This is a genomic window from Bradyrhizobium sp. WSM471 (genome assembly GCF_000244915.1).
Classification (GTDB): Bacteria; Pseudomonadota; Alphaproteobacteria; order Rhizobiales; family Xanthobacteraceae; genus Bradyrhizobium.
In genome coordinates this window covers 2,893,938-3,007,024 of record NZ_CM001442.1, presented here as the reverse complement: position 1 = coordinate 3,007,024, position 113,087 = coordinate 2,893,938, and the positions used below count along the sequence as shown (strand labels likewise).

The window sequence follows — 113,087 nt, the reverse complement described above, 5'->3', positions numbered from 1 at the left end:
TATCGCGGCGGCTTCGTCGATGCACTGATCAGCCGGATGACCGACGCGATGCTGGCCTGCCCATTCCTGATCCTGGCGATCGCGCTCGCCGCATTCCTTGGTCCGAGCCTCGGCAATGCCATGATCGCGATCGGCATCTCGGCAACCCCGATCTTCATCCGCCTGACCCGCGGCCAGGTGTTGAACGTCAAGGCCGAGGACTATGTCGAGGCGGCGCGCGCGCTCGGCAATCCGCCGTGGCGGATCGCGTTCTCGCACATCCTGCCGAACATCCTGCCGGCGCTGCTGGTGCAGGCGACGCTGTCGATTGCGGCCGCCATTATCGCCGAAGCCGCGCTGTCCTTCCTTGGCCTCGGCCAGCAGCCGCCGGCGCCATCCTGGGGCAGCATGCTCAACGCAGCGCAGCGCTTCCTGACCCAAGCGCCCTGGATGGCGATCTGGCCGGGGCTCGCGATCTTCCTCGTGGTGCTGTCGCTGAACCTGCTCGGCGACGGCCTGCGAGACGCGCTCGATCCAAGGCAGCGTTAGAGCGGAATGAGAATAGGTTGAATTAAGCGGCTCCGGGCTCGGTGCACCTCTCCCGCTTGCGGGAGAGGTCGGCGCAAGGCGCCGGGTGAGGGCTCTCTCCTCTTGGGGTTCTCGATTGCGGAAATACCCTCTCCCCAACCCTCCCCCGCAAGCGGGGGAGGGAGCACACTTCCCCCGTTGCAGCAAACGAGCCTGATCTCACCGGTCCTTGGTCTAGCTAGATCACGGTCTCCCGCATCACCCGGCGGCAATCCATCTCGTATTCGAGATCGACCACCGGCGGCCGGGCATAGTGCCAGGTCAGGCCGGATCGCAACGCCCCGCGGCGGACGAGTTCGTCGACCAGGGCGTGGTGGAAGTCGTGCACGGAATAGGCCTGCACGCCGGTCGTGTCCTTCCAGCCGAAGCCGAAGGCCGTCATCCTGTTCTCCATCTGGGAGGTCGTCGTGAAGCGCACCTTCTCGCGAAGGCCGTCCGGGCTGAGGTCGCGGTAGCGCACGGTGCGCTCGACATAGGTCCCATTGCCCTCGCGCGCCTCGGCGCCGCCTGATATCACGAAGCTCGGCGTCTTCGAGCTTGTCGGCCGCGTGAAGGAGAACGCGTAGAACGACGGCTCGGCCGGTGGATCGATCTCCGGACAGACATTGCTGCGCGCCACCGGATTGGTGGTGCCGTCGAAGATTTTCCATTCGGACAACGTCTTCACATAGTGCAGGTTGAACGCGCGAAAGCCTTCCTCGCTGAAGGCCGCGGGCGAGCGCAGTTCGCAGGCGCAGAACGCCGTGAGCGGCCGCCCCGCCTCCTGAATATACTTCGCGGCAAGCGCAAACCCTTCCGCAAGCGGCACCAGGCGGTCGAAACGGACGCGCTCGATCTCATAGCCGTCATTCGCGGCCGCACCGGCCGAATACTGGAATACGGACGGAATGAAACGGTAATTGCCGGTGGAGAATTCACCAATCATGTCGGACTCCTATTCCAGTTGCATGCGAATGCCCTTGGCGCCGTTGAGCAGGCGCCTCAGGTGAAAGCCGGCCAGGGAATCGTCGGCATGCGTGCCGACAAGCGCGGCGAAGGCCGGCATGGCGGCGGCATCACCGGCCTCCATCTTGGCAAATGCCTCGGAATACAGCGCCGTTTCCGGCGCAGCGAATTGGGCCGGCGTCAGCGGCTCGAACGCGCGCAACGGCTCGCTGCGTCCACGCAGCATCAGCTCCCCGACGGAACGACCTCGAAAATTCTCAGCCGCCTCGGCGATGCCGGCACTGACGCAAATGCGCGTGCCCAGATGCTTGTTCGCGGCTTCCAGTCGCGCCGCGATGTTGATGGAGTCGCCATACGCGGTGTAGTCGAAAAACCGGTTGCCGCCGAAATTTCCGACCAGCGCCGGCCCGGCGTGAATGCCGATGCGGGTGGCGCCGAAATTCACGCCTCTCGTTTTCCAACGCGCGGAAAAATCCTCCGCCCAGACGTCGAGATCGTGCGCGCAGGCGACCGCACGCGTCGCATAGTCGGGCTGATCTCCGGGCGCGTTGAAGAGCACCTGGATCGCATCGCCGATGATCTTGGCAACCGTCCCCTCATGCGCGAAGACGATTTCGGTCATGCCGCCGACATATTCGTTGAGAAGCGCACCCAGCGTCTCCGGCGGCGCAGTTTCGACCAGCGAGGTGAAGCCGGTAATATCAGTGAAAATGGTCGCGATATCGCGCCACTGCACTTCGATGCCCTCGCTCTCACCGCCGGCCGCCAAACGCTTGGCGAGCTCGGGCGAAAAATGACGCGAGAGCGCGGCATGGGCGCGCTCCGCCTCCGCCTGGCGGCCCCGCACCTCCCGTAGCATTTCGATATGGCGGATGGTCTTCTGGATCGTCATCTCCAGGTCGGCGAAGTCGATCGGCTTGGTCAGGAAGTCGAACGCGCCGCGGTTCATGGCAGTGCGAATATTGCTCATGTCGCCATAGGCCGAGACGATGATGGTGGACTTCTTGTCTTCGGCTTCCTGGAGCTTCGCCAGCAGCGACAGCCCGTCCATCCTGGGCATGTTGATGTCGGAGACCACCATGTCGACATGCGGGTTCTGCTCGAGCGACTGCAGCGCTTCGAGGCCGTCGCGGGCGAACATGATGGTCACCAAACCATCGCGAATCTGCTTGCGGAATTTTTGCAGGACCAACGCCTCGAGATCCGGCTCGTCGTCGACGAAGAGGATGGTCGCGGTCATGCGGCTTGCCCGAGCCTCGTGTCGATTTCCTGCCGCAGCAGCGCGAAATCGATCGGCTTGGTGAGAAGTCCGACTGCGCCGCGCTCGATCGCCTTCCGACGCGTCTCGGCATCGCCATAGGCGGTGATCATGATGACGGGAACGTCCGGATGCGCATCACGCACCTTCGGCAGCATGTCGAGCCCGCTCATGCCGGGCATGTTGATGTCGGACAAAACCAGGATCAACGAGGGATCGCGAACCTCCGCGGCGAGCTTCAGCGCATCGGGTGCGGACGGCGCGAATTCCATCTGGAAGCGGCCGGCGCGCAAATCGCGCCGAAACTGCTGCCGGAACAGCGCCTCGACGTCGGGCTCGTCATCGACGACCAGGATGTAAACGTTCAAGTCTTGCCTCCGGAAGTGTCGCCCGCCGCCATCATGCGCGGCAGGGTGATGATGAACTCGGTGAACACACCGGGCTCGGTGTTCACGTCGATCGTGCCGCCGTGCTGTTTCACGACGATGTCATGGCTCATGGAAAGGCCGAGCCCAGTGCCCTCGCCGGCGGGCTTGGTGGTGAAGAAGGGATTGAACATCTTCTCCCTCACCTCCGACGGGATCCCGGTGCCGTTGTCGCGAATGCGGATCTCGAGCTTGTCGCCGAGAGTTTTGGTTGCCGCGCGCAAGGTGGGCTCGAAGGCGTCTGCGGCGCTCTCCTTGCGCTTGGCGGTGGCGTAGAAGCCGTTCGAGATCAGATTGAGGAAGACGCGCGTGATTTCCTGCGGATAAACGTCGACCATGCCCGCCGCGGGGTCGAAGCCGCGCTCGATCGTGACGTTGAAGCCGGGCCTTTCGACACGGGCGCCGTGATAGGCGAGATTAAGGCTCTCCTCCAGGATCGCGTTGATATCGCTGGGGCGATGCTCGCCGGAGCCCTCGCGCGAATGCAGCAGCATGTTCCTGACGATGGAATCGGCGCGCTTGCCGTGCTGCACCACCTTTTCGAGGTTGCTCTTGAGCATGCCGGTCAGCTCGTCGACCTCCTCCTTTGTCTTGCCGTCGAGCGAGGCCCCTTGCAGGGCCTCGTTGAGCTCGTCGATCAGTTCCGTCGACACCGCCGAGAAATTGTTGACGAAATTGAGCGGGTTCTTGATCTCGTGCGCGATGCCCGCCGTGAGCTGGCCGAGGGACGCGAGCTTCTCGGTCTGAATCAGGCGGTCCTGCGCGGTGCGAAGATCGTTGAGGGATTGCCGGAGTTCTGCGGTCCGCTGCTCCACCTTGTTCTCGAGGTCTGCATACGATTCCTGTAGGCGCTCGCCCATGTGGTTGAACTGGTCTGCGAGGCCCTCGAGCTCGTCACCGGTTCTGATCGAGATGCGCTGGGAGAAATCGCCACTGCCGATGCGCTCGGCGCCGCTCCGCAGTGCCTGGATCGGCCCGACCATGCGGCGCGCGAGGAATATCCCGGCAAGCACCGCGAAGATCGACGCCGCGAGCAGCACGAATGCAAGCCGTTCCAACGCGGCATAGAGCGCCGCATAGGCCTCCTCGACGGGAAGCTCGACGAACATGGTCCAGTGCAGCGGCGCGATCGGGGCCGACGCGGTCAGCACCTTCTGTCCCTGGAGATTGCGCGCTTCGGAAAGCGCGTCGAGCGTGGCGCTGCCTCCGGCAAGCGCGGCGCGCACCTGGGTGAGACCAGACATATCGGTGTTGCGCAGGACCAGGCTAATATCGGGATGCGCGATCAGGCGTCCCTCCGGACCGACTACATAGGCATGTCCGTGCTCGCCGACCTTGATCTGGGACACGACGTCCCAGATCAGCTTGAGATTGACCTCCGCGATACTGACGCCAGCATCCTTGCGCGACCCGGCCTGCGCCAGGGTCATGTACGGCTCGGACTCCCTGCGGAAATAGACCGGACCGTAAAAAACCTTGTGGGCGACCGCCTCGGTGAACTTCGGATCGTCTGACAGGTCGATCCCGCTGTCGATCGCGTCCATGGCGAGCCGCGACACCCGCAGCCGCTCCCTGCCGGTTGCATCGACCTGGGCGAGCTCGGTGACCGCGGGGACTTGGCGCAGCAGCCGCAGCGCGTCGAACCGGCGCTGCTCGATCGAGCCCGCCGACCACGGCAGCTGCGTGGTCCAGCCGAGCTGGCTCTCGATCTCCTTGACGAACTGACCGATCTTGGCCGCGGCCGCCTCCGCCTGTTCATGCTGAACCCGGATCAGCGCGGCCTTGTGCTCGCGATAATAGAAGAAGACCTCGAACAGGCCGTTGGCCAGCAGCGCGATCGCGACGACGGCCACGAACAGCGCGACATATTTGGTGAAGAGCCGGCTCCTGATCCCCTGCCCCGGCGTCGTACCGGACGCGACGGCAACCGGCGCCGCGCTTGGCAGCGTGCTGGATTGTGGGGTGTCGGGGTGGAGGGAAAGGCTCATCCTGCCGAACCTAGCAAGAAGACCGGACCTTGTCTCTCGCGAGCGCGGGAAAGCCTGATGGGCAGTCGGGGGACCCGGGGCAAATAGAAAAGGGCGGCAGCGGATTGGCCGCTGCCGCCCTCTCGTTCGCTTATCTGCGGCCTCAGGTCGGGCGCAGCGCCTTGGAGCCGAGGTCGAGATCGTTGACCTGCTTGTTCCGCTCGGAATCGGCCGCCGCGCGATGGTCGGTCGCCAGCACCACGTAGACCGCCGGCAGCACGAACAACGTGAACAGCGTGCCGATCGACATTCCGGCGACGACCACCAGACCGATCGAGAAGCGGCTGGCGGCGCCCGCGCCGGTCGCGGTCAGGAGCGGGATCAGGCCCGTCACCATCGCGGCCGTGGTCATCAGGATCGGCCGCAGACGAATGCGGGCCGACATTTCGATGGCGGAGCGGCGATCGAGCCGCTCGTTGATCTGGAGCTCGTTGGCGAATTCCACCATCAGGATGCCGTGCTTGGTGATCAGGCCCACCAAGGTCAGCAGGCCGACCTGGGTGTAGATGTTCATGGTCGCCACGCCAAAGAACAGCGGGATCAGCGCGCCCACGATCGCCATCGGCACCGAGATCATGATGACCAGCGGATCGCGCAAGCTCTCGAACTGCGCCGCCAGCACCAGGAAGATGATGATCAGCGCGAAGCCGAAGGTGATCGCGAGCTGGTTGCCTTCCTGCACATATTGCCTGCTGTCAGCCAGATAAGCATGGCTGAAGCCTTGCGGCAGGTTTTTGGCCTCGCTCTCAAGGAAGTCGACCGCCGCACCGACGGTCACGCCGGGCATCGGCACCGCCGAGAAGGTGGCCGAATTGAGCTGATTGTAATGTGTCAGCGAATTCGGCTCGGTCTTGGTCTCGATCGACACCACCGTCGAGAGCGGAAGCTGCTGTCCGGTGTTGGTGGTCACATAGTAGCCGGCAAGAGATTCCGGCGAGAGCCGCAGGCCGCGCGGCACCTGCGGGATGACCTGATAGGAACGGCCCTCCAGGTTGAAGCGGTTGATGTAGTTGCCGCCGAGTAGCACCGCGAGCGAGCTGCCGAGGTTCTGCATGCTGACGCCGAGATCCTGCGCCTTCGTGCGGTTGATCGTCACCTTCACGTTCGGCTGGTTGTAGGCAAGATCGCTGTCGGAGACGATGAACATTCCGCTCTTGCGGGCGGCAGCCTTCAGCTTCTCCATCTGTTCGTAGACGGTCTGGAAACTGGCGGTGGAGTTGATCACCATCTGCACCGGGAGGCCGCCCGGGCCGCCCGGCAGCGGCGGCAGGTTGAACGCGAACGCCTGCACGCCCTCGATCTTGGAAAGCTCGGCCTGCACTAGCGACTTCAGCTGGATCGACGAGCGCTTGCGCTCCTCCCAGGGCTTGAGCAGCATGCCGGCGATACCGCCCTGCGGGCCGTTGATGCCGTTCAGCACGAAGCGCAGATCGGTCTCGGGGAATTTCTGGAATTCCTTGTCGAGCTTTTCGCCGTAGAAATCGACGTAGTCGATGTTGGCATATTTCGGCGCCTTGGTCACCGCGAACACGATGCCCTGGTCTTCCTCAGGCGCCAGCTCCTTCGACGTGTGCATGTAGAGGAAGCCGACGAGCCCGAGGATGGTCACCGCAAACAGGCCGGTGATGGCCTTGTAGTCGAGCGAGCGGTCGAGCCTGCGCCCGTACCACCGCGTCAGCGCGCCAAACACCTTGTTGACCGCCTTGGCGAAACGACCCTCTTCGGTGTTCTTCAGCAGCACCGAGCACATCATCGGCGATAGCGTCAGCGCGATCACGCCGGACACGATCACCGAGCCCGCAAGCGTGAAGGCGAATTCGCGGAACAGCGAGCCGGTCAGGCCGCCGAGGAAACCGATCGGCGCGTACACGGCTGCGAGCGTGATGGTCATCGAGACGACGGGACCCACGATTTCGCGCGCGCCTTCCAGCGACGCCTGGACCGGCGTTTTCCCTTCCTCCAGATGACGATGGATGTTTTCCACCACGACGATGGCGTCGTCGACCACGAGGCCGATCGCGAGCACCATCGCGAGCAGGGTCAACAGGTTGAAGCTGAAGCCCAACGCCAGCATCAGCGTGCAGACGCCGATCATCGACAGCGGGATGGTGACGACGGGAATGATCACCGAACGGAACGACGCCAGGAACAGGAAGATCACCACGATCACGATGATCACGGCTTCACCCAGTGTCTTCTCGACCTCGTCGATCGAGGACTGAATGAATTTGGTCGAATCGTAGGCGACCTTCATCTTCATCGACGGTGGCAGATTGCGCTCCAGCTCGGGGAACAGCGCCCGCACGCCCTTGACCAGCGTCAGCGGGTTGCCCTGCGGCGTTGCCTGCACACCGATGAAGATGGCGTGCTCGCCGTTGAAGGCGACGCTCGCGTCCGTGCTCTGGGCCGCAAGCTCGACGGTGGCGATGTCCTCCATCCGCACGAAGCCGCCATCCTTGGCCTTGACGATCATCTTCTTGAACTGGTTGACGTCGGTCAGGCCCGTATTCGTCGATACGTTCGAGACAATGAGATAGCCCTTGGTCTGCCCCGCCGCGGACTGGAAGTTGTTGGCGGTGATCGCAGTCGCGACATCCGCAGGCGACACGTTGCGGCCGGCCATCTTCAGGGGATCAAGCCACAGCCGCATCGCAAAGGTCTGGCCACCGAGAATGTCGGCGGAGGCCACGCCGTCGACGGTCGACAGCACCGGTTGCACAACGCGCGTCAGATAGTCTGAGATCGCCGAGCCCGACAGCTCTTCCGACGAGAATCCGAGATACATCACGGCCGTGGTCTGGCCCGTGGTCTTGGTGACGATCGGGTCGTTGGATTCCTTCGGGATCAAATATTTGACCGAGTTCGTCTTGGCCAGAACCTCGGTCAGCGCCTGGTTCGGATCGAAATTCAGCTTGATGTAGACCTGGATCGTCGAAGTGCCGAGCACCGAGGAGGAGGTGATGTAATCGACACCTTCGGCGGAAGCGACCGCCTGCTCGATCGGCGTGGTGATGAAGCCCTGGATCAGGTCCGCGGACGCGCCCGGATAGACGGTCGTGATGTTGATGACCGTGTTCGACAGCTTCGGATATTGCCGGATCGGCAGCGTCGTCGCCGCGCGCAGGCCGATCAGCAGGATCAGCAGGCTGACGACCACCGACAGGACCGGGCGTTTGATGAAAATGTCAGTAAAGCGCATCGCGGCGATCTCGATTTCTTTGACTTGCAAAGCGCATGACCCGGCCGTGCCGGATCATGCTGCAACGTGTACGATGTCAGTAGCGCGGCGGCTGCGCCGGGATCTGCGGAGCCGGGTCGGTCGAAATCGACACTGCCGCACCCGATTGCAGCTTGAGCTGGCCGACGGCGACGACCTTGTCGCCCGGCTTCACGCCCTTGACGATTTCGACGCGGCCTTCGACCCGGCTGCCGGTCTGCACGAAAGTGCGCACCGCGCTCAGGCTGGTCTTGCCGTCCGCTTCCTTCTTCTCGGTGATCACGAACACGGAGTCGCCGTACAGCGTGTAGTCGACCGCCGTCTCGGGGACGGTGACCACGGCCGGCTTGTCCGGCAGCACCACCGTGGTGGTCACGAACATGCCGGGCTTCAGGATCTTCTCCGGATTGGAGACGGTCGCCTGCACGCGGATGTTGCGGGTGTCGGCCGAGATCTGCGGCTCGATCGTGGTGATCTTGGCGTCGAAGGTGCGGCCCGGATAGGCGTCGACCTTCAACCGGACCGGTTGACCAACCTTGAGGCTGCCCGAGTCCTTTTCCGTCACCGTGAAGTTGGCCCACAGCTCCGACAGATCCGTCAGCGAAACGATGGCCGTGCCGGCGGTCAGATACTGGCCGACCTCGACCTTGCGGACGCCGAGATCGCCGGCGAACGGCGCGCGGACCAGCTTCTGGGAGATCAACGCTTCGGTCTTGGCGATACCCGCCTGCGCCTGGTCGTACGCGGCCTGCGCGGTGTCGACGGTTGCCTGCGGGCCGAACTGTCGCGATGCCAATTGCTTGGCGCGGTCGAGCGACAGCTGCGCGACGGTGGACTGCGCCTTGTAATTGGCGAGGTCGCCCTGTTCCGGCGCGTCGAACATCTGCACCAGCGGCGTGCCGGCCTCGACATGCGTGCCTGGCTCGAACTTGATCTCGGTGACGCGGCCGTTGACGTCGGCGCTGACGTCGACCTGGTGCACGGCGGCGAGACCACCGACCGCGGTCAGCAGGTTCGGCACCACCTCGGACTTCGCCTCGGCGGCGCTGACCGCGACCGGGGGCGGCTTGTTGTTGGCGAAGAACTGCTTGATCATCTGGCCGCGGAAATAATTGAACCAGACGAGGCCACCGACGAGCACGGCCAGAAGCGTGCCGACGATGATGAACCAGAGCACCGGCCGGACCGGACGCTTGGGAGCCTTGTTGTCGATCGGTTCGCCCGAAATCTTGTGTTCGGTGACGATGTTCATGTCATGCACTCTCTGCAATCGCCGACTTGTCCGCACACGCGGCCTGATTGCGGCCCAAATGCGAAACAATTGCGGCGTCGTTAAGTCCGATACCCCTCAGGAGAAACTCACAGAGCTGCCGCTCGAGGTCGTTCGCCTTGCCGTAAGCGAGACACGGCGTGGCCGGCAGCCTGGTCAGTGCAGCCGTCATCACGGTGTGATGCGCAAACCAGAACAGGTTGAGCGGTTCGCCGTTGTATGGCCGCGCGTCCCCCGCGGCAACCGCACGCTTGAGCGAGGCAACGAAGGCCGCCCCGATCAGCGCCTCGATCTTGGCATATAGCAAACGCGCGAATTCGCCATCATCCAAATGACTCGTGGTCATCAGTCGCAGGCGCTGGGCCTCTTCCTGGTCGGGCCCGTCGGCGATGTGCATGAAATGCCCGACCATGCCGCGGATCACTTCAACCAACGTAGCGGTCGACGGCTCACGTTCGAGCAGCTCCATGAGCGCCGGGTCCGCCTCGCATTCGTCGCTGAGAATTTCGGCGTACAGCGCGGCTTTGGATGGGAAATGTTTGAACAGCAACGCTTCGGAAATGGCAGCGGCGGCCGCCACGCTCTTTGTCGTGGTGCCGGTATAGCCGTGTCGGGCAAAGCAACGCTTTGCGGCGCCGAGGATCAATTGACGCCTCAGGTCACTCGTCATACGCAATGAGCTCATGCTAGTGAGTAAGCACTCACCAACGCAAAAGTCAAGCACTATGCTGCATCGCAACCTGAATGCGTTGTAATTCCAGTGGAAATTGACCTCGCCCACACGGTCCCCGTGCAGGACGGGAGCGCCAGAAGGCCCGCCTAGATTGGCTGGAAACCGAGGTCGCCGCGAATTCGGTTGAGGATGTAGGTCCCATCCCGGCTCGGCAAGATCCGCTCCAGACTGGCGCTGTCGATCTTCATATTGGCAAAGCGTGGCCCGGCCGTGACGTCGTGGACGGCTTTGGCGAAGGCTTCGACTTCGGCCATGGTCGTCACAGACCGACTGTCCCCGATGCCGCAGGCCTTGGCGACGCCGACGAGATCGGCGGCCGCGGCGGTATGGCTGGTCTGACCGCCGGTCTCGCCATAGGCCTCGTTGTCGAGCACTGCGATCGAGAGATTGGGCGGCTTTTGCAGGCCGATGGTGGCAAGGCTACCCATGCCCATCAGCATCTCGCCGTCGCCGGTGATGACCAGCACCGGCAACTTTGGCTGCGCCAGAGCGAGTCCCAGGCCGATCATCGCCGCCCCGCCCATGCCGCCCCAGAGGTAGAAATTCCGGGCGTGGTCGCCGGCCGCGCACATGTCGTTGGTGGAGGCCCCGAGGCCGCCGATCGCAACCACATTCTTGCGGTCCGCGAGAAGCGTAGACACCACCTGACGGCGGTCGAGGAGATTGGCCTTGCTCATTTGGTGAAAACCTTGGCGCCGATCAGCCGCTGCGACAGCAGGACGGCGGTGGGCGTGAGGGCGCTGTAGGCCTGCGCGGCCGCCGCCTCGAGCACGGCCGGCACCTCGGCTGCGGTCGAAGCCCGCAGCACCTTGACGCCCGAGAGCTCGAATATGCCCTGCGTGGTCGACCCCATCGGCACCTGCCACGGATTGAACTCGCCCCACTCGCCTCGCATGGTCACCAACGTGAGGAAGGGAAAGCGCAGGATCGGGATCAGCGACAGCATGTTGATGCAATTGCCGACCCCGCTCGACTGCATCAACAGCACACCGCGCTGGCCGCCGGTCCAGGCGCCGGCGAGAAGCGCCACGCCCTCCTCCTCTGTCGTCAGTGGAATGCCGCGCATCGTGGACGAGGCCAGCACGCGCTGGATCAACCTCGAATGACCGGCGTCGGGCACGTAGGGGACCTGCCGAACGTCGAAGCGTTGCAAGGTCGCGAAAATATCGTCGGGCCAATGAGTGCCGGACTCAGTGGCCGTGTCGGCAGCGTCAGAGCGGGCGTGCATTTTCCTGTCCGGTCGGCTTGCAAATCGCAGCTCGACTGTAGACGGTGAACCGAGCCGCTCAAAAGAGCGAATACAGCATATCGGACTCAACCGGCGAGTATGGCGGCATGAACGCAAGTGCGAATGAACTGGCGGCCAGTTTCGATCTGGAGCAGCTGACGCCGGAATTCTACGACAATCCCTACCCGACCTATCGTGCACTGCGGGAGAACGAGCCGGTCAAGCGCCTGCGCAACGGCACCGTGTTCCTGACCCGCTATGACGATCTCGTCACGACCTACAAGAACACAAAATCGTTCAGCTCGGACAAGAAGCGCGAGTTCGCGCCGAAATACGGCGAAACCCCGCTCTACGAGCACCACACCACGAGCCTCGTCTTCAACGATCCGCCGGCACATACGCGCGTGCGGCGGCTGATCATGGGCGCGCTGTCGCCGCGCGCAATCGCGGGGATGGAGCCTGATATCGTCAAGCTGGTCGACGGCCTGCTCGACGCCATCGCCGTCAAGGGCACTTGCGAGCTGATCGAGGATTTCGCCGCCTCCATTCCCATCGAGGTGATCGGCAATCTGCTCGACGTGCCCCATGACGAGCGCGCGCCGCTGCGCGACTGGTCGCTGGCGATCCTGGGCGCCCTCGAACCGGTGGTGTCGCCTGAAGTCGCTGCCCGCGGCAACAAGGCGGTGACGGATTTCCTCGGCTACCTGCGAACGCTGGTCGCGCGCCGGCGCGAAAGGCCCGGCAATCCCGAACGCGACGTGCTGACGCGCCTGATCCAGGGCGAGGACAACGGCGAGCGGCTGACCGAGAAGGAGCTGCTGCACAACTGCATCTTCCTGCTCAATGCCGGCCACGAGACCACCACCAATTTGATCGGCAATGGCCTCGTGGCGCTCGAGCGGAACCCGGATCAGAAGCAGCGGCTGATCGACCACCCCGAGTTGATCAAGACTGCGGTCGAAGAGATGCTGCGCTACGAGAGCTCGAACCAGCTCGGCAACCGCATGACCACGGAGCGGGTCGAGCTCGGCGGAATCACGCTCGATGCCGGCACGTCGATCACGCTGTGCATCGGCGCGGCCAACCGCGATCCGGCGCAGTTTCCGGATCCCGAGAGATTCGACATCGCGCGCACGCCGAACCGGCATCTCGCCTTCGCCACCGGCGCGCATCAATGCGCCGGCATGGCGCTGGCGCGGCTGGAAGGCGCCATCGCGGTCTCACGCTTTTTGGCGCGCTTCCCGAACTATGCCGTGAGCGGACAGCCGGTCAGGGGCGGACGGGTGCGTTTCCGCGGGTTTTTGAGCGTGCCTTGCGCGATCGGCTGAGGCCTCAAACAAAAAAACGCGAAAACAACCCCATGCACAGTAGAAGGTTACCGCCGCGCGATGCGCCGGTGATCCCGCGCAACCATTTGACATCTCAGGCCATCGGCGCCGCCGCGCGCAACAAATTCCGGAAGGCCTAAACCGCCGTCTTGTGCCGCGCGATGCAGGTTTGCAGCACCTCGTCCATCGGTTTGCTCCACCAGTCGTTGGAGAAGATTTCGATCTCCGAATAGCCGGAAAAGCCCTGCGCTTCGACCGCTTCGCGCACCGATTTGATGTCGATCACGCCGTCGCCCATCATGCCGCGGTCGTTGAGAATGTCCCTGGTCGGCACCAGCCAATCGCAGACATGGAAGGCGAGCAGGCGATCTCGGCCGGCGCGCGCGATCTGCCCCATCAGCTCCGGATCCCACCAGATGTGATAGACGTCGAGCGCGACGCCCAGCAGGCCGCTGCGACCGGGATCAAGCCGGTCGCAGATGTCGAGCGCCTGCTTCGTCGTATTGACGCAGGCGCGGTCCGCCGCATAGGCCGGATGCAGCGGCTCGATCGCCAGCGGCAGCTTTGCCTGTCTGGCGTAATCGAGCATATCCGCGAGCGCTTCCTCGACCTGCGTCCGCGCGCCGGCGATGTCCTTCGACGCCTCGCTACCGGGCCGCGAATATTGCGGCAGGCCGCCGACCACGAGAACGATGCAGGGGGCCCCCAGCGCCTTGGCTTCGTCGACGCAGCGCCGGTTGTCATCACGCACCTCGCCCCGCCGCGATGCATCAGAGGTGAACATACCGCCACGGCAATAGCCTGACAGGTCAAGACCGGCCTCGCGCACCGCACGCGCGGCACGATCGAGCCCGACGGCTGCGACCTGGTCGCGCCAGGGATCGATGGCGCGGATGCCGTGCCTGGCGCAGGCATCGATGATCTCGACGAGGTCACCCTGCCTGCGGACCGTCGCCGTGTTCAGCGACAGCCAGCGATGATCGGACGAGAAATCACGCATCACGGTTCGATCCCGCGCGAGACCAGCACGGTCTTCATCCGCCGCGTCGCCAACTCCGGATTGGCGAGCAGCCCGGCCTTGTCGGCTAGCCGGAACAGCTCAGCCAGATGTAACGTGGAGCGCGTGCTCTCCTGTCCCCCGACCATGGTGAAATGATCCTGGTGGCCGTTGAGATAGGCCATGAACACCACGCCGGTCTTGTAGAACCGCGTCGGCGCCTTGAAGATGTGGCGCGACAGCGGCACCGTCGGCCCCAGCACGTCGTGGAAGCCCGCCTCATCACCAGCAGCCAGCCGCGACAAGGCGTAGGACGCCGCCGGCGCGATCGCATCGAAGATCCCGAGCAGCGCGTGCGAAAAGCCCTGTTCGTCCCCGGCAATCAGCTCCCCATAATTAAAATCGTCGCCGGTGTACATCTTGATGCGCTTGTCGAGACGACGGCGCATGTCGATCTCGCGTTGCTTGTCGAGCAGCGAAACCTTGACACCGTCGACCTTGGCGGCGTTGCCGTTGATGATGGCGACCGCAACATCCATTGCCTTATCGAGATCGTTAGTGCCCCAATATCCCGTCAGCGCCAGATCGAACATGTCGCCGAGCCAGTGGATGATCACGGGTTCGCTAACCTGCGACAGCACACGGTCATAGACCTTTGCGTAGTCGTCGGCGTTACGGCCAAGTTTCGCCAGCGCGCGCGATGCCATCAGGATGATGCGGCCGCCGACCTTCTCGACCGCCGAGATCTGCTCCTCATAGGCGCGGATCACGTCGTCGAGACTCTTGGCGTCCTCGACCGCGAGATGGTCCGTGCCCGCTCCGGAAAACACCAGCGCGTTGCGCCGCTTCGCGGCAGACACCGAGCGCGTGATCAGCTCCAGCGAGGTCGGCCAATCCAGCCCCATGCCGCGCTGCGCGGTATCCATGGCTTCGGCCACGCCAAGACCGAGATCCCAGACGTGCTCGCGGAAGGCGATGGTCTTGTCCCAGTCGACGGCAGCGGAGAGCCACGGGTCGTTGTCGGCGAAGGGATCGGTCACGGTATGGACGGCGGAGAACGCAATGCGGTTCAGCGGTCCCTCGAGCTTTGCGGGAAACGTTCGCGAGGCCGCGAGCCGGTAGGTTTCGATCGAGCGATCGGCTTTCGGCAGCTTGAGCGACAGCGACGAGATCGGCTGGACGGGCTTGTTCATTGTTCCCTCCTCAGACCTTGATCGGGGCGACGTCGATCCAGCGCCGCTCCTTCCAGCTCTTCAGGGCGCATTCGGCGAGTTGCACGCCCTTGACGCCTTCGAGCAGCGTGAACTTGTAGGGCGCATCCTCGTAGACGTGGCGGATGAACATCTCCCACTGCTCCTTGAAGCCGTTGTCGTAGGTGACGTTGTCAGGCAGCTTCTGCCAGTCGCCGTAGAAATCGTGCAGCCGCTTCTCGTCCGGATTCCACACCGGCCGGGGCGTCGCCTGCCGCGCCTGGATCATGCAGTCAGAGAGGCCGGCGACCGCGGAGCCGAGCGTGCCGTCGACCTGGAAGGTGACGAGATCGTCGCGATAGACGCGCGTCACCCAGGACATGTTGATGTGGGCGATGGCGCCGCCCTTGAGCTGGAACGTGGCATAGGCGGAGTCGTCGGCGGTCGCCTTGTACTTCTTGCCCTGCTCGTCGAAACGCTCGGGAATGTCGGTGTTGCCGACACAGCTCACGCTCTCGACCTCGCCGAAGAGATTGTCGAGCACGTAGCGCCAGTGGCAGACCATGTCGAGGATGATGCCGCCGCCGTCCTCGTCGCGGTAGTTCCAGGACGGCCGCTGCGCCTCCTGCCAACCGCCCTCGAACACCCAATAGCCGAACTCGCCGCGCACCGAGAGGATACGGCCGAAGAAGCCGGAGTCGCGCAGGAAGGCGATCTTCTTCAGGCCGGGCAGGAACAGCTTGTCCTGCACCGTGCCGTGCTTGATGCCCTTGGAATTGGCGAGCTTGACGACCTCGAGCGCCGCCTCGAAATTGGTCGCGATCGGCTTCTCGCAATAGACGTGCTTGCCGGCATTGATCGCCTGGGTCAGCAGCCCGGGGCGCGCCTGCGTCGTCGCGGCATCGAAGAACATGGTGTCGTTCTTGTCGGCGAGGGCCGCATCGAGATCGGTGGTCCAGCGCGTGATGTTGTAGCGCTTGGCAAGGGCCTCGACCTTCTCGGCGCTGCGGCCGACCAGGATCGGATCGGGCATCACGCGGTCGCCGTTCTTCAAGCGGACGCCGCCCTGCTCGCGCATCGCGACGATCGAACGGATCAGATGCTGGTTGAGGCCCATGCGGCCGGTGACGCCGTTCATGATGAGGCCGAGGCGTTGGGTGGTCATGCCGATTGCTCCTGCAGTGATTTGGGCCATTCGAGCGGGCGTAGCGCCGACCAGTCCGGATGGACCGACGTCGCAAAGCCCGTTGCATTGAGCGATCCGGTCAGGAGATCGCCTTGGTGAATCGAGAGACGGATGCCCTGCCCGGCATCGGCGTAGAGATCCGGGTGGGCGGCGGCGAAGGCCTGGGCTTCAGCGGCGGGCGTGTCACCGAAGCCGTCCACGTAGTGATGGCCGTTGCGCTCCGCGTGGGTGATGCCGATGAACGCGCCGAGCGCAAGGTCCTGCTGCACGGCAAGACCCGCTTGGCAGGTGAGGTCCTCGCCGGTCACGAAAAATCTTTCGCCGGCCGCGCTCCATTTCGCTGCGCGCGTCGCGTTGACGATGGACTTGTAAGGCCCTTTGCAGGATTTCGACGAGATGCCGCGATAGCCAAGCGCCCGTGCCGCAGGAAACGCGTCGTAGGAATCGTCGGCTTCGTCGATGATGAAGCCGCGCGCAGCGAGCGGGCCGAGCGGCGACTGCCTCGTGACATCGCGCGGCATCGGCTGCTCGACATAGAGCAGCCTGGATGAAATCGATCGCAGGGCGGGATCATGGTCGAGCCGGTCGATCAGTGCCTGCAACGCCGCGAGATCGGCATATTGCTCGTTGGCATCGAGCGTCACCTTGTAGTCACGGTCCAGCGCATCGAGCTCCTTGCCAATGCGCGCCAGCCGCGCTGCATCGGCGACGGGGTCCCCCGACAGCTTCAGCTTGAAGTATCTTGCACCGGAGTTCTCGCGGGCATCCGCAACCCCGCCCTCACCTTCAATGGAATTGTCGAGGCCGACGGTATGCCTGATGGCAACACGCGACAGCGGCTTCCGGCCGGATAGAAACCTCGTGAGATCCCCTTCACTCAGGTCGGGCGAAAGCCGCGCATCGATGCCGGCGATGTTGCCGGCCATGCCATCGAAAAAATTGGTCTCGGCAGCGCGGAGCAGCGCATCGAGGATCGCTTTGTCGATTTCGGCGGGGCCGTAAGCCGCCGCAAGCGCCGGAATGTTCTTTTTGGCACAAGTTGCGACCTGGGCGCCGATGCAGGAGGCATGCAGATCGAATGCCGTCAGGAACCCCGTTCGCGCAAGATAAAGCCCCCGCGCGATTTCCAGGGAACGGCGCAAGCCATCCACCGTCTGCGCCGGCGACAGCTCCGGCCGCTTGTCGAACCATTTCGGCACCAGCAGTTCGGCACTGGCGCCGACCGCCGATCCCCTGCCCTCGACCTCGATCTCGACCCGCACGAACAACTGCGGCGTCGCGTTGATGGTGATCGCGCCGAAGCGGAACGGCCGCGCGAAATGCACGGGACGTTCGAAGAAGGTAATGTCTCGCAGCTTCAGGCGCGGGGACATGGTGCTACTTGGCTCCCGAGACGCGGCTCAGGCGGCAGTGCACCTCTCCCGTTTGCGGAAGAGGTCGGCACGAAGTGCCGGGTGAGGGCTTTCTCCTCTGGGGGGTTCTCGCGCGTGGAGACACCCTCTCCCCAGCCCTCCCCCGCAGGCGGGGGAGGGAGCGCACCGTGCTTGCGGTCACGATCAAGGGACATCCCATCCGTCCTAATCCAATGCCCCTTGCGAGAAAAAATGCTTGCGGATGCGTTGCACCAGTTCGGTGAACACAGGATCGGCCATCACGTCGAGCGAGCGCGGGCGCGGCAGCGGGACGTCGTAGATGGCGGCGACCGCGCCGGGCCGCTCGGTCATGACCAGCACGCGATCGGCGAGGAACACGGCCTCAGGGATCGAATGCGTGATCAGCAGGACCGTCTTCCGGGTTTCGCGCTGGATCCGCATCAACTCGACATTCATGCGCTCGCGCGTCAGCGCATCAAGCGCGCCGAACGGCTCGTCCATCAGCATGATCCTGGGATCATGCACCAGGGCACGGCAGATCGAGGCGCGCTGCTGCATGCCGCCGGAGAGCTGCCACGGCAGCTTCTTCTCGAAGCCTTCGAGTCCGACCAGCTTCAACAGCGCCTTGGCGCGGTCGAGATATGTCTGGCGCGGCAGCCGCTTCATGTCGATCGGCAGCATCACGTTGGACAGGATGTTGCGCCATGGCAGCAGCAGCGCGTTCTGGAAGACGATGCCGACATTGCCGTGCGGCGCCGTCACCTTCTCGCCCTCGACCAGGATCTCGCCCGTCGTCGGCGGCAGCAGTCCCGAGATCAGCTTGAGTAGCGTGGACTTGCCGCAGCCGGATGGGCCGACCACGACGAAGAACTCGCCGTCGTTGATATGGAAGTCGAGCGGCCGCAACGACGGCACATCGCCGTCGCGCGTCCGGTAGGTCTTCGACACGCCGGATAGCTTGATGCCCGATGCATCGCCGGCAGCCCGGTCGCTCACCAGCCTCAGATGCGCGGTCGGTTGCGTTTCGATTGGTTGGGTCGCAGCGTTCATCGCAGCTCTCTCCGACCGTCGTCCCGGCGAAAGCCGGGACCCATACGCCGTGCCGGCGCGTTTGAGCTCACGGGTGGGGACCTTTCGCAACAAGTGTGGCCGGTGGTTATGGGTCCCGGCTTTCGCCGGGACGACAGCCGCACTCTATGACTCACGAGCCGCTCTTCGGCAGATAGTCGTTGGTGTAGAACGCCTTCGGGTTCTCCTTGGCCTTGGCATCGAGCCCACCATATTCGACCATCAGATTGACCGTATCAGTCATGTTCTGGTCGGTGACCTGGAATGGCCGCTTGCTCTTGGTCTCCGCGGTCCGGTACAGCGGAATGGTCAGCTCAAAACCCTGCGTCAGCGTATCGATCTTGCCGCCCTTGGGGTTGGCATCGAGGATCGACTGCGCAGCGGCCTTCGGCTCCTTCTCGGCGGCTTCGACCGCCTTGGTCGTCGCCGACATGAAGCGGCGGACAAGGTCGGCATTGGCTTTCACATAATCAGTGTTGGCGATGATGCCCGAGGAGACCATGTTGATGCCGTAGTCAGCGAACTTGATGGGATAGACGTCCTTGCCCGTGGCGTCCTTGATCTTCATCGACTGGTCCATGACGTAGCCGAGCAGGAGATCAGCCTGGCCATTGATGACGGCGTTGAGCTTGGTCTGGCCATCGCCCGCCACCGTCTGGAAGTCGCTTTCCTTGAGGCCGGTCTTCTTCAGGAACAGCGGCCAGATCTGGGTCATGGAATCGGCCGGCGTGATCGCCACCGTCTTGCCCTTGATATCCTCGGGCTTCCTGATGTTCTTGTCGACGAAACCCATGGCGGACATCGGGCTGGTCTGGAGCAGCACGCCGGTCGCAACCACCGGCGCGCCCTTGATCGCTGCGCGCATCATGGTGGGCACGTCAACATAGCCGAAATCGGCGGTCTTGGCGGCGACGGCCTGCGTGGTCGCGGCCGAGCCGCGGCCTTCCTGGATCTCGAGGTCGATGCCTTCGGCGGCGTAGATGCCCTTGGCCTTGCCGTAATAGAACGGCGCGTGCTCACCATAGACGTACCAGTTGAGCATCAGCACGACCTTGTCGGCTGCTTGCGCCGGCATGGCCGCGAACACCATCAGCGCCGCCGAGACAGCTCCTATCCACCGCTTCATCGTCACTCTCCCTTGTCGTTGTTTGCGTCGGCCTTTGGCGGCCGTTCGTTGCTTTGGTTGTTGTTAAGAGGCGAAAATCACGTCCTCGCGCTGGCTGACATGCCAGGGAATGACCAGCTTCTCGATCCGGTCCACGATCCAGAACAGGATGACGCCGAGCAGCGCGAGGATCACAAGCGCCGCGAACATCGTCGGCAGGTCGAAGGTTCCGATCGAGCGTTGCATCACATAGCCGATGCCGGAGTTTGAGCCGACGAACTCGCCGACGACGGCGCCGACCACGGCAAGCGTCACTGACACTTTGAGGCCGGAGAAGATCGCCGGCAGCGCATGCGGCAGGTTCACCGCGCAAAACACCTGGAAGCGGCTGCCCTGCATGGCGCGGGCGAGATCGACCATATCTGGATCGACCGATTTGAAGCCCTGCACGGCGGAGACCACCACCGGAAAGAAGCCGAGCAGGAACGCCGAGATCACTTTCGGAATGATGCCGAAGCCGAACCAGACGACGAACAGCGGCGCGATCGCGATCTTCGGCACGGATTGCGAGAACACCAGCAGCGGATAGACGTAGCTCTCCACCGTCTTGGAGCCCGCGATCAGCATCGCGATGGGAATACCGAACAGCGCCGAAAGCGCGAAGCCGCAGACGGTCGCATAAGTCGTCGGCCAGGACTGGCGCAGCAGTTCCGGCCAATCGGTGCGCAGCACCCCAATGACATCGCCCGGCGACGGGATCTGGTAGGCGGGAATCTTGAACAGCCGGATCGCGAGATCCCAGGCCACGACGATGAACACCAGAAACAAAAACGGCCGGATCCAGGCCGCGTTCAGCATCTTGGACACCGCACTCTGCGGCTTCAGTTCAGCCACGTCTCACTCCCGGTCGTCTTGTTCGTTGCGGAGAAATTAACCCGTTGGGTAAATACTGTCCAGAGGTTTTCCTGCGACGTTTTGGGCGGGGGTTCCGGCGGGTTTGGGCGGGGGGATCGCGGGCGAAACGTGCCGTCCCTCCAAACATTCGGTGTCGTCCTGGCGAAGGCCAGGACCCATAACCACAGGGTGAAGTTTGGCGAAGGCTGGTCGTTCGGGATTGGCACCACGCGCGATCGATGGATCACGCGGTATGGGTCCTGGCCTTCGCCAGGACGACGATGGAGAGGCAGATCGCGTCAAACAAGGAGAGGAGCGGCAGCAGTGCTAAACCGTCTGCGCCACCGCGGCGCGCGACTTCGGCGCCTTCGTCATGGCTAACAGCGCGCCCGACTGTCCCGTCAGCGCTGCCAGCACGAGGCCGACCATGTGGTCCAGCCGCTCGTCCTTGGCGTCCTTGGCCAGCAAATCGCGACCGAAGATCACGCTGAGCGTCGCCGAGTTCGACAGATAGAAGAAGCACAGCCCCGCGATCGAGATGTAGAGCTGGACAGGATCGACCGCGACCTTGAAGTCGCCGCCGGACACACCGCGCCGCACCACGGTGCCGATCATCTCGACGAAGGGCGAGTGCATGGATTTGACCTTGGTCGAGCGCTTCAGATGCTTTGCGCGCGCGAGATTCTCGGTCTGGAGCAGCGACAGGAATTCGGGATTGCGCAGGAAATAATTCCAGGTGAACTCGATCAGGCGGCGGATGGCCTCGGGCGGGTCAAGATGTTCGAGATCGAGCCCGCGCTCCTCGCTGCGGATCTTGTCGTAGGCGCCTTCGAGGACCGCGAGATAAAGCTCGTCCTTGTTGCCGACGTGATAATAGAGCATCCGCTTGTTGGCGCCGGCGTTGGCCGCGATGCGGTCGACACGCGCACCGGCAAGCCCGTGCGCCGAGAATTCCTGCTTGGCGGCTTCGAGAATGCGCAGCCGCATCCCCTCGGGATCGCGCTGCCATTTCAGAGTTCGCTTTGCCGCTGCTTTCGCCAAACCGGGTGCTCGCTGGTGGTCTCAGGATGCCGTGTAACACAGGAGCGCGCGTTTTAGAAACGTGGTCATTCCACCGGCTTCGGCGAACGCTCCAGCAGGACCGTCTGGATGCCGCAGGTGCTGGTCCGCACCGTCATGATCCGCGTGCCCGGCTTGCGGCCGTTGCGCACTTCGCTGATTTCGAGGCCGGCGGCGATCAGGCGGGCGCGCGTAGCATCGATGTCGGTCACCCGCCAGCTCAGGCCCCAGAGGCGGTCATGCTGGGGATCGCCGCCCGCGACGGGACGGCGGACCACCTCGACGACGAGATCGCCGCAGCGGAAGAACATCAGCTGGCCCCAATCCTGATGCGAGCGGTCGAGCGCCAGATCGAGCCCGAGCCGCGCGCCATAGAGCGCGGCGGCGCGATCGGAATCCTCGGTGGTGATCACGACGTGGTCGAGCGCATCGATCGGCGCAATATCGGTTGCCGGCGAAAGCGGACGCTCAGCAGCCAGTTCGAGGAAGAAAATGCGCACGCCGCGCGTGAGCTCCGTGGCGGCGCGCGTCCGCTTCCAGTGCAGGGCCGCGCCGCTCTCTGCATCGCTGCTTTCGACCTCGGCAACCGGATCCGGCTTGAGCGCGACCCGCTCCAGCCGCCGATGCATCTTGCTCATGTCCGCGACACGAAAGCACAGGCTGGCGAGCACGCCTTCCTGGTCGCCGAGCAACGCGCGCATGCGGTCGGCGGTCACGCTGAAGCCGTTCGGCGCCATCAATTCGATGGTCATGTTCGCGAGAGTGAACAGCACCCGGTCGGCGCCCTCGCCCGAATTCTGCCAGGCCGGCGCGCGCCCGAGCAGCGTCTGATAGGCTGCCTTGGCCGCACCGATATCCCTGACCAGTGCGACGACGTGATCGAGGCCGGTGATCATGTTTCCCCCTGTTGATCGGCCCGGAACCGTGGACCGAGAGACGGCGTTTGTCCGGGCTTGGCATTGCCCGGTGATGGTCGTATTCCGGCCGCATGCCGACCTCAAGCACTCCCAGCGGCGGTTTTGCGAATAATTTCAGCGGTCCCGCGGCGGAACCGGTGTTACAGTAAGCGCGCCGGCCGGGACCACAAAGCGCATCACGGACAAGCAATGCAGGCTCTCTTCATCGGACAGACCTATATCGACGTCGTCTTCATTACCGACCACATGCCGACCGGCGACGAGAAGCACGTGGCTTCCGACTACGCGGTTTCCTTCGGCGGCAATGCGGTGACGGCGGCATTCTGCTGCGCCAAGCTCGGCATCGTGCCCGATCTGATCGCCACGGCGGCCAATGACTGGCTCGGCCGCATGTTCATGGACATGTGCGCGAAATATGCGATCTCGCTGCATGGGCGGAAGGTCAACCAGTCCTCGCTATCCTTCATCATGCCCAAGGACGGCAAGCGCGCCATCGTCCGCTGCCGCGACGACGACCACATCCATCCGTTCCCGATGCTCAATCTCGGCGGCTGCCGCGCACTGCATGTCGACGGCCATCAGCCCGATGCCGCGATCCACTACGCGAAAGTCTGCCGCGAGGCCGGCATCTTGACCTCGCTCGACGGTGGCGGCCTGCGCACCAACACGCATGAGCTATTGGAATTCATCGACGTCGCGATCGTCGCCGAGCGCCTGTGCGAGCAGATGGACCTGACGCCGGAGAAGATGCTGGACTATCTCAAGAGCCGCGGCTGCAAGATCGGCGGCATCACCATGGGCGAGAAGGGCCTGCTCTGGTACGACGAGACCGGAACGGTGCAGGTGATGCCGGCGATGCCGATTCCGCGCGAGCGCGTGATCGACACCAACGGCGCCGGCGACGTCTTCCACGGCGCCTATGTCTATTCTTATCTCGCCCATCCCGGCAAAAGCTGGCGCGAGCATTTCGATTTTGCCCGGGCAGCCTCGACCTTCAAGATCCAACGTCTTGGCAACGAAGCCGGCCTGCCGACCCTTGTCGACATCGCCAAGGTGAGGCACGAGTTCGAGGTCAGGGTCTAGCGTTCGCCGAGGTCTCTCATCCGAGGTTTTTTATGGGGCGCGTCTTCGTCGCCGGCAGCATCAACATGGATGTGGTGGCGACGGCCGATCGCCATCCGAAAGTCGGCGAGACCGTCGCCGGCAAGCGGGTGCTGTATTTTCCCGGCGGCAAGGGCGCCAACCAGGCGGTCGCGGCGTCGCGGCTTGGCGCGCGGACCACGTTGATAGGCCGGCTGGGCAGGGATTCGTTCGGCGGTGAGCTGAGGACGTTCCTCGGCACACAAGGTATCGATCTCGGCGCGATCCGCGAGACGGCCGAGGCGCACACCGGCACCGCCATCATCACGGTGGCGGAGGCCGACAACACCATCGTCGTCATTCCCGGCAGCAATGCGCTCGTCGGCGTCGACGACGTCGCGGCCGCGCCGCTGGCGAAGGGCGATGTCGCGGTCAGCCAATTCGAGATCCCGCTGCCGACGATCGCCGCGTTCTTCCAACGGGCTCGCGACGCCGGCGCCACGACGCTGCTCAATCCGGCCCCGGCACAAACCATGTCGAGCGAATTGCTCGCGCTGGTCGACATCCTCGTACTGAACGAGACCGAGCTCGGCCTCCTCGCCGGCGTGGAGTTGTCCGACAGTGACGAGGCCGCGCGGATCATCGACGTCGCGCGAAAACTTCGGGCGCGCCAGGACCAGATCATCTGCGTGACCCTCGGCAAGCGTGGCGTGCTGGCGCTCGCGGGACACGAGGAGATTTCGGTGCCAGGCCGCGTGGTGAAGGCGATCGACACCACGGGCGCAGGCGATTGTTTTGTGGGAGCGCTCGCGGCGCAACTCGCCGACGGCGTCGACTTGCGCCCGGCACTCGCCTTCGCCAATGCCGCCGCCTCGATCTCCGTGCAGCGCATGGGCGCGGGACCGTCGATGCCGACGGCTGGGGAAGTCGTCGCGGTGCTTAACGCGAACTGATGCCTTTCTAACCTCGCCCCGCTTGCGGGGAGAGGTCGGATTGCGAAGCAATCCGGGTGAGGGGGTACAGGTTTCACGCTCATCTCATTTGCGGAGAGAGCCCCTCACCCCGACCCTCTCCGCGTAAGAACGGGGGGAGGGAGAAGAGACTCACGCCAGCGCGCTCTTCAGGTCAAAACTTTCATCGGCGGCCTGCTCCGGGGTGATCGAGCGATCCAGGCCGAACAGGCGGCGGCCGAACATGTGGTCGCCGGCACGGTTGATCGATTCGATGCCGAGCAGATTGTCCCCCTTGTAGCAGAACGCCGAGAACGCCTTCCTGGCGGGATCGCCGCGTAGCACGACGCGGTCGTAGCCGGTGGTGAGGCCTGCGATCTGGAGCTTGTCCTCGCCCTGGTCGCTCCAGAACCAGGGATGGCTGTCATAGGCCTTGCGGTCGCCGGTCAGCCGTGCCGCGAGGCAGCGCGCGTGATCGGTGGCATTCTGCACCGATTCCAGCCGCTGCGATCCGCCGAAGCGCGGGCTCTTGAACAGCGCGCAATCGCCGATCGCCGAGATATCGGGATCAGCCGTCGAGAGATATTCGTCGACGATGATACCGGCCGCGACCGGCAGCCCCGCCTCCGCCGCAAGCTCGATGTTCGGCAGCACGCCGACGCCGACCACGACGAGATCGGCCGGCAGATGCCTTCCGTCGCTCAAGGAGACGCCGGTGACCTTGCCGTCCTCCGCCTCGATGGACGTTGCCTGTACGCCGAGGTGAATGCGGATGCCGGCCTCGCGATGCCGCGCCTGAAAATAGTCCGAGACCTCCGCCGTCACCGCGCGCGCCATCACGCGCGGGGCGAGTTCGAGCACGTCGACCTCGAGGCCCTTGATGCGCGCGGTGGCTGCGAATTCGAGGCCGATGAAGCCGGCGCCGATCACCACCACCCGCGTCTTCGACGGCATGATCTGCCGCAGCGCCTCGCTCTCGTCGAGGATGCGCAAATATTTCACGTCGGGGAGATTGGCGTTCGGCAGATCGAGCAGCCGGTTGCGCGCGCCGGTCGCCAGCACGAGGTGGCCGTAGGGCAGCGTCTTGCCCGTGGCGAGCAGCACCTTGCGCCCCGCGCGGTCGATCGACACGGCGCGGTCCGCGACCAGCTCGATGGTCTGGTCCTGGTAGAATTTCTCCGGCCGGAACATCAGGCTCTCCGGTCCGGCGGAACCCTTGATGTAGGCCTTGGACAAAGGCGGCCGCTGATAGGGCAGATGCGCCTCGTCGTTGATCAGGCAGATAGCAGCAGAAAAGCCCGCCTGACGCAGGGAAGCCGCGACCTGGTAGCCGCCATGGCCGGCACCGATAATGATCACCGGACCATGCGTCATCGGACAGCCCATTTCCGCAAGACACGAGCGTCACCCATGTCGTCTCCTCTCGCGCTGATTTTGGCTTGCTTGCCCAGGAGGAGCCGGCGCTCGTGTCCGTCCCTGACGAAGGCAGGTCCATTTGAGCCTATCGTTCCGCATTGCGCAAGGGCGCCTGCCGGGGATTGTCACCCCTCGCCTTCTGCGTTTTAGTTCGAGCTCCAACCTCATGCCGGGGATTTCAAGATGCCAGCTCCCGTCTCCCAGCCCGACGATCCCGCCTTGCTGCGGATCGACGGGCCGATCGCGACCATCACGCTGAACCGGCCCGCCGCGTTCAATTCGATCAACCTGGCGATTGCGCAAAAGCTCGAACAGCTTGCGGCTTACATCGAAGGCGCCGACGATATCAGGGTCGTGGTCCTCGAAGGCGAAGGCCGCGCCTTCTCGGCCGGCGGCGATCTGCAGACGATCGGTGCGGCGGCTGAGGCCAACACGGTGACGCCTGTCGTCGGCGAGCTCTTGAAGCACTATCATGCCTTCATCGAGATCATCCGGCGCATGCCGAAGATCTCGCTGTCCAGCGTGCACGGCTCGGCGGCCGGCGCCGGCATGGGCCTCGCCTTTGTCACCGATCTCTGCATCGCTGCGGAGGATGCCAAATTCACGCCGGCCTACGCCAAGATCGGGGTGTCGCCGGATGGCGGATCTACGGTCGGCATCGTCAACACGGTCGGCTCCCGCCGCGCGCTGCAGATTTTCCTGGCGGAGGACAATTTTACCGCACAGCAAGCCTATGAATGGGGCCTGGTTGCCAAGACCGTCCCTGCGACTGAGCTGAAAGCGGCCACGCGGCTGCTTGCCGAACGTCTCGCGCAGAACCCGCCGGCCGCAATCGGGGGCACCAAGTCGCTGGTCTATTCCGCGGCCACCACGGCGGTGAAGCAGCAACTCGACGCCGAGGAGCACAAGATCATCATGGCGATGAACACGGAGGAGTTTCGAACCGCCGTGAAGAAATTCACGAGTAAAGGCAAGTAGCTCTTACTGCGGACAGATATACCCCGTCCCCGCCGGCGACTTGAAGCAGCCGACCGACTCGGGGAGCACTTGGCGCGGCAGCCACAGCACCACACTCGGGAAATAGATCGCAAACGCGATCGTCCCGAGGAACACCAGATAGATCGGCAATGCGGCGCGTAGCGCCTTTGCGAAACTGACGCCGACGAATTTCGAGGCCATCAGCAGCACCAGGCCGTAAGGCGGCGTGATCAGGCCGAAGGCCAGTGTTGCGATCAGCACCACGCCCATATGCACGGCGTTGATGTCGCCGGCTTCCGTCAGCGTGTTGACCAACGGCATGAAGATGATGATGGTCGGCACCGGCTCGATGAAATCGCCGACAATCGTGAACAGCAGCACCATCAAGAGCATGATCAGATGCGGATCGTTGCCCGCGAGCGACGTGATGACTTCGGCGATGTAGCTTGCACCGCGCAAGTACGCGAGCATCCAGCCGAATGCGTTGGCGGCGCCGATCGTGATCAGCGGCAGCGAGAAGATCAGGCCCGCAAGGCAGAAATCGTACGGAATCTTCCTGATATGCCCGCGGTTGAGCGCGGGGATCACGACCGCGACAATCCAGACCACGGCAACGACGCCGGCTTCCGTCGGCGTGAACCAGCCGGTCAGAATGCCGCCGAGCAGGATCACGGGAATCATCAGCGGTAGCGCCGCATCGCCGGCCGCGAACACCACCTGCCGCAGCGGCGCGCGCGGCTTGCGCAGGCCGGACGGGCCGAAGAAATAGCAGTAGATCATCAACCCGAAGCCGATCATCAGGCCCGGCACGACGCCTGCCATGAACAGGCCGGCGATCGAGACGTTGCCGACGGCGCCATAGACCACCGCGGTGATGCTCGGCGGCACCAGCGCCGCAATCGTCGAGGCGGATGCGATGATGGCGGCGATGAAGGCCGGCTCGTAGCCCTCGCGCTTCATCGGGCCGCCCAGAGCGCGGCTCATCACGGCGACGTCGGCGGTGGTCGAGCCCGACATTTCCGAGAAGAACATGCTGAAGACGACCACGACCTGCGACAGGCCACCTCTGATGTGGCCAACGAGGGACACCGAGAGGTTGGCTATTCGCACCACCACATTGGCCGAGCTCATGAGCTCGCCGACCAGCAAGAAGAAGGGGATCGCCAGCAGCGCCTCGGAATCGACGCCGTCGAAGATTTTCTGGATGATCGCGGCGAGCGAGACGTCCGACAGCAGCGCGCCGATGAAGACCCCGGCCATCAGCGAGAACGGCACGGGCACGCCGAGATAGCCGAAGGACAGGAAGCAGACCGTCATCAACGCCAGAACAATGGGTGCGCTCACGGCTGCGCCCTCATCTGTACGTCGGTGATGACAGGCGCCCCGTCGTCCTCCTCGGGCGGCTCGGGGTGGTCAAAGCCGTTGCGCAGACCGTTGACGAGCTGCTCGATGGTGAACAGGCCGATCAGCACGCCCGACAGCGGGATGATCGCGTAGAGCGAGGCGATCGGGGTGCCGGACGGCAGGCGAAAACTGCCGAAGCCCCGAAGATAGTTCTGATAGCCGTACACGATCAGGCAGAAGGCGACGCCGAGCACCACGATCCGGATGATGATCTCGACGATCAGACGCGGCGTGCCGTGCATCGCCTCGGAAATCGCGGTGAGATAGAGATGGTCGTTGCGCCGGGTCGCAGCCGCGGTGCCGACGAAAATCGCATAGATGAACAGCGTCGAGGTCACTTCCTGGAGCCAGAGCCAGGGATGGCCGATGGTGCGGGTGACGATGTCGGCGGTCACCGACAGCGAGAAGCCGAAGCAGAGCACGCCGCAGAGGATCATCAAGGTGAGCTCAAGCCAGTCGAGCCCGCGCCATTTGAGGTGGCGCTGTCGTTGCACCAGCAGTTTGTCGGCGATGGCCATCAATGTCGTCCCTGCCTAGTGCGCTACTGCGCACGGGGGCCGGGACCCATAGCCCCAGCTGCGTGTGGTCAAAGCAAGCTGGCGGCTATCCTGCCCCAAGCTCCGCCGCGGCGTATGGATCCCGGCCTTCGCCGGGGCGACTCGTGGAGGCACGGACATTTCCGCGGGCGGCCTAGTTGATCGAGCGGATCAAATCCTTGATCTTCTCGGCGTGCGGGCCGAGCTCCTTGGCGAGCTTGTCGAGATAGGGATCGGCGACCGCCGTGAAGGTCTTCTTGTCGACGTTGTCGACGATCTTCACGCCCATCTTCTTCAGCTTCTCTGCCGCAGTGCGTTCGAGGTCGAAGGCCTTCTGCGGCTCCTTGGAGCTGACCTCGTTCCCCGCTGCCTGCACCCACCCCTTCTGCTCGGCCGACAGGCTCTGCCAGAGCTTATCGGAGATGAACACCAGCGCGTTGTTGGCCTCATGCTCGGTGATGTTCAGGACCGGCGCGACCTCGTAGTGCTTGTTGACGAGGTAGACATTGATGCTGTTCTCGGCGACGTCGACGACGCCGGTCTGCAGGCTCGTGTAGACGCTGCCGAACGGCATGTGCACGGTCTGGGCGCCGTAGGCCGGGAACATGGTGTCCTCGGTCGCGGTCGCCTGCACCCGGATCTTCAGGCCCTTGATGTCGCCGACATTGTGGATCTCCTTCTTGGAGTACATGTGGCGCACGCCCTGCGAGCCGGTCGCGATCACATGCAGACCCTGCGTGGTCTCGTCGATCATGGTCTTTAGCGCTGCGAACACTTTTGGATCGGCCAGACCCTTGACCACGTGGTTCTCGTCGCGGAAGAGGAAGTGCAACGACATCACGCCCGCTTGCGGCGAGATCGTCGCGGTGTTCGCCGAGGAGATGATCGCAAATTCGACGTCGCCCGCTTTCACGAGCTGAAGCACCTGCGGCTCCTGCCCGAGCTGCGCGCCCGGATATTGGTCGATGATCATGGTGCCTTTGCTCAATTCCTTGAGCTTGTCGGCAAAGAGGTCGCCCGCGATGGAATAGCCGGTGTTGCGCGGCTGGTCGTAGGCAAAGCGATAATGCTTCACCTCCTGTGCCGATGCGCCCGTGACGAACAGGATCGCGGCCGTTGCCGCCAGCCGATGTAAGAATCTTGGCATGGATCGTGCGATCATCGTTTCCCCCTGTTTTAACGCCCGCCGCTTGTGCGGTCTGGGCTACGCTTCCGGGTGGTTGGTCACCCTCTCTTAGTTTTCTGCTCAGTCTTCTTCCCAGTCCTCTGCATGAAATCGAAATCGCAGCCCTCGTCGGCCTGCATGATGGTCTCGTTGAACAGCCAGGCATAGCCGCGCCGCGCCTCGTCCGGCGCAGCCGCGGGTTTCAATGCCGTATGCCGCCGTTCCAGCTCAGAAGCATCGACGAGAAGCTCGATGCTGCGCTTGGCGACGTCGAGCCGGATCATGTCCCCGTTCTGCACCAGCGCCAGCGGCCCGCCGACGGCGGATTCCGGTGTGATGTGCAGCACGATGGTGCCGAACGCGGTGCCGCTCATGCGTGCGTCGGAAATGCGCACCATGTCCTTGGTGCCGGCGCGCGCGAGCTTCTTCGGGATCGGCAGATAGCCCGCCTCGGGCATGCCGGGCGCGCCCTTGGGGCCGGCGTTGCGCAGCACCAGCACGTCATCGGAGGTGACGTCGAGATCAGGATCGTCAACCCGCAGCGTCATATCCTCGACGGATTCGAACACCACGGCACGTCCGGTGTGCTGCAACAGTTTCGGGCTTGCAGCTGACTGCTTGATCACCGCGCCGCGCGGGGCGAGGTTACCGTGCAGCACGGCGAGGCCACCTTCCTTCTTGATCGGATTGTCGCGCGGGCGGATCACGTCCTGGCCGGGCACGTCTTCCGCGTTGGCGACGACATCGCGCAGGCTCTCGCCCGTGATGGTCTTCGCGTCGAGATCGACGAGGTCACCAAGCTGCGCCAGCAGTTTCGGCACGCCGCCGGCGTGATGGAAATGCTCCATGTAATGCTCGCCCGACGGCTTGAGATCGATCAGCACCGGCACCTCGCGGCCGATCTGGTCGAACAGCCCAAGGTCGAGCCGGTGCGGCGAGCGATGGGCCATCGCGGTCAGATGGATCAGGCCGTTGGTCGAGCCGCCGATCGCCTGGAGCACGACCTGCGCGTTCTTGAAAGATGCCGGCGTCAGCACCTCGCTCGGCTTCGGCCCCTTGGTCTTGGCCATCTCGGCGGCCACCCTGCCGCTCGCCTCGGCAAGCCGAAAGCGCTCCGCATGCGGCGCAGGAATCGTCGCGCTCATCGGCAGCGACAGGCCCATGGCCTCGATCATGCAGGCCATCGTAGAGGCGGTACCCATGACCATGCAGGTGCCCACCGACGGCGCCAGACGGCCGTTCACCGCCTCGATTTCGACATCGTCCATTTCGCCGGCGCGATACTTGCCCCAGAGACGGCGGCAATCGGTGCAGGCGCCCAGCACCTCGCCCTTGTGATGACCAACCACCATGGGGCCAACGGGAATGACCACCGTCGGCAGATCGGCGCTGATTGCGGCCATCACCTGCGCCGGCAGTGTCTTGTCGCAGCCGCCGATGACGATCACCGAATCCATCGGCTGCGCGCGGATCATCTCCTCGGTGTCCATCGCCATCAGATTGCGCAGATACATCGAAGTCGGATGCGCAAAGCTCTCCGCGATCGAGATGGTCGGGAACACGAACGGCATCGCGCCCGACAGCATCACGCCGCGCTTGGCGGCCTCGATGATCTGCGGGACGTTGCCGTGGCAGGGATTGTAGTCGCTATAGGTGTTGGTGATGCCGACGATCGGGCGCTCCAGCGCGTCATCGGAATAGCCCATGGCCTTGATGAACGCCTTGCGCAGGAACAGCGAGAAGCCGGCATCGCCATAGCTCGTCAGCCCTTTGCGCAACCCACTCGTCATCATACCACTCCCATTCCCGGGTCATTGTCGTACAGCCTGCCCCTTGATTGTCAATAAGACAGACGTCAAACCTGTTGTTTTCTGGATCTGTGTCCTGGTAGACGACCGGATTATTGACAATCCGAGCCTTCCCTGCTCCACAGGACGGACCGGCCAAGCGCCCGGAGGCCGAGGGTATGTCCGACACTCACACCGCAGACACCATGATGGTCCGGCGCGACGATCCGGACGACATCGTCGCGCGGCTGGAGGAGGACATCATCTTCGGCCGTCTCGCGCCCGGCGCGCGCCTCACGGAAGACGCGCTGATGTCGGCTTACGGCACCTCGCGCCACTTCGTGCGCCAGGCGCTGGTGGATGCGGAGCGCCGCGGCATCGTCCGCCGCGAAAAGAATGTCGGCGCCACCGTACGGTTCTATTCGGCCGAAGAGGTCCGGCAGATCTACGAGGTCCGGGAGATGCTGACCCGGCAGGCGGCGCTGATGATCCCCCTGCCCGCACAGCAAGGCCTGATCGACGAGCTCTCTGCATTGCAGCGGCAATATTGCGCGAGAGCGGATTTGCAGGACCTACGCGGCATCCACGAAGCCAACGACGCCTTCCATCTCGCGCTGTTCTCGGCCTGCGGCAATCCCTATCTGGTGCGCTCGCTGCAGGACTACATGAACCTGACCCTGCCGATGCGCGCCAAGAATCTCGCTGACAGCGACGGGCTGGCACAATCGCGGCGCCAGCACGAGTTCATGATCGAGCTGTTGAAGGGCCGTGACAGCTGGGCGCTGGCCCAGCTCTGCGTCGATCATATGCAGTTCAGCAAGAAGGATTACCTGGCGCGGATTGCGGGCGGCGAGGTCGAACGTCGGGACGCGCCGAATAAGTGAAAGACGTCCACTTACACCGCTGAGATTCGTTCGGACAAAGCCGCGATTTCGGCTTCCGCCTCGCGTTCCGAACCCGATCTTGCACCTTTGGCCGAGACGGGTTTCAACTGTATGTTGGTAACAAACAGCTGGCGCACTGGTTGAGCCTCATGCCCATGATCGACCGTACGGCGGCGCAGAGCTGCGAGAATATTGATGGTTGACCTGCCTAGCGCACAGCCGCCGGAGAGAGGCCCGCCGGTCCAGGCGCTCTTGCACAGCTGCGATTGGTCCAAGTCACCGCTCGGCCCACCGCAGGGGTGGTCACCGACGCTTCGGTCGGTCGTCAGTCTTGCGATGGACTCGAAATTTCCGATGTTCGTGGCTTGGGGCCCGGAACTCGGTTTCATTTACAACGACGCCTACGCTGAGATCCTCGCCGACAAGCATCCGGCCGCTTTCGGCGCTCGCTTCCATGACATTTGGGCCGAGATCTGGGACGACATCTCGCCCCTGATCCAAAAAGCCATGGCTGGCGAGGCAACTTGGCAGGAGAACCTGCCGCTCATCATGAACCGGCGCGGCTACGACGAGCAGACCTGGTTCACCTTCTCCTACTCGTCGGTCCGCGAGCCTGCGGGCGAAGTGATGGGCATGTTCTGCGCCGTCGCGGAGACCACCGGCCAGGTGCTTGCAGAAGCCGCGCTGCGGGAAAGCGAAGCCAGGGCCGCGGCGATCACGAACTCCATCGACCAGATGATCTGGTCGACGCGACCTGATGGGTTCCACGACTTCTACAATCAGCGTTGGTACGAGTTCACCGGCGTACCACAAGGTTCCACCGACGGCGAAGCTTGGAACGGAATGTTCCACCCCGAAGATCGAGAGGCCGCATGGTCCGCTTGGCGTCACTCCCTGGAAACCGGCGAACCGTATCAGATCGAGTATCGTCTCCGTCATCGATCCGGGCAGTACCGATGGGTGCTTGGACGTGCGCAGCCAGTGCGCGACGCAGATGGTGTGATCTTGCGTTGGTACGGGACCTGTACAGACATCGAGGACATGGTCGCCGCTCGGGAGATCCTGGCCCGATCGCGCGAACAGCTCGAACACCTGGTTCAGGAGCGCACGGAGGAGCGCAATCAGCTCTGGAGTGGGACCAACCTGTTGGTCGCGGTGGTCGCTTTCGACTCGACCATCCGAGAGGTCAATCCGGCCTGGCCAGCGCTGCTCGGCTGGTCGCAGGCTGAGATCGTGGGACGACCCTATACGCAGTTCATCCACCCCGATGACATCGAAGGATCGCGCCTCTGGGCCAACGAACTCGCGGCTAACGATGAATCCGGCGAATTCGAGAACCGTTACCTATGCAAAGACGGAGCCTATCGTTGGATCGCCTGGTCGGTCACCGCCAGCAAGGGAGCTTTTCACTGTATCGGTCGTGACATCCATCGTCAGAAAGAGCAGGCCGAAGCTCTGAGAGCCGCCGAAGAGGCCCTCCGCCAAGCGCAAAAAATGGAAGCCGTCGGGCATCTCACGGGCGGCATCGCGCACGACTTCAACAACATGTTGTCGATCGTGATGGGCTCACTCGATCTTCTGAAGCGCCGAACGGTCGAGATCGACCCCCGCGCCAAGCGCTATCTCGAAGCTGCCATGGACGGGGCGCGCCGCGCTGCCTTGCTTACGCAGCGCCTCCTTGCGTTCTCCCGGCAACAGCCGTTGAAGCCCCAACCCATCGATATCAACAAGCTCGTCTCGGGGATGTCCGGGTTCATACGCGGCTCACTCGGCAGCGATGTCAGGCTAGAGACTGTGCTGGATTCAGACGTCTGGCGCATCTCAGCCGATGCAAACCAACTTGAAAATGTCCTTCTCAACCTTGCAGTGAATGCCCGCGACGCAATGCCGGAGGGCGGCCGGCTCACCATCGAAACTCACAACGCTGATTTGGACGACCGCTATCTGGCAAGCGAACCAGGCGTCCTGGCAGGGCAATATGTATTAATCGCGGTGACGGACACCGGCTCCGGCATGCCTGCGGACGTAATGGCCAAAGCCTTCGACCCCTTCTTCACCACCAAGGCTGTGGGCAAAGGCACTGGCCTAGGTCTCAGCCAGGTATACGGCTTCGTCAAACAGTCGGGCGGCCACGTCAAGATCTACTCGGAGCCCGGCGAAGGGACAACATTCAAGGTCTACCTACCGAGGCTCGTGGATGCGACCGAGCCCGTTTTCACGGAAAAAGCAGCCGCGTTCCTGCCTACCGACGACAATCACGAGCTTATACTGGTGGTCGAGGACGAGCCGGCAGTGCGCCAGTATAGTGTCGATGCATTGATTGAACTGGGCTACCGCGTGATGGAGGCAGAAAGCGCAGAAGCGGCGCTGCAGCTTTTGGACGAAAACCCGGACGTCAACCTGCTATTCACAGACATCGTCATGCCGGACATCAACGGGGCGAAGCTCTCTGAAGAAGCGCTTCGGCGCCGAGCGGATCTGAAAGTTCTTTTCACGACCGGCTATACGCCCAACGCGATGCTCCACAATCGTGTGGCAAGACCCGGCGTGGCCGTGCTCAGCAAGCCTTTCACTGTCGAGGAACTCGCAGCGAAGGTGCGAGAGGTGCTGGACGGTTAGCCAGCGAGAGCGCACCGGTTCTGCGCAACGGGGTACGTTGCGCCCCGCCGTCATACGCAGATGTCGCTCCCACGGGCCCACTCTGGCGCCGATTCCCGTCAGGCCGCGGCAGGCCAGAACGCGCGTTCAATACCGTCTCAGCAGGCCGCGATCCACGCTGGTATCGCCATAGTCGGCGCAGGCTCTCTTCGGGTTTCTGATCAGATCGGTCCGGACGCGCCTGAACGTTTTGCCGGCCGCGTCGGACACTTCGGGGCGGAATTTACCGGGATCGGAGCTCTCGCCATCGCGGGTCTTAATGGCCGCCGCATAAGCGTCGATCATCGCCATCGCGGCATCCGTGCTGCCGAGAAGCCGGGCGCCGAGTTGGACACTGCCGGCACCATTGACCTCGTAGCCGACGCATCGTTGTTCGAGCACCGCGGACGCGGTGACGAGCTGGTCGAGAAACGTCGCCTCGGCGTCGCTGAGCATCGCGGCTCGCGCCGGTCCCGAGATGATCAACGGGAGCAGTACGACGGCTGGCAATTTGATTCTCATTGTCCTGACTCGCGCTGCCGCCGTTGAGCCGTGATCAAGGCACCGATTGCCGAATTGCGGTCGCAAAATCGAGAGCCAGACGGCCAGAGCAACGTTGATCTGGATCAATGGGCGGAACGGCCAAAGCGAGGCTCAGGCCTTTGCGTCGCTCGCCCTGTGTGAATCGAGGCACCGCGGCAGGACGGACACTAAAACTGTTTGTCAAGCCATCGAAATTTCGCAGCGCCGGAAATAAATACCGCCCGGGCTCCGGCGCCACGTCGCGCGTCCTCCTCCACCTCCCTCCCGAATGAAATGGCATGACCGAACAAACCCTGACCGAGCCGATCGTCGAGCCGCAACAGCTGTCCCGCAGCTTCTCGCGCTACCAGGCGATCCTCGTTGCGCTGCTGGCGTTGGTCCAGTTCACGATCATCATCGATTTCATGATCATGTCGCCGCTCGGCGCCATCATGATGCCGGCGCTTGATATTTCGGCCGCCCAGTTCGGGGTGGCCGTCTCGGCCTACGCATTCAGCGCGGGAATTTCCGGCATCCTGGCGGCCGGCTTTGCCGATCGGTTCGACCGCAAACGGCTGCTGTTGTTCTTCTACGCCGGCTTCACCCTTGGCACGATGCTGTGCGCGATCGCGCCCAACTATCATCTGTTGCTGCTGGGGCGGATCGTGACCGGCCTGTTCGGCGGCGTGATCGGCTCGGTCGTGCTCGCCATCGTCACCGATCTGTTTACGCTGCAATTACGCGGCCGCGTCATGGGTTTCGTGCAAACCGCCTTTGCCGCGAGCCAGGTGCTGGGTATCCCCGCCGGTCTTTTCCTCGCCAACCAGTGGAACTGGCACGTCGCGTTCGGCGCACTGGTCGGCCTGTCTGTCATCGGCATGGCCGCCGTGATGTTCCTGATGAAGCCGGTGAACGGTCATCTCGGGCTGAAGCAGGATCGAAACCCGTTCCGGCATCTGATCGCAACGGTCTCGCAGCCGCGTTATTGGATGGCGTTCTCGGTGACGACGCTGCTGGCGACCGGCGGCTACATGCTGATGCCGTTCGGCAGCGCCTACACCGTGCACAATCTCGGCATCGACATCGTGCATTTGCCGACGATCTATCTCGTCTCCGGCCTGTTCAGCATTGTCATCGGCCCGCTAGTGGGACGGGCGAGCGATGCCTTCGGCAAATATCCCACCTTTGTCTTCGGCAGCGCCATGTCCATCGTCATGGTGCTGATCTACACGCACCTCGGCGAGGTGAGCCTGACGGTCGCGATCCTGGTCAACGTCCTGATGTTCGTCGGCATCTTCTCCCGCATGATCCCGTCGCAGGCGCTGATTTCCGCAATCCCCGAGCCGGCGCAACGCGGCTCCTTCAGCGCGGTCGGCGCGTCGCTGCAACAGCTCTCCGGCGGGCTCGGCTCCGTGCTCGCCGCCGCGCTGATCGCGCAGGATCCCGACGGTACGCTGCGGCATTTCGACCGGCTGGGATACGTCGTCGTGACGACGGCGGTGATTTCCCTGATCCTGATGTACTTTGTGCAGCGGCCCATCGCGGCCCAGGCCGGCAAGCGCGTGGTCTAGGGCGTCGATTCCGACGCCCTGGATTCGCGAATGCGCTCCTACCGCTTATTCCAATCGATGATGCGACTTGTGTCGCCGTCGAACTCGTTGCTGCAGAACGCGCCGCCCTGATAGTGATCGCCGATCGGATCGGGCTTCAACTTGGCCTGCTCGGCCATCGCATGCGCCACGTGGTCCTCGGAGCGGCCCGTGGGACGGTAGCCGAACTCGTAGGCGCGGTGGTTGTCCCACCAGGCGCGCTCGTTGAGGGACACGCCGTAGAAGATCTCGAAATGAATGTCGGGATGCTCGAGCCCGATCTGGCAGAGCTGCACCAGGTCTTCCGGCTTCAGCCAGATCGAGATCCGGCGATGATCCAGCGGCACGTCGCCGAAATTACCAATGCGAAGGCAAGTCACCTTCAGGCCATGCTTGTCCGCATAGAGCGCCCCAACCGCTTCGCCGAACACCTTGCTGACGCCATAGCGGCCGTCGGGGCGCGGGGTCACGTCGGTGCCGATCTTGTGGTGGCGCGGATAGAATCCGACGGCATGGTTCGAGGAGGCGAACACCACGCGCTTGACGCCCTTGCGATACGCGGCCTCGAACAGATTGTAGCCGCCGATGATGTTGGCCTGGAGGATGTCGTTCCAGGGACCCTCGACCGAATAGCCGCCGAAATGGATGATGCCGTCGACGCCCTCGCAGATCGCCTCGCACTGCGCAAGGTCTGACAGGTCCGCCGCCTTGAATTGCTCGTTCGCGCCGAGATCGGCCGGCGGGCGGATATCAGAGAGCAGCAGGTCGGGATAGATCGGCGGCAACAGCTTCCGCAGACGCGTTCCAATTCCGCCCGAAGCTCCCGTCATCAAGATACGCGGCATGTCTTTTCTCGCCTTTGGCAACCAATTTGCGGTCACATGTCTCTAATGATAGCAGGATTGTCCAGAGGGAACGAAACGAGAGAACCGACATGAATGAGGCATCGTCCCATCCCCAGGAGCGGCCAGGCTGGCGGCCGGCGAGCTACTATCCCGATCCGGCGATAAAGGCACTCGATCCCCGCTTCGAAAAATACTGGCTAAAACTCTCGGCGGTGGAGCGGCTGACGACCGGCCTGCGCTGGGCCGAGGGTCCGGTGTGGTTCGGCGACGGGCGATATCTCCTGTGCAGCGACATTCCGAACCAGCGCATCATCAAATGGGAGGAGGAGACCGGCGCCGTCAGCGTGTTCCGCAAGCCTTCTAATTTCGCCAACGGCAACACCCGGGATCGCCAGGGCCGGCTCGTCACCTGCGAGCATGGCGGGCGCCGCGTGACCCGTACCGAATATGACGGCAGCATCTCCGTGCTGATGGACTCGTTCGGCGGCAAGAAGCTCAACTCGCCAAACGACGTCGTGGTGAAATCCGATGGCGCGGTCTGGTTCACCGATCCCACTTTCGGCCTGCTCGGCAATTACGAGGGCTACAAGGCCGAGCCCGAGATCGAGCCGAACGTCTACAGGTTCGATCCCGCGACCGGCAAGGCGACCATCGTTGCCGAAGGCGTGCTCGGCCCCAACGGGCTGTGCTTCTCGCCGGACGAGAAAATCCTCTACGTCGTGGAATCGCGCGGCGTGCCGAACCGCAAGATCCTCGCCTATGACGTCTCGCCCGATGGCACCACGATCTCGAACAAGCGCGTCCACATCGACGCAGGTCCGGGCACGCCGGACGGCATGCGCTCCGACATCGACGGCAATCTCTGGTGCGGCTGGGGCATGGGCGATCCCGAGCTCGACGGCGTCGTGGTGTTCGCGCCCGACGGCGTCATGATCGGCCGCATCGCACTGCCCGAGCGCTGCGCCAATCTCTGCTTCGGTGGCGTCAAGCGCAACCGCCTGTTCATGGCCGCGAGCCAGTCGATCTACGCGTTGTATGTGAATACGCAAGGCGCGCTCGGGGGATAGTTTCTCCGCCGTCTTTCTGAGCCCGTAGCCCGGATGGAGCGAAGCGCAATCCGGGACAGTCCCCGCATTCCGCTTCGCTCCATGCGGGCTACGAAAAAACAAAGACGCCGGAGCGGTTGCCCGCTCCGGCGCTTTGTTGGTTCAGGCGCTAACGCTTACGCCGCGTTGAAGCCGGCAACCGCCTTCACTTCGAGGAAGTCCTCGAGGCCGTACTTGCCCCACTCGCGGCCGTTGCCGGACTGCTTGTAGCCGCCGAACGGCGCGGAGCGGTCGTTGGGCACGCCCTGCAGGTTGACGTTGCCGGCGCGGATCTGGCGGCCGACACGCTTGGCGTCCTCGACGGACGCACCCGTGACGTAGCCGGCAAGCCCATAGGGCGTGTCGTTGGCGATGTGCACCGCTTCGGCTTCGTCCTTGGCGCCGATGATGGTCAGCACCGGTCCGAAGATCTCTTCACGCGCAATCGTCATGTCGGGGGTGACGTCGGCGAAGATGGTCGGACGGACATAGAAGCCCTTGTTGACCCCTTCAGGCAGGCCGGGGCCACCGGCAACCAGCGTTGCGCCCTCGTCGATGCCCTTCTTGATCAGACCCTGGATCTTGTCCCACTGGCCGCGGTTGACCACGGGACCGATGGTGGTGCCTTCGGCGCGCGGATCGCCCGCCTTGGTCTTGTCGGCGACGGCTTTCGCGATTGCGGCAACTTCCTTCATCTTCGCGGCAGGCACGATCATGCGCGAGGGCGCGTTGCAGGACTGGCCGGAGTTGTTGAACATGTGCATCACGCCGCCGGTCACCGCCTTCGTGAGATCGGCGCCTTCCAGAATGACGTTCGGCGATTTGCCGCCGAGCTCCTGGCTGACGCGCTTCACGGTCGGTGCCGCGCGCTTGGCCACGTCGATGCCGGCGCGGGTCGAACCGGTGAAGGAGATCATGTCGATATCGGGGTGCTCGCTCATGGCGGCGCCGACCTCGGGGCCGAGACCGTTGACGAGGTTGAACACGCCCTTCGGCACGCCGGCTTCATGGAGGATTTCCGCAAAGATCAAGGCCGAGGTCGGGGTGAATTCCGACGGCTTCAGGATCATGGTGCAGCCGGCGGCGAGCGCAGGCGCGACCTTGCAGGCGATCTGGTTGAGCGGCCAGTTCCAGGGCGTGATCATGCCGACCACGCCGACCGGCTCGCGCAGCACCATGGCGGTGCCGACCGGTTCCTCGAAATGATAGTTCTTGAGCACGTCGAGCGTGGTCATGAGGTGGCCGAGGCCGGCGCCGGCCTGCAGCTTTTCGGCCATCGGCAGCGGCGCGCCCATCTCGTCGGAGACGGCGGCGCCGATCTCCTTGAGGCGACCCTTGTAGATCTCGATGACTTTGGTGAGCAGCGCGACGCGCTCGTCACGGCTGGTCTGGGAGAATGTCACGAACGCGCGCTTGGCGGCGGCGACAGCTTTATCAACGTCGGCCTTGGAGCCCAGCGCAACCTCGTACATCGCCTCTTCCGTCGCCGGATTGACCACGGCGGTGGACTTCTTGACGGCGGGATCGACCCAGGCGCCGTCGATGTAGAACTGCATGCGATTGACCATAGTGAACCTCTTCTTGGGCTTGGAGGGGGCGTTTCGGCAGGCATCCTTGCACGAAAGCGCCGGCAATTGAACCCGCCATATGCGGGGCCAGCATTGCGGCGGACTGAGGTTATATGAGCCGATGGCGGAGGGGTGGCAAGGCCGTCATGGACGTCGTCTTGGCGAAGGCCAGGACCCATTATCACAGGGGCCGGATGGTTTGCTCTAGCGTCTACTGCCTGCGGCCAACAACAACTGCCGCGGCGTATGGGTCCTGGCCTTCGCCAGGACGACGACGGAGACTTACACCGCCATCTTCCGATGCAACACCGGCGCGCCGGTGGTGAGGCTTTCGGCCGCATCGATGATGGCGTTGGCGTCGATGCCGTGGTGGCGGTACAGGTCGGCGATGGTGCCGGTCTGACCGAACTGCTCGACGCCGAGCGCCTCGACGCGATGGCCGCGGACGCTGCCGAGCCAGCCGAGAGCCGCCGGATGACCGTCGATCACGGTCACGATGCCGCAGTCGCGCGGCAGCGGCGCGAGCAGTCTTTCGATGTGGCTGAGATGCTGCACGCCCCTCCGATCACGGCGCAATTTCCGTGCGGCGGTCCACCCCGCATGCAGACGATCCGCGGACGTGATCGCGAGCAGACCGATGTCGCGCCGGCTCTCGCCGATGAAGCCGGTCGCTTCGATCGCTTCCGGCGCAACTGCGCCGGTATAGGCGATAATGAGTTCGGCATTGGGGCCCGGCTTGCGCAGCCAATAGGCGCCGTCGGTGATGCCCTGTGCAAGCTCGGGCGTCATGATCCGCTGCGCCTGCTCGATGCTCCGCGTCGAGAGCCGCAAATAGACCGAGCCGCCCTCGCCCGGATCGTGCTGCATGTGATTGAAGCCCCACCCCATGATCACGGCGAGTTCGTCGACGAAGGCCGGCTCGAACGAGGCGAGGCCGTCCTGCGCCATGCCGATCAAAGGCGTTGCGATCGACTGATGCGCGCCGCCTTCGGGTGCGAGCGTGATGCCCGACGGCGTCGCCGCCACCATGAAGCGGGCATCCTGGTAGCAGGCATAATTCAGCGCATCGAGACCGCGCTCGATGAAGGGATCGTAGAGCGTGCCGACCGGCAGCAGCCGCTCGCCGTTGATCTGGTGCGACAGGCCGAGGGCCGAGAGCATGATGAACAGGTTCATCTCGGCGATGCCGAGTTCGAGATGCTGACCCTTGGGCGAGAAATCCCAGTTGAAGGTGGATGGAATTTTCTCGCTGCGGAATAAGTCCGCCTTCTCGCCGCGCGCAAACAGGCCGCGCCGGTTCACCCACGGACCGAGATTGGTCGAGACGGTGACGTCAGGCGATGTCGTGACGATGCGCTGTGCGAGCTCGCTGTCGCCGCGCGCGATCTCGTTCAGCACCAGCCCAAAACCTTGCTGGGTCGACATCTGCGGCGCCGGCTTGAAGGCGAGCTGCGACGGCACCTCGATCACAGGCGCGGTGAGCCGGCGGCCGTCCTGGTTGAACGGCACACCCGCGAGGAAGGCATCGAGCTCGGCGGCACTTTGGGCGAGACCCTCGTATCTGTCCCATTCGTGTCCGGGCCGAATGTTCTGGCTGTCGCGATATTTCTCCATCTGCGCGATCGTCATCAGACCGGCGTGATTGTCCTTGTGGCCCTGGAACGGCAGACCGACGCCCTTGATGGTGTAGGCGATGAAGCAGACCGGGCGATCGTGATCGATGGATTCGAAGGCGTCCAGCATGCTCGCCATGTCGTGGCCGCCGAGGTTCGACATCAGCGCCAGCAATTCGTCGTCGCTGCGCCTGTCGATCAGTTTGGTGATGGGGCCCTGATCGCCGATCTCGTCGTGGAGGTGTTTGCGGAATGCCGCGCCGCCCTGGAAACACAAGGCGGCGTAGAGCGCGTTCGGGCAATTGTCGATCCAGCGCTTCAGCGCCTCGCCGCCAGCTTCCGCAAAGGCCTCGCGCATCAGGCGGCCGTATTTCACGATCACCACGTCCCAGCCGAAATTGCGGAATACGGTCTCGAACTTTTCCCAGAGACCTTCGCGGACGACGGCATCGAGCGACTGCCTGTTGTAGTCGACCACCCACCAGGTGTTGCGCAGGCCGTGCTTCCAGCCTTCCGCCAGCGCCTCGAAGATGTTGCCCTCGTCCATCTCGGCGTCGCCGACCAGGGCAATCATCCGCCCCTCGCGGCGATCCTTCATCCAGCCATGCGCCTTGACGTAGTCCTGCACCAGCGAGGCGAACAGCGTCTGCGCAACGCCGAGGCCGACCGAGCCGGTGGAGAAATCGACGTCGTCGACGTCCTTGGTGCGCGAGGGATAGGACTGCGCGCCCTTGAAGCCACGAAAATTCTCCAGCTTCTCGCGGCTCTGCCGGCCGAACAGATACTGGATGGCGTGGAACACCGGGCTCGCATGCGGCTTCACCGCGACGCGATCTTCGGGCTTCAGCACGTGAAAATACAGCGCCGACATGATGGTGGCGAGCGAGGCCGACGAGGCCTGATGTCCGCCGACCTTCAGGCCGTCCGTGTTCGCGCGAACGTGGTTGGCGTGATGGATGGTCCATGACGACAGCCACAGCGCCTTGCGGGCGAGCGCGGTCAATCTGTCGAGGCGGGCGGTATCAACGGGCATGGCAATGCTCCCGGAAAACAGGTGCCCGATGATACCCCTGCGGGGAGCGCCAAACTTCTCAATTTTTGGCGCAATACCAACTAATGTTGGGATAGATTACCAAGTAATCGCCGAAAACGACAGGTTCATCCCAATGCCCGACCTCGACGCCATCGACCGCAAAATCCTCGGCTACCTCCAGAACGACAGCCGGCTGACCATGCAGGAGCTGGCCGACAAGGTCGGGCTGTCGGTCTCGCCCTGCCATCGCCGGGTCAAGCTGCTGGAGGAGCGTGGCGTCATCTCGCGCTACATCGCGACCGTCGACCAGAAGGCGCTGGGGCTGCATGTCAGCGTCTTCATCTCGATCAAGCTGGCGCGGCAGAAGGAGGAGGATCTCAACCGCTTCGCGCGGGCGATCTCGAAATGGGACGAGGTGCTGGAGTGCTATCTGATGACCGGCAACCGCGACTATCTCTTGCGCGTGGTCGCGGCCGACCTCGCCTCCTACGAGACCTTCCTGAAGACCAAGCTGACCCGGCTCGACGGCATCGCCTCGATCGAGTCCAGCTTTGCGCTCAGCCAGGTGAAATATTCGATCGCGCTGCCGGTGTGACGGCCCCGCCGGGCTATTTCGGAACCGGTGTCACATGGACGCAATAAGCCCCGCCGATGGTCACGGCCGACAGGTACCCTGCCGAAAGAAGGACCCATGACCGCATCCGACCGCACCCCTGAAATGGCCAAACGCGAGCGCATCATCCGGGAAATGACCGACGATCTCGACGAAGAGCTGGAACTCGAGCTCGACGACTCCAGATTCGACGAACTGCTGGACGAGACCGACGCGCTCCGACCGACGGTGGATCGCAGGCTCTATTTCCGTGAGCTGCTCCGCCTTCAGGGCGAGCTGGTCAAGCTCCAGGACTGGGTGCAGAGCGAGAAGAAGAAGGTCGTGGTGCTGTTCGAGGGCCGCGACTCCGCCGGCAAGGGCGGCGTGATCAAGCGCATCACCCAGCGCCTCAATCCCCGCATCTGCCGTGTCGCCGCGCTTCCGGCACCGAGCGAGCGCGAGCGCACGCAATGGTATTTCCAACGCTATGTCTCGCACCTGCCGGCCGGCGGCGAAATGGTGCTGTTCGATCGCAGCTGGTACAACCGCGCCGGCGTCGAGCGCGTGATGGGATTCTGCACGGACGAGCAATACCAGGAGTTCTTCCAGTCGGTGCCGGAATTCGAGCGGATGCTGATCCGCTCCGGCACCATCCTGATCAAATACTGGTTCTCTATCACCGACGACGAACAGCAGTTCCGCTTCACCATGCGCATCAAGGATCCGCTCAAGCAGTGGAAGCTGAGCCCGATGGACGTCGAGGCGCGCAGCCGCTGGGAGGCGTACACCAAGGCCAAGGAGACGATGCTGGAGTACACGCATCTGCCGGATTCGCCGTGGTGGATCGTCGATGCCGTGGACAAGAAGCGCGCCCGGCTCAACTGCATCTCGCATTTGCTCAGCCAGATCCCCTACCAGGAGGTCTCGCGCGCGCCTGTGGTGCTGCCGCCGCGCGTCCGCAACCCCGACTATCACCGCGGACCGATTCCGGCGGAGATGCACGTGCCTTCGAAGTATTGACGAAGGTGAACGAGCGCGGCCTGCGTGGTTCGAGACGCCCGCTTCGCGGGCTCCTCACCACGAGGGTCTAGCATTTCGCCGCATGTCAGGACCTCATCCTGAGGGCCCGCCGCAGGCGGGCGTCTCGAAGGATGGCCGCAGAGAGATGTTCAACCAGCCTTCACCGCCATGGCTGCACGATGATCTTGGTGTGCGCTTCGGGATTGGCGAGATCGACGAAAGCCTTTGCGACGCCGTCGATGCCGACTTCCGCCGTCACCATCGCCGCCGCATCCACCTGCCCTTCCGCGATCAGGCGCAGTGAGGCTGCGAATTCGTCCGGCGTATAGCCGAGCACATACTGGACGTTGAGCTCCTTCATGATGCCGAGCATGGGCTCACTTGTGTCGGTCTCCATGCAGACGCCGACCACGACGATCCTGGCATCGCGTGGTGCGCCCTCGAACACCTGCTGCAACAGCCCGGGCACGCCGACGCATTCGAAGATGATCGCGGGCTTCAGGGCGGGCAGCATCGCCTGGAATGGTGGCCGCGCCGCCTTCTCCGCATCCGACATCTGCGCATGCTCGGCCCAGGTCGCATAGGGCTGCGACACCCTGGGATCCACGACGATATCGGCGCCGAGTTTTGCCGCAAGCGCGCGCCGCGCCGTCGAATAGTCGGCCGCGACGATCGGATGCAGGCCCTTGAGCTTCAGCGCCGCAATCACCGCCAGCCCGACCGGGCCGCAGCCGATCACGAGCGGCACTTCGCCGCCTCGGATGTTGGCCTTGGCGACCGCGTGAACGCCGACCGCGAGCGGTTCGGTGAGCGCGGCGTGCTCCGGCGCGAGACCGTTGGGCACCTCGAGCAGCAGCGCTTCGCTCAGCAGCATCGCCTCGGCATAGCCGCCGACATTGTCATTGGAATAGCCGATGCCCTCGATGCCCTGCGACGTCACGAGGGCCGGCAGCGAACAGACGCGCGTGCCCGGTTTGAGCTTGCGCACAGTCCCCGGGCCGTAATCGACGATCTCGCAGCAGAACTCGTGGCCGAACACGACGTCGCGGGCGAGGTCCATCGGCTTGCGTCCGGTCTTCCGCGCCATCTCCACCATGCGGTGGGCGTGCTGGCACGCGTGCAGATCGGAGCCGCAGATGCCGCAGGCGAGCGTCTTGACCAGCACCTGGCCGGAGCCCGGCTTTGGCTCCGCCATCCGGTCGACAACAATCTCGCCGTTCCTGAAAATCGCAGCGCGCATCCGGCTCCTCCCGTTTTATTGGAGCCGTTGATAGCACGAAGCGGACGCGCGAACTTGCGTCAGGGGTTCGGGGACCGCTCTTCCATGATCAGGAGCTGGGCGCGGCGGATGCGCTCGCGATGGGCGATGTAGAGGCCGCTGGCCACGATGAAGGCCGCGCCGGTGACGGTCCAGACATCCGGCACTTCGCCGAACAGGAAGAAGCCGAGAATGCTGACCCACAGCAGCTGGGTGTAGGAAAACGGCGCCAGCACCGAGGCATCGCCGTAGCGATAGGCCAGCACGATGATCCACTGGCCGACGGTGGAGGCGACGCCGATCACGATGCCAAGCCCGATCGCGGTCCAGGTCGGCGTGACCCAGACGAACGGTACCATCAGAGAGAGGATCGCAACGCCCGTCAGCGCCGAATAGGCCATCGTGGTGAGGACGGCTTCACGCCCGCTCATCATGCGCGTCAGGATCAGCGCCGCAGCCCAGCAGAACGCCGAGACGATCGGAAAGAACGCGGCGGCGTGAAACGCGCTGGAGCCCGGGCGCAGGATGATCAGCACGCCGGTCAGGCCGATCGCGGTCGCGATCCAGCGGCGCATGCCGACCTTCTCGCTCAGGAACACGATCGAGAGCGCGGTGACGAACAGTGGCGAGACGAAGCCGGTCGCGGACGCTTCCGCGATCGGCAGGAAGCTCAGGCCGGTGATGAAGAACAGCGAAGAGCCGAGCAATGCCGCGCCGCGCATCAGCTGCAGGCCGAGGCGCTCGGTGCGCATGGCATGAAGCGGCGAGCCCGGCAGCATCACCGGCGTGAACATCAGCGCAAACGTCACGAAGCGGATCCAGGTGATCTCGATCGACGGCAGGCTCGACGACAGATATTTCGCGGTGACATCGGAGCAGCCGAGAAAGATCGTCGACAGCAGCACCAGCGCGATGCCCTTGAAGGGATGATCGACGCGCGCCGGCGCGCGGCGCACCTGCGGCTTCTTTTCCGGCATGGACATGGGAATACTGTCGAGCCTTGCGGCTGCGGCGGGCGGCGGGGTCACGGCTGGAACCTAGGAATGCGAATCGGGAATGATCGTAAAAAACGATAATTGCGCCGCTTTCACAACTTCCGAAAACAGGATGCCGATATGCGCTCACGTCCGCGCGCGTCAAGACTCCATTAATAACAGGCGTTTGTGCACTACAGCATGGGCAGGCCGCGCGGCTTCGGACCGCGCGGAAACGCCGCATCGAGCGCCGCAATCTCATCTTTCGTCAGCACGAGATCGCCGGCCGCGGCGTTTTCGCCGGCATGTTCCGCGGACGACGCCTTCGGGACGGCGAACACCGTAGTCGCACGGGTGAGGAAGCTCAGTGCGACCTGGCGCGGCGTCGCGCGCCGCGCCTCCGCGATGCGCGCCAGTACTGCGCCGCCCCTGCTGTTGCCCGCAGGGAAATCGTCGTGGCCGAACGGCGAATAGGCGACCACGGCAACACCATGCTGTTCGCACCACGGGATCACCGCGTGCTCGATCGCGCGTTCCTTCAGATGATAGAGCACCTGATTGCAGGCGATGCGGTCTTCGCCGGCGGCGTCGAGCATCTCGTCGAGATCGTCGGCATCGAAATTGGAGACGCCCCAGGACTTGATCTTGCCGGCCTTCACCAGTTCCTCGAACGCGGCGACGGTGTCCTCCAGCGGATAGGAGCCGCGCCAATGCAGCAGATAGCAATCGAGCCGATCAGTTTTCAGCCGCTTCAGCGAGCGCTCACAGGCGGTGATGGTTCCGCGGCGCGAGGCGTTGCTCGGAAGCACCTTGGACACCAGGAACACCTCATCGCGTCGTCCCGCGATCGCATCGGCAATGACGAGCTCGGCATCGCCATACATCTCGGCGGTGTCGATGTGGGTCATGCCGAGGTCGAGGCCGCGCTGCAGCGCCGCGACCGCGCGCTTGCGATCGCCGTGGTCGAGATACCAGGTGCCCTGCCCAATGATGGAGACGCTGGCGCCGGTTTTGCCGAAGGGTTTTGTGTTCATAGTTGCTCCGATACCGCTCGTTCGCTCAGGCAACCGCCATCGAGCTCAAGAGTTCAATACGCCGATGTCAGCGACCAATACGCTACCGGTTGCGGACTCCGTGATGTAGAGCCGATCTTTGTTCGCACCACCGATGGCAACATTGGTGCAAATTCGGCCCTGCACACGACTTGACCCGCGCTATCAATTCGCCATTGGGCGCGAACACGAAGACATGGCCGAGCGAGGCGTGGCCGACGAACAGGCGGCCCTTGGCATCCATGGTCATGCCATCGGGGCCGCTGGTACCGAACAGCGAGCAGAAGCGGCCGACCTTCGACACGCTGCCGTCCTTCATGAACGGCAACCGCCACACCGCGTTGTCGCGCGTCATCGCGACGAACAGCACGGTCTCGGTTGGATCGAGCACCAGACCATTCGGACTGATGCCGGTGTTAACAAGGCAATCCAGCCGGCCGCCTGGCGTCAGGCGATAGACACGGCCGCTGGGGTCATGCAGGCCGGTCTGACCCTGGTCGGTGAAATAGATGTCGCCGTTGGAAGCGAGATGCAAATCGTTGCAGCCGCGGAATGATTCCGAATTGCGCGCGGTCAGAACAGGCCTGATGCGTCCTACCTCGGCGTCGAGCTCCATGATGCCGTGCCTGTAGTCGGCGACCAGGATGCGGCCGTCGGCCGCGATCTTCAGCCCGTTCGGCCAACCCTCATATTCGATCGCCAGCGACCACTCGCCGTCGGGCGCGATGCGGAAGATCCGGCCGAACGGAATGTCGACGATGTAGAGATTGCCATCCTTGTCGAACGACGGCCCTTCGATGAAGGAATCCGTCGGCACACCCGGCCGGTTGGCATCGGCCCAATCCGTTCGCTCGCCTTTGCGGCGGAATTCGTCGGGCATGGCGGAGAAGAGCCTGGTCTCGATCAGGCGCGGCGGCGTTTCCAGGTACATCATTGTTGTTTTTGCGTGTTGAGGGCGAGAGCGCGGCACCATAGGGCACAACGGGGCGTGCGTCGATTGGGGTGGAGGCATGGCTGCGCGGAGGGATGACCTGCGCCTGGACGGTCATTAGGCTCCGTCATCCTGAGGTGCGAGGCATACGATGCGGACGCATCGTATGCAGAGCCTCGAAGGATGAACGGCCCCGATGCGGCCGGGCCGCCGTCCTTCGAGGCTTCCGCTTCGCTCCGGCGCCTCAGGATGACGGTGATAGATTGTCGCAAGCGGGCACGAGAGAAGGCAGAGCCGGACCTACCCCGCCGCGCCAGCGAGCTTGGCCTGCTTTGCCGGAGCCACCTCCGTCGTCGCGATCAGGCGCTTCAGCTCGGGGATGCAGGACCCGCAATTGGTGCCGGCCTTGAGCTTTACGCCGATCTCGACGGCCGTGCGCGCGCCTGCGGCGATGGTGTCGCAGATGGTGCCGCGGCCGACGCCGAAGCAGGCACAGACGACAGGGCCGGTCGAGGCCGCGCCCTCGCTCGACTTGCCGGACAGCAGCATGCGGCGCTGCTCGTCGGTGACATGGTCGGCCACGAACAGGCTCTTCACCACGTCCCAGTCCCCGGCATCATGCGCGGGGCCGACGAACAGGCAGGTTTCGATGCGGTCGCCGGTAAACGACGCCGCGCGATAAACGCCACCGCCGAAGTCGCGATAGTCGGCGACGTCCTCGCCGGCGACGCTCTCGAGCCAGGCCGGCCAGCGCGACAGATCCGCATTGTCGGCGAAGAGGTAACCGAAGCCGCCGGTAACAGTGACGCGGGTCCACATCAGGTTCGGCGGCAGCTCCAGCTGCTTGCGCGACAACGCAAAGCCGCGGAAGACGTATTCATAAGGCGCGATCGCAGCCGGTGTCGCCTTGGACTCCGGCTGTCCCGAGAACGGATCGGTGAACGGTGCGATCAGCGCCCCGACGCGACCGTGCGAGGCGTTCATCGCACTCCAGTGGATCGGCGCGAATAGCGTGCCGCGCTGCTGACGGTCGCTGACGACGACCTTGAGGGTGCACTGGCCGTAATCGGTGGTGACGCGGGCATAGCCGTCATGGACGATGTTGTATTTGTTGGCGTCAGCGGGATGAATCTCGACGAACGGCTCGGGAAGATGCGCGCCGAGCCGCTGGCTGAGACCCGTACGGGTCATGGTGTGCCACTGGTCCCGAATGCGTCCGGTGTTGAGCCGCAGCGGCCGCGACGGCCCGGTCTCGCCGCGCAGCGCAGGCACTTCCAGCGCGACGAAGCGGCCCTTGCCGTCATTGGTGAAGAAGCCGCCGGCCGCGAAGAAGCGCTCACCGGGCGCCACGCCTTCGCGCGCGGGCCACTGCACGGGCTTCAACGCATCGAAGGCTTCGTCGGACAGCGATGTCAGCGCGCCGATATCGAAGTCGCGGCTGCCATCGTTCTCGAACGCCGAGAGCGCGGCGTGCTCGCGAAAGATGTCGGCTGCGGATTTGTAATTAAAACTGTCGCCGAAGCCGAGGCGCTTTGCGGTTTCGCTCAGGATCCACCAGTCCGGCCGCGCCTCGCCGGGCGCCGGCAGGAACGAGCGCTGGCGCGAGATGCGTCGCTCGGAATTGGTCACGGTGCCCGACTTCTCCCCCCAGGCGAGCGCGGGCAGCAGCACGTGCGGGCCGGCATCGACCGTGTCGTTGGAGAGCACGTTCTCGGAGACCACGAACAGCTCGAGCTTCTTCAGCGCCTCGCGCACGAAGTCCGCGTCGGGCAGCGACACCGCGGGGTTGGTGCCCATCACCCACAAGGCCTTGACCTCGCCGCGGTTGATGGCTTCGAACAGCTGCACTGCCTTCAACCCTTCATGGGTCGCGATACGCGGCGCCTTCCAGAACCGCCGCACGCGATCGATGTCCGGCGGCGTGAAGTTCATGTGTGCGGCGAGCTGGTTGGCGAGGCCGCCGACCTCGCGGCCGCCCATCGCGTTGGGCTGGCCGGTGAGCGAGAACGGCGAGGCGCCGGGCTTGCCGATGCGGCCCGTGGCGAGATGGCAGTTCAGGATCGCATTGACCTTGTCGGTGCCCTGCGCCGACTGGTTGACACCTTGCGAGTACAGCGTGACGACGCGGGGCGTGTCACGGAACATCTTGAAGAAGGTGGCAACGTCCAGCTCGGAAAGACCGGTCGCCAGTGCGGTGGCGGTGACGCTGCCGGCGATGCTGCGTGCGCGCGCCAGCGCGCCGTCAAAGCCCGACGTGTTTTGCCCGATGTAGTCCTGATCCAGGGCACCATTGTCGGCGAGGTGAACGAACAGGCCGGAGAACAGCGCCGTGTCGGTGCCGGGCTTGAGGCCCAGGAACAGATCGACGTCGGTCGCGGTGTCGGTGCGGCGCGGATCGATCACGATCATGCGCGCGCCGCGTTCCTGCCGGTTCTTCAGCATGCGCTGAAACAGCACGGGATGGCACCATGCGGCGTTCGAGCCGACAAAGACGAGCAAATCGGCCTGGTCGAGATCCTCGTAGCAGCCGGGTACGGTGTCGGCGCCGAAGGCGCGACGGTGACCGGCGACCGAGGACGACATGCATAGCCGCGAATTGGTGTCGACGTTCGCCGTGCCGACAAAGCCCTTCATCAGCTTGTTGGCGACGTAATAATCCTCGGTCAGCAACTGGCCCGAGAGATAGAATGCGACCGCGTCGGCGCCGTCGCGCGCGACGATGTGCTGCATGCGGTGGGCGACGTGATCGAGCGCATCGCTCCAGGCGACGCGTTCGAGCACGCCCTTGCAGCGGATCATCGGATAGAGCAGCCGGCTTTCCAGCCCGACGGTCTCGCCGAGCGCCGAACCCTTGGAGCAGAGCCGGCCGAAATTGGCAGGATGATCGGGGTCGCCGGCAATCGCCACGCCGCCCTTGCCGTCTGGCGTCGCCAGCACGCCGCAGCCGACGCCGCAATACGGACAGGTCGTCTTGGTGGCGCGGAGCTCAGGATCGATCGCCGTCATATCAAGCCGCCTCTATCAAGCCGCTTTGGAGGGACCCGCGAGCGCGCGGCCGAACATCATGTCGGCGCGGATCGCCGCCACCTTTTCGCGGTTGCGGATCAGTTCGAGATACCAGAGCGCATCGACGGTATCGCCAATCAGCAGGGCGCCGGTGAGCCGGCCCTCGGCGATGACGAGCTTCTTGTAGGTGCCGCGCCTGCGGTCTGACAGCACGAGGCTCTCGCTGCCCTCCCCGCCCATGAAGTCGCCGGCGGAGAATACGCTGACGCCCGACACTTTCAGATTGGTCGAGACCACGCTGCCCTGATAGGCCGCGGGACGGCCGGAGAGATGCCGCGCCAGCACGCGCGCCTGCTCGTAGGCAGGTTCGACCAGGCCGTAGCAAGTTCCGCGATGCTCGGCGCACTCGCCGAGCGCGTAGATATCGGGTGACGCCGTCTGCATCTCGTCGTTGACGACGATGCCGCGGTTGACTGCGATGCCGGCGTCTTTTGCGAGCGCAATGTTGGGCCTGATGCCGGCAGCGAAGATCACCGCGTCGGCCTCGATGCGGCTGCCGTCGGCAAGCTCGACCGCTTCGACATGGCCCTCGCCATGGATGCGGGCTGTGGATGCATTGAGCAGGATGCGAATGCCCTTGCGCTCGACCAGCGTCTTGAGCAGGTCGGCGGCGGGGGCATCGAGCTGGCGCTCCATCAGCCGGTCCATCAGGTGCAGCAGCGTCACGGGCGCTCCGGCCTTGGCGAGGCCATAAGCCGCTTCAAGACCGAGCAGACCGCCGCCGACCACGACCACGCGTTTCTTAGCTGCGGCAAGGGTCAGCAGCAGATCGACGTCGCGGGTGTCGCGAAAGGTGTGCACGCCGGCGAGATCGGCGCCCGGCACGTTGAGCCGCAGCGGCGTCGAGCCGACGGCGAGCACGAGCTTGGAATATTCCATGCTCTCTTCGCCTTCGATCTTGAGCTCGCGTCGGCCGGTGTCGATCTCGGTGACGCGATAGCCGTAGCGCACCGTGACGCCGCGATGGCGCCACCAGTCGGCGGGCCGGAGCTCGATCTCGTGCGAGCCGGTCTCGCCGGCCAGCACCGAGGAGAGCAGAACGCGGTTGTAAGCGAGCCGCGGCTCTTCGCCGATCACGGCGACCGCGTAGCGGCCGAGCGCGGTCTTCGCGAGCTCGTCGACCAGACGCGCGGCCGCCATACCGTTACCGACGATGACCAGCGGTTCACTCACAACGCATCTCCTATTCAGCGGCCTGCGGCTGTGCGCCGTAGGCCTCGGAAATCATGTAGCCGGACAACACGCCGTAGGCGTCGGTCCAGGCGGTGGCGAGTTCGGGCGTCCAGGCCTCGCCGAGCCCCTTCTCCAGGGTCCACAGCAAGGTCGCGCCGACCACCGGGTAGTGCTCGGCCTTGGCGCCGTAGCCGACGTGACGCTTCGCAAGCGCCGAGGCCGCCGGAAGAATCGAGTCCAGGTTCGACAGACCGCCGACGACGGCAGCGAGCATGCCCATCAGCTTCTTGCGCTGCTCGGTCATGTCCTCGGGGAACATCGCGCGCACGGACGGCGCGACCTCGAACAGGCGATCGTAGAACAGCACCGCGGCCTGCGCGGAAATCGGCGCGACCTTGGCAAAGCTCTGCTGGACGAGGGTGATCTGTTCTGACGTCATGATGTTCTCCTGCCTGTTGGGTTTGCCTTGGTGCGCGCCATTGCGAACCAGGTTCATTGTCAAACTGTCGGGCAATGCTTCTCCGCGCGTACGGGGAGAAGCGAGATTCGTACCAAGTGTTAAACTCGCGCGCCGGCGAGGCTTGACGCGCCTTCACCCTGCGGGCTGCGACGCAGATAGAACCACCAGGTCAGCGCGAGACAGGAGGCGTAGAAGCCGAGATAGATCGCAAGCGCGAGCTGCGGCCCGCCGGTCAGCGCGATCGACTTGCCGAATCCGGTCGGGATCAGATAGCCGCCGACGGCGCCGACCGCTCCGATGAAGCCGACCGCAGCACCGCTCTCGATGCTCGCCGTCTTCAAGGCGACCGCGCGCTCCGCAGCGCCCTTGCCGCGCACCTTGAACAAATTCTGCTCGCGGAAGATCGAGGGGATCATGCGGTAGGTCGAGCCGTTGCCGATTCCCGTCGTCACGAACAGGACCAGGAACATCGAGAGGAAGCCGATGAAATCCTTGTGCCCGACGAAATAGAGCACGCCGATCGTGGCGCCTGCCATCACGATGAAATTCCAGAACGTGATCACCGAGCCGCCGATCCTGTCCGCAAGCCAGCCGCCGAGCGGCCGCGACAGCGAGCCGACCAGCGGTCCCAGGAACGCGATCGCAATCGTGACTTGCGGGAACTGGGTCTTGATCAGCAGCGGAAATGCCGCCGAGTAGCCGATGAAGGAGCCGAACGTGCCAATATAGAGATACGCCATGATCCAGGTGTGCTTGCGCTTGACCACGGCGAGCTGGTTCTTGATCGACGACTTGGCCGTGGTCAGGTTGTTCATGAAGAACACTGCGCCGAACACCGCGATCGCGATCGGCAGCACCCACATCAGGCCGGCGTTTTGCAGGAAAACACCATCGACAGGCGTTGCCTGGAACAGGTTGATGACGGCGAGCGTCATCAGGATCGGGGTCAGGAGCTGCACGCTGGACACGCCGATATTGCCGCCGGCCGCATTCAGTCCGAGCGCCCACCCCTTCATCCGGTCCGGGAAGAAGAACGAGATGTTGGTCATGCTGGAGGCAAAATTGCCGCCGCCTAGGCCGGCGGTCGAGGCAATCAGCAGCATCAGCCAGAACGGCGTGTCGGGCTGGCCGACGAAATAGGCGAGCGAGAGCGTCGGAATGAACAGGATCGCCGCACTGAAGATGGTCCAATTGCGACCGCCGAAGGTCGTCACCGCGAAGGTGTAGGGAAAGCGCATCAACGCGCCGATCAGCCCGGGCACCGCGACGAGCTGGAACAGCTGGTCGGTGGTGTAGTGGAAGCCCGCCTGCGGCAGCTTGGTGGTGACGATGCTCCAGATCAGCCAGACCGAGAAGCCGATATGTTCGGCCACGATCGACCAGATCAGGTTGCGTCCCGCGATAGTTTTGCCAGTCGCATTCCAGAACGCCTCATCTTCGGGACGCCAGTCCGAAATCCAAGTCCGACTCTTGGTCATTGCAGAATCCCTTCCAGGCTCACCGCTGCGTCGTTGCAGGCTCAGCCTCCGGCCACGGAGGCGCGCTCCGAGGCTTCACCCCCGGTGGCGAGTTACGATGCTGATTGATGATGTTGAGGGACGTCGTCGTTGGCGTCGCGATTGGTGCTTCAATTTCCGTGCCAACTGCCCGCATTCCGGAAACGCAAGAGATTCAGGAGCTTGTTCGTAGTGCTCCGGACTTTCGCAGGACTATTTCGCACGCAAATTTTGCGATTCGCTCAATCCCTGTGCGGCGCACAAGGATTGAGCTTGATGCAACCGATTTGAACGTGCATGCGCGCCTGCTCACGCCGCTTCCGGATTGACCGCTGGTTTCGTCGGCGCCTTTGACACGGCTCCATGCTCGTAAGCTTCGAGAAAATCGAGCAACTCGCGGCGATATCGGTAGTAATTGGGGTGCTCGAGCAGAGCCTTTCGCGTGCGCGGCCGAGGGATGTCGACCTCCATGATGTGACCGATCCGGGCGTATGGTCCGTTGGTCATCATCACCACGCGGTCGGCAAGCAGGATCGCCTCGTCGACATCATGGGTCACGCACATCGCCGTCACTTGCGTGCGCTTCCAGACCTCCATCAGTACCTCCTGGAGGTCCCAGCGGGTGAGGCTGTCCAGCATGCCGAACGGCTCGTCCAGCAACAGCAATTTTGGCGACAGCGCGAAGGCACGCGCGATGCCGACTCGTTGGCGCATGCCGTTCGACATTGCCGCAGCCGACTTGTCGAAAGAATCCGCAAGCCCGACCCGCTCGAGGTAATAGTCGACGATCTCGTCGCGCTGCCGCCGCGTGGCGTGCGGATAGACACGGTCGACTCCGAGCGCAACGTTCTCGCGCGCCGTCAGCCAGGGAAACAATGAAGGCGCCTGGAACACGACCGCTCGGTCTGGACCGGCCGTCGTTACCTCGCGGCCGTCGAGAATGATGCCCCCGAGAGAGACCTCGTTGAGACCTGCGGTCATCGACAGCACCGTCGACTTGCCGCAGCCGGAATGACCGATCACCGAGATGAACTCGCCCTTGCGAACCTTGAGATCGAAGTTCTCCACGATGGTCAGCGGCCCCGTCGGCGTCGGATAGACCTTCGAGAGCCGGGAGAATTCGAGATAGCGGTCGGTGTTGATGGTCACCGTAGCAGCCGCCTTCTGATAGGCCGTCGGCGGCTTGTCCATCTGTGTGATGGATACGACGTTGGGCAGCGTACGAACCGTCGCATCGGCATCGGCCGAGCGCTCTTTCGCGACGTCAAGGAGATAGCCGGTGACGGCCTGCCGCAGCCGCTTGAAATGCGGATCCTCGTTGATCGAGGACCGGTCGCGCGGGCGCGGGATGTCGACTTTGAACTGCTGCCCGAGCGTCGCGTTCGGGCCCGGCAACAACGGAATGATGCGATCGGCGAGCAGGATCGCTTCGTCGACGTCATTGGTAACCAGCACCACGGTGCGCTTGTCGCGCGACCAGATGTCGACGATCTCGTCCTGGAGCTTGGCGCGGGTCAACGCGTCGAGTGCCGATAGCGGCTCGTCGAGCAGCAATATCTCAGGGCTGGTTGCAAGCGCACGGGCAACGGCGACGCGCTGACGCATGCCGCCGGACAGTTCGGCCGGCAGGCGGGTCGCCGCGTGCGTAAGCCCGACCATGTCTATGTAGCGGTCGACGCGGCCGGCGCGCTGAGCCTTGCTTTCGCGGGCAAACACCTGATCGACAGCGAGAGCGATGTTGCCGCGTACCGTCAACCACGGCATCAGCGAGTACGACTGAAAGACGATGCCGCGGTCCGGGCCGGGCCCCGCGACCGGTTTGCCCTTGAGCGTGATCTCGCCGGCATCCGGCTGCACCAGCCCGGCGATCGCCGAGATCAGTGTCGTCTTGCCGCTGCCCGAGAAGCCCACGATGGCGATGAACTCGCCCTCGGCGACCTCAAGATTGACATTCGACAGCACGTCGGTGCGCTTGGCGCCGGTACCGTAGCCCTTGCGGAGCCCTTTCAGCGACAGGAACGACATCAGGGCCTCAGCGCTGGCTGGAAAAGGTGAAAGCGGACTGGAGCGCGTACATCACGCGATCGAGCAGGAAGCCGATGATCCCGATCGTCAGCACAGCCAGGATGATCCGGGCCAGCGACTGCGACGAGCCGTTCTGAAACTCGTCCCAGACGAATTTCCCAAGGCCCGGATTCTGCGCGAGCATTTCCGCCGCGATCAGCACCATCCAGCCCACGCCGAGAGAGAGTCTCAATCCGGTGAAGATCAGCGGCAGCGAACTTGGCAGGACCAGCTTGGTGACGGTGCGCCATGTCGGCAGCTGCAGGACGCGGCCGACGTTGAGCAGGTCCTTGTCGATCGAAGCCACTCCAAGCGCCGTGTTTATCAACGTCGGCCACAATGAACACAGCGTCACCGTGATGGCGGAGATGACCAACGACTTCGGTAGCAATTCCGACGGGTTCACATAAAGCGCCGAGACCACCATGGTCACGATCGGGAGCCACGCAAGCGGCGATACCGGCTTGAATATCTGGATCAGCGGATTGAGAGCACTGTTCATGGTCCGGGAGAGGCCGCACAGGATACCGAGCGGCACGGCAACAAGCGTCGCCACGGCAAAGCCGAGCGCCACCGTCATGAGACTGGTTAGTATTTGGTCGAAGTAAGTTGGCTTGCCGGCATAGCCACGATGCCGGACATCCTCGGGATGACCGTCAGCGACCACTTTGGCGTTACGTTGATCCTGGCGTTCGTAGAAGGCCGCCCGCTTGGCGCGCTCCGCCAGATGGTCGGCGTACAGGTTTCCGGCCTGCGTCCAGACCTCGGCGGGCCCCGGGATGGCGCCGAGCGACGTCTTGACCCGCGGCGCGGCCCAGGCCCATGCCAGAAGGAAGACACCGATGCCAATCAGCGGCACCAGCAATCCCTGGCGTAGCTCCTTCAACTGCGGCTTGACGCTGTCGCCGGCCGCAATGCGGGCCAGCGGCACGAGCCATCCCAATCCGAGGATGTTGAGATAAATCGCTGCTGCATTGATGCGCGCAAACACCCGCTCCCGGCGGGCACGCTTGCGCTCCTCTGCGCTGAGGTCGATGTAGTCGGTAACCGCTGCCATAGTCTTGTCCCTCGGCGTTCATCGCCCGACTTCGAGTGAGGAGACCGGGCCGTCCTGACGGCGGCCCGGCTCATGCGCGTCAGCCGTCGATGACCTTGGCACCGTCGATCTTCTGCTTGCCCTTCAGACCGATCTTCAGGCTATCGATGTAGGCGTTGGGCTTGCGACCGTCGTAAGTGACGCCATCGATGAATTCCGAGGTCGGCGCACGATAACCCTCGCTCTCCCAGGGGAAGTCGTCCTTGTTCGCTTTGCCGTCGGCGATCAGAAGCTTGGCCGCGGAAAGATAGATATCCGGACGATACACGCTCTTGGCCGTCGCCTCGTACCAGGCGTCGTCCCTGGCCTCCGCGATCTGCCCCCACCGGCGCATCTGCGTCAGATACCAGACCGCGTCGGAATAGTAGGGATAGGTCGCGAAATAGCGGAAGAACACATTGAAGTCCGGAATGGAGCGCTTGTCGCCTTTCTCGTATTCGAAAGTGCCGGTCATCGAATTGGCGATGACCGCCTTGTCGGCGCCGACATATTCGGGCTTCGACAACAGCTCGACGGCCTTGGCGCGATTGGCGTTGGCATTCTCGTCCAGCCACATCGCGGCGCGGATCAGCGCCTTGGTCAGCGCCAGCACGGTGTTTGGATTCTTGTCGGCAAAGGCCGCGGTGATGCCGAACACTTTCTCCGGATTGTTCTTCCAGATCTCGTAATCGGTGATCACGGGCACGCCGATGCCCTTGAACACCGCGGCCTGGTTCCAGGGCTCGCCGACGCAGTAGCCGTTGATGGTGCCGGCTTCCAGCGTCGCTGGCATCTGTGGCGGCGGCGTCACCGACAGCAGCGCTTCGGCCCCGACCGTTCCGGTCACGTCGCCGGACGAATAATAGCCGGGGTTGATGCCGCCCGAAGCGAGCCAGTAGCGCAGCTCGTAATTATGGGTCGACACCGGGAAGACCATGCCCATTTTGAAAGACTTGCCGTCGGCCTTCAGCTTCTCGATCGCCGGACGCAACGTATCGGCCTTGATCGGATGCACGAGCTTGCCGCTCGCATCCTTCGGGATGTTCGGCTTCATCATCGCGAAGATCTCGTTCGAGACCGTGATGGCGTTTCCATTGAGGTCCATCGAGAACGGCGTGATGATGTGCGCCTTCGTGCCAAAGCCGATCGTGGCCGCCAATGGCTGGCCCGCCAGCATGTGCGCGCCGTCCAGCTCGCCACTGATGACGCGGTCCAGCAGAACTTTCCAGTTGGCCTGCGCCTCCAGCGTGACGAACAGACCTTCGTCCTCGAAGTACCCGTTCTCCTTGGCCACCGCGAGCGGCGCCATGTCGGTGAGCTTGATGAATCCGAGCTTCAGTTCTTCCTTCTCGGGTTTGAGCGCGGCGGCGCGGACGCGGCCGGGAGCGACCGCAAACGCCGCGGCGACGGTGCCTGCGGCGAGGAACGTGCGGCGGTCGAGGAGCATGAGCGCGTTCGCGCTGGCTCCGCCAAGATGGTGGCCGTGACGACCGCTGCGCGAGGACTGATCAATTGGCTTCGTCATTGAATGTGATGATCCTTTGTGACCGGAGCGACTATCCGCACATGCCGACCGCACGACGCGCACGGCGGCGCGTCTCCGGGGAAGCCCCGGATGGCAGAAGTCACAATTCGGATGGAGATCTTCGAGGGACGGCATCGATGGCGTCGCGCATTCTCAAACAAGAAGCGTGCCAAAGCGAAGAAATCGACAATGCCAAGCAAAAACAGAGCGTTGCGCCGAAGCGACTCTCTGTTGGCAAATCTCCGCACGCCGTCAAATTTGGCGAACAGCCCAGTTCTTGTGCGTCGCACAAAAATTGGGCAGGCCTGACTTCGTGCCTCTCGGAACCTTGGTCCATCGATGGTCCGCTCGACATGGAAAGGCGCAAAACACACCGTAACCGCGCCAGCACTGGTCGCGATGCGTGGCCCGTCATCTGGCACGTGGATTGCTTGCACAGTAACCACTCAGTCAACGACGACTGCGGTCCGCCGACATGTTGAGGCCTCCAAAGGCTGAAACTCGGGGAGAGCAATATTGCTTCGCTGGGCCCATCGGGCACAGTCGTCGTCACGCGATCCCAAGCGAGATTCCGAATTCCTTTGGTCCGCAGATTGCCGGTTCACCGGCTCGTGCGGAGGCAGCGTCTCGACAACGGTACCGTCCGAAACCGCCACGCTATTCTCACACGAGCAAAAGGAACCATTGATGTCGTATCTCGCGCCTTCGGAATTCGTCACCAAGATGGTGGATGCGGGCGAATCCAAGATCTTCATGTCCACCCGCGACACCATCATCCGCGCCTATATGGCCGGCGCCATCCTGGCGCTCGCGGCGTGGTTCGCCGTCACCATCAACGTGAACACGGGGCAGCCGCTGATCGGCGCGCTGCTGTTCCCCGTCGGATTCTCGATGCTCTATTTGTTGGGCTTCGACCTTTTGACCGGCGTGTTCGTGCTGGCGCCGCTGGCGCTGATCGACAAGCGCCCCGGCGTAACCTTCGGCGGCGTGCTGCGGAACTGGAGCCTCGTCTTCGTCGGCAATTTCGCAGGCGCCCTTACGGTGGCCTTCATGATGGCCTTCGTCACGACTTTCGGCTTCACGCAGGATCCGGACAAGGTCGGCACGGCGATCGGCAATATCGGCGAAGGCCGCACGCTCGGCTATGCCGCGCACGGCGCGGCCGGCATGGCGACGCTGTTCATCCGCGGAATGCTCTGCAACTGGATGGTCTCGACCGGCGTCGTCGGCGCCATGATCTCCACCTCGGTCCCCGGCAAGGTCATCGCGATGTGGATGCCGATCCTGGTGTTCTTCTACATGGTGTTCGAGCATTCCGTCGTGAACATGTTCCTGTTCCCGTCCGGCCTGATGCTGCACGCGAAATTCTCGATCATGGACTATTTGATCTGGAACGAGATCCCGACCGTGCTCGGCAATCTCGTCGGCGGCCTCGCCTTCACCGGCATGACCCTCTACGCCACGCACGTCCTGACCCAGCCGAAGCGCCAGGCGAGCAAGGCCTCGTCGCCCCGCATTGCGGCCTGATACGTCTCGACAGGAGAGCCTCGCCCGATCAGGGTGAGGCTCCCCTTTGCCGGTGATGACGATGACCCGCGGACTTCAGATCTCGGTCGGCCAGCATTCCGACAAGGGTCGCAAGCCCATCAACCAGGATTTTCACGGCGTCCTCGTTCCGGACGAGCCGATGCTCAGTCTGAAGGGCATTGCGGCGGTCCTCGCCGACGGCATCTCCAGCAGCACGGTGAGCCAGATCGCCAGCGAGTCGGCGGTCAAGAGCTTCCTGATGGACTATTACTGCACGTCGGAATCCTGGACGGTGAAGACCTCCGCCCGCCGCGTGCTCGACGCGACCAATTCCTGGCTCCACGCGCAGACGCGCAAGAGCCAATATGCCTATGACCGCGACAAGGGTTATGTCTGCACGCTGAGCGCCATGGTCATCAAGGCGACCACCGCGCACATCTTCCACGTCGGCGACTGTCGCGTCTACCGCGTGGCGGGCAAGGCGCTCGAGCAGCTGACCGACGATCACCGGATCATCGTGTCCTCGGAGCAGACTTATCTTGGCCGTGCGCTCGGCATCAATCCACAGCTCGAGATCGACTACCAGAATTTCGAGATCGAGACTGGCGACACGTTCCTGCTGGCGACCGACGGCGCCTATGAATTCGTCGACGCGCGTTTCGTCACCAGCGCGCTCAGCGAGCATGCAGCCGAGCTCGACGGGGCGGCGAAGGCGATCGTCGAGGAAGCCTACCGGCGCGGCAGCGACGACAACATCACGGTCCAGATCCTCCGCATCGACGCGGTGCCGCAGCGCGAGCCGGCCGGCATCTTCAACCAGACCTCGCAGCTGCCGCTTCCCCCGCTGCCGGAGCCGCGGGCCATCTTCGACGGCTACAGGATCGTCCGCGAAATCCACGCCAGCAGCCGCAGCCATATCTACCTTGCCGTCGACGCTATGACCGAGGAGCCGGTCGCGCTCAAGCTGCCGTCGATCGATTTGCGCGACAATGCCGCCTACCTGAAGCGCTTCCTGATGGAGGAGTGGATCGCGCGCCGGATCGACAGCCCGCATGTGCTCAAACCGCTCTCACAGTCGCGCCGGCGCGGTTACCTCTACGTCGCGACCGAATTCGTCGAAGGTCAGACCTTGCGGCAATGGATGACGGACAACCCGCGCCCCGATCTCGAAACCGTCCGCAGACTGGTCGAGCAAATCGCCGCGGGCCTGCGCGCCTTCCACCGCATGGAAATGCTGCATCAGGATCTCAGGCCCGACAACATCCTGATCGACAAGACCGGCACCGCGAAGATCATCGACTTCGGATCGGTGAAGGTGGCTGGCGTCGCGGAGGCCGCGCCACAGGACGAGGCCGACGAAATTCTGGGAACGGTCCAGTACACGGCGCCGGAATATTTTCTTGGGCAGGGCGGCTCGCCGCGCTCCGACATGTTTTCACTCGCCGTGATCTGCTACCAGATGCTGACGGGAAAGCTTCCCTACGGCACCCAAATCGCCAGGATCCGGCGCAAGGCGGACGTGCGGAGGCTCAAATACCGCCCGGCCGATGACGACAGCAACGTGCCTGCCTGGGTCGACGGCGCGCTCAGACGTGCGCTCCATCCGGATCCCTACAAGCGGCACGAGGATCTGTCCGAATTCGTCTTCGAGCTTCGCACGCCCAATCCGGCCTATCTCGACACACGGATCACGCCGCTATTGGAGCGCAGCCCGTTGATGTTCTGGAAATTGACCACGGCAGCGCTCGCCTGCGTCGTCTTGGTCCTGCTTGCGATGTTGCACGCGCGCTGATCAGGGGTGTCGCCACGCAAGGGTCACCACGTGATGAGCGGAGAACGATGCAGCCAGGTATCGTTGCGCACCTGATCGAGCACGAATTTCGCAACGTCTTCGCGCGCGATGCTGCCGCCATGGAAGCCTGAAAGATCCGTCAGGGCCCGAACCGAGCCTCGGCGGGACTTGTTATTGAGGATCGAGGGGCGAACCAGGACCCAGTCCAGCCCGCTGTCTCTGACGATCGCTTCCTGTCGGTTCTTGTCGGCGTACACCTTCTTGAGGAGAAGCGGAAAGATCACATTGTCGGCGACAAAGCCGCCGTGCCCTGCACTGTCGCCGGCGCCCATCCCCGTGATGCAAACCAGCCGCGAGACCTGCTCGGCCTTCATCGCGCTCACGAGCGTGCGCGTCGCGGTCGAGAGAAGCGTCACCTCGCGGAACGGGCTTACCGGTGTACCCAGCGCACTGACCACGGCGTCACGGCCTATGAGGGCTTCGCGCAGGGCTGTTTCGTCGCGGGCGTCTCCGGCGATGAGCTTCGCCCCCGTGATGTCACTTGCCTTCCCTGCGGAACGCACCAGCACAGTGACGTCGTAGCCCCGCGCCACCGCCTGGTTGACGATCAGGCGACCGGTGCCACCGGTCGCTCCAAGCACCAATATCTTCGTTGCGCCTCCCGGATTCACCGGAACAGTGGCGATTGAAGAGGTCATGATAGGAGTCCTCGTTGTCGTGATGGGGACGTGCCCATGCCGTCAGGCAGTGGCCGTGATCTCGGAGACGAAGTCGCGATAGGAGCGGAGGGGACGGCCCAGCAGCGCGGTCAGGCGCTCGACGTCGCCTGTCTCGGGGACCATTCCCTCGGTGAGGAAACGCTCGCTCATCAGCCGCATGTCGAAAGCCATCCAGCTCGGCATGAACTGCCGGAGATTCTTCTCGAAGCCGGCGGTATCGTCACCGGGATAGGCGATCGCGCGGCCCAGCACCTCCGACCAGACGGCGGCGGCTTTCGCGCCGGTCAGCGTATCGGGACCGACGAGATTGATGCGCGTGAGCGGAAGCGGTGTTGCGGCGCGCTCACGACGGATGAGCTCGAGGGCCGCGATCTCGCCGATGTCGCGCGCGTCGATCATGGCGAGTCCCCTGCTCCCGATCGGCATCGGATAGATGCCATATCCGGTCACCACGTCCTTGATCGTGAGATCGTTGTTCATAAAATAGGCGGGGCGCAGGATGGTGGCGTTGAAGCCCATCTGCTCGATCATCCGCTCGACGCCGAACTTGCCGGCAAAGTGCGGGACGTTCACGTAGCGATCGCTGTGGATCACCGAGAGGTAGACCACCCGCTCGACGCCGGCGTCGCGGGCGACGTTGAGCGCGATCAGTGCCTGCGTGAATTCATCCGGCACCACTGCGTTGAGCAGGAACAGGGTCGAGACGCCCTTGAATGCGCTACGGATCGAGTCGACGTCGAGCAGGTCGCCCCGCACGACGGTAACGCCTGCCGGGAGGTTTGCCTTGGCAGGATCGCGGGCGAGAGCACGGACATCGGCACCGCGCTTGACGAGCTGTTCGACGACGTGGCGGCCGATGGTGCCGGTTGCGCCGGTAACGAGGATGGTCATGGGGATCACTCCGGGTTGGGTCAGAAGACACAAGGGAAATTAGTGATCCACAAACGAACAGATAGCCGCTATATCTGGACGGACTGTCTCACTGGTGGAACGATGGACCTGCTCGCACTCACTGACTTCAATCTCGTCGCCCGGCACGGCGGGTTCGGACGGGCCGCACGGGCCGCCGGACGCCCGAAAGCCACCCTGTCCCGGCGGGTCGCCGAGCTGGAGGCTGCCCTCGACCTCCGCCTGTTCGAACGGGGAGCGCGCACCCTGAAACTCACGCAGGAAGGGCGCGCCCTTTACGAGCGGACGGGGGCCTTGCTCACCGAGCTTGACGAGACGGCGACAGCGATCGCTTCGGGCGGGGACAGGCCGCGGGGGCGCTTGCGGATCAGCGCGCCTTTGCTGTTCTCGCAGACTGCAATGGGAAACCTCGCGGCGGGGTTCGCGCTCAGATACCCGGAGGTCCGTCTTGACGTCACGACGGAAGATCGCTCCGTCGACATGGTGGAGGAAGGGTATGACCTCGTCATTCGGGTCAATCCCGATCCGGATGACAGCCTTGTCGGACGAATCTTTCTGCGCGATCGGCTGGTGGTGGTGGCGAGCCCAAACCTGGAACGACCGAGGGACGGCATCGCTGTGCCGGCTGTCATGCGCGGCGCGGGCGACCAGCTGACAAGCTGGGAAGTGATGATGCCAGGCGGAAGATCGCGGATCGCGATTGATCCGGTCCTGCGCCTGTCATCGCTCGTCATGGTCCGCGATGCGGTCCGGGCGGGCGTCGGCGCCGCCCGCCTTCCGGTGTCACTGGTCAGTCACGACCTGGCTGCCGGCACGCTGGTGCATTGGGGCGACATCGAGGGACCAGAGATCGCGTTGTGGACGCTCTATCCATCCCGCCGGCTCCTGAGCGCGCGCGTATCCGCCTTCCTCGACTTTATCAAAGAAGCCTTTCCGATGGGGACGCCTGATGAGCTGGCGGCCTTTATCGGGTAATGAGAGACGGCGGGCGCTGCTCGCGCCTGACGGTCAGGCGGGCTCCTCAGCCTTGGTTCCCAGCGGCTTCGGCGCCATGCCGCCGCCGGGCTTGAGGTGGAATTCATAGGTCATCAGGTGCCACTGCCCGTTCGCCTTGGTGCCGTCGGGCATCTCAAGGTCGTTGCGCGGCTCGACCTTGGCGACGAGGTCATCCTTCACGCCGAATACCACGTCGGAATCCAGATATTTGTCGCCGTCCATGAAGACGTGGGTAATCAGCGGCTCGTAGCCCTTGGCATTGACCAGGAAGTGCACATGCGCCGGGCGCATCGGGTGGCGGTTGGTCTGCACGATCATCTCGCCGACCGGGCCGTCGGTCGGGATCGGGTAGCTGCATGGCAAGATGGTGCGGAAGAAGAAGCGGCCGTCGCTGTCGGTGATGAAGCGCGCCCGCGCCGAGGCGCCGACCTCGTCATAGTTCGGCTTCTGCGAGTCGTAGAAGCCGTCATCGTCGGCATGCCAGACGTCGACGGGGACATTCGCGAGCGGCTCGCCCTTGAGATCGGTGACACGGCTCTGCACGAACATCCGTTCGCCGGTTTGATTGTTCGGAGAGATGTCGGTGCCGTGCGCCGTCACCTTGTGCTCGCCGACATAGAACGGCCCAAGCACGGTGGTCTGGGTGGCACCCTCGCGCTCGCGATGGTTGACCGCGTCGACCAGCATGGAGACGCCGAGCACGTCGGACAGCAGGATGAATTCCTGCCGGGTATCCGTGCATTTCTGGCCGGTGCGGGTCAGGAAATCGATGGCGTATTCCCACTCCCCGAAGGTGAGGCCGGTCTTGCTCACGTAATCGTGCAGCGACTTCACCAATTCCTGGAGCAGGAATTTCGCGCGCGGGTCGGGTGTCCGGTCAAAGCTCCGGACGACGGCTTCGGTGAGTTCGGTCTCGTTGAACTGGGTCATGGTGCGTTTGCCTGCGTTTTCTCGTTGGCCCGTTGGGGATCTTTTGGGCTGCTTGGAGGCGTTCCAAGGTGAAGCCTACACCAAACAGCCGGCCGGCGTTAAGCGCGACCGGCTTGGAATGAGACCGCCATATCGGCTATCAACGTCGGACAAAACTGCCCGGAGGAACTGATGCTCGCCCCCACCCCCGCCTCGCCCGAATCCGTTGGCATGTCCAAGGCCGCGCTCGACCGCGTCGATGCGCATCTGAAGAGCCGGTACATCGATGCCGGTCGCTTCCCGGGCACGCATCTCCTGGTCTATCGCCGTGGCAAGATCGCCCACAGCTCGGTGCAGGGTTTTGCCGACGTCGAGCGCAAGCTGCCCGTCAAGGACGACACCATCTACCGCATCTATTCCATGACCAAGCCGCTCACCAGCGTCGCCTTCATGATGCTGGTCGAGCAGGGCCTCGTCGCGATCGATGAACCCGTCGCCAAGTACATTCCGGAATGGAGGGATCTCGGCGTGTTCGTCGCCGGCACCGCGCCTTCCTTCCTGACCCGTCCGCCGACGCGGCCGATGCTGATCGTCGACCTGCTGCGCCACACGTCCGGCCTCACCTATGGCTTCCAGCAGCGCTCGAACGTCGATGCCGCCTACCGCGCTGAAAAGATCGGCGAGGTCGAGAAATCAGGCACGCTCCAGACCATGATCGAGAGCCTCGCAAAAATTCCGCTGGAATTCTCGCCGGGCGAGGCCTGGAACTACTCCGTCTCGACCGACGTGCTCGGCTATCTCGTCGGCAAAATTTCCGGCATACCCTTCGAGCAGTTCCTGAAACAACGCATCCTCGATCCACTCGGCATGACCGACACTGATTTCCACGTGCCGGCTTCCAAGGCCCACCGGTTCGCCGCCTGTTACTCGGCCGACCCGGGTGGCGGCATGACCTTCCATGCCGGCCAGCGGCGCGAGGGCCTGACCCTGCAGGACGATCCAGCCAAGAGCTCGTTCCTGTCGCCGCCGTCCTTGATCTCGGGTGGCGGCGGGCTGTGCTCGACGACGGCCGACTATCTCACCTTCTGCCGTGCGCTGCTCAATGGCGGCGAACTCGGCGGCGTCAGGTTGATCGGGCCGAAGACGCTGGCGCTGATGACGACCAACCACATTCCGGGCGGTCGCTTCCTCCCCGAGGTGTCGCGCTCGCTGTTCTCCGAAGCGACCTATAACGGCATTGGCTTCGGCCTCGGCTTCGCCGTGACCATGCGCCCGGCCGAGACACTGGTCGCCGGCAGCCCCGGTGAATACAATTGGGGCGGCGCGGCCACGACGTCGTTCTGGATCGACCCGGCCGAAGAGCTGATCACCATCTTCATGACGCAGGTGCTGCCGTCGAGCGCCTACCCGCTCCGGCGCGAGCTGCGCAGCATGGTCTACGCCGCGATCACCGAGAGCAATCTGTAGGAAAATTGGACCGATCCCGCGGCATCAGAGCCGCGGGATCAACCCCTGCTCATTTCAACATCTCCGGCACGATCAGACGCGGCAGGAACAGCGACACGCTCGGCCAGACGATGACGGCCGCCAGCACGAGCAGCATCGGAATCAGCATGATCACCGTGTCCTTCAGGGCATAGCGCAGCCGCACCCCCGCGATCGAGCAGGCGATCATCAAGCACAGGCCATAAGGGGGCGTCACCAACCCGAAGGCCAGCGATATGATGGAGATGATCGCGAACTGGACCGGATGGAGGTCGACTGATTTCGCCAGGGGTTCGAGAACGGTGCCGACGATGATGATCGCCGGAATGGCGTCGAGGAAGCAGCCCACCACCAGAAAGCAGAGCGCGATGAAGAAGCCGGCCCCGATCGCGCCCATGCCCCAGGTCGAGACGTTGGCCAGCAGTTCCTGCGGAATCCTGTAGTAAGCCAGCAGCCAGCCGAACGCGCTCGCGGTGCCCACGCAGAACAGCGCGACGCCGGCCAGGCGCCCGGTGTCGAGCAAAGCCTTGTAGAGTTCGCGCGCGCCGGTTTCACGGTAGAAGAACGTCGACAGCGCGACGGAATAAAGCACCGCGACGCAGGCGGATTCGGTCGCGGTGAACCACCCCAGCAGGATGCCGCCGACGATGATGAACGGCGTCAGCAGCGCCGGTATCGAGCGCCAGATGGCGCAGCACATCTCCCTCCAGGTGTCCTTCGGATAGGTCGGATAACCGCGACGCGTCGCGTAGACATGCACGGTCGCCATCTGCGCGCCGGCGATCAGCAATCCCGGCACGATGCCCGCGAGATACATCGCGGCGATCGAGGTCGAGATCAGTCCGCCCCACACGATCATCAGGATCGAGGGCGGGATGATGACGGCGAGCACGGCCGAGACCGCGGTGATGGCGATGGAGAACGAGAGGTCGTAACCCTCCTTGGTTTGGGCATCGATGAAGATCTTGGACTGGCTCGCCGCGTCCGCGGTGGAGGAGCCGGAGATGCCGGCAAAGAACACCGACAGCACCACGTTGATCTGCGCCAGCGACCCCGGCCAGTGCCCGACCATTGAGCGGGACAGCGCCACCAGCCGGTCGGTGATGCCGCCGATGCTCATCAGATTGGCGGTGAGCAGGAAGAACGGCACCGCCAGCAGAATGAACGAATTGTAGGCGTTGAAGGTTTCCTGCGCGAGCGTCATCAGCGACAGATGCGGCTCGATCAGCAGGATCGGCACGCAGGCAAGGCCAAGCGCGAACGCGACCGGCACGCGTATGATGAGCAGGCCAACGAAAGTACCGAACAGGACCATTGCGGCCTGTCCGGCAGAGAGAACATTGCCGCTCATTGATTTGCCCCAACCAGAATCCGCGCCTCGTCGACAATCTGTTCACCGGCGAACACGATCCAGGTCGCGCCGGCAACCGGCCAGGCGACGTGGATCAGCCAAAGCGGCAGATCGGCCAGCTCCGAGGTTCTATTCCAGGCAAAACGGGTAAACTCGATGCCGGCGGATACGAACACCAGCGCCAGCGCCAGCACGCCGAGCCGCGCGAGAATCCGCACCATGGCCTCGCTTCGGCGTGACAGGTCAGGCCAGACGTCGACTTCAAAATGCTGCGACTCTCTGATGCCGACCATGGCGCCGATCATGATCGTCCAGATAAACATGAACCGCGCCATCTCCTCGGTCCAGATGTAGGACGGAATCAAAGGCGTGTAGCGCGAGATGATCTGCAACGTGACCGGAATGACCAGAAGGCCGACAGAGGCGGCGAGCAGGATTTCCAGCAGTTTTGCATAGGCCGCCGTTGCTCGGCGCCATGGCGACGGGTTCGGTGGCATCGATATTTCGGTCATTACGACTCCGGAGGATCACAATCATGCAATGGGGCAAGCCGTCTGGCTTGCCCCGACGTCCTGTCGCGTGGGCGGCGACAGTTCTCAGACGACGTTGATCTTCTCGAAAATGCCTTCCGCGCCGATTTCCTTGGCGTAGGTGGCCATCACGGGATCGGCGAGCTTCTTCATGGCGTCGCGCTCTTCGAAGGGAACGCGCTTGAGCTTGCCGGCCTTCTCCAGCGTGTCGAGCTTGACGACCTCCTCGCTCGACTCCAGTTGACGACCATAGTCGCCGGCTTCCTTGCCGGCTTTCATGATCGCGTCCTGCAAGTCCTTGGGCAAGGTCTTCAACGTCTTCACCGAGAAGCAGATCGGCCGTATCGACACGGCGTGCTGGGTCAGGTTGAGATGCGGAGCCACTTCGTAGAACTTCATCGCCTCGACGCCGGCCGCCTCGTTCTCCCCGGCCGCTATCACGCCGTTCTGGATCGCGTTGTAGATTTCGTTATAGGCGATCACCGTCGGGCTCATGCCCACGGCCGCAAAGGTCTTCGACCAGATCGGCGCGCCTTGTACGCGCACCTTGAGTCCCTTCAGGTCGGCGAGAGTCTTGAGCGGCTTGTTGGCAAAAATGTTGCGGATGCCACCACCGGAATAGCCGATCAGAACGACCTCGGCCTTGGCCGCAACTTCGTCGGCGATCGGCGCCAGGATATTGGCTTCGACGACCTTGTTCATGTGTTCGATGCCCTTGAACACGAAGGGCGCGTCGATGAACGGGGCCGCCTTGGCGAAGGTCGACATGTGAGCCGGCGAGACGATGCCGTAGTCGACGGCTTTGCCCTGCGACATGTACTCGAAATACTGCTTTTCGAGGCCAAGCGAGGAATTCCTGTGCAGTGTGAAGTTGACGGGCTTGCCGTAATACTTCTTCACCAGCTCTTCGAACCGGAGCAGTGCCCGGTTGAAGGCGTGGTCGTCGTTGAACTGGACCGCGCCGTTCAGCGTGATCGGCGACTGTGCCCTGATGATCGACGGCATGCCGATCGCAGCCGCTGCAGTGGTCGCACCGATCCCAGCGAGAAATGACCTTCGCTTCATCGTCTCCCCTCCCTTTGTTGCTCCGGCCCTGTCGCCGGGCCGTGAGCGCAGCCGGTATGCGGCTTGCGAGAGGGAAGCGTATGGAAAACGTCGGCGCGACGGAAGTCATTTCGCGTGCGCGGAGGGTCCTCTTCGTCGCAGGGCCACCCTTTTCGCGAACTGCTGCACTGCAACTTGCGCTCCTGCCGATGCGTGGCAGGCCGAGGGGCGCCCTCCTCCTCTCGGAGCAGACGGCTTGCGGACCTGTGCGCTGCACGCACAGACCCGCTCGCCTTCCACTGTGCTTTAATGCAAATGGCCGATCAGATAGATGCCGCCGCCGATCACCAGCACGGCCGGCACGGCCCAGAGAATCAGAACTGGCATTTGTCATCCTCCTCAGTTGGACGTGCAGACCTTGACGGTCTTCATGCCGCTTTCAGCCTCGGTGCGCGACTTGTAGATCGTGCCCGACGGGCTGACGACGGTCATGGACGTGTCCGTCGGCTTCTTGTCCACGATCGTGCACTTCTTGGTTTTGACGTCTTGCACGACGTAGAACTCGTCGGCCGCGAACGCCGGCAGGGATATTGCGGCAAGCATCAGTGCTGCAGTTACTATCTTCAACTTCATTTGTCGTCCTCCTCCAGAGCCCGAGCCGTTCAACTCGGTGAGCTATAAACGGGAAAAAGCGGCAATTAGTTCCCTGCGCCGGGAACGCTGTCGGCGATGAGGGGTTGTTGCGGCGCATATTCGAACGAGGAGAACGAGATGAAGAAGTTGTTCCTGCTTTCCGCCGCCGCGGTCCTGATTTCGACCGGTGCTTTCGCGCAATCGACCGTCGTGACGACGACCGGGACGGGCCACGCGGCGGCCGTTCAGATCGAGCCGCAGTACCGAACCAAGATCAAATCCTACGTCACCGAGCACCGCGTCCGTCCGGTGACGACCAAGGAAAAGATCGTTGTCGGTGCGGCCGTGCCGAGCGACGTCGAACTCGAGGCCGTTCCCGCAGACTGGGGTCCGTCGCTGACCAAGTATCGCTACGTCTACTCCGGCGATCACGTGATGCTCGTCGATCCCGGCTCGCGCACCGTCGTTCAGGAAATTGATTGATCCAGGTGTAAGGGGGCCGCCTTGAAGGCGGCCGCCCTCTCCGGGAGTTGAAGTAATGAAATCGTATCGAGAGGCCCGGATCGCCGGGCTCAGCCTGGCTGCCGTCTACGCCATGTGCCTGCTGCTGACCGCAATCAGCATGAGCTGAGGCGCAGCCGCGGACTGCGCTGCAAAACCTTGTCCCTGGGCGGCTCGTCCGGACGCGAAAAATTATGGCGCAGCGCAAATCCCGCCCTTATGGTCTCCCAAAACCATAAATCCGGCGCTCCTCTGCGCTGGAACCGGGACGCCCGCGTTTGTCAAAGCTCACTTTGCCGGTCCGGCTCGCTCTTCTGGTCACGGGAACGATGTTGCCGCTGATCGTCTTCGCGGTCGGTATTGCGGTCTACAATTACAAGCAGGACCGCAACGATGCGACCCGCCGCGTGCTGGAGAACGTGCGCAGCATGCGCCTCGTGCTGGATTCCGAGGTGCAGCGGATGACCGGCGGCTTGCAGGTGCTTGCGCTGACGAATTCGCTGCGCAACGACGACTTCCAGAGCTTCCGCCGCATCGCGCTCGGCTTCGTCGACCAGTACGGCAAGGGTGGCCTCGTGCTGATCTCCGATCGCAAGGGCCGGCTGTTGTTTTCCTCTGCGACCGAGGACACCGCGAGCCTGCCGCCCCGCGGTCATCTCGAGATCATCGAGAAGGTGTTTGCGACCAGGTCGCCGCAATATTCCGACCTGTTCACCGGCGCGATCAACGGCCGGCCAGTGCTTACGGTCGAGGTTCCGGTGCTCCGCGACGGCGAAGTGATCTACGACCTCTGCTTCAGTCCGCCGATCAGCATCTTTCAGGACCTGGTCGAGAAGCAGCGGCCCGACCGGGACTGGACGGTTTCCCTGCTCGACACCAAGGCTTTCGTGTTCGCGCGCACGCCGAAACCTACGGAGATCTTCGGCAAACGGGCTACCGGCACGCTGTATGAGAGTATGTTGCGCACGCAGGAAGCCGCACTCTCGACGGTTTCGCTCGACGGTGTTGCGTTGTCCACCGTCTATACGAGGTCGCGGCTGACCGGCTGGACCATCGTGGCCGGCGTCGCCGAGAGCTCGCTGATCGCGCCGCTCTGGCGCAACATCGCGATCACCAGCCTGATCGGGGGCATCCTGCTGCTGACCGGCCTGACCTTCGCGGTCAGGATGGCGACCACGATCGCGCGCGGCGAGATGCTGCACGATCTCCTGATCGACGAGCTCAACCATCGCGTCAAGAACACGCTCGCCTTGATGCAGGCGATCGCAGTGCAGACCTTCCGCAGCGCCAGCCGGGACGAGCGGACGAAATTCGAGGGCCGGCTCGGCGCGCTGGCCGAGGCTCATAATTTGCTCAGCCAGGAGAAATGGGCAGGCTCCGAGCTGCGGGACGTGATCACACGTGCTCTACAACCGTTCCTGCTGAACAATCCCGAGCGCATCCGCATGGCCGGCCCCGCGGTGCCGCTGTCGCCGCGGCTCGCCGTGGTGCTGTCGATGATCGTGCACGAGATCGCCACCAACGCCGCGAAATACGGCGCGCTGTCCAACGAGACCGGCCGAGTGACGCTGGAGTGGGAGGTCCTTGCCGAGGCGCCGAAGCCGCGGCTGCGCCTGATCTGGACCGAGATCGGCGGACCGCCGGTAACGGCGCCGGTGCAACGCGGCTTCGGCTCGCGCCTGATCGAGCGTAGCGCGCGTGACCAGCTCGGCGGCGAGGCAACGGTCGACTTCCTGCCCCGCGGCGTGGTCTGCACGGTGATTTGCGCGCTGGACGAGGCGCGATGAACGGAGGCTGGCAATGAAGATCACAAGGGTTCGCACGCACATTCTCGAAGCAAAGCTGTCGCAGCCCTTCGCCTATTCGCGCGCCTGGTACGACACGCGCACCGCGATGCTGGTCGAGATCGAGACTGACGACGGTCTTGTCGGCTGGGGCGAATGCTACGGTCCGGCACGCATGACGGCGGCGGTGGTTCGCAACATCGAACCATGGCTGATCGGCGAGGATCCGTTGCGCACCGACGTGCTGTGGCAGATGGTCTACGCGCGCCTGCGGGATCACGGCCAGAAGGGCGTCGTGATCCAGGGGATGAGCGGCATCGACATCGCGCTATGGGACATCAAGGGCAGGCATTTTGGCGTGCCCGTGCATCAGCTTCTCGGCGGCGCCGCGCGCAAGCAGGTTGCGGCCTATGCGACCGGTCTCTACCGGCGCAAGTCAGGCGATCCGCTGACCTATCTGCCGGAGGAAGCGGCGGGCTATGCCGCCGAAGGATTCCGCGCCGTGAAGCTGAAGGTCGGTTTCGGCATCGCGGAGGATGCCGCGATCACCCGCGCGGTGCGCGAGGCGATCGGCCCCGATGTTGCGCTGATGGTCGATGCGAACCACGCCTACGATTCGGTCGCGGCGATCCGGCTCGGCCGCATGATCGAACGCCATGACATCGGATGGTTCGAGGAGCCGGTGCCGCCGGAGGATGTTGCAGGCTATCGCGCGGTGCGGTCGGCGCTCTCGATCCCCATCGCCGGCGGCGAATGCGAATTCACCCGCTTCGGCTTCCGCGACCTCTTCGCTTCTCGCGCGATCGACATCGCCCAGCCCGACACCTGCGCGGCAGGTGGTTTGAGTGAATGCAAGAAGATCGCCGACATGAGCGAGGCGTTCGGCATCCGCTACAATCCGCACGTCTGGGGCACCGGCATCGCGGTCGCCGCCTCGCTCCAGCTTCTCGCCGTGCTGCCCTCGCACACGCCGACTTCGCTGTCACCGCTCGAGCCGATGCTTGAATTCGACCGCACCGAACATCCGATCCGGCAGGCGATTTTAAAGGAGCCGATCGAGCACGCGAAGGGCGTCGTGCAGGTGCCCGAGGGGCCAGGCCTCGGCATCGAGATCGACCGCGCCGCGCTGGCGCGCTTTGCGGCGGACGCCTAACCGAACGTCTGCAGCGCCGGAAACGTCTCCAGCAGCCAGATGCTCACATTCGAGACCGCGCCGGTGAGGAATCCAATGCCGGTGATCACCATCAACACGCCCATGGCGCGCTCGACATTGACGAGATGGCCCTTCATGCGCGCGAACAGGGTGGAAAACTGCTCGATCATGAGGGCGGCGATCAGGAAGGGGATGCCGAGGCCGGCCGAATAGACCGCGAGCAGGCCGGCGCCCTTCGTCACCGTCGCTTCGGCGGCGGCGACCGAGAGGATCGCGGCGAGGATCGGGCCGATGCAGGGCGTCCAGCCAAAGGCAAAGGCGAGCCCCATCACATAAGCACCCCAGAGGCCGACGGGCTTGGGCGCGGTCAAGCGTCCCTCGCGCATCAAGAAGCCGATACGCGTCAGGCCGAGGAAGTGCAGGCCCATGACGATGATGACGATGCCGGCGAGGATCGAGAGTTCGGCCGACCAGGCGCGGATCAGCCCGCCGATCAGCGAGGCGCTGGCGCCGAGCGCCACGAACACCGTGGAGAAGCCGAGCACGAACAGGAGCGCCGACATCATGATCGCGCGTTTGGAGGCTGATGCGGGCTCGTTGCTTTCGACATGCTCGATCGTCGCGCCCGTCAGATAGATCAGGTAGGGCGGAACCAGCGGCAGGACGCAAGGGGAGAGGAAGCTGACAAGGCCGGCAATCAGCGCCGCCGGGATCGAAACATTTTGCATGATGCAGTCGGAGCCATCTCAGGCGCCGGTGCGGCGCGCGGGGAATGCGCGCGGCCCGGAGCCGAACCGGCTCTGGTGTAGCCGATGCCAGCGAATGCGCAACAGAGGCGCGCAAAACCAGGGCTCCTCCCGATGCCGTCTGCAATCACAGATGCGGCATCGGGACACGCACAAATCTCGCCAAAAAGCGAAACTCGGCGGCGCGGCTACTTCACCACGCGGAGCAGCGGACGCCGGGGCTGGTCCTGCGTCTGCTTGGAGGGGGGCTGCGGTTCGCTCGTGGCCGTCCGCAGCATTTCGTCGCACAGCGCCTTGAGATCGGCACCGTCAATTCCTTTGAGCTTCATCCGCACGTCCAGGATGACGATGGACAGCAGCTCGGCCGACTCACGGCTGTTGCTCTCGTTGAGCACCCTGCGGCACTCTTCGAGCGTTTCCAGCACCGACTGCAACTGTTCGTCTGAATGCGACACGGCGTTCTTTCCGCTAATTCGGCCTGTGAGACGTGGTTGTGACGACCTCTTTGGCCCCCATGGAGCGTCGAGGATAACACGAGGCCGCTGCGCCCCCGAATATGATTTCAGTGTGTTTCTGCCTTGAAACCGCGGTTCCGGCGCGTATTGCGTCGCGCCGCCGGCCGTCGAAACGCTCAGTCGTAACGCCCTCGATCGTAAAGCCCTCGATCGTAAAACCCTCAGTCGTAAAACGCCTGGCGTGCTGCAATTGATCCATCGCGGAAGGCACCGGCTCTCGCGCAAGGACGTTCATTGCGGACAATGCCGACGATCCCGCAGCCCTGTCGCGGCTCACAACGGAACTCACGCCACACCCCTCATACGGGCGATGGTTTGCCCGATTCCAACCCTTGTTCCCGGCCCTGGAGCACCAGAATACCACCTGCGGCGTAGTAAGGATGACGTTCAAAACTCGTCGTTCCCCAACCCGCCGTGGTTGTGGTTTGCCCCAGATTCTGCCAGTTTAGCGACCCGAAGGGACTTGTATGCACTCCTTGGCGGAAAGGGGCGTTCCACTGGAGGAACGCCCAAAGACAAACATCAGCGGCCTGTCGGACTGGGATGCGGCGCGCATTTTCCTGGAAGTCGTCCGATGCGGAAGTTTCCGCTCGGCGGCCGAGCGCCTGTCGCTGTCGATCAACGCCGTCCGCCGCCGGATCGATGATTTCGAACGCCAGACTGGCACCACCCTGTTCACCCGCGACGTCCACGGCACCCGTTTGACCGACGAAGGCGCGCTGGTGGTCTCCGCCGTCGAGCAAATGGAGGCGGCCGCGTTCGACGTGCTGCGCACCAGCGATTCGACGGCGAACGCCCTGTCCGGCGAGGTCCGCGTCGCCGTCACCGAGGGACTGGGCACATTCTGGCTCGCCCCCCGGCTGGTCGAATTCCAGCAGACCTATCCGAAGATCCTGGTCGACCTGCACTGCGCGATGCGCTCGGCCGACGTCTCCCGCCACGAGGCCGACGTCGCCATTCACCTGTCGCGGCCCTCCGCGCTCGACGTCAAGCTGGTGCGGCTCGGCCGCATGCATCTGATGTTCTGGGCCTCCGAGAAATACATTTCGAAATATGGCGCGCCGCGCTCGGCGATGGAGTTGATCAAGCACCGCCTGGTGCTGCAGTTCGCCGACCAGCTCGCCGCCAAGCAAACTTTCGAGAGCTTCTTCCCCGGCGTTCCGGAACGTGACCTTCTGGTCATGAAGACCAACGTCTCGAGCGCCAACTACTGGGCGGTCGCGAATGGCGCCGGAATCGGCGTATTCCCGAGCTACGCCATTGCGCTTGGCGGGAAGTTGATTCCACTGGAGGTCGAGCTGAACAGACCGCTGGATATCTGGTTGTCCTACCATCCCAGTAGCGGCCGGATTCCGCGCGTGCGGCACATGATTGACTGGCTGATCGAAGCCTTCAATCCGGCGCGCTTCCCGTGGTTTAAGGAAGAGTTCGTGCACCCGCATGAATTCAAGGACGAGTATATGGGCGAACCCCTGACCCAGCTCTTCGGGGGGTTTTCAACCGAAGACCGATGAGAAAAAAGATGAAGACAGCGGCGAAGAGAATGAAGCAGCGCAGTGCCGGCAAGCCGGACATTGAGCTGGGCAAGCGAATCCGTCTGCGGCGCGTCGAGATGAAGGTCTCGCAGGCCGAGCTCGGCGAGAAGCTCGGCGTCAGTTTCCAGCAGGTCCAGAAGTACGAGAAGGGCGTCAATCGCGTCGGCGCGGCCCGGCTTCAGCAGATCGCCACCGCCCTCGATGTGCCCGTGACCTTCTTCTATGACGGCGACAACAAGGCGCGCGAAGTCGAGAGCCTGCTCTTCCTGGACTCGGCCTTCAGCCTCCGCCTGCTGCGCGCCTACAGCAAGATCAAGGACCAGACGGTGCAGCGTCAGCTCGTTTCGCTGATGGAATCGATCGCGGCGAACGAAGCCTGAGCCGATCGGCGTTCGCGCCTTTCCGCCCGATGTTCAATCCGCCGCGTCACGGGGCGCGGCTGGATTGGACGAGACCCGGACGAGATCTATCCGGCCCGCGCTCGCGCGGACTTCTCGGGGCGGCATGACCGCCCCTTTTTGTTGACCATTTTTCCCGCTGTCGCCCGCAGTTTTCGCGAACCCATTCCGCCGCTGTCGCGACCCAATCCAGAGACCGCCGTCCGACGTCCGGGCTCGCGATGCGCCGTGCTTAAGGGGACCGCAACCGGGAGGTGCTAGCCTCCCGCCGATTTCTCGAATCAGCACGACGAACCGGGAATTTCCGATGCGATCGCTCGTCCGGGCCTCGCTCTCATGGGAAGATGGGACACATGTCGAAACGCCATGCGATGATCATTGCCGTCGGCATGCTTGCGAGTGCCTCTGCGCTTGCTCAGACCGAGACCATTGGACAGGCCGGGCCCAAGCCGGCGACTGCGGCTGGCACGGTGCCGGCCACCGCCAATCCGGCCCACGCAGCCCCACCGAAAACTGCCGCGCCGGCATCCGCTTCGACGGCAGAGAGCCGTTCGGCCGCGGCGCTCGCGCTGACGCATGAGCCGACCTATGACGAAGGATCCGCCCATCGCATCAAGGATGCGGCGCTGAGCTATTCCGATCTGGCAGTGCGCGGCGGCTGGCCGGCGATCCCGGCAGACGCCAAATTCGCGCCCGGCGCCCAGGGCGCCAATGACGATCTCCTGCGCAAGCGGCTGGTCGTCTCCGGCGATCTTTCCGCCGACAAGGCGAGCGGCGCCTTCGACCAGGATCTCGCCGACGCCGTGAAACGCTTCCAGGCCCGCCACGGCCTCGCGCCGACCGGAACGATGACGCCGCGCACGATCGCGGCGATGAACGTGCCGGTGCAGAAGCGCATCCGGCAGCTGGAGGCTTCGCTGCAGCGGCTCGAGAACATGAATTTCGGCTTCGGCCAGCGCTATGTCGTCGTCAACATCCCCGCCGCCTTCGCCGAAGCGGTCGAGAACGACGTCGTGGTAAGGCGTTATCGCGTGATCGTCGGCAAGACCGAAAAGCCCTCGCCGACGCTCACGGCCCAGATCAGCAGCGTCGTCCTCAATCCGACCTGGACGGTGCCCTCCTCGATCGCCAAGACCGAGATCTCCGCGCATATGCGCAAGGATCCCACCTATCTGTCGCGCATGCACATGGAGGTGCTCGACGCCCACGACAATCCGATCGACCCGAATTCGGTCGACTGGTCGGGCACGCATACGCCGAATTTTACCGTGCGCCAGCACAACGGCACGTTCAACGCGCTCGGCGCGGTCAAGATCGACATGCCGAATTCCTACTCGGTCTACATGCACGACACCAACCAGCGCAATCTGTTCAGCGATGACTACCGCTTCGATTCTCATGGCTGCTCGCGCGTCGACAATGTGCGCGATCTCGCCGCATGGCTGTTGAAGGACCAGCCGAAATGGAGCCGCGCCGCGATCGACGCGGAAATCGCCAGCGGCCAGCATCTCGACGTCGCCATGGTGAAGAAAGTGCCGGTGGCCTGGATCTATCTCACGGCGTGGATGACCAGGGACCAGACCGTCCAGTTCCGCAACGACGTCTATAACCAGGACGAGCAGCTGCTGGAGGCGACCGCCGAAGAGGCGGCCTTCTTCAGCAATGCCGGCAGCCATCCGCTGACCGCGCACATGACGAGATAGACCGCGCCATGCAATCGCGGCACAGGCGACTGCAAAGCCACCTCCGCTGCCGCGGTTGACCCAGGCCTCGCCCCGGACGAACATTGCACCTCGCCAACGAAAGCGAGCGCGATGTCCGACATATCAAGCACAACCGAAATTCCCTACGCCGACGGCAAAATCCTCAAGCACACAGCCGGTGGCGTCGGCGTGATCACCTTCAACAATCCCGACAAGCGCAACGCGATGTCGCTGGAGATGTGGGAGGGATTTGGCGAGGCGCTGACGGCCTTGCGCGACGACGCTGCCGTGCGCGTCGTCATCCTGCGCGGCGCCGGCGGCAAGGCGTTCGTATCGGGCGCCGACATCAGCCAGTTCGAGAAGACTCGGCATAACGCCGCCGCTTCCGAGGAATATGGCAAACGCAGCGCCGCCCAGCGCGCGCTGCTCGCCGATTATCCCAAGCCGACCATTGCCTGCATCCAGGGCTTTTGTCTCGGCGGCGGCATGCAGGTGGCGATGCTCGCCGACATCCGCATCGCCTCCCATGGCAGCCAGTTCGGCATTCCCGCGGCGAAGCTCGGCATCGCCTACGGTTATGATGGATTGAAGCACCTGGTGTCGCTGGTCGGACCGTCCTGGGCACGGCTCCTGATGTACACGGGCATGCACATCGATTCCACCGAAGCGCTGCGCATCGGGTTGGTCGAGCGCGTGGTTCCGGAGGATCAGCTCTGGGGCGAGACCATGGGCATCGCCGAAACGATCTCGCAAAATGCGCCACTCGCGATCAAGGCCGCCAAGCTCACCATTGCTCAGGTGCTGAAGGACGAAAGCGCGCGCGACATGGAGGCAATCAGGGCCGTCGGCACGGCCTGCATGGACAGCGCCGACTTTCGCGAGGGCCGGCAGGCCTTCATGGAGAAGCGCAAGCCGCAGTTCCAGGGATGGTGATTCCGTTATTGCCACGACGCGCAGCGACGACGGCAGGCAACGTGAACATGCATTCAGGAAGATTAAATTCCCACGCCGCTGCAACACCATAGCAACCAGCTGATTTGCTGGAAGTTCTCTCGCCATCAAACGAGGGAGATTGCGATGAAACTCAAATTTGCTGTTGTTGGTCTGGCTGCCCTGGGCGGCGCAGCGCTCATGTCAGGACAGGCGCTGGCGGCGATGCCGAATGGCATTCCGCAGGCCGACCGTATCGCGAGCGGCCCGGCAGCCGACGTCGACCAGGTGCGCTGGGTCTGCAACCCCTGGGGTCGCTGCTTCCGGCGTCCGAACTATTATGGCGCCTACGGCTATTACGGCGGCCCGCGACGCTTCTACGGCCCACGTCCGTGGGGCTGGGGCCACCGCCACCACTGGCGTCGCTGGTGAACTACAGGGGGCCGCGAGGCCCCTCTTCCTTAACTACAGCGCCGCGAGCACCGCCTTCGTGATGTCGGCCGTGCCATTACTGCCGCCGAACTCCATCGGCTTGAGGCCGCCGGCGTAGACCTTGTCCACGGCGCGCTCGATTTGCTCGCCGGCCTCGGCCGCGCCCTCGACGCCGTGCTTGTCGGCGAGCCAGTCCAGCATCATTGCAGCCGACAGGATCATGCCGGTGGGATTGGCCTTTCCCTGCCCCATGATGTCGGGCGCGGTGCCGTGGCACGGCTGGAACACGGCGTACTTGTCGCCGATGTCGGCCGACGGCGCCATGCCGAGGCCGCCGATCAGGCTCGCGGTGATGTCGGAAACGATGTCGCCGAACATGTTCTCCATTACCATCACGTCGAAATCCCAGGGACGCTTCACCAGCATCGCCGAACAGGCATCGACATAGAGCCGGTCGGTCTTCACCTCCGGATGACGCTTGGCGATCTCGTCGAAGATGCCGCGGAAGAACGCAAAGGCCTTGAACACGTTCGCCTTGTCGACGCAGGCCAGCGCCCCGGGCTTGCCGCGCGCCTTGCGCCGCTCGGCGAGGCGAAACGAGAACTCGAACAGGCGCTCGGACGTCTTGCGCGTGATCACCATGGTCTCGCGCGCCTCCTCATGGGTGACGACGCCCTTGCCCATCGAGGCGAACAGGCCTTCGGTGGACTCCCTGATCACGACGAGATCGATGCCGCGCTGGTCGGCGCCGACGATCGGGCTCGGCACGCCCGGAATGAGACGCGCCGGGCGCACACCGGCATAGAGATCGAAGATGAAGCGCAACTGGATCTGCGGCGCGATCTCGGTGTTGTCGGGATAACGCACCGACGGCAGGCCGCAGGCGCCGAGCAGGATCGCGTCCGCCTCCTCGCACAGCTTGATGGTGGTGTCGGGCATCGACTTGCCGGTGGCGAGATAATGATTGGCGCCCGCCGCCGCCTCGGTGAAGCGGAAGCTCAAGCCGGATTTCGTCTCGATCTTGCGCAGGACTTCGATGGCCGGCGCCATGACTTCGGGACCGATGCCGTCACCGGCGAGCACGGCAATGTGGAAGGCGTTATTTGCGGACATCGGGTTTCCGAATGAAGGAGAGAGACTCGTCATTGCGAGGAGCTCTTGCGACGAAGCAATCCAGACTGTGTCCGCGGAGGGATTTCTGGATTGCTTCACTACGCTCGCAATGACGGCGGATAGAGCGGATGTTACGGCGTCAGCACCGTGCGGCCAACCACCGCGCCCTGCTGCAACTGCACCAGCGCGTCGTTGGCTCTCGCGAGCGGCTGCCGCGTCACGGGGATCGGCGCTATGTTCTTCGCTCGCACGAGGTCGAGCAGCTCCTGCGTCTCGCGCAAATTGCCGACATAGCTGCCCTGGATCGTCACCGCCTTGATCGGGATCAGCGGCAGTGCCCAGGTCGCACCGCCGCCGAACAGGCCGACGATCACGAGCTTGCCGCCCTTGGTCAGGCAGTCGAAGCCGAGTTGCGTGGTGGCGGCGTTGCCGACCAGATCGAGCACGGCGCGGATGGGACCACCGGCTTTCTTGGCAAGCTGCTCCAGCGCGTCGGGCGCCTTGGGATCGACGGTCGCGAGCGCGCCGGCTTTCTCTGCGGCTTCGCGCTTCTTCGCGTCGATGTCGACCATGATCGCGCCCTTGCCGCCCATCGCCTTCAGAAGCGACAGTGCCATCAGGCCAAGTCCGCCGGCACCGAACATCACGATCGGCGTGTCGAAGTGCTGCTCGAGCTTCTTCAGCGCGCTGTAGGTCGTGACGCCCGAGCAGGCGTAGGGTGCAGCCGACGCGGGATCGAGGCCTCTAAGATTGAGCAAATAGCGCGGATGCGGCACCAGCATGTGGTCGGAATAGCCGCCGTCGCAATAGACGCCGAGCGAACGCGGTGTCAGGCACATGTTCTCGTCACCGGCGAGGCACGTTGCGCATTTGCCGCAGCCGATCCAGGGATAGACCAGGCCGACATCGCCGATCTTCACGTCGCCCTGGTCCGACGACTTCACGTCCGGGCCGAACGCCAGGACCTCGCCGACGGTCTCGTGCCCCATGGTCAGCGGCAGGTTGATGCCGCGGTCCTTCAGCGAGAGCGGCTTGCGGCCGTGGCCGAGATCGTAGCCGCCTTCCCAGATGTGGAGGTCGCTGTGGCAGACGCCGGCGGCCTTGACCTTGATAAGCACCTGCGTGCCGGACGGCTGCGGCGTCGCCTCGTCGAACTCCTGCAGCGGCGCCTTGAAATCGGCGACCTTGAAACTTTTCATTGGCGTCCTCCCGGATACTTTTCTTGTCGTCGCCACCATGCCATGGGCGGCAGGACGAGACAAACGCGGACCTGTCTAATTTAGGCTGACGGACGATGGCAAGCCGGCCACGCGCACGGCCGCATTGCATGCCGCAGCGTGGTATCCATCAGCCTTCCCCTCAGATTTGCCGTGAGACTTGCCCTCAGCCTTGCACGGCTGTTTTGCCTGACGGAATTGGCGCATTGTCGGTGAGCCCGATCTCCGCGCGCAGCCGGTCGGTGTGCTCGCCAAGCACGGCCATCGTCCTGGCCGGCGCCGTGTCGGCACCGGACATCCGGAACGGCAGATTGAGGACCTGGAACGTGCCGCCTTCGTCCTCCACAGACGAGAGCGCCTCACGATGCGTAAGCTGCGGATCGGCCAGTGCCTCGGACACAGTGCGGTAGGCCGACGCCGGCACGCCCGCCGCACCTAGCGCGACAAGACAGACATCGGTCGAGAGCTGCCGCGACCAGGCCTCGACACCGTCCATCAAGTCGGCCCAATTATCGCGACGCGCGGCATAGGTGGAGAAGCGCGGATCGGAGATCCATTCGGGGCGGCCGATCACGCCCATCAGTCCCTTGAACGTCTTTTCGCTTGCAACCGTGATCATGACATAACCGCTTGCCGTCTCGGTCGGGCCGAACATCGGGCGCGGCGGCGGCTTCACGGTGAACTGCGAGTTCTGCAACTCGATCAATGTCAGCGTCAGCATCGATTCCAGCATGGAAACGTCGATGTGCTGGCCGAGCCCGGTCAGGGTCCGCTGGTAGAGCGCCGACGCGATCGCGCCAAACCCGTAGGTGCCGGTGACGACGTCGGCATGGTAGATGCCGCAATAATCCGGGCGGCTGCGACCGGGCTGGTAGGCGAGATGCGCCATGTCGTAGCCGGAGGCTGCATGGATCACCGGCGCATAGGCCGGCAGCTCGGCCGACGGGCCGCTCTGGCCGTAGCCCGAGATCGAGCAGTAGATCAGCTTCGGGTTGACGGCGCGCAGTCTGTCATAGTCGAGCCGCAGCCGATGCATCACGCCGGGGCGAAAATTCTCGACCAGGATGTCGGCAGTCGCGGCCAGCCGGCGAACCGCCTCCTTGCCGTCCTCAGACTTGAGGTCGAGCACGACGCTCTTCTTGCCGACGTTGAGCTGGCCGAAAACGGTGCTGCAGCCCTTGCGCAGCGGCGGCCGGGTCCGCATCGTCTCGCCGCCGTCGGTCTCGATCTTGATGACCTCGGCGCCCATGTCGGCGAGCATCCGCGCACAATGGGGACCGGCGATGGTGGTCGAAAAATCCAGGACCCTGAGGCCGGCGAAGGCCTTTGTCGTGGTCCTCTCATGCTTATCTGATAGCTGCATGCCTGCTTGCGTCCTCGAGTCACTTAGGAACTTATCGAAGTTCTCTGTTGTTAGTGCGCCGACCCTAGAGGGCGGCGGCTGAGTAGGAAAGTCTTTACCGAACAGACACGTCTCGCGGGCGGGCTTGGGAATTCCAGGGCAACTGGACCCGTTCTTGCATAGCAGCAATCGGGCTCCGGCAGAGGGCAGCAGTTCTTGAGGGTCTTGTTCGTTACGACAGAAATGGACGACTTTGTCCGCGTCGGCGGACTTGGAGCCGTTTCCGCTGCACTCCCCCGAGCCCTTCGTCCTTTCGCCGACATCCGGGTCATGTTGCCCGGCTATCGCGACATCATCGAACAACTCACGCATATTCAGGTCGTTGGCCGCTGTCCGGCGTTCGCGGAGATGCCGGCCTGCTCGCTCGGCCGCGCCGCGACCAAGGACGGCCTGCCGGTCTATGTGCTGTTGTGCTCGCAACTCTACGACCGGCCTGGCAACCCCTATGGCGACGAGTCCGGGCGCGACTGGCCCGACAACGACATCCGTTTCGCGCGCTTTGCCTCGGCCGCCGCTGAGCTGGCCATGGGCACGCTGGACAAGGATTGGGCAGCAGACCTGATCCATGCCAATGACTGGCAGGCTTCGCTCGTGCCGGCCTACCTCGCCTGGCGCGGCTCCAAGCTGCCGTCGATCCTGACCATTCACAACCTCGCCTATCAGGGCCTCTTCCCGAAGGACTCGCTGCGGCGGATCGGCGCACCGGAGAGCTCCTTCCACATCGACGGCGTCGAGTTCTACGACCAGCTCTCCTTCCTCAAGGCCGGGCTGGTCTACGCCTCGCATCTCACCACCGTCAGCGGCACCTACGCGCGGGAGATCACCACGGATGAATTCGGCTGCGGTCTCGAAGGCCTGCTTCGAGTCCGCTCCGACGCGGCCGAGCTCACCGGCATCCTCAACGGCATCGACGAGAGCTGGGACCCGCGTTCCTGCGCCCAGCTTGCCCAGCAGTTCGGCGCCGGCGACTGGATCGGCAAGAAGGCCAATGCGGACTATGTGCGCAAGCAGTTTGGGCTTGCGGTGTCGCGCGGCCCGATGTTCGGCATCGTCGCCCGGCTGGTGCACCAGAAGGGCATCGACCTCGTGCTGGCGGCGGCCGACGAGATCGTCGATGCCGGCGGGCAGATCGTGGTCACCGGCTCCGGCGAGCCGGCGCTCGAGCAGGCGCTGATCGACGCGCATCGCCGGCGGCCTGACGCGATCGGGGTCGTGATCGGCTTCAACGAGGCCCAGGCGCGCCGCATCTTCGCCGGTAGCGACTTCACATTGATGCCGTCACGCTTCGAGCCCTGCGGGCTCAGCCAGATGTACGCCCAGCGCTTCGGCTCGCTGCCGATCGGCCACCAGACCGGCGGCCTCGCCGAGACCATCACCGACGGCGAAACCGGCTTCCTGTTCTCAAAGCCTTCGCACGAATCCTTCCTCGGCGGCGTCCGCCGGGCGTTCTCCGCCTTCATGGCGCAGGACCAACTCGACACCATGCGTCGCAGCGCGATGGGACGGTCGTTCTCCTGGAGCATCCCGGCCGGCAGCTACAACGCGCTGTACCGGAAGCTGGCGGCGGTGTGAGCGCCACTCCATCTCCCGTCACCCTGAGGTGGCCGCTTCTTCAGCGGCCCTCGAAGGGCGACGGCCCGGCTGCAGCAACGGGGCCGTGCATCCTTCGAGGCTCCCCTTGCGATGCAGTCGCATCGCAAGCCTCGCACCTCAGGATGACGGGGTTAGGGGCGGAGCACTTCGTTCCTTGCCGCGCCGATCCATCTGCGGGCGGCCGATCCAGATCCTGTTGAGGCACCGTGTCATCCAGTCGGGCTGCGGTTCGCCGCGCAGCCGCGCTTGCGCTTCCTGGTAGGGACCGACGTAGCGCAGCCGGTCTGGCAATCTTGGATAGACCCTCCGTATCCATTGCAGCGCGTTCTCGGCGGATCTGGTGTCGCGCTCATCAAGCTCGAACCCGAATCCCACACGCAGGCGTTCCGGCAGCAGGCTTCCCGTGAGCGCGCGATACCAGCGCGGCGGACGCAACCACGGGCGCGCGCCACCAAAGATCTGCGCGGCAATCTCGCGCGCCGCCGGACTGACAGTCAGCGTGTCCGACTGCGTCATTGCCGCGGTGTAGGCCGCGAAGCCCGACCAGTCCGCCGGCAGATCGTGCGCCGTCAATCCGAACAGGGCACCGAACAGCCGGCTCTCGGTCCAGTAGCGTTCGCGCTCCTCCGCCGAGAGCGGCGGCAAAACCAGATCATGCGCCATCAGCGCGGTCTCGACCAGCGTTGCATGAACCCAGCGCAGCGACGGGATATCGTTGGCACAGTAGCGCGAGCCTGCCGCGAACGGACCGACGGTCTCCGGCATCTCGCCGACGATCATGCTGTGGCGCCGGTGCAATTGCCGCGACGATAACAGCGCGCGGTCAAGCGAGCCGAACACCATGGCAAAGACGATGTCGAAGGTACGGTGAAATCGTCCGATCGGATCAGCAAAGGTTTTCGAATGCTCGGCGATGGCGGCGGCGACCCAGGGATGCGCCAGCTGCAGCAACAGCGCGCGACCGGCGCCGAGAAAGATCACGGCCTCGCGATCGATCTGCCAGGTCACCGTGTCAGGACCGAACACGCCGGCGACCGGTCCCGCCGCATCGGCGCGGACATGATCGAGGGCAGATTCCAGATCTCTCTCAGCGACCAATTGCAAGGCCTCGCGACGAAGACAGCGGGCGACAATAACCCGGACTGCCTTCCCGTGAAATCGTCACTGCGAGAAGCAATGACGGACGAAGCCCTTACTCCGCCGCAATCGGCATGACGTCCATATGTTCGTGCAGCACCACGCCCGCGAGCGGATCGAACTCGCCAACCCACGGCCTTCGCTCCAGCACGGACTTGGTGTGCGAATAGCCGGCATCCCAGCGCCGCATGATGCCGGACGGACTGAAGTCGATATCCTTGGTGTGGCTCTCGCGGTCGAGCTGCGGCGCAAGCAGGCGCACGACATGCATCCTGGTCGGGCAGCCGTAGCTGGTCAACTCCCTCACGGCCGGATCGCTGCGCTCGCCCTCGGGCAGTCGCGCGGCGAGCTGGTTGATGACGTGGCGCAGGCGATGGGCTTGCTGCTGGCGCGCGATCTGGCTCGCGATCCGGCTGGAATATTGCACATCCTTGTGCCGGTTCAGCACCTCCGCCATGGTGGTCGGCTCGGCGCCGACGGGGTTCCATAGGTGTACGGCGAAGATCAGCGAGTCTTTGCGCGGATTGTCGTCGAAGACCGCTTCCGTCGGCGTGTTGGACAGGATGCCGCCGTCCCAATAGAGCTCGCCGTCGATGCGCACGGCCGGAAACGCCGGCGGCAGCGCGCCTGACGCCATGACATGCTTCACCGTCAGCTCGCCGTCGCGGCTGTCGAAATAGCGCATCTGGCTACTGCGGACGTGAGCGGCACCGACCGTCAATCGTGGCGCGCAGCGATTGATCCGGCCGAAATCGACGAGCTCGAGCAGCGTCCGCTCCAGCGGCGCCGTCGAATAGAAGCCCGCGTGATCGGCTCCGAGCGGATAGGAATCGCCCGCATGCGCCAATGGATTGGGGCGAAAGAAACCGGGAATGCCGTGGGTCACGGTCGACCAATAGGCGAGCTTTTCGTTGAAGCCGGGAAACGCGGTGCGCAGATTCCAGACCGGATTTTGCTCCATTCGTTTCCAGAACTCCTTCAGGCGCTGCAGCCGCTGATCAGGCGCGTTGCCCGCAATGAGGCAGGCATTGATGGCGCCGATCGAGGTGCCGATGATCCAGTCCGGCTCGATGCCGGCCTCGTGCAGTGCCTGGTACACCCCGGCCTGATAGGACCCGAGCGCACCGCCGCCCTGAAGCACCAGCACCACCTGGCCGGGCAGATCCTTCGACGCGCTGGTATCGCGCTTCACACCGTTCATATCCTGCTCCCTGAGAGCCCGTATCCTTGCCATGTTCGTTCCTCGCGATCGTTTGTTACGCATTCGCCTTCAATGCGCGGTCCAGCCTCCGTCGACGGGCAACGCAATCCCGGTGATCGTGGCCGCCGCATCGGTCGACAGAAACACGGCGAGCGCGCCGAGCTCTTCGACCGTCGAGAAGCGCTTGTTCGGCTGCTGCGCCAGCAGCACATCGTGGATCACCTGGTCGCGCGAGATGCCGTGTGCTTTCGCCTGCCCGTCGATCTGCGCCTCGACCAGCGGCGTGTAGACGTAACCGGGGCAGATCGCGTTGCAGGTGATGCCTTCTTCAGCCGTCTCGAGTGCCGTCACCTTGGTGAGCCCGAGGATGCCGTGTTTAGCGGCGACATAGGCGGCCTTGAACGGTGATCCGACCAGGCCATGGCTCGAGAAAATGTTGATGATCCGGCCAAACCCATTCTTGCGCATGGCCGGCAGCGCAACTCGGGTGGTGTGGAAGGCCGACGACAGGTTGATCGCCAGGATCTGGTCCCACTTCTCGACCGGGAATTGATCGAGGGGCGCCACATGCTGGATGCCGGCATTGTTGACGAGAATGTCGAGCCGGCCGCATTGGGCTATGGTGGCCGCAATCATCTCCGCGATGGATTTTGGCCTCGTCATGTCCGCCGGCGAGAAGCTGGCGTTGACGCCGAAATCGGCGGCGATCTGCTCGCGCGTCCTGCCGATCTCGTCAGCGGCGCCGAGGCCGTTCAGCACGATGTCGGCGCCGGCTGCGGCAAGCGCTCGGGCGATGCCGAGCCCGATACCGCTGGTCGAACCGGTCACCAGCGCAATCTTGCCGGCGAGCGCGCGTGAGGATACCGAGGTCTGTGGTTTGACTGGAATATTCATGGTGCAAATCCCTCCAATGAGGCCCGCGCCGCGCGGACCCTGGCTTTCGCCAACTCTGGGGGATGACCCATTCCTAAGGAAATGCCCGTTGGCTTCCGAAACCATGCCCGCGCGCTATCACGGTCGGGATGTCATTCGCCTGGCTAATCGGTTAGGTTCCGGTCGGTTTTGCCAGGAGCCGATCCATGGAAATGCACCAGGTCCGCTATTTCCTCGCGGTGGCGCAACTCTTGAACTTCACGCGTGCCGCCGAGGACTGCAACGTGACGCAGCCTTCGCTGACGCGTGCGATCAAGCAGCTCGAGGCCGAGCTCGGCGGCGATCTGTTTCGCCGCGAACGCCCCGCGGCGCAATTGACCGAGCTCGGCCAGCGCATGCATCCGCTGCTGAAGCAATGCTATGATGCCGCCGCCGGTGCGCGTTCGCTCGCCTCCTCGTTTCGAAGCGGCGAAATCGGCGCCCTGAGGGTCGCCCTGACGCATTCGATCGATCTGGCGCTGCTCATCCCGCACCTCAACGAAATCAAACGACAGTTCAACCGGCTCGAGCTCCGTTTCCTGCGCGGCTCGAGCCGCGAGGTCGGTGAATTCCTGAAAAAGGGCGAAGCCGAACTCGGCATCGCCGCCGAGATCGACGAAGCCTGGGATCGTCTCGACGTCTGGCCGCTGTTCACCGAACCTTTCGAGCTCGTCGTCAGCAAAGAGAATCGGCTCGCCGAGTGCAGCAGCATCGAATTGGATGATCTCCGCGCCGAGCAAATGCTCGTCCGCAACTATTGTGAGCACGCCAAGCGTATCGGGGCGAGCCTTCGCGAACACGGCATCGACTTCGATCGCGGCCACGAAATTTCCAGCGAACGCGACCTGATCGAACTGATCGAGGCCGATATCGGCGTCGCCATGCTGCCGCACACCTCACCGGTCCCGGACAGCCTGAAGCGCACCGCCGTCTCAGGGCTGGACGCGCGGCGCACCGTCAATCTCTATGGCGTCGCGGGCCGCCAGCGCACGGCGGTCGCCAACGCCGTGATGCGCATGCTGCGCGGCGCGGACTGGCGACCGATTGCGGGATAGTGTTGCGGGCTGCTGTCCCCTACGGGAAGGAACAGAGCTCACCTCGCACGAAGCTCAGTGTTCACGGCTCGCGCTTTCGAGCGCCTCGAGCAGATCGTCAATCTCCATGCGCTTGCGGAAATCAGGATCGACGAAGCGGGCTTTCACGAGACCATTGCGGCCGACCACGAATACGGCGGGGATCGGCAACATCCACCCATCGTTGCCGTGAAATCTCGCCATGTCCTGGTAGGACAGCAGCTGCTGGATCTCCGTCCCGAGCCAGATCGCCAGGTTGAGAGACAACGCATAGCCGTTATCGAGATCGGTAAGCACCGGGAACGGCGCACTCGAATCAGCTTTGAATACGCCGGTGAACTCCTGCGTTTCCGGCATGATCGCCACGATCTGCGCGCCCATTGCCGCGATGCGATCCTGCGCCTGGATCACGGCGCGGACATTGAGCCGGCAATAGGGACACCAATGGCCGCGGAAGAACATTACCGCGACCGGGCCGTTCGTCAGTAGCGACGGCAGCGAGACCAGCCGTCCGGTCTCGTCAGGCAGCATGAAAGGCGGCATTGCCTCGCCTGGTCGCGGCGCGTTATCGCCGCCGCCGTTCTGGCCTAGCCTTGTGACGAGGCGGTCGACGGCTTCGCCATACGCCGGAAAGATTTCACGCCCCGCATCTGCATAGGCGCGGAGTTGCTCGTTCAGCGGGCCCTCCATGTCCCGACAGCGTTGGAAGGCGACCTTGAGCCGTTCGGCATCGGTTGTCGAAAGGGCAGTCATTTTGCGCTCCGGCTTTCGGTTCCAATACTAGTTTCCTGGTCCGGCCGTCCGCAAGGGGCGGCCGCTACGCGGGGATCGACCTAGTTCACGTAGAAATTGCCGGTCGGATCGAGCCGACCAGCGACCCATCGTCCATGAAGAAGACGGTATGCTCAGGCACCTTCTTGGCGTTCTTCATCATGGACTCATGGTTCTTCTCGGTCGAGGCCATGGCCATCGCCGACATCTTGCCGGGCCCACCATAGATGTAGGCCATGCCGGCCTTGAAATCCCAGGCGGCTTCCGAGAAGGCAGATGTGGCGATAACCGCGAACGCGGCGGTGGCAATGAGAGTCTTGGACAGTTTCGTCATGAGATGTTTCTCCGGATTGACGTAAACGCCCGCCAATCGGACGCCCTGCCATCGAACGGCGGAAGCCGCCAAGGCGGAAATGCCGATCCACAATCGGTTCGATAGCCGCTGCCTATCGCGCCACCATAGCGGTCGGCTATCGCGTTCAGAGGCGTTTCGCATTTCACTCCGCCGAGCGCCGCGTCCATCCTGGCTGCGATCCAAGCTGCCACTCACAGGAGGACCGCCATGAGCCGTCACATCGCATCGCGTGTTGCCACTTTCGCCACCTCGCTTCTGCTGCTGTTCCTGCTGCTATCGGCCGCAACATCGGTTGCGCGAGCCGATAGCGATGACGGCATTGTCCGCGTCAAAAGCGCGATCCCCTTGTCGGAGGCGATCAGTCGCATCAAGGCCGATATTGCGGCAAAGGGCATCAAATTCTTCTTCGAAGTCGATCAGTCCAAGCTTGCTTCCGACGCCGGAATCAAGCTTCGCCCCTCCACCCTGCTCGTCTTCGGCAATCCGCCGCTCGGCACCCAGTTCATCACCGCCAACCCCAACGCCGGACTCGACTGGCCGGTCCGCCTGCTGTTGACCCAGGACGACAATGGCGACGTCTGGGCCGTGTGGACCGATTTCGACTGGATCGCAAGGCGGCACAACATCCGAAATCGCGAGGCGCAGTTCAAGATGGCGACCATGGTCGTCAAGTCCATCACGGCCACCATCACCGTCAAATAACGAGGGTCCCATGGTGCGCCAAACATTCGATGTCGTCATCCTCGGCGGCGGAAACGCAGGCATCGGCGTGACCGGCCCCGTCCGGCGTGCCGGCCTCTCGGTCGCGATGATCGAGCCGCTCGATCTCGGTGGCACCTGTCCGAATCGCGGTTGCACGCCGAAGAAGGTCCTCGTCGCCGCCGGTCAGGTGCTGCACGACATCGAGCGTGCTGCCGCTCATCATATCGCGGTCGGCAAGCCCAGGCTCGACTGGGCGGCGCTGATCGAGCGCGAGAAGAACATGATCAAGGATATCCCCGCCAACCTCGCCCGCACGATGGCGCGTCGCCAGGTCGAAGTGATCAAGGGGTATGGTGCCTTCGTTGCACCCAACACCATCCGCGTCGGCGATCGCGTGCTCGAGGCCAAACACGTCGTTGTCGCGACGGGCTCGAAGCCGCGGCCGCTACCGATCCCCGGCGCCGAGTACATGGTCACCTCGGACGCGATATTGAGTGATCGCGACTTGCCGGCTTCGGTTATCTTTATCGGCGGCGGCGTAATCTCCCTGGAATTCGCCCACATCTACGCGCGCGCCGGCGCAGCAGTGACGATTCTCGAGGGACTGGCGCAGCTCCTGCCGGCAATGGACACCGATGCGGTTGCCCAACTGGCGATGGAGAGCGAACGCATCGGCATCAAGATCCGGACCGGCGTCAGCGTGCAGACGATCGAGCGGACCGGCAACGGGTTCAGGGTGGTCTTTGCCCAAGACGGGGTCGAGCGGGCGGTCGAGGCGGATCGTGTAGTCAACGGTGCCGGCCGGGTGGCCAATACCGATTCCCTCGACCTTGCGGCCGGTCAGGTCGAACACGCAAACGGACGAATCTCGGTCGACTGCCACTTGCGTTCGACCTCAAATCCTCGGGTTCATGTCTGCGGCGATGCCGTACCGATCTCGCCACAACTTTCGCCGGTTGCCACCTACGAAGGCGACATCGTAGGCCGCAACATCGTCGACGGACCACGACATGCGCCCGACTACGCGGGCATGGCCACGGCGGTCTACACCGTACCGACGCTCGCTGCCGTCGGTCTGACCGAAGCGGCGGCACGGCAGAACGAATCCGCCATCGAGGTCCACGTCAACGACATGCGCGACTGGTTCTCGGCGCGGTCCTATGCCGAGACCGTCGCCTGGTCGAAAGTGATCGTCGATCGCGCCACCGACCGTGTGATCGGCGCGCACCTTGTCGGCCACACCAGCCAGGAGCTCATCAATATCTTCGGGCTTGCGATCAAGTTTGGCATCACGGCGAGCCAGATCCGCGACAACGTCTATGCCTATCCGACCTTCTCCGCCGACATCAAGCACATGCTCGGACGCGCATAGCGGCTCGCTATGGTTTCGAGAGAGACACGGCATTTCAACGAACACATGATCTCGAGGAAACTGAGATCATAGCCGACGGCATTCGAGGTCGCGGCCAACAGAGGAGACTTCCCGATGTTCAACACTATCGAACTTTCCCGCGCAAGCTGGCTGGGACTTGCGGTCGCCGGCGCTTTGACGCTCTCGGCACAGCCCATCTTCGCAGGCGAATGCCCGGCCGACAAGATCAAGCCGAACGCGCACCAGATGGTCGACTACAAGCCGGTCGGCGTCACCGATACGACGCTCGGCGCGATCGACCTCGGCAAGCAGCCGGCGCATATCGAAGGTCGCGAGCTGCGCTTCCGCAAGCTGACCATCGAGCCCGGTGGCATCGTGCCCTGGCACAGCCATGACGACCGCCCTGCCCTGATCTTCGTGCAGCAGGGCGAGATCGTCGAATATGCCTCCAACTGCGTCGATCCGATCGTGCACAAGGCCGGCGACATCCGCCCGGAGGTGTCCGGCACCTCGCACTGGTGGAAGAACCTCGGCAAGGAAACGGTCATTCTCTATGTCGGCGACGTCCGCAAGGACCCGCACGACCACAACATGTAACGGGTGCGCGACCCCAGCGCACGCGTGACGGAATGTGGCGCCCGCGATCCCCATGCTGCCCTGCACGCGGGCGCCACATTCATCACAAGGGAGGCCTGCCGTGACCGATCTTTCCGCGCCGATCAAGCCGACCGCGATGACGACAGACGCGTATTCGCCAGGTCTCGCGCTTTGCTCCCTCGTCATCGGCTTGACCGCCTTCCTGACTGTCGTCGACCTGTTCGCGACGCAGGCGATCCTGCCTTCGCTGACGCGCCATTACGGCGTCACACCGGCGGCGATGGGCTTTGCCGTCAATGCCAGCACCTTCGGCATGGCGGTAGCCAGCCTCGTCGTCGGCTTCTTCAGCCCGCGCATCAACCGGCGGACCGGCATCCTGCTCAGCCTCGCGCTGCTGGCAGTCCCCACCAGCCTGCTGGCGACCGCACCAAATCTCGCGGTCTTCACCGCTTTGCGGGTCGCGCAGGGCCTGTGCATGGCATCCGCCTTCGCGCTCACCCTCGCCTATCTCGGCGAGCAATGCAGCACGATGGATGCCGGCGGCGCCTTTGCCGCCTACATCACCGGCAATGTCGCCAGCAACCTGGTCGGCCGGCTGATCTCGGCGGCGGTCGCCGACGGCTTGGGCCTCGCCTGGAATTTTTATTTCTTCGCAGCCCTCAATCTGGCCGGCGCGGTGCTGGTCTATTTCACCATCGGGCGCGTGCAGCCGATGCATGCGATGATGACTGCGGGATCGCCCCTCTCCGCCGCGATCGCGCACTGGCGCAATCCGCAGTTGCGCGCGGCCTTCGGCATCGGATTCTGCATCCTGTTCGCCTTCATCGGCACCTTCACCTTCGTGAATTTTGTGCTGGTCCAGCCGCCGCTGTCGCTTGGCATGATGGACCTGGGCCTTGTCTATTTTGTCTTCCTGCCGTCGGTCGTCACGACCTTGCTGGCGGGCAGAGTGGCATCGCGCCTCGGAACGCGTCCGACGATCTGGGGCTCGCTCGCCATCGCCGGGATCGGGCTGCCGCTGATGCTGGCGCCGCATCTGGGCGAAGTCATCACCGGCATGGTTCTGGTCGGCGTCGGCACCTTCTTCGCGCAAGCGGCTGCGACAGGATTCGTAGGACAGGCGGCGACCGACAGCCGCGGCATCGCCAGCGGGACCTATCTTGCCTGCTACTTCTGCGGCGGCCTGGTCGGGACGGCCGTGCTCGGCCGACTGTTCGACGGCTTCGGCTGGCAAGCGTGCGTCGCGGGTGTCGGCGCGGCCCTCGCTGCGGCCGCTCTGCTCACCCTTGGCCTGAAGCGCTAGCGCTTGGCCGGCGCTTCCTGCGGCGGCTCGTCGTCGGCGATGGCGCGCCAGGCGGCGCCGTCGAGATCGTCGTACTGGCCGCTCCGGAGCGACCAGAGGAAGGCGACGAGACCGGCGAGACCGAGCATCAGCGCCAGCGGTACCAGGATGACCAAAATTTCCATCACACGATCTCCCGCGAGGCGTTGCGCGCACGCAACGAATTCAGCATGACCAGGATCGATGATCCGCTCATGGCGGCAGCCGCGATCAGGGGCGTCACGACGCCGCTGATCGCGACCGGCACCGCGAGGACATTGTAGCCGATCGCAAGCCAGAGATTCTGCCGCATCAAGTGCAGCGCCTTGCGTGACGCATCGATAGCGGCGACGACCGGGGCCAGCGGCCGGCCGAGGAAGACGAGATCGGCGGTCGCCTGGCTCAAATGCGCGGCCGAGATCGGCGACATTGAGACGTGGGCCGCCGCCAGCGACGGCGCATCGTTCATGCCGTCGCCGACCATCAGGACCTTCATGCCCCGCTGCTTCAGGACCTCGATCCGCGCGATCTTGTCGGCCGGCGTCACCCCGGCCCGCCATTCGGAGACGCCCAACGCGTGGGCCGCCGCGATCACAGCCGGTTCACGGTCGCCGGAGAGAATCTCGATGCCGATATTGCGCGCCTTGAGCCCCGCGATCACAGCCTGCGCATCGGGACGGAGGCCCTGGCGCACAGAGAGGATGAATTTTTCGCCACCCTTGCTGAAAGCCACGACGGAGGCTTCGGGATCCAGATTTGTCACGTCCGAGACCAGCGTCTCGGCGCCGCAGAAGGACGGACGGCCGAGGCGAATCTCGATGCCGTCGACGACAGCGCGCACGCCCTGGCCGGCCTCCTCGACCGCGCCGACGATAGGCGATCTGGCGTCGCAGGCCTGCGCGACCGCGGCGGCGACCGGATGATGGCTCGACAGCGCGAGCCGTCCGGCAAGCTCGAAGATATCAGCGGGGATATCGGCCGCATTCATCACTTCGAGATCGGGCAGCGTCAGCGTCCCGGTCTTGTCGAAGATGACGTGATCGGCTTCCGCGAGACGCTCGATGGCATCGCCGGAATTCAGCAGGACACCCGCCTTGAACATCGCGCCCGAGGCCACTGTCTGCACCGTCGGAATGGCGAGTCCGAGCGCGCAGGGACAGGTGATGATCAGCACCGCGACGCCGGTCACGATCGCATCATGCCAGCCGGCGCCCGCAATGACCCAGCCGAGGATGGTGACGAGCGCGGTGGCATGCACCACGGGCGCGTAGAGTCGCGAGGCGCGGTCGGCGAGCCGCATGTAGCGCGAGCGCGCCTGCAGCGCATTGTCGAGCAGCCGGGTGATCTCGGCGAGCAGCGTCGCCTCGGAGGCCGCCGAGACCCGCACCCGCAAGCTGCCCGAGATGTTCATCGATCCCGCATAGACCGGCGTGCCTTGGCCTGCCGTGACGTAGAGCGTCTCGCCGGTGATCAGGCTCTGGTCGATCTCGGAACGGCCCTCGATCACGGTGCCGTCGACCGCGCAGCGCTCGCCGGGTCGCAGCAGGACGATGTCGCCGGGATAGATCGCGGCCACCGGCACTTGGGATATCTCGTCAGGCCCGACGAACTTGGCCGCGGTCTCCGCCTTGAGCGCGGCGAGATTGCCCGCGACCGCGCGGGTCCGCCGCCGCATGTTCTGGTCGAGGACGCGGCCGACCAGGAGGAAAGTGAGCAGCATGATCGCCGCGTCGAAATAGGCGTGCTCGGCGTGGTTGATGGTCTCGACCACGGACATGCCGAGCGCCAGCGTCACGCCGATCGAGATCGGCACGTCCATGTTGGTGGTCTTGGCCGACAGCGCGCGCCAGGCCGAGCGGAAGAACGGTTGGCCGGCATAGGCCGCCGCCGGCAGTGCGATCAGCGCCGACAGCCAGTGGAAGAAATCGCGCTGCTCCCGCAGCATGTCCGAGACGTTGCCGGACCACACCGGGATCGACAGCATCATCACGTTCATGGTGGCGAACGCGGCGACGCCGAGGCAGCGCAACAGGAAGCGGGATTCGGCGACCTCGGTCGCCTCCGCGCTCTCGGTCTCGTAAGGATAGGCCTTGTAGCCGAGCTCCTCGAGGCGGTCGATGAAGCGGGCCGGATCGAGCGTGCCCGCCTTCCATTCCAGCGCAACGCGCCGGTCGGTGAGGTTCACACGCGCCAGCGTGACGTCGGGAATCGCGGACAGCCCGCGCTCGATCTTGGCCATGCAGCCGGCGCAGTGAACGCCCTCGACCGCGAGATCGATGTGCTGGACGCCCTCGCCCGCAGTCCGGACGTAATGCGAGAAGTCCCGCGAGACGTGCATGGCAAAATCCTTCAGTTCAGGATCACGCGGTTGCGCGACATGAACACGCGCGTTCCCCGCGCCTCGCCCTCGATCACGAGGTCCCACTGGCCCGGCGCGACCGATGCGGCATTGCCGCGATAGAGGCCGATGCCGGCCTCCGAGAGCTCGATGGCGAGATCGGCGCGCTTGTCGGTCGGCCGCTCCAGGCGGCCGCCGAATTTCAGTCCGGCGATCGGCTGGCCGCTGGCGTCGCGCGCCTCGACCTGAAGCACGGCGCCGCCATCGGCGCGGCGCTCGACATGGGCGTTGACCTTCCATTTGCGCGCGGTCTGGTCCTGGGCCGCCGAGATCTCGCGGTCATAGGTCAAGCCCGCGGCATAGGGGCTGTCGACGTCCGTCCCTGGCAGCGTCGCGATCGCAAGCTTCATCATGGTCACGTTGACGCCGATCACGACGCCGAAGAAGGCGACCAGCATCAGAAACACCTTGGTTCCGGTCAGCGGCTTGGTTGCCATGGCGGGCTCCTGATCCTACGGCGCGACGAAATTGTCGGTGGCGCTGGCGACTTCGCCAAGGCCGATATCGGTGACGTGAAAGCGAACCGGGATCGACTTTTCCGGGTTGCCCTCCGCCGGCGCGGTCACGAGCAGTCGCAGCTCGCTGGTGGAGTCGCGCGGAACCACGATGATCGGCCGGTCCGGCGTCACGGAATCGATCCCGATGACATGGATCGTCGCATTGACCGGACCGTTCGCGTCGATCGCGATGACGCGGTCGTAGCCGCTCTTGTTGAGCAGCCGCACCGTGTAGGCGTTGCGGATCGAGCCGTCGCTGAGCCTGACCGCGACCGGATTGCGGTCGTGCAGCACGTTGACGTCGAGCAGGCTGCGGGTCGCCAACGTATAGATCATGATGCCGCCGACCGCCGCGATGATCGCGCTGTAGGCGACGGTGCGGGCCCGGACGATGCGATAGACCGGCGCCTTGCCTTGCTGGCGGCGCTGGATGTTGACGTCGTTGTCATAGCCGATGAGCCGCTTCGGCCGGCCGATCTTCGTCATCACGTTGTCGCAGGCGTCGATGCAGAGCCCGCACTGGATGCATTCGAGCTGCGGCCCATTGCGAATGTCGATGCCGGTCGGACACACGGCGACGCATTGATAGCAGTCGACGCAGTCGCCGACTTGCTCGCCGAGCGCGCGCAGCTCGATCGCCTTCTTCACCGACGTACGCTTCTCGCCGCGATCGTAACGATAGGTCACGTTCAGCGCCCATTCGTCGGTGAGCGCGGCCTGGATCCGCGGCCACGGGCACATATAGGTGCAAACCTGCTCGCGCATGAAACCGGCGAGCACGTAGGTCGTAGCAGTCAGGATGCCGATCCAGATATAGGCGATCATCGGCGCCTGGAAGGTGACGAGTTCCCTAACCAGCGTCGGTGCGTCGTTGAAATAGAGCACCCAGGCGCCGCCGGTCCACCATCCGATCAAGAGCCAGATCGAATGCTTGAGCACGATCTCGGAGATGCGCTCCAGCTTCATCGGGTCGGACGATTTGTCCTTCTTCATCCGCTCGCGTCGGTCGCCCTCGATCAGACGCTCGACCGCATAGAACAAGTCCGTCCACACCGTCTGCGGACAGAGATAGCCGCACCAGATGCGGCCGCCGACCGAGTTCATCAGGAATAGCGCCACCGCGGCGACGATCAGCAGGCCGGTGAAGTAGTAGACCTCCTGCGGCCACAGCTCGATGAAGAAGAAATAGAAGCGGCTGTTGGGAAGATCGATCAGCACCGCCTGGCTCGGAGCACCGAGGCCGCGGTTCCAGCGCACGAACGGCAGGAAGTAGTAGACGCCGAGGCAGAACGCCATCAGGCCCCATTTGATCCGGCGGAAGGTGCCGGAGATGCTCTGAGGATAGACTTTCTTCTGGGCCACATAGAGCGGCCCGTTGTCATCGTCTAATGGGAGGTCTTTTGGGTTCACGGGCCTGTTCATCGCCTGCAGCTTTCGAAAGGTGCGATAAAACCTAGACCCGACACCGCCGCGTCAGTTGATCCAGCGCAAGCGGGGGCGTTTTTGTTCGCCCCCGCTTGCTGCCGGTTGGCTATTTTCCGCCGCCCAGCGAGTGGACGTAAACTGCCATCGCCTTGATGGTGGCGGGATCGAGCCGGCCTTCCCAGGCCGGCATCACGCCCGCGCGGCCCTGGCTGATGGTCTCGATCAGCGTCGCCTCGTCCGAACCATAGAGCCAGATCTTGTCGGTCAGGTTGGGCGCGCCCATCTCCGGGTTGCCCTTGCCGCCGTCGCCATGGCAGGCGACGCAATTCTCCGCGAAGATCTTCTCGCCCTTGGCCGCGTCATAGCCCTTGCGGGTCGGAAGGCCCGACAATGCCCGGACATAATTGGCGGCCGTGACGATCTCGTCCGGTTTCAGCACGCCGTCCTTGCCGAATGCGAGCATCTGGCCTTCGTGCGCCTTGGCATGGCCGGAGCGTGCGCCGAACTGGATGGTCTGCATGATCTGGTCGAGCGTGCCGCCCCACAGCCAGTCGTCGTCGTTCAGGTTGGGATAGCCCTTGGCACCGGCGCCGCCTGAGCCGTGACATGGCGCGCAATTGTCACCGAACACGGTCTTGCCCTTGGCGCGCGCGAGCGCCAGCAGCGCCGGATCCTTCTCGATGTCGGCGAGCGAGGCCGAGCCCAGGGCAACCATCTTGGCTCCGCGGATCGTCTCGAGGTTGGCGAGCTCGACCGCAACGTCGGCACGCGAGGAGTACCCCATCACGCCGTGCGTATTGCCCGAGATCAGCGGCCAGGCCGGATACACGATCCAGTAGCCGATCGCCCAGACGATGGTGAGGTAGAAGGTGATTACCCACCAGCGCGGCAGCGGCGTGTTGAGCTCCTTGATGCCGTCCCACTCATGTCCGGTCGTGGACCTCCCGGAGACGGGATCGATGTCGCTATGATGATCGGTCATGATCTCTTACTCCTCCCGCAACGGCAGGTGTGCCGCTTCGTCGAAAGCTGCCTTGTTACGGGGCCAGAATGCGTAGGCGATGATCGCGACAAAGATCGCGACGAACACCGGCGTCCAGATCGTGGTCACGAGACCGGACGCGAGATTGTCGAGGGTCAGGATGGCTTTCATCGTTGGTGCCTTCTCAGCGAAGATTGGCTTTCTCGTTGTAGATCTTGAAGTCGACCAGCGTGCCGAGCATCTGGAGATAGGCGATCAGCGCGTCCATCTCGGTCGGCGTGCCGGCCTTGCCGTCGAAGTTGCGCACCACGGCCTTGGCGTAGCGCTTGGTGAAAGCGTCGGAGCCGGCATTGTCAGGATCGGCCTGGGCCTTCATGTCGGCGCCCGCATTGGCGATCTGGTCGTCGGTGTAGGGCGTGCCGACGGTCCGCAGCGTGCGCATGTGGTCGGCGATCGTGTCCGGATCGACCTCGGTCTTGCTGAGGAATGGATAGCCCGGCATCACCGACTGCGGCACGATTGCGCGCGGGTTGGTCAGATGGGTGACGTGCCAGTCGTCGGAATATTTGGCGCCGACGCGGGCAAGATCGGGACCGGTGCGCTTCGAGCCCCACTGGAACGGATGGTCGTACATGCTTTCGGCGGCCAGCGAGAAATGACCGTAGCGCTCGACCTCGTCGCGCAAGGGGCGGATCATCTGCGAATGGCAGAGATAGCAGCCCTCGCGGACGTAGACGTTGCGCCCGGCGAGCTCCAGCGGCGTATACGGCCTGATCCCGTCGACCGCCTCGATCGTGCTCTTGAGGTAGAACAGCGGGGTGATCTCGACGAGACCGCCGATCGCGATCACCAGCAGGATGCCGACGACCAGGATGATCGAGTTCTTTTCGAAGATTTGGTGGCGTGTCCAGAACGACATGGAAAACTCCTCATTCCGCCGGCTGGAGAGCGACGGGCATCTGGACTTCCTGTTCGCCGACGCGAACCGTCATCCAGAGATTATAGGCCATGATCAACGCGCCGATCAGGAACAGCCCGCCGCCGGCAGCGCGGATGATGTAGAAGGGATGCATCGCCTCGACGGTCTCGATGAAGGAATATTCGAGGAAGCCGAGCGAGGTGTAGGCGCGCCACATCAGGCCCTGGAGGATGCCGGACACCCACATCGCCGAGATGTAGAGGACGATGCCGAGCGTCGCGATCCAGAAGTGCCAGTTGACGAGCTTGAGGCTGTAGAGGCCCTTCCGATTCCAGATCCAGGGCACGAGGCAGTAGAGCGCGCCGAAGGAGACGAAGCCCACCCAGCCGAGCGCGCCGGAGTGCACGTGGCCGATGGTCCAGTCGGTGTAGTGGCTGAGCGAATTGACCACCTTGATCGACATCATCGGGCCTTCGAAGGTCGACATGCCGTAGAAGGCGACGGAGACCACGAGCATGCGCAGCACGGGATCAGTGCGCAGCTTGTCCCAGGCGCCCGACAGCGTCATCAGGCCGTTGATCATGCCGCCCCAGGACGGCATCCACAGCATGATGGAGAAGGTCATGCCGAGCGTCTGGGTCCAGTCCGGCAGTGCCGTGTAGTGCAGATGGTGCGGGCCGGCCCAGATGTAGAGGAAGATCAGCGCCCAGAAGTGGATGATCGAGAGGCGGTAGGAGTAGATCGGCCGCTCGGCGCGCTTGGGGATGAAGTAGTACATGATGGCGAGGAAGCCGGCGGTCAGGAAGAAGCCAACCGCGTTGTGGCCGTACCACCACTGGAACATGGCGTCCTGGATGCCGCCCCAGGCGATATAGGATTTAGAGCCGAACACCGAGACCGGCAGCGCCGGGTTGTTGCCGAGATGCAAGACCGCAATCGTCACGATGAAAGCGAGATAGAACCAGTTCGCGACGAAGATGTGCGGCTCCTTGCGCTTGATGATCGTGGCAAGGAAGACCAGCAGATAGGTGACCCAGACGATGGTGAGCCACAGATCGGCGTACCATTCCGGCTCGGCATATTCCTTCGACTGAGTGACGCCGAGCAGATAGCCGGTGCCGGCGATCAGGATGAAGAAGTTGTAGCCTACGACGACGAACCAGGGCGCCAGATCGCCTGCAAGGCGAACGCGGCAGCTCTTCTGGACGACGTAGAAGGATGTCGCGATCAGGACGTTGCCGCCGAAAGCGAAGATCACCGCGGACGTGTGCAGCGGACGCAGGCGGCCGAAGCTGGTCCAGGGCAGATCGAAGTTCAGCGCCGGCCACGCCAGTTGCGAGGCGATGATGAGGCCGACGAGAAAGCCGGCAATGCCCCAGAACATCGCCATGACGGAGGAGAACTTGATGGGGCCCATGTTGTAATTGGGCCGGCCGTTGATCTCCGCTGGCGGCAGCGCCGCCGGCCGGTCGAGGTAGCGGTTGATGATGCAGAAGACGGCGGCCAGGCTCGCCGCCGCGCTCAGCGCGGCATGGAATGCGAAGGGCGCATCGAGCGCCTTGGCCGAGGCAATCACGCAGAGGAAGGCGGTGACCGCGAACACGACAGCCAGGCCGCTTTCACCTGACGTCATGGACTTGGAGATGGAGGGCTGGCTCATGCGGATTCTCTCTGAAAGAACACAGGGCCAGAAACCACATTCACCCTCGCAGGGAATTGATTGAAATCAAGGGAGATGGATTTCTGTTAATGTGGGCGATGCGGCGCCAGTTGCAGTGCCCTCTCCCCTTGCGGGAGAGGGCAGCGAGGACCGTCCCGCACACTCACTTGGGTGAGGGGTTGGTCCCACACGAAGAGTGTTTCGGGGGAGAAAACCCCTCATCCGGCGCCATAGCCGAAGCTTCGCCTCGGCCTTCTTAAGAACGGCGGCCGAAGGCCGCCTATGCCACCTTCTCCCACAGGGGGAGAAGGGAAGAAAAAGAATCTTCCGTAAAATCACGCAGCCGCCTTGTCACTCCCGTGCCGTCGCCTTGAGCGCCGTAATGACGTCCTCGCGAGCGACGATTCCGACCAGCTTCTGCGCGCCATTGAGCACGATGATGCTCCTGATGCGGTGCTCGACCATGATCTGGAGCACGCGCGTCAGCCGCGTGTCGGGGCTGACATAGATAAAGTCGGGCGTCATGACGTCGCCGATCTTACGGCTCATCAGGTCGTGATAGCGCGGCAGCATCTGGCTCGGCGTGAAGGCGAAGCACTTCAGGATGTCGAATTTGGTGACGATGCCGACGACCTGTCCGTCGTCCTCGACGGGATAGGAATTGAAATCGTCGCGTTCGAACATCTCGCTGAGCGCGAGCAGGTCGAGGTCGCGCCTCACCGTCCTGACGTCGTGCGTCATGTAGCCGTCGACGGTCTGCTCAAGAAATCTGTACACGGCGCGTCCTCTTTGATTCGTCTTGCATCGCTCCCGCGTCAGTGCGACAGCAGCACGCAGCGGGCAGATTGAGTGACCAGATACTGGGTGACGCCGCCGAGGATCAGTTCGCGGAAGCGCGAATGACCGTAGGCGCCGGCGACGACCAGGCTGGCGCCGACATCGCCCGCAACTTTCTCCAGTTGCCCGGCGACGGTTTCGTTCCGGGCCGCTTCGGAAACGCGCGCCGTCGCGGTCACGCCGTGGCGGGCAAGCCACGCCGTCACGTCGGTCGCGCCGGCGACCACGGCAGGGCGGTCGTCGTCGCCTTCGGGAATTGCGAGGACGGTGACATCCCTGGCCTTGCGCAGTATCGGCAGCGCATCGGCGAGCGCCCGCCGCGCTTCCGGCGTATCCTTCCACGCCACCAGGATGCTGCGCAGGTCGAGCCAGTTGACGCCGTCGGGCACGACCAGGATTGGCCGGCCGGCTTGCATCACCAGATCCTTGGGGCTCGCGAGCGCGAAGGCGTCGGAGAAGGCCGGGCTCTGCCCGCCGGTGACGATGATGTCGGCGCAACGCGCCTGGGTGAACGTAAAGCGCGCCGGGAAATCCATGGCGCTGCGCCATTCCACATGTCCGCCGCGATTCCTGATTGCGGCGCGGAATTGCGCCTCGAGTTCGCCCAGGCGTCGCCTGACGGAGGCCTCTCCCTCATCGATCAGTCCCTGCGCTACGGTGCCGTCGCTGAAATAGAGCGGCGGGGCGAACTGCGCCGCAGCAACGCCGATGATCGACGCCTCAAATCGTTCGGCAAGCTCGCCCGCGACCTGAAGACGCGCGTCGTTGGACTGATCGAGCGCCAGGCTGACCATTACGGTCGCGTATGTCATCGGAGTCTCCGGGGCAATGAGCTTTGATCCGATCGTAGGCCCGCCGCCGGCTGGCAGGATGAGATAGATCAAGCCCACGGAGCACCACGCCACGGGGAATCTGCCGATGGTCTAAGATATCGGAACTTGCCTCCAACCCGTCCTTGGGCGACATTGCCTCAGCGGTAACAGTATGCGGCCCCCCGCATGAGCATGGGAGTGATCGCTTGGCGCCAACCCGTGTAATTCATCCGGGAGATGACAGTCTGGGCGAGCATTTCCGCGTCCGAATCGAAGGATTTGGCGTTGGGACCTGGGATCTCGACCTCAAGTCGCTGGAGTTGGAGTGGTCGGAGACGGCCAGGATCCTGTTCGGAATCGAATCTGACCAATCGGTGAGTTACGCGCTATTTCTGTCCCGGCTGGAGCCGAACGACCGCGAGCGGATCGAGGTCGCGATCCGGCGCGTCTCCGAATGGGGCGGCAGCTTCGACGTGTCGTTCAAGGTCACGGGGGCGTCGGGCAAAGGACAGTGGATCCGCGCCCGCGCGGGGCTGATTCGGGACGAGGCCGGCGCCGCCCGGCATCTCAGCGGCATCTTTCTTGACATTGATGAGGAGAAGCAGGTCGAGGAGGCTCTTCGCACCCGCGAGAACCACCTCCGCTCGATCCTGCAGACGATTCCCGACGCCATGATCGTCATCGACGGCCACGGCATCATCCAGCTGTTCAGCTCGGCGGCCGAGCGCCTGTTCGGCTGGGCCGAGCCGGAGGTGATCGGCCAGAACGTGCGCATCCTGATGCCGGAGCCCGACAACTCGCGTCACGACGGCTACATCGCGCGCTACCGGACAACGGGCGACCCGCACATCATTGGTATCGGCCGCATCGTGACCGGCAAGCGGCGCGACGGCACGACCTTCCCGATGCACCTGTCGATCGGCGAGATGCAGTCCGGCGGCGAGCCCTATTTCACCGGTTTCGTCCGCGATCTCACCGAGCATCAGCAAACCCAGGCGCGGCTCCAGGAACTGCAATCCGAGCTCGTCCACGTCTCGCGGTTGAGCGCGATGGGCGAAATGGCGTCCGCGCTCGCTCACGAGCTCAACCAGCCGCTGGCAGCGATCAGCAACTACATGAAGGGGTCGCGGCGGCTGCTCGCCGGAAGCCAGGATCCGAATACACCGAAGATCGAGAGCGCGCTGGACCGCGCCGCCGAGCAGGCGCTGCGCGCCGGCCAGATCATCCGCCGCTTGCGCGACTTCGTCTCCCGCGGCGAATCTGAGAAAAGGGTCGAGAGCCTGTCCAAGCTGATCGAGGAGGCCGGCGCGCTCGGGCTCGCCGGCGCGCGCGAGCAGAACGTACAGCTCCGTTTCAGCCTCAATCCCAACGCCGATCTCGTGCTCGCCGACCGGGTGCAAATCCAGCAGGTGCTGGTCAACCTGTTCCGCAATGCGCTGGAAGCAATGGCGCAGTCGCCACGGCGCGAGCTCGTCGTCACCAACTCTCGCGTCGCCGACGACATGATCGAGATCGAGGTCTCCGATTCCGGCTCCGGCTTCCAGGACGACGTCATGCCAAACCTGTTTCAGACTTTTTTCACCACCAAAGACACCGGCATGGGCGTGGGACTGTCCATCAGCCGCTCGATCATCGAGGCTCACGGCGGCCGGATGTGGGCCGAGAGCAACGTATCGGGTGGGGCGACATTCCGCTTCACGTTGCCGGCAGCCGACGAGAACTGATCCATGACGACCAAGGGAATCATCTACGTCATTGACGACGACGAGGCGATGCGGGATTCGCTGAATTTCCTGCTGGATTCAGCTGGCTTCGGCGTCACATTGTTCGACAACGCGCAGAGTTTTCTCGATGCCCTGCCCGGCCTCGCCTTCGGTTGCGTTGTCTCCGACGTGCGGATGCCCGGCATCGATGGGATCGAGCTTCTCAAGCGCCTGAAGGCCCAGCGCAGCCGGTTTCCGATCCTGATCATGACCGGCCATGGCGACGTGCCGCTCGCGGTCGAGGCGATGAAGCTCGGTGCCATGGATTTCCTGGAAAAGCCGTTCGAAGATGACCGCCTCGTCGCCATGATCGAATCCGCGATCCGCGAGGGCGAGCCAGCGGCCAAGAACGAGGCCATCGCCCAGGACGTCGCCGCTCGCGTCGCTTCCCTGAGCCCCAGGGAACGCCAGGTCATGGAGGGGCTGATCGCGGGCCTCTCCAACAAGCTGATCGCCCGCGAGTACGACATCAGCCCGCGGACCATCGAGGTCTACCGGGCCAATGTGATGACCAAGATGCAGGCCAACAGCCTGTCCGAGCTGGTCCGGCTAGCGATGCGCGCCGGAATGCTCAACGATTGAAGTCAACAGGAGTTGAGGCAAGTCAAAACCCTCCGCTCGCCCTGTGCTACCAGATCGGAATGATTGCGATCAGCTCCCATCCCGAGCGGCTCCAGATGTCAGCACCCGCAAAGCCAACCGTCTATGTGGTCGACGATGACGCCGCTGTGCTCGGCTCGCTGAAGTTCTTGTTGGAAACCGACGGTTTTGCCGTGCGGACCTTCAGGAACGCCACGGCGCTGCTCAATGCGGCGAGCCCGTCCGGTGCAGACTGTTACGTGATCGACTACAAAATGCCCGACATCAACGGCATCGAGCTGGCCGGGCGACTGCGCCAGTCCGAGGGCGATACCCCGGTGATCCTGATCACCGGCTATCCCGACTCGAATATCTCGGCCCGGGCGGCGGCCGCGGGCGTGAATGAAGTGATTCTGAAGCCGCTTCTGGACGAAAACCTGGTCAAACGCATTCGCCACGCCATCCAGAACCGGGTCCATAGCTGACCTACGGGATTCTACGTAAGGCAACACCCTTAAGATATCTCGCGAAATTTTCGAGGCACCCGATACCGCGTACCAAGGCGTCATCACAACGGAGATGGCGCAGATGCTGACCCAGACCTTCAACACCCCGGCGATCAACACCCCGATCGGTGGCAAGATCGCACCCGCCCATCCCGTCTCCGATCAGTTCGGCGCGATCGCCGGCCATGTAGGCCTCGTGGCCACCGAGTTCTCCTACCGCAAGGAAGAGGAGATCTATGGTGAGGACGAGCCGGCTGAGTATGTCTATCAGGTCGTCACCGGCGCCGTGCGCAGCTACAAGCTTCTCTCCGACGGCCGCCGCCAGATCGGCTCCTTCCACCTTTCCGGCGATGTGTTCGGCCTCGAATCCGGCACCACGCACCGCCTTGCCGCTGAAGCTATCATCGACACCACGGTGCGCCTCGTGAAGCGCGCGAGCCTCGAGAAGGCCGCAGCCACCGACGTCCAGGTCGCCCGCAAGCTCTGGGCGATGACCGCCGGTGAACTTCGCCACGCCGAAGACCACATGCTGCTGCTGGGCCGCAAGACCGCGATGGAGCGCGTCGCCACCTTCCTGCTCGAAATGGACCGTCGCCTCGCGGTTGCCGGCATGATGGCGCTGCCGATGTGCCGCCGCGACATCGGCGACTATCTCGGTCTCACGCTCGAGACCGTCTCGCGCGCGCTGTCGCAGCTTCACGCCCAGGGCATTCTCGGCTTCTCGGGCGCCCGCCAGATCGTGCTGCGCAACCGCGCACGCCTGCACAATCTCGACGCCTGATCTCCCCTCTCCCACCCGCTCATGGCCGGCTGAATTGGTTCAGCCGGCCATTTCTTTTGCTGCGACCATGCCCTTGCGCCGCGTCTCCGGCATCACAAGCAGAATAAGCAGAAGTCCCGTCGCCGCGACGCCGGACAGTCCGGTGAACGCCATGGCATTTCCGAATTTATCGCTGACATAGCCGCCAAGCGCGGTGCTCATCGACGCGCCGATGCCCATTGCCGTGCCGACGATGCCCTGCGCGAGGTTGAAATGGCCGCTCCCGAAGGCGACGTCGGCCACGATCAACGGGATCATCACCGCGAACACCGCCGCGGTGAGGCCGTCGAACACCTGCACCAGCACCAGCAGATACGGATCGCGCACGGTCGCGAACAGCAGACCGCGAATCGTCAGCGCCGCGAATCCGATCAGCAGCAGCGGCCTGCGGCCCCACGCTTGCGCCTTGCGCCCTACGCTCGGCGACAGCAGCGCCACGATCGCCTGCGGCACGACGATGCAAAAAGCGACGAGCACCGTCGCCCACTCGCTCGATCGCGCCGTCACCGCGCTTGCCATCAGCGGCATCATCGAGGCGTTCGCGAGCTGCAACAGGAGCACGCTGAGCGCAAAGACGATGAGCGGGCGCTGCCGGATCAGATGCCAGATATTGGTGTCGCCGCGATCCTCCGCCTCGCGCGGCATCTCGCCGTGACAGCGCGCGATGTCGACCTCATGCTCGCGGATGCGAGAGAGCGCGATCAAGGTGGGGATTGCGAGCAGGAAGGTGACCAGGAATACCGAGCGGCTCGACAGCAGATAGCCGGCCGTTCCCATCACCGCGGCCGCAACGCCGTTGCCAAGCGAAGCAAAGCGCGCGTTGCGGCCGAGACGCTCTCCGATCGCGAGCGGGCCGACCAGACCGAGGCTGATCGCCGCGATCGCCGGTCCGAGCACGCAGCTCGCTGCCGCGTGCAGGGTGGCCGCAGTCACCACCACGGGGAAGATCGGCATCGCCGCATAGGCGAGCGCGCAGCAGCCGATGGTGGCGATCGCGAGACCTGCGACCAGTCGCTCGGATTTCGCAGCATCGATAATGGCGCCGCCCGGCATCTGGCCGATCAGCGCAACGATGCCGCCGATCGACAGCACGAGGCCGATCTCGACCTGGGTCCATTTCTGGGTCGTCAGATAGACGGCGATAAACGGCCCGAATCCGGTCTGCACGTCGGCGAGGAAGAAGATGAACCAGTCGAGGCCGCGCAGGCTCTGGCGCGACGGCGCCGGAATGGCGGCAGGCGACAGCGAAACGTTGTCCTGCTCAACGCGGCCCTCGCGATCCGCATGATTCGGCTTCCTCGACAACAGCACCGGCGGCCATCCCTCCCCGCGCCTCACTGAACAGCTTGCAGCGGCTGCAGGCTGCCGGACGCGCCGAGCACCACCATCGGCGTGTCCTCCTTGTATTCCGGCGCGGCTGCGACCTGTGCCTTGGTCAATTCCAGCGTGATGCTGTCCTTCTTGTTGACGATCTTGCCGAACCGCATCGCGTTCCAGTCCACCACGATCTTGCGGCTGCCAACGCCGAGGAAGCCGCCGAAATCGATCACGGCGGCGCGCACGTGCCCGCTCCGATCGACGATGACGTCGACGATGCGGCCCATGTCCTCGTTCGCCGCGCTGAGCACGTCACGGCCAAGCACACCGTGCGCATCGCTCGCGCCGATGATCGTCACCGACGGCGGTGGCGCGGCATTCTTTGGCGTGACGGGGACCGCCGACGCCGGCGGCTGCGTCGTCGGCGGTGCATTCGCTTCGGTCGAGGGTGCGGGCGACTCCTCCGCGGCGCGTGACACGGCGAGCGTCATTCCGCAGACGATCACGACGCCCAGGGCCAACCATCCGGCGGTACGCATGCACCCTCCTTCCGGCGCGCCGCTAGCGCGCCAGCACGATCGAGACCTGGATCTGGCCACGCGTGCGCAACACCTCCAGCGCCACGTCGTCGCCATGGCGGCTGACGCGCAGGTCCACGCTGGACTCGCCCAGACGCAGATCGCGCAAGATCACCTCGTGCAGAAACGCCGGCAGATGCGGATTGCGCAGCCGGATCTCGCCGCGCGCCACGTCGAACTCGATGCCCAGCGCCGCCTCCAATAGCGTGAACGCGGTTGCGCTGGCCCAGGCCTGCGGGGCGCAGGCGACCGGATAGAGCGTCGGGCCGCGCCGCTTTTCGCGCCGGAAACCGCAAAACAATTCGGGCAACCGACGCAGGTCCATGTAGGTCGCGGCGTCGAACAGTCCCTTGAAGACATGCGCGACCGAATGTTTGAGCCCGTAGCGCGCGAGCCCGAGCGCGATCAGCGCATTGTCGTGCGGCCAGATTGACCCGTCATGGTAGGACATCGGGTTGTAACGCACCTCGCCGACAGCGACGGTGCGGATGCCCCAGCCCGAGAAGAAATGCGGCCGCATCAAATCGGCGGCAACGAGGCGCGCGCGGTCCTCGCGGATCATGCCGCTGAACAGGATCTGGCCGGCGTTCGAGGTCCGCACCTTGCAAGGCCGCTTCTTGCCGTCGAGCGCAAGCGCATAGGTGCCGAGCTCCTCGCACCAGAACGCGGTCTCGAAACGCTCGGCCAGCGTCTTGGCCTCGGCCTCGAGCTTCCTGGCGAGATCAGGCTTGCCCAGCCGGAGCGCGCAGCGCGCGGCGCGCCGCTTGGCGGCGAAGACGTAACCTTGCACTTCGGCAAGCGCGAGATTGCCTTCCGCAAGCTGGCCATCGGCATGGAAGATCGCGTCGTAGGAATCCTTCCAGCCCTGGTTGGCGAGGCCCTTTTCCGTGGCGCGCTGATATTCGACGAAGCCGTCCTTGTCGGGGTCCCCCGGACCGTCGATCCAGGCCAGCCCCGCCTCGATGGCCGGCCACAGCTCGGTCAATGTCTTCTCGTCGCCGGTGCGCTCGAAATAGCTTCCTGCCAGCAGGACGAACAAGGCCGTGGAATCGACGCTGCCGTAATATTGCG

At 63.9% G+C, this 113,087-nt stretch carries 100 protein-coding genes and 1 pseudogene (2 of these 101 cut by a window edge); 33 read left to right on the top strand and 68 right to left on the bottom strand.

The features are described 5' to 3' along the window. Positions 1-528: the 3' portion of an ABC transporter permease gene (locus BRA471DRAFT_RS13030; RefSeq protein WP_007607862.1), read on the top strand. It extends 360 nt beyond the left edge of the window; 528 of the gene's 888 nt are visible here — the last part of the coding sequence; the start codon falls outside the window, past its left edge; the stop codon is at positions 526-528. A gap of 217 nt (positions 529-745) precedes the next feature. Here BRA471DRAFT_RS13030 and BRA471DRAFT_RS13025 read toward each other — a convergent pair whose 3' ends face one another. From BRA471DRAFT_RS13025 to BRA471DRAFT_RS12985, 9 genes are all read right to left on the bottom strand, one after another. Next, positions 746-1,492: a hypothetical protein gene (locus BRA471DRAFT_RS13025; protein ID WP_007607860.1), complete on the bottom strand. Its 747-nt coding sequence runs from the start codon at positions 1,490-1,492 to the stop codon at positions 746-748. Between the two features lie 9 nt (positions 1,493-1,501). Then, complete coding sequence (locus BRA471DRAFT_RS13020) at positions 1,502-2,752, bottom strand: adenylate/guanylate cyclase domain-containing protein (protein ID WP_007607859.1); 1,251 nt, start codon at positions 2,750-2,752, stop codon at positions 1,502-1,504. Beyond that, the gene (locus BRA471DRAFT_RS13015) at positions 2,749-3,138 is read right to left on the bottom strand and encodes a response regulator (RefSeq protein ID WP_007607857.1); all 390 of its coding nucleotides are present in this window, start codon (positions 3,136-3,138) and stop codon (positions 2,749-2,751) included. Before BRA471DRAFT_RS13015 ends, BRA471DRAFT_RS13020 begins: the two co-directional genes overlap by 4 nt. Next, a complete protein-coding gene (locus tag BRA471DRAFT_RS13010) occupies positions 3,135-5,183 on the bottom strand; it encodes a sensor histidine kinase (protein WP_007607856.1) in 2,049 nt (682 codons plus the stop codon). Before BRA471DRAFT_RS13010 ends, BRA471DRAFT_RS13015 begins: the two co-directional genes overlap by 4 nt. Positions 5,184-5,325: 142 nt before the next feature. Next, positions 5,326-8,421 carry a MexW/MexI family multidrug efflux RND transporter permease subunit gene (locus BRA471DRAFT_RS13005; protein ID WP_007607851.1) on the bottom strand — a complete coding sequence of 1,032 codons (3,096 nt, stop codon included), beginning with the start codon at positions 8,419-8,421 and terminating at the stop codon, positions 5,326-5,328. A gap of 76 nt (positions 8,422-8,497) precedes the next feature. Further along, positions 8,498-9,691 (bottom strand): efflux RND transporter periplasmic adaptor subunit, encoded by a 1,194-nt coding sequence (locus tag BRA471DRAFT_RS13000; protein WP_007607849.1) that lies wholly within the window; start codon positions 9,689-9,691, stop codon positions 8,498-8,500. A 1-nt stretch (position 9,692) separates the two neighbouring features. Beyond that, the gene (locus BRA471DRAFT_RS12995; protein ID WP_007607847.1) at positions 9,693-10,394 is read right to left on the bottom strand and encodes a TetR/AcrR family transcriptional regulator; all 702 of its coding nucleotides are present in this window, start codon (positions 10,392-10,394) and stop codon (positions 9,693-9,695) included. A gap of 134 nt (positions 10,395-10,528) precedes the next feature. Next, positions 10,529-11,119 carry a thiamine pyrophosphate-dependent enzyme gene (locus BRA471DRAFT_RS12990; RefSeq protein WP_007607844.1) on the bottom strand — a complete coding sequence of 197 codons (591 nt, stop codon included), beginning with the start codon at positions 11,117-11,119 and terminating at the stop codon, positions 10,529-10,531. After that, complete coding sequence (locus tag BRA471DRAFT_RS12985; RefSeq protein WP_007607843.1) at positions 11,116-11,670, bottom strand: thiamine pyrophosphate-binding protein; 555 nt, start codon at positions 11,668-11,670, stop codon at positions 11,116-11,118. The genes BRA471DRAFT_RS12990 and BRA471DRAFT_RS12985 overlap by 4 nt, the downstream gene beginning before the upstream one ends. A gap of 107 nt (positions 11,671-11,777) precedes the next feature. On the opposite strand from BRA471DRAFT_RS12985, the gene BRA471DRAFT_RS12980 reads away from it, so the two are divergent. Further along, positions 11,778-12,998, top strand: coding sequence for a cytochrome P450 (locus BRA471DRAFT_RS12980; RefSeq protein ID WP_007607841.1), 1,221 nt, complete (start codon positions 11,778-11,780; stop codon positions 12,996-12,998). A 136-nt stretch (positions 12,999-13,134) separates the two neighbouring features. Here BRA471DRAFT_RS12980 and BRA471DRAFT_RS12975 read toward each other — a convergent pair whose 3' ends face one another. From BRA471DRAFT_RS12975 to BRA471DRAFT_RS12935, 9 genes are all read right to left on the bottom strand, one after another. Then, positions 13,135-13,998, bottom strand: coding sequence for a sugar phosphate isomerase/epimerase (locus BRA471DRAFT_RS12975; protein ID WP_007607835.1), 864 nt, complete (start codon positions 13,996-13,998; stop codon positions 13,135-13,137). Beyond that, on the bottom strand, positions 13,998-15,188 hold the full coding sequence (locus BRA471DRAFT_RS12970) for a dihydrodipicolinate synthase family protein (protein WP_007607829.1): 1,191 nt from the start codon (positions 15,186-15,188) through the stop codon (positions 13,998-14,000). The genes BRA471DRAFT_RS12975 and BRA471DRAFT_RS12970 overlap by 1 nt, the downstream gene beginning before the upstream one ends. Positions 15,189-15,198: 10 nt before the next feature. Beyond that, the gene (locus tag BRA471DRAFT_RS12965; protein WP_007607828.1) at positions 15,199-16,350 is read right to left on the bottom strand and encodes a Gfo/Idh/MocA family protein; all 1,152 of its coding nucleotides are present in this window, start codon (positions 16,348-16,350) and stop codon (positions 15,199-15,201) included. Further along, entirely contained in the window at positions 16,347-17,744 is a 1,398-nt protein-coding gene (locus BRA471DRAFT_RS12960) for a hypothetical protein (protein WP_007607827.1), read from the bottom strand. The genes BRA471DRAFT_RS12965 and BRA471DRAFT_RS12960 overlap by 4 nt, the downstream gene beginning before the upstream one ends. Before the next feature lie 204 nt (positions 17,745-17,948). Continuing rightward, the gene (locus BRA471DRAFT_RS12955) at positions 17,949-18,794 is read right to left on the bottom strand and encodes an ABC transporter ATP-binding protein (protein ID WP_007607825.1); all 846 of its coding nucleotides are present in this window, start codon (positions 18,792-18,794) and stop codon (positions 17,949-17,951) included. 151 nt (positions 18,795-18,945) lie between these two features. Next, positions 18,946-19,938, bottom strand: coding sequence for an ABC transporter substrate-binding protein (locus BRA471DRAFT_RS12950; RefSeq protein ID WP_007607824.1), 993 nt, complete (start codon positions 19,936-19,938; stop codon positions 18,946-18,948). Positions 19,939-20,001: 63 nt separating this feature from the next. After that, the gene (locus tag BRA471DRAFT_RS12945; RefSeq protein WP_007607822.1) at positions 20,002-20,811 is read right to left on the bottom strand and encodes an ABC transporter permease; all 810 of its coding nucleotides are present in this window, start codon (positions 20,809-20,811) and stop codon (positions 20,002-20,004) included. Positions 20,812-21,138: 327 nt separating this feature from the next. Then, positions 21,139-21,798 (bottom strand): TetR/AcrR family transcriptional regulator, encoded by a 660-nt coding sequence (locus BRA471DRAFT_RS12940; protein WP_035973911.1) that lies wholly within the window; start codon positions 21,796-21,798, stop codon positions 21,139-21,141. A 119-nt stretch (positions 21,799-21,917) separates the two neighbouring features. Next, positions 21,918-22,766, bottom strand: a complete 849-nt coding sequence (locus BRA471DRAFT_RS12935; RefSeq protein WP_007607816.1) for a VOC family protein — start codon at positions 22,764-22,766, stop codon at positions 21,918-21,920. Positions 22,767-22,976: 210 nt separating this feature from the next. On the opposite strand from BRA471DRAFT_RS12935, the gene BRA471DRAFT_RS12930 reads away from it, so the two are divergent. Both BRA471DRAFT_RS12930 and rbsK read left to right on the top strand, forming a co-directional pair. Then, the gene (locus BRA471DRAFT_RS12930) at positions 22,977-23,870 is read left to right on the top strand and encodes a sugar kinase (protein WP_007593904.1); all 894 of its coding nucleotides are present in this window, start codon (positions 22,977-22,979) and stop codon (positions 23,868-23,870) included. A gap of 32 nt (positions 23,871-23,902) precedes the next feature. Continuing rightward, complete coding sequence (rbsK, locus tag BRA471DRAFT_RS12925; RefSeq protein WP_007607810.1) at positions 23,903-24,820, top strand: ribokinase; 918 nt, start codon at positions 23,903-23,905, stop codon at positions 24,818-24,820. 150 nt (positions 24,821-24,970) lie between these two features. Here the strand turns inward: rbsK and BRA471DRAFT_RS12920 are convergent, their stop codons facing one another. Next, positions 24,971-26,191: an NAD(P)/FAD-dependent oxidoreductase gene (locus BRA471DRAFT_RS12920; protein ID WP_007607808.1), complete on the bottom strand. Its 1,221-nt coding sequence runs from the start codon at positions 26,189-26,191 to the stop codon at positions 24,971-24,973. Positions 26,192-26,416: 225 nt separating this feature from the next. On the opposite strand from BRA471DRAFT_RS12920, the gene BRA471DRAFT_RS12915 reads away from it, so the two are divergent. Then, entirely contained in the window at positions 26,417-27,211 is a 795-nt protein-coding gene (locus BRA471DRAFT_RS12915; RefSeq protein ID WP_007607806.1) for an enoyl-CoA hydratase/isomerase family protein, read from the top strand. 3 nt (positions 27,212-27,214) lie between these two features. On the opposite strand, the gene BRA471DRAFT_RS12910 is transcribed toward BRA471DRAFT_RS12915, so the two are convergent. The 4 genes from BRA471DRAFT_RS12910 to BRA471DRAFT_RS12895 form a co-directional block, all read right to left on the bottom strand. After that, positions 27,215-28,555, bottom strand: a complete 1,341-nt coding sequence (locus BRA471DRAFT_RS12910) for a TRAP transporter large permease (RefSeq protein WP_007607804.1) — start codon at positions 28,553-28,555, stop codon at positions 27,215-27,217. After that, a complete protein-coding gene (locus BRA471DRAFT_RS12905; protein WP_007607802.1) occupies positions 28,552-29,133 on the bottom strand; it encodes a TRAP transporter small permease in 582 nt (193 codons plus the stop codon). Before BRA471DRAFT_RS12905 ends, BRA471DRAFT_RS12910 begins: the two co-directional genes overlap by 4 nt. 172 nt (positions 29,134-29,305) lie before the next feature. Beyond that, the gene (locus tag BRA471DRAFT_RS12900; protein ID WP_007607798.1) at positions 29,306-30,313 is read right to left on the bottom strand and encodes a TRAP transporter substrate-binding protein; all 1,008 of its coding nucleotides are present in this window, start codon (positions 30,311-30,313) and stop codon (positions 29,306-29,308) included. A gap of 62 nt (positions 30,314-30,375) precedes the next feature. Continuing rightward, a complete protein-coding gene (locus tag BRA471DRAFT_RS12895; RefSeq protein ID WP_007607797.1) occupies positions 30,376-32,106 on the bottom strand; it encodes an IlvD/Edd family dehydratase in 1,731 nt (576 codons plus the stop codon). A 176-nt stretch (positions 32,107-32,282) separates the two neighbouring features. Here BRA471DRAFT_RS12895 and BRA471DRAFT_RS12890 point away from each other — a divergent pair, with 176 nt between their 5' ends. After that, complete coding sequence (locus BRA471DRAFT_RS12890; protein WP_007607795.1) at positions 32,283-32,987, top strand: GntR family transcriptional regulator; 705 nt, start codon at positions 32,283-32,285, stop codon at positions 32,985-32,987. 354 nt (positions 32,988-33,341) lie between these two features. After that, positions 33,342-35,606, top strand: coding sequence for a hybrid sensor histidine kinase/response regulator (locus BRA471DRAFT_RS12885; RefSeq protein WP_050992607.1), 2,265 nt, complete (start codon positions 33,342-33,344; stop codon positions 35,604-35,606). Between the two features lie 126 nt (positions 35,607-35,732). On the opposite strand, the gene BRA471DRAFT_RS12880 is transcribed toward BRA471DRAFT_RS12885, so the two are convergent. After that, complete coding sequence (locus BRA471DRAFT_RS12880) at positions 35,733-36,146, bottom strand: hypothetical protein (RefSeq protein WP_035974919.1); 414 nt, start codon at positions 36,144-36,146, stop codon at positions 35,733-35,735. Between the two features lie 299 nt (positions 36,147-36,445). Here BRA471DRAFT_RS12880 and BRA471DRAFT_RS12875 point away from each other — a divergent pair, with 299 nt between their 5' ends. Continuing rightward, a complete protein-coding gene (locus tag BRA471DRAFT_RS12875; protein ID WP_007607789.1) occupies positions 36,446-37,717 on the top strand; it encodes an MFS transporter in 1,272 nt (423 codons plus the stop codon). A 38-nt stretch (positions 37,718-37,755) separates the two neighbouring features. Here the strand turns inward: BRA471DRAFT_RS12875 and BRA471DRAFT_RS12870 are convergent, their stop codons facing one another. Beyond that, positions 37,756-38,580: an NAD(P)-dependent oxidoreductase gene (locus BRA471DRAFT_RS12870; protein WP_007607787.1), complete on the bottom strand. Its 825-nt coding sequence runs from the start codon at positions 38,578-38,580 to the stop codon at positions 37,756-37,758. 89 nt (positions 38,581-38,669) lie between these two features. On the opposite strand from BRA471DRAFT_RS12870, the gene BRA471DRAFT_RS12865 reads away from it, so the two are divergent. Next, positions 38,670-39,647, top strand: a complete 978-nt coding sequence (locus tag BRA471DRAFT_RS12865) for an SMP-30/gluconolactonase/LRE family protein (protein ID WP_007607785.1) — start codon at positions 38,670-38,672, stop codon at positions 39,645-39,647. Between the two features lie 155 nt (positions 39,648-39,802). Here BRA471DRAFT_RS12865 and BRA471DRAFT_RS12860 read toward each other — a convergent pair whose 3' ends face one another. Beyond that, complete coding sequence (locus BRA471DRAFT_RS12860; protein ID WP_007607780.1) at positions 39,803-41,233, bottom strand: aldehyde dehydrogenase family protein; 1,431 nt, start codon at positions 41,231-41,233, stop codon at positions 39,803-39,805. 282 nt (positions 41,234-41,515) lie between these two features. After that, positions 41,516-43,879 carry a transketolase gene (locus tag BRA471DRAFT_RS12855; protein ID WP_007607778.1) on the bottom strand — a complete coding sequence of 788 codons (2,364 nt, stop codon included), beginning with the start codon at positions 43,877-43,879 and terminating at the stop codon, positions 41,516-41,518. A gap of 133 nt (positions 43,880-44,012) precedes the next feature. On the opposite strand from BRA471DRAFT_RS12855, the gene BRA471DRAFT_RS12850 reads away from it, so the two are divergent. Continuing rightward, complete coding sequence (locus BRA471DRAFT_RS12850; protein WP_007607777.1) at positions 44,013-44,474, top strand: Lrp/AsnC family transcriptional regulator; 462 nt, start codon at positions 44,013-44,015, stop codon at positions 44,472-44,474. A 96-nt stretch (positions 44,475-44,570) separates the two neighbouring features. After that, a complete protein-coding gene (ppk2, locus tag BRA471DRAFT_RS12845) occupies positions 44,571-45,491 on the top strand; it encodes a polyphosphate kinase 2 (RefSeq protein ID WP_007607776.1) in 921 nt (306 codons plus the stop codon). A 160-nt stretch (positions 45,492-45,651) separates the two neighbouring features. Here ppk2 and BRA471DRAFT_RS12840 read toward each other — a convergent pair whose 3' ends face one another. The 11 genes and pseudogenes from BRA471DRAFT_RS12840 to BRA471DRAFT_RS12790 form a co-directional block, all read right to left on the bottom strand. After that, positions 45,652-46,731: a zinc-binding dehydrogenase gene (locus BRA471DRAFT_RS12840; RefSeq protein ID WP_007607774.1), complete on the bottom strand. Its 1,080-nt coding sequence runs from the start codon at positions 46,729-46,731 to the stop codon at positions 45,652-45,654. Positions 46,732-46,790: 59 nt separating this feature from the next. After that, the gene (locus tag BRA471DRAFT_RS12835) at positions 46,791-47,732 is read right to left on the bottom strand and encodes a DMT family transporter (protein WP_083843232.1); all 942 of its coding nucleotides are present in this window, start codon (positions 47,730-47,732) and stop codon (positions 46,791-46,793) included. A 185-nt stretch (positions 47,733-47,917) separates the two neighbouring features. Continuing rightward, positions 47,918-48,757: an aldo/keto reductase gene (locus tag BRA471DRAFT_RS12830; protein ID WP_007607770.1), complete on the bottom strand. Its 840-nt coding sequence runs from the start codon at positions 48,755-48,757 to the stop codon at positions 47,918-47,920. A 45-nt stretch (positions 48,758-48,802) separates the two neighbouring features. Further along, positions 48,803-49,706, bottom strand: a pseudogene (locus BRA471DRAFT_RS12825) (SMP-30/gluconolactonase/LRE family protein). A gap of 300 nt (positions 49,707-50,006) precedes the next feature. Further along, positions 50,007-52,712: a nitrate reductase gene (locus BRA471DRAFT_RS12820; RefSeq protein ID WP_007607766.1), complete on the bottom strand. Its 2,706-nt coding sequence runs from the start codon at positions 52,710-52,712 to the stop codon at positions 50,007-50,009. 15 nt (positions 52,713-52,727) lie between these two features. Beyond that, positions 52,728-53,945, bottom strand: coding sequence for an NAD(P)/FAD-dependent oxidoreductase (locus BRA471DRAFT_RS12815; RefSeq protein ID WP_007607764.1), 1,218 nt, complete (start codon positions 53,943-53,945; stop codon positions 52,728-52,730). Between the two features lie 10 nt (positions 53,946-53,955). Beyond that, on the bottom strand, positions 53,956-54,384 hold the full coding sequence (locus tag BRA471DRAFT_RS12810) for a globin family protein (RefSeq protein WP_007607762.1): 429 nt from the start codon (positions 54,382-54,384) through the stop codon (positions 53,956-53,958). 119 nt (positions 54,385-54,503) lie between these two features. Then, positions 54,504-55,883: an MFS transporter gene (locus BRA471DRAFT_RS12805; RefSeq protein WP_007607760.1), complete on the bottom strand. Its 1,380-nt coding sequence runs from the start codon at positions 55,881-55,883 to the stop codon at positions 54,504-54,506. A gap of 327 nt (positions 55,884-56,210) precedes the next feature. Further along, a complete protein-coding gene (locus BRA471DRAFT_RS12800) occupies positions 56,211-57,926 on the bottom strand; it encodes an ABC transporter ATP-binding protein (protein ID WP_007607758.1) in 1,716 nt (571 codons plus the stop codon). Positions 57,927-57,933: 7 nt separating this feature from the next. Next, complete coding sequence (locus BRA471DRAFT_RS12795) at positions 57,934-59,022, bottom strand: ABC transporter permease (protein WP_007607757.1); 1,089 nt, start codon at positions 59,020-59,022, stop codon at positions 57,934-57,936. 79 nt (positions 59,023-59,101) lie between these two features. After that, the gene (locus BRA471DRAFT_RS12790) at positions 59,102-60,565 is read right to left on the bottom strand and encodes a CmpA/NrtA family ABC transporter substrate-binding protein (RefSeq protein WP_007607756.1); all 1,464 of its coding nucleotides are present in this window, start codon (positions 60,563-60,565) and stop codon (positions 59,102-59,104) included. A gap of 687 nt (positions 60,566-61,252) precedes the next feature. On the opposite strand from BRA471DRAFT_RS12790, the gene BRA471DRAFT_RS12785 reads away from it, so the two are divergent. Next, positions 61,253-62,092, top strand: a complete 840-nt coding sequence (locus tag BRA471DRAFT_RS12785; RefSeq protein WP_007607755.1) for a formate/nitrite transporter family protein — start codon at positions 61,253-61,255, stop codon at positions 62,090-62,092. 55 nt (positions 62,093-62,147) lie between these two features. Beyond that, positions 62,148-63,884, top strand: a complete 1,737-nt coding sequence (locus BRA471DRAFT_RS12780; RefSeq protein ID WP_035973908.1) for a bifunctional protein-serine/threonine kinase/phosphatase — start codon at positions 62,148-62,150, stop codon at positions 63,882-63,884. A 23-nt stretch (positions 63,885-63,907) separates the two neighbouring features. Here BRA471DRAFT_RS12780 and BRA471DRAFT_RS12775 read toward each other — a convergent pair whose 3' ends face one another. Further along, positions 63,908-64,582: an NAD(P)-dependent oxidoreductase gene (locus tag BRA471DRAFT_RS12775; protein ID WP_007607745.1), complete on the bottom strand. Its 675-nt coding sequence runs from the start codon at positions 64,580-64,582 to the stop codon at positions 63,908-63,910. A 42-nt stretch (positions 64,583-64,624) separates the two neighbouring features. Next, positions 64,625-65,494 carry an SDR family oxidoreductase gene (locus tag BRA471DRAFT_RS12770; protein ID WP_007607740.1) on the bottom strand — a complete coding sequence of 290 codons (870 nt, stop codon included), beginning with the start codon at positions 65,492-65,494 and terminating at the stop codon, positions 64,625-64,627. Positions 65,495-65,596: 102 nt separating this feature from the next. On the opposite strand from BRA471DRAFT_RS12770, the gene BRA471DRAFT_RS12765 reads away from it, so the two are divergent. After that, entirely contained in the window at positions 65,597-66,487 is an 891-nt protein-coding gene (locus BRA471DRAFT_RS12765) for a LysR family transcriptional regulator (RefSeq protein WP_007607732.1), read from the top strand. 33 nt (positions 66,488-66,520) lie between these two features. On the opposite strand, the gene BRA471DRAFT_RS12760 is transcribed toward BRA471DRAFT_RS12765, so the two are convergent. Then, positions 66,521-67,438, bottom strand: a complete 918-nt coding sequence (locus BRA471DRAFT_RS12760; protein WP_007607730.1) for an intradiol ring-cleavage dioxygenase — start codon at positions 67,436-67,438, stop codon at positions 66,521-66,523. Between the two features lie 171 nt (positions 67,439-67,609). Between BRA471DRAFT_RS12760 and BRA471DRAFT_RS12755 the strand changes: the two genes are divergently transcribed. Next, positions 67,610-68,884 (top strand): serine hydrolase, encoded by a 1,275-nt coding sequence (locus BRA471DRAFT_RS12755; protein WP_007607728.1) that lies wholly within the window; start codon positions 67,610-67,612, stop codon positions 68,882-68,884. Positions 68,885-68,933: 49 nt separating this feature from the next. Here BRA471DRAFT_RS12755 and BRA471DRAFT_RS12750 read toward each other — a convergent pair whose 3' ends face one another. From BRA471DRAFT_RS12750 to BRA471DRAFT_RS12735, 4 genes are all read right to left on the bottom strand, one after another. Beyond that, a complete protein-coding gene (locus tag BRA471DRAFT_RS12750) occupies positions 68,934-70,253 on the bottom strand; it encodes a TRAP transporter large permease (protein ID WP_007607727.1) in 1,320 nt (439 codons plus the stop codon). After that, positions 70,250-70,765, bottom strand: coding sequence for a TRAP transporter small permease (locus BRA471DRAFT_RS12745; protein WP_007607725.1), 516 nt, complete (start codon positions 70,763-70,765; stop codon positions 70,250-70,252). The genes BRA471DRAFT_RS12750 and BRA471DRAFT_RS12745 overlap by 4 nt, the downstream gene beginning before the upstream one ends. A gap of 84 nt (positions 70,766-70,849) precedes the next feature. After that, on the bottom strand, positions 70,850-71,848 hold the full coding sequence (locus tag BRA471DRAFT_RS12740) for a TRAP transporter substrate-binding protein (protein ID WP_007607724.1): 999 nt from the start codon (positions 71,846-71,848) through the stop codon (positions 70,850-70,852). A gap of 378 nt (positions 71,849-72,226) precedes the next feature. Continuing rightward, complete coding sequence (locus BRA471DRAFT_RS12735; protein ID WP_007607722.1) at positions 72,227-72,460, bottom strand: hypothetical protein; 234 nt, start codon at positions 72,458-72,460, stop codon at positions 72,227-72,229. A 138-nt stretch (positions 72,461-72,598) separates the two neighbouring features. Between BRA471DRAFT_RS12735 and BRA471DRAFT_RS12730 the strand changes: the two genes are divergently transcribed. From BRA471DRAFT_RS12730 to BRA471DRAFT_RS12720, 3 genes are all read left to right on the top strand, one after another. Beyond that, the gene (locus BRA471DRAFT_RS12730) at positions 72,599-72,943 is read left to right on the top strand and encodes a DUF1236 domain-containing protein (RefSeq protein WP_007607721.1); all 345 of its coding nucleotides are present in this window, start codon (positions 72,599-72,601) and stop codon (positions 72,941-72,943) included. A gap of 347 nt (positions 72,944-73,290) precedes the next feature. After that, positions 73,291-74,748 (top strand): sensor histidine kinase, encoded by a 1,458-nt coding sequence (locus tag BRA471DRAFT_RS12725; protein ID WP_007607717.1) that lies wholly within the window; start codon positions 73,291-73,293, stop codon positions 74,746-74,748. A gap of 13 nt (positions 74,749-74,761) precedes the next feature. Further along, complete coding sequence (locus tag BRA471DRAFT_RS12720; protein WP_007607715.1) at positions 74,762-75,898, top strand: mandelate racemase/muconate lactonizing enzyme family protein; 1,137 nt, start codon at positions 74,762-74,764, stop codon at positions 75,896-75,898. Here BRA471DRAFT_RS12720 and BRA471DRAFT_RS12715 read toward each other — a convergent pair. Next, complete coding sequence (locus BRA471DRAFT_RS12715; RefSeq protein WP_007607713.1) at positions 75,895-76,626, bottom strand: cytochrome c biogenesis CcdA family protein; 732 nt, start codon at positions 76,624-76,626, stop codon at positions 75,895-75,897. The genes BRA471DRAFT_RS12720 and BRA471DRAFT_RS12715 overlap by 4 nt on opposite strands. A 206-nt stretch (positions 76,627-76,832) precedes the next feature. Continuing rightward, complete coding sequence (locus tag BRA471DRAFT_RS12710) at positions 76,833-77,099, bottom strand: hypothetical protein (protein WP_007607710.1); 267 nt, start codon at positions 77,097-77,099, stop codon at positions 76,833-76,835. 527 nt (positions 77,100-77,626) lie between these two features. On the opposite strand from BRA471DRAFT_RS12710, the gene BRA471DRAFT_RS12700 reads away from it, so the two are divergent. The 5 genes from BRA471DRAFT_RS12700 to BRA471DRAFT_RS12680 all read left to right on the top strand — a co-directional run bounded on the left by BRA471DRAFT_RS12700 (position 77,627) and on the right by BRA471DRAFT_RS12680 (position 82,157). Continuing rightward, positions 77,627-78,673 carry a LysR family transcriptional regulator gene (locus tag BRA471DRAFT_RS12700; protein WP_007607709.1) on the top strand — a complete coding sequence of 349 codons (1,047 nt, stop codon included), beginning with the start codon at positions 77,627-77,629 and terminating at the stop codon, positions 78,671-78,673. Positions 78,674-78,702: 29 nt separating this feature from the next. Then, complete coding sequence (locus tag BRA471DRAFT_RS12695; protein WP_026233304.1) at positions 78,703-79,074, top strand: helix-turn-helix domain-containing protein; 372 nt, start codon at positions 78,703-78,705, stop codon at positions 79,072-79,074. Between the two features lie 371 nt (positions 79,075-79,445). Continuing rightward, positions 79,446-80,795: a murein L,D-transpeptidase gene (locus BRA471DRAFT_RS12690; protein WP_007607708.1), complete on the top strand. Its 1,350-nt coding sequence runs from the start codon at positions 79,446-79,448 to the stop codon at positions 80,793-80,795. Positions 80,796-80,906: 111 nt separating this feature from the next. Further along, positions 80,907-81,728: an enoyl-CoA hydratase gene (locus BRA471DRAFT_RS12685; protein WP_007607706.1), complete on the top strand. Its 822-nt coding sequence runs from the start codon at positions 80,907-80,909 to the stop codon at positions 81,726-81,728. A gap of 144 nt (positions 81,729-81,872) precedes the next feature. Beyond that, positions 81,873-82,157 carry a hypothetical protein gene (locus tag BRA471DRAFT_RS12680; protein WP_007607704.1) on the top strand — a complete coding sequence of 95 codons (285 nt, stop codon included), beginning with the start codon at positions 81,873-81,875 and terminating at the stop codon, positions 82,155-82,157. 33 nt (positions 82,158-82,190) lie between these two features. Here BRA471DRAFT_RS12680 and BRA471DRAFT_RS12675 read toward each other — a convergent pair whose 3' ends face one another. From BRA471DRAFT_RS12675 to BRA471DRAFT_RS12665, 3 genes are all read right to left on the bottom strand, one after another. Next, positions 82,191-83,270, bottom strand: coding sequence for an isocitrate/isopropylmalate dehydrogenase family protein (locus BRA471DRAFT_RS12675; protein WP_007607703.1), 1,080 nt, complete (start codon positions 83,268-83,270; stop codon positions 82,191-82,193). A 131-nt stretch (positions 83,271-83,401) separates the two neighbouring features. After that, positions 83,402-84,469 (bottom strand): alcohol dehydrogenase, encoded by a 1,068-nt coding sequence (locus tag BRA471DRAFT_RS12670; RefSeq protein WP_007607702.1) that lies wholly within the window; start codon positions 84,467-84,469, stop codon positions 83,402-83,404. Between the two features lie 184 nt (positions 84,470-84,653). Next, on the bottom strand, positions 84,654-85,850 hold the full coding sequence (locus BRA471DRAFT_RS12665) for a CaiB/BaiF CoA-transferase family protein (protein ID WP_007607701.1): 1,197 nt from the start codon (positions 85,848-85,850) through the stop codon (positions 84,654-84,656). 195 nt (positions 85,851-86,045) lie between these two features. Between BRA471DRAFT_RS12665 and glgA the strand changes: the two genes are divergently transcribed. After that, a complete protein-coding gene (gene glgA, locus BRA471DRAFT_RS12660; protein WP_007607700.1) occupies positions 86,046-87,461 on the top strand; it encodes a glycogen synthase GlgA in 1,416 nt (471 codons plus the stop codon). Between the two features lie 138 nt (positions 87,462-87,599). Here the strand turns inward: glgA and BRA471DRAFT_RS12655 are convergent, their stop codons facing one another. The 3 genes from BRA471DRAFT_RS12655 to BRA471DRAFT_RS12645 all read right to left on the bottom strand — a co-directional run bounded on the left by BRA471DRAFT_RS12655 (position 87,600) and on the right by BRA471DRAFT_RS12645 (position 90,714). Beyond that, positions 87,600-88,580: an oxygenase MpaB family protein gene (locus BRA471DRAFT_RS12655; protein ID WP_007607699.1), complete on the bottom strand. Its 981-nt coding sequence runs from the start codon at positions 88,578-88,580 to the stop codon at positions 87,600-87,602. A 94-nt stretch (positions 88,581-88,674) separates the two neighbouring features. Then, positions 88,675-89,820, bottom strand: a complete 1,146-nt coding sequence (locus BRA471DRAFT_RS12650; protein WP_088931000.1) for a patatin-like phospholipase family protein — start codon at positions 89,818-89,820, stop codon at positions 88,675-88,677. Between the two features lie 69 nt (positions 89,821-89,889). Beyond that, positions 89,890-90,714, bottom strand: a complete 825-nt coding sequence (locus BRA471DRAFT_RS12645) for a 3-hydroxybutyrate dehydrogenase (protein WP_007607697.1) — start codon at positions 90,712-90,714, stop codon at positions 89,890-89,892. Between the two features lie 185 nt (positions 90,715-90,899). On the opposite strand from BRA471DRAFT_RS12645, the gene BRA471DRAFT_RS12640 reads away from it, so the two are divergent. Beyond that, entirely contained in the window at positions 90,900-91,787 is an 888-nt protein-coding gene (locus tag BRA471DRAFT_RS12640) for a LysR family transcriptional regulator (protein ID WP_007607696.1), read from the top strand. A gap of 54 nt (positions 91,788-91,841) precedes the next feature. Here BRA471DRAFT_RS12640 and BRA471DRAFT_RS12635 read toward each other — a convergent pair whose 3' ends face one another. Both BRA471DRAFT_RS12635 and BRA471DRAFT_RS12630 read right to left on the bottom strand, forming a co-directional pair. Next, positions 91,842-92,558, bottom strand: a complete 717-nt coding sequence (locus BRA471DRAFT_RS12635) for a peroxiredoxin-like family protein (RefSeq protein WP_007607695.1) — start codon at positions 92,556-92,558, stop codon at positions 91,842-91,844. An 85-nt stretch (positions 92,559-92,643) separates the two neighbouring features. Beyond that, complete coding sequence (locus BRA471DRAFT_RS12630; protein WP_007607694.1) at positions 92,644-92,910, bottom strand: hypothetical protein; 267 nt, start codon at positions 92,908-92,910, stop codon at positions 92,644-92,646. Positions 92,911-93,138: 228 nt separating this feature from the next. Here BRA471DRAFT_RS12630 and BRA471DRAFT_RS12625 point away from each other — a divergent pair, with 228 nt between their 5' ends. The 4 genes from BRA471DRAFT_RS12625 (at position 93,139) to BRA471DRAFT_RS12610 (ending at position 96,905) form a co-directional block, all read left to right on the top strand. Beyond that, positions 93,139-93,633, top strand: a complete 495-nt coding sequence (locus BRA471DRAFT_RS12625; protein ID WP_007607693.1) for a DUF302 domain-containing protein — start codon at positions 93,139-93,141, stop codon at positions 93,631-93,633. Positions 93,634-93,643: 10 nt separating this feature from the next. Beyond that, complete coding sequence (locus BRA471DRAFT_RS12620; protein ID WP_007607692.1) at positions 93,644-95,005, top strand: NAD(P)/FAD-dependent oxidoreductase; 1,362 nt, start codon at positions 93,644-93,646, stop codon at positions 95,003-95,005. A gap of 114 nt (positions 95,006-95,119) precedes the next feature. Then, complete coding sequence (locus tag BRA471DRAFT_RS12615; protein WP_007607691.1) at positions 95,120-95,602, top strand: cupin domain-containing protein; 483 nt, start codon at positions 95,120-95,122, stop codon at positions 95,600-95,602. 100 nt (positions 95,603-95,702) lie between these two features. Then, entirely contained in the window at positions 95,703-96,905 is a 1,203-nt protein-coding gene (locus BRA471DRAFT_RS12610) for an MFS transporter (RefSeq protein WP_007607690.1), read from the top strand. Here BRA471DRAFT_RS12610 and ccoS read toward each other — a convergent pair. The 10 genes from ccoS to BRA471DRAFT_RS12560 form a co-directional block, all read right to left on the bottom strand. Beyond that, positions 96,902-97,069 (bottom strand): cbb3-type cytochrome oxidase assembly protein CcoS, encoded by a 168-nt coding sequence (gene ccoS / locus BRA471DRAFT_RS12605; protein WP_007607689.1) that lies wholly within the window; start codon positions 97,067-97,069, stop codon positions 96,902-96,904. The genes BRA471DRAFT_RS12610 and ccoS overlap by 4 nt on opposite strands. Further along, positions 97,069-99,261, bottom strand: coding sequence for a cation-translocating P-type ATPase (locus BRA471DRAFT_RS12600; RefSeq protein WP_007607688.1), 2,193 nt, complete (start codon positions 99,259-99,261; stop codon positions 97,069-97,071). The genes ccoS and BRA471DRAFT_RS12600 overlap by 1 nt, the downstream gene beginning before the upstream one ends. Positions 99,262-99,272: 11 nt before the next feature. Next, on the bottom strand, positions 99,273-99,758 hold the full coding sequence (locus BRA471DRAFT_RS12595) for a FixH family protein (protein WP_007607687.1): 486 nt from the start codon (positions 99,756-99,758) through the stop codon (positions 99,273-99,275). 15 nt (positions 99,759-99,773) lie between these two features. Next, positions 99,774-101,240: a cytochrome c oxidase accessory protein CcoG gene (gene ccoG / locus BRA471DRAFT_RS12590; protein ID WP_007607685.1), complete on the bottom strand. Its 1,467-nt coding sequence runs from the start codon at positions 101,238-101,240 to the stop codon at positions 99,774-99,776. A gap of 109 nt (positions 101,241-101,349) precedes the next feature. Beyond that, a complete protein-coding gene (ccoP, locus tag BRA471DRAFT_RS12585; protein ID WP_007607683.1) occupies positions 101,350-102,225 on the bottom strand; it encodes a cytochrome-c oxidase, cbb3-type subunit III in 876 nt (291 codons plus the stop codon). Positions 102,226-102,231: 6 nt separating this feature from the next. Next, positions 102,232-102,396, bottom strand: a complete 165-nt coding sequence (locus BRA471DRAFT_RS12580) for a CcoQ/FixQ family Cbb3-type cytochrome c oxidase assembly chaperone (protein ID WP_007594016.1) — start codon at positions 102,394-102,396, stop codon at positions 102,232-102,234. Between the two features lie 13 nt (positions 102,397-102,409). Beyond that, positions 102,410-103,144: a cytochrome-c oxidase, cbb3-type subunit II gene (gene ccoO / locus BRA471DRAFT_RS12575; RefSeq protein WP_007607682.1), complete on the bottom strand. Its 735-nt coding sequence runs from the start codon at positions 103,142-103,144 to the stop codon at positions 102,410-102,412. Between the two features lie 10 nt (positions 103,145-103,154). Beyond that, positions 103,155-104,804: a cytochrome-c oxidase, cbb3-type subunit I gene (gene ccoN, locus BRA471DRAFT_RS12570; protein ID WP_007607681.1), complete on the bottom strand. Its 1,650-nt coding sequence runs from the start codon at positions 104,802-104,804 to the stop codon at positions 103,155-103,157. Between the two features lie 351 nt (positions 104,805-105,155). Continuing rightward, the gene (locus BRA471DRAFT_RS12565) at positions 105,156-105,581 is read right to left on the bottom strand and encodes an HPP family protein (protein WP_007607679.1); all 426 of its coding nucleotides are present in this window, start codon (positions 105,579-105,581) and stop codon (positions 105,156-105,158) included. A 38-nt stretch (positions 105,582-105,619) separates the two neighbouring features. Continuing rightward, positions 105,620-106,453 carry a universal stress protein gene (locus BRA471DRAFT_RS12560; RefSeq protein ID WP_007607677.1) on the bottom strand — a complete coding sequence of 278 codons (834 nt, stop codon included), beginning with the start codon at positions 106,451-106,453 and terminating at the stop codon, positions 105,620-105,622. Between the two features lie 206 nt (positions 106,454-106,659). Between BRA471DRAFT_RS12560 and fixL the strand changes: the two genes are divergently transcribed. The 4 genes from fixL (at position 106,660) to BRA471DRAFT_RS12540 (ending at position 110,082) form a co-directional block, all read left to right on the top strand. Continuing rightward, on the top strand, positions 106,660-108,177 hold the full coding sequence (gene fixL / locus BRA471DRAFT_RS12555; RefSeq protein ID WP_007607676.1) for a sensor protein FixL: 1,518 nt from the start codon (positions 106,660-106,662) through the stop codon (positions 108,175-108,177). Positions 108,178-108,180: 3 nt separating this feature from the next. Continuing rightward, a complete protein-coding gene (fixJ, locus tag BRA471DRAFT_RS12550) occupies positions 108,181-108,798 on the top strand; it encodes a response regulator FixJ (protein WP_007607675.1) in 618 nt (205 codons plus the stop codon). A gap of 59 nt (positions 108,799-108,857) precedes the next feature. Continuing rightward, on the top strand, positions 108,858-109,280 hold the full coding sequence (locus tag BRA471DRAFT_RS12545) for a response regulator (protein WP_035973902.1): 423 nt from the start codon (positions 108,858-108,860) through the stop codon (positions 109,278-109,280). 103 nt (positions 109,281-109,383) lie between these two features. Continuing rightward, positions 109,384-110,082, top strand: coding sequence for a helix-turn-helix domain-containing protein (locus tag BRA471DRAFT_RS12540; protein ID WP_007607671.1), 699 nt, complete (start codon positions 109,384-109,386; stop codon positions 110,080-110,082). Positions 110,083-110,121: 39 nt separating this feature from the next. Here BRA471DRAFT_RS12540 and BRA471DRAFT_RS12535 read toward each other — a convergent pair whose 3' ends face one another. The 3 genes in view from BRA471DRAFT_RS12535 to BRA471DRAFT_RS12525 are tightly spaced (at most 23 nt apart) and all read right to left on the bottom strand, a layout consistent with a single transcriptional unit that may run on beyond the window. Continuing rightward, entirely contained in the window at positions 110,122-111,432 is a 1,311-nt protein-coding gene (locus tag BRA471DRAFT_RS12535; protein ID WP_035973900.1) for an MFS transporter, read from the bottom strand. Positions 111,433-111,455: 23 nt separating this feature from the next. Next, the gene (locus BRA471DRAFT_RS12530; protein WP_007607668.1) at positions 111,456-111,977 is read right to left on the bottom strand and encodes a PRC-barrel domain-containing protein; all 522 of its coding nucleotides are present in this window, start codon (positions 111,975-111,977) and stop codon (positions 111,456-111,458) included. Positions 111,978-111,999: 22 nt separating this feature from the next. Then, positions 112,000-113,087: the 3' portion of an amylo-alpha-1,6-glucosidase gene (locus tag BRA471DRAFT_RS12525; RefSeq protein ID WP_007607667.1), read on the bottom strand. It continues 1,117 nt past the right edge of the window; 1,088 of the gene's 2,205 nt are visible here — the last part of the coding sequence; its start codon lies beyond the right edge, outside the window; its stop codon occupies positions 112,000-112,002.

Coding starts and splice junctions, on each gene's coding strand:
- BRA471DRAFT_RS12900 (WP_007607798.1), bottom strand. CDS start 30,313: ATGATCGCACGATCCATGCCAAGATTCTTACATCGGCTGGCGGCAACG.
- BRA471DRAFT_RS12935 (WP_007607816.1), bottom strand. CDS start 22,766: ATGATCACCGGCCTCGATCACGTCGTCGCACTGGTCAGGGATATCGGT.
- ccoG (WP_007607685.1), bottom strand. CDS start 101,240: ATGAACAGGCCCGTGAACCCAAAAGACCTCCCATTAGACGATGACAAC.
- BRA471DRAFT_RS12785 (WP_007607755.1), top strand. CDS start 61,253: ATGTCGTATCTCGCGCCTTCGGAATTCGTCACCAAGATGGTGGATGCG.
- BRA471DRAFT_RS12735 (WP_007607722.1), bottom strand. CDS start 72,460: ATGAAGTTGAAGATAGTAACTGCAGCACTGATGCTTGCCGCAATATCC.
- BRA471DRAFT_RS13020 (WP_007607859.1), bottom strand. CDS start 2,752: ATGACCGCGACCATCCTCTTCGTCGACGACGAGCCGGATCTCGAGGCG.
- BRA471DRAFT_RS12865 (WP_007607785.1), top strand. CDS start 38,670: ATGAATGAGGCATCGTCCCATCCCCAGGAGCGGCCAGGCTGGCGGCCG.
- BRA471DRAFT_RS12790 (WP_007607756.1), bottom strand. CDS start 60,565: ATGACGAAGCCAATTGATCAGTCCTCGCGCAGCGGTCGTCACGGCCAC.
- BRA471DRAFT_RS12670 (WP_007607702.1), bottom strand. CDS start 84,469: ATGAAAAGTTTCAAGGTCGCCGATTTCAAGGCGCCGCTGCAGGAGTTC.
- BRA471DRAFT_RS12675 (WP_007607703.1), bottom strand. CDS start 83,270: ATGTCCGCAAATAACGCCTTCCACATTGCCGTGCTCGCCGGTGACGGC.
- BRA471DRAFT_RS12835 (WP_083843232.1), bottom strand. CDS start 47,732: ATGTCCATGCCGGAAAAGAAGCCGCAGGTGCGCCGCGCGCCGGCGCGC.
- BRA471DRAFT_RS13025 (WP_007607860.1), bottom strand. CDS start 1,492: ATGATTGGTGAATTCTCCACCGGCAATTACCGTTTCATTCCGTCCGTA.
- BRA471DRAFT_RS12685 (WP_007607706.1), top strand. CDS start 80,907: ATGTCCGACATATCAAGCACAACCGAAATTCCCTACGCCGACGGCAAA.
- BRA471DRAFT_RS12580 (WP_007594016.1), bottom strand. CDS start 102,396: ATGAAAGCCATCCTGACCCTCGACAATCTCGCGTCCGGTCTCGTGACC.
- BRA471DRAFT_RS12870 (WP_007607787.1), bottom strand. CDS start 38,580: ATGCCGCGTATCTTGATGACGGGAGCTTCGGGCGGAATTGGAACGCGT.
- BRA471DRAFT_RS12715 (WP_007607713.1), bottom strand. CDS start 76,626: ATGCAAAATGTTTCGATCCCGGCGGCGCTGATTGCCGGCCTTGTCAGC.
- BRA471DRAFT_RS12620 (WP_007607692.1), top strand. CDS start 93,644: ATGGTGCGCCAAACATTCGATGTCGTCATCCTCGGCGGCGGAAACGCA.
- BRA471DRAFT_RS12915 (WP_007607806.1), top strand. CDS start 26,417: ATGCCAGCTCCCGTCTCCCAGCCCGACGATCCCGCCTTGCTGCGGATC.
- BRA471DRAFT_RS12980 (WP_007607841.1), top strand. CDS start 11,778: ATGAACGCAAGTGCGAATGAACTGGCGGCCAGTTTCGATCTGGAGCAG.
- BRA471DRAFT_RS12960 (WP_007607827.1), bottom strand. CDS start 17,744: ATGTCCCCGCGCCTGAAGCTGCGAGACATTACCTTCTTCGAACGTCCC.
- BRA471DRAFT_RS12920 (WP_007607808.1), bottom strand. CDS start 26,191: ATGACGCATGGTCCGGTGATCATTATCGGTGCCGGCCATGGCGGCTAC.
- BRA471DRAFT_RS12680 (WP_007607704.1), top strand. CDS start 81,873: ATGAAACTCAAATTTGCTGTTGTTGGTCTGGCTGCCCTGGGCGGCGCA.
- BRA471DRAFT_RS12970 (WP_007607829.1), bottom strand. CDS start 15,188: ATGAACAAGCCCGTCCAGCCGATCTCGTCGCTGTCGCTCAAGCTGCCG.
- BRA471DRAFT_RS12595 (WP_007607687.1), bottom strand. CDS start 99,758: ATGGCAACCAAGCCGCTGACCGGAACCAAGGTGTTTCTGATGCTGGTC.
- BRA471DRAFT_RS12995 (WP_007607847.1), bottom strand. CDS start 10,394: ATGAGCTCATTGCGTATGACGAGTGACCTGAGGCGTCAATTGATCCTC.
- BRA471DRAFT_RS12955 (WP_007607825.1), bottom strand. CDS start 18,794: ATGAACGCTGCGACCCAACCAATCGAAACGCAACCGACCGCGCATCTG.
- BRA471DRAFT_RS12540 (WP_007607671.1), top strand. CDS start 109,384: ATGCTGACCCAGACCTTCAACACCCCGGCGATCAACACCCCGATCGGT.
- BRA471DRAFT_RS12700 (WP_007607709.1), top strand. CDS start 77,627: ATGCACTCCTTGGCGGAAAGGGGCGTTCCACTGGAGGAACGCCCAAAG.
- BRA471DRAFT_RS12890 (WP_007607795.1), top strand. CDS start 32,283: ATGTCCGACACTCACACCGCAGACACCATGATGGTCCGGCGCGACGAT.
- BRA471DRAFT_RS12755 (WP_007607728.1), top strand. CDS start 67,610: ATGCTCGCCCCCACCCCCGCCTCGCCCGAATCCGTTGGCATGTCCAAG.
- BRA471DRAFT_RS12780 (WP_035973908.1), top strand. CDS start 62,148: ATGACGATGACCCGCGGACTTCAGATCTCGGTCGGCCAGCATTCCGAC.
- BRA471DRAFT_RS12770 (WP_007607740.1), bottom strand. CDS start 65,494: ATGACCATCCTCGTTACCGGCGCAACCGGCACCATCGGCCGCCACGTC.
- BRA471DRAFT_RS12855 (WP_007607778.1), bottom strand. CDS start 43,879: ATGCCCGTTGATACCGCCCGCCTCGACAGATTGACCGCGCTCGCCCGC.
- BRA471DRAFT_RS12940 (WP_035973911.1), bottom strand. CDS start 21,798: ATGCGGCTGCGCATTCTCGAAGCCGCCAAGCAGGAATTCTCGGCGCAC.
- BRA471DRAFT_RS12990 (WP_007607844.1), bottom strand. CDS start 11,119: ATGAGCAAGGCCAATCTCCTCGACCGCCGTCAGGTGGTGTCTACGCTT.
- BRA471DRAFT_RS12975 (WP_007607835.1), bottom strand. CDS start 13,998: ATGCGTGATTTCTCGTCCGATCATCGCTGGCTGTCGCTGAACACGGCG.
- ccoS (WP_007607689.1), bottom strand. CDS start 97,069: ATGGAAATTTTGGTCATCCTGGTACCGCTGGCGCTGATGCTCGGTCTC.
- BRA471DRAFT_RS12730 (WP_007607721.1), top strand. CDS start 72,599: ATGAAGAAGTTGTTCCTGCTTTCCGCCGCCGCGGTCCTGATTTCGACC.
- BRA471DRAFT_RS12765 (WP_007607732.1), top strand. CDS start 65,597: ATGGACCTGCTCGCACTCACTGACTTCAATCTCGTCGCCCGGCACGGC.
- BRA471DRAFT_RS12885 (WP_050992607.1), top strand. CDS start 33,342: ATGTTCGTGGCTTGGGGCCCGGAACTCGGTTTCATTTACAACGACGCC.
- BRA471DRAFT_RS12805 (WP_007607760.1), bottom strand. CDS start 55,883: ATGACCAAGAGTCGGACTTGGATTTCGGACTGGCGTCCCGAAGATGAG.
- BRA471DRAFT_RS12905 (WP_007607802.1), bottom strand. CDS start 29,133: ATGGCCATCGCCGACAAACTGCTGGTGCAACGACAGCGCCACCTCAAA.
- BRA471DRAFT_RS12545 (WP_035973902.1), top strand. CDS start 108,858: ATGATTGCGATCAGCTCCCATCCCGAGCGGCTCCAGATGTCAGCACCC.
- BRA471DRAFT_RS12640 (WP_007607696.1), top strand. CDS start 90,900: ATGGAAATGCACCAGGTCCGCTATTTCCTCGCGGTGGCGCAACTCTTG.
- BRA471DRAFT_RS12690 (WP_007607708.1), top strand. CDS start 79,446: ATGTCGAAACGCCATGCGATGATCATTGCCGTCGGCATGCTTGCGAGT.
- ccoN (WP_007607681.1), bottom strand. CDS start 104,804: ATGAGCCAGCCCTCCATCTCCAAGTCCATGACGTCAGGTGAAAGCGGC.
- BRA471DRAFT_RS12560 (WP_007607677.1), bottom strand. CDS start 106,453: ATGACATACGCGACCGTAATGGTCAGCCTGGCGCTCGATCAGTCCAAC.
- BRA471DRAFT_RS12630 (WP_007607694.1), bottom strand. CDS start 92,910: ATGACGAAACTGTCCAAGACTCTCATTGCCACCGCCGCGTTCGCGGTT.
- BRA471DRAFT_RS12930 (WP_007593904.1), top strand. CDS start 22,977: ATGCAGGCTCTCTTCATCGGACAGACCTATATCGACGTCGTCTTCATT.
- ppk2 (WP_007607776.1), top strand. CDS start 44,571: ATGACCGCATCCGACCGCACCCCTGAAATGGCCAAACGCGAGCGCATC.
- BRA471DRAFT_RS12720 (WP_007607715.1), top strand. CDS start 74,762: ATGAAGATCACAAGGGTTCGCACGCACATTCTCGAAGCAAAGCTGTCG.
- BRA471DRAFT_RS13005 (WP_007607851.1), bottom strand. CDS start 8,421: ATGCGCTTTACTGACATTTTCATCAAACGCCCGGTCCTGTCGGTGGTC.
- BRA471DRAFT_RS12725 (WP_007607717.1), top strand. CDS start 73,291: ATGTTGCCGCTGATCGTCTTCGCGGTCGGTATTGCGGTCTACAATTAC.
- BRA471DRAFT_RS12695 (WP_026233304.1), top strand. CDS start 78,703: ATGAAGCAGCGCAGTGCCGGCAAGCCGGACATTGAGCTGGGCAAGCGA.
- BRA471DRAFT_RS12880 (WP_035974919.1), bottom strand. CDS start 36,146: ATGAGAATCAAATTGCCAGCCGTCGTACTGCTCCCGTTGATCATCTCG.
- BRA471DRAFT_RS12795 (WP_007607757.1), bottom strand. CDS start 59,022: ATGGCAGCGGTTACCGACTACATCGACCTCAGCGCAGAGGAGCGCAAG.
- BRA471DRAFT_RS12950 (WP_007607824.1), bottom strand. CDS start 19,938: ATGAAGCGGTGGATAGGAGCTGTCTCGGCGGCGCTGATGGTGTTCGCG.
- BRA471DRAFT_RS12650 (WP_088931000.1), bottom strand. CDS start 89,820: ATGAACGGTGTGAAGCGCGATACCAGCGCGTCGAAGGATCTGCCCGGC.
- BRA471DRAFT_RS12875 (WP_007607789.1), top strand. CDS start 36,446: ATGACCGAACAAACCCTGACCGAGCCGATCGTCGAGCCGCAACAGCTG.
- BRA471DRAFT_RS12760 (WP_007607730.1), bottom strand. CDS start 67,438: ATGACCCAGTTCAACGAGACCGAACTCACCGAAGCCGTCGTCCGGAGC.
- BRA471DRAFT_RS12810 (WP_007607762.1), bottom strand. CDS start 54,384: ATGACGTCAGAACAGATCACCCTCGTCCAGCAGAGCTTTGCCAAGGTC.
- BRA471DRAFT_RS12635 (WP_007607695.1), bottom strand. CDS start 92,558: ATGACTGCCCTTTCGACAACCGATGCCGAACGGCTCAAGGTCGCCTTC.
- BRA471DRAFT_RS12615 (WP_007607691.1), top strand. CDS start 95,120: ATGTTCAACACTATCGAACTTTCCCGCGCAAGCTGGCTGGGACTTGCG.
- BRA471DRAFT_RS12830 (WP_007607770.1), bottom strand. CDS start 48,757: ATGAACACAAAACCCTTCGGCAAAACCGGCGCCAGCGTCTCCATCATT.
- BRA471DRAFT_RS12600 (WP_007607688.1), bottom strand. CDS start 99,261: ATGCACGTCTCGCGGGACTTCTCGCATTACGTCCGGACTGCGGGCGAG.
- BRA471DRAFT_RS12625 (WP_007607693.1), top strand. CDS start 93,139: ATGAGCCGTCACATCGCATCGCGTGTTGCCACTTTCGCCACCTCGCTT.
- fixJ (WP_007607675.1), top strand. CDS start 108,181: ATGACGACCAAGGGAATCATCTACGTCATTGACGACGACGAGGCGATG.
- BRA471DRAFT_RS12800 (WP_007607758.1), bottom strand. CDS start 57,926: ATGTCGTTCCTGTCGCTGAAAGGGCTCCGCAAGGGCTACGGTACCGGC.
- BRA471DRAFT_RS12645 (WP_007607697.1), bottom strand. CDS start 90,714: ATGAATATTCCAGTCAAACCACAGACCTCGGTATCCTCACGCGCGCTC.
- BRA471DRAFT_RS12985 (WP_007607843.1), bottom strand. CDS start 11,670: ATGCACGCCCGCTCTGACGCTGCCGACACGGCCACTGAGTCCGGCACT.
- BRA471DRAFT_RS12895 (WP_007607797.1), bottom strand. CDS start 32,106: ATGACGAGTGGGTTGCGCAAAGGGCTGACGAGCTATGGCGATGCCGGC.
- rbsK (WP_007607810.1), top strand. CDS start 23,903: ATGGGGCGCGTCTTCGTCGCCGGCAGCATCAACATGGATGTGGTGGCG.
- BRA471DRAFT_RS12840 (WP_007607774.1), bottom strand. CDS start 46,731: ATGCGCGCTGCGATTTTCAGGAACGGCGAGATTGTTGTCGACCGGATG.
- BRA471DRAFT_RS12750 (WP_007607727.1), bottom strand. CDS start 70,253: ATGAGCGGCAATGTTCTCTCTGCCGGACAGGCCGCAATGGTCCTGTTC.
- BRA471DRAFT_RS12775 (WP_007607745.1), bottom strand. CDS start 64,582: ATGACCTCTTCAATCGCCACTGTTCCGGTGAATCCGGGAGGCGCAACG.
- BRA471DRAFT_RS12860 (WP_007607780.1), bottom strand. CDS start 41,233: ATGGTCAATCGCATGCAGTTCTACATCGACGGCGCCTGGGTCGATCCC.
- BRA471DRAFT_RS13010 (WP_007607856.1), bottom strand. CDS start 5,183: ATGAGCCTTTCCCTCCACCCCGACACCCCACAATCCAGCACGCTGCCA.
- ccoP (WP_007607683.1), bottom strand. CDS start 102,225: ATGACCGATCATCATAGCGACATCGATCCCGTCTCCGGGAGGTCCACG.
- BRA471DRAFT_RS12530 (WP_007607668.1), bottom strand. CDS start 111,977: ATGCGTACCGCCGGATGGTTGGCCCTGGGCGTCGTGATCGTCTGCGGA.
- BRA471DRAFT_RS13000 (WP_007607849.1), bottom strand. CDS start 9,691: ATGAACATCGTCACCGAACACAAGATTTCGGGCGAACCGATCGACAAC.
- BRA471DRAFT_RS12745 (WP_007607725.1), bottom strand. CDS start 70,765: ATGACCGAAATATCGATGCCACCGAACCCGTCGCCATGGCGCCGAGCA.
- BRA471DRAFT_RS12665 (WP_007607701.1), bottom strand. CDS start 85,850: ATGCAGCTATCAGATAAGCATGAGAGGACCACGACAAAGGCCTTCGCC.
- BRA471DRAFT_RS12850 (WP_007607777.1), top strand. CDS start 44,013: ATGCCCGACCTCGACGCCATCGACCGCAAAATCCTCGGCTACCTCCAG.
- ccoO (WP_007607682.1), bottom strand. CDS start 103,144: ATGTCGTTCTGGACACGCCACCAAATCTTCGAAAAGAACTCGATCATC.
- BRA471DRAFT_RS12740 (WP_007607724.1), bottom strand. CDS start 71,848: ATGAAGCGAAGGTCATTTCTCGCTGGGATCGGTGCGACCACTGCAGCG.
- BRA471DRAFT_RS12820 (WP_007607766.1), bottom strand. CDS start 52,712: ATGACGGCGATCGATCCTGAGCTCCGCGCCACCAAGACGACCTGTCCG.
- BRA471DRAFT_RS12965 (WP_007607828.1), bottom strand. CDS start 16,350: ATGACCACCCAACGCCTCGGCCTCATCATGAACGGCGTCACCGGCCGC.